This window comes from Pseudomonas promysalinigenes (assembly GCF_014269025.2).
Classification (GTDB): Bacteria; Pseudomonadota; Gammaproteobacteria; order Pseudomonadales; family Pseudomonadaceae; genus Aquipseudomonas; species Aquipseudomonas promysalinigenes.
The window spans coordinates 1,832,900-1,948,242 of record NZ_CP077094.1 but is presented as its reverse complement, the minus strand read 5'-3'; the positions used below and the strand labels follow the sequence as shown (position 1 = coordinate 1,948,242).

Here is a 115,343-nt window from a genome sequence, read left to right as displayed (position 1 = left end):
TGGTTACCTGACGGCGATCGAGGGCTCGTCGGCGACGCTGTTGCAGCTGATCTGCGACGTATTGGATGTTTCCAAGATCGAAGCTGGGCAACTGGCCCTTGAGTTGAGCGCCTTTTCACCCCTGGTGCTGACCCAGGACTTGATCCAAAGCTATACCGGCGCGGCGCAAAGCAAAGGCTTGCAACTGTTTGCCTGCATCGACCCGTCATTGCCAGACCAGGTCAGAGGGGACGTTATTCGCATCCGCCAGATCCTCGGCAACCTGCTGAGCAATGCCGTCAAGTTCACCGAGACCGGGCGCATTGTCGTACGCCTGCAACTGTCGTCCCGCGAGGGCGAACGGGCCATGCTGCAATGGCAGGTGGTGGACACCGGTAAAGGTATCCCCACGCAGGATCAGCGGCAGTTGTTCGAGCCATTCTTCCAGAGCAGCCCTACCGCCAATGTGGTCGCCGGCACGGGCCTTGGGCTGTCCATCTGCAAACGCCTGGTGCATCTGATGAATGGCACGCTCAGAGTGTTCAGTGAACCTGGGCTGGGCAGCAGTTTCTCGTTCACGCTGCCATTGGAGCAGGTCACGCCTGATGCACATCAGCAATGGGCCACAGCGCTGGTCAGCGAGCGGATCTATGTGCAGTCTCAGGTTCAGGAGCTAGCCGAACACACAGCGGGTTGGCTACGCCGCTGGGGCGCACGGGCGCAGTTGGTAGGCCAGGACTCAAACAAGCTCGACCCAACCGCAGTGTTGGTTGAGCTGTGCCCAGGCTTGGCCAGCACTGCGCTCAGGCAAGACTGGAGCGGCCCGCGAATTGTGGTCGCTCAGGACGTGCACGGCATCTTGCAGGTGGACGCACGCACCTGGTCAGCCGGCTTGAACAACCTGCACGCGTTGAACCGTGCGGTCAGCCAGGCACTCGGTATAGCCCAGCACGGCGAACCTGCGCCGCTGCGCGAGCCTCAGGAAACCCAGCTGAACCTGCACCTGCTGGTGGCAGAAGACAACATGGTCAACCAGTTGATCCTGCGCGACCAACTAGAAGAGCTGGGCTGCACGGTGGCCCTGGCAAGCGACGGGCTCGAAGCGCTTGCGCTTTGGCAGGACGCAGACTTCGACATCGTCCTGACCGACGTGAACATGCCACGCATGAATGGCTATCAGCTCACTCAGGAGCTTCGCGCGCTCGGCTGCAGCGTGCCGATCATCGGCGCCACCGCCAATGCAATGCTCGATGAGGCAGAGCGTTGCCTTGGGGCAGGCATGGACCATTTTCTCGTCAAACCTTTCACGCTGCATGCGCTGTACCAATGCCTGCAGCCCTACCAGAGAAGCGCGTCTTGAACGTCTATCGTGTATTAATAGTCGAGGACCACCCCTTCCAACACCAATATCTGACAACCGCTTTCCAAGCAGCGGGAGGGTTCGAAGTCGAGTTGGCATGGGACGGTGCGACCGCCCTGCAGCGCCTTTCGCGCAATTGCTATGACCTTTTGCTGACCGACCTGATGATGCCGCAGATGGACGGTGTACAGTTGGTCCAACAGCTGGCGCAACTTCATCGCCCCCCTGCGCTTGCCCTGATGACCGCAGCCTCTCGACGCATGCTGGTAGGTTGCGGCCAGGTAGCCAAGAACCTGGGACTGCAAGTTGCCGGCCTGATATCCAAACCAGTGCGCGAGGCCGAGATCATCGGCTTGCGCAAACGCCTGGACGAGCTTAACGAGCAGGCTCGTGCCTTCAGCAGCAGACCGCGTGGCTGCCGCTCGGGTGATACACTGGCCAAGGCCTTGCAGAGCGGTGAGATACAGGCCTGGTTCCAACCAAAAATGTCACTGCGCGATGGCAGAATCGTCGGTGCCGAGGCCCTGGCTCGCTGGCTCCATCCCGCCGAGGGGCTACTGATGCCAGGCGCGTTCATCGAGGAAATCGAAAACGCGCAGCTGGATATCGAGTTGCTCACCAGCATTCTGGGCCAGACGCTTTCTGCCCAGGCGCAGTGGGCGCAGATGGGCCTGACATTACCGGTTTCGATCAACCTGCCGACGCATCTGCTGGATCAATATGACCTGGTCGACCGGCTGCTCGCCCAAGTCCGCGTCAATCAGGCAGACCCCCGACAGATCACCTTCGAACTCACCGAAAGCTCCACCACGCAGTTGTCCAGCAACTATTACGCTGGAGCCTGCCGCTTGCGGCTGATGGGGTTCGGATTGGCTCAGGATGATTTTGGCAAAGGCTACAGCTCGTACTTTAATTTGGTATCCACGCCGTTTACCGAGCTGAAGATCGACCGCTCGCTGGTGCTGGGCTGCGGCGAAAACGATGGCTTGGCATCAGCGCTGCGCAGCATCACTGAACTGGGGCGAAAACTCGGCTTGGTAACCGTCGCTGAGGGCGCGCAAACCCGCGCCGAGCTTGACGTGCTGCGCCGTGCACAGTGCGACCAGGTGCAGGGGTTCATTATTTCCCCTGCAATTGACAGGGTTGAATTGGCAGCGCTACTCAAGGAAGATGGCCCCCGGCCAGCACTTTCATGATTGAGTGAGGTCAAACGTTTCAGCTCATGGATGTGAAGCCATTTTCGATGGCGTTCGATGCTAATTGCAGTAGGACCTGCTAGCCCCCAACCCGTCAACGCCGAGCCCATTCATGAAACACGCAAGCTTGCAACTCGATAAGCTGGCGCTGAGTTCTCAGCGCCTGAACAAAGCCTTGCTGCTGCTGGCTGGCTTGGCGCTGCTGCTTTCCAGCACCTGCTACTGGGCTGTGTCTCGGCTACTCGAGGCGGAGCAGCAGCGTGTGGACTTTCACTTCGCGCGGGTCGTTGAGATCATTCACGAGCACGAAACTTTTCTGCGCAACGTGGCTGCAGGTTACCGACAGAGTAGTAGGCCTGCATTGCAAGCGGTGCAATCAGTTTCCATAGTGCAGACCAGCCCCCTTGGCGACCAAGTGTTGCTCAAAGCCAAAGGCTTTGAACACTCGCTGCCGTTTTCCCTGGCACACACCAAGGACTTCAGCAAGGAAGACCAGGCCCGTGCTCTGGCGCTGGGCGTACAAATGACCGACTACTACGGCGGCTTCTGGTCAAGCTCCTTCTATGCATCCCCTCAACTGTTCGTTCTTGACCCCGGTGGCAAAGCCAGCCTGGCGATTCCTGGCGCAGAGGTTGCGCGGCAACGTCTGCCCCTGCTGCACGACAAATATGCCGACATCATCAACCGTTTGCAGCAACTCAGGCCTTCGCAAACGTTACTTGCCGATCAGCAAGTGCACTGGATGCGCGCCCCTCTGAAGCTGTACAAGGACCACCGCAGTATCGTCGCGATGATAGGCCTGGATGCTTCCAACGCCCTGCTGCCCCCCGCGCAGGCAACGGGCCTGCTCATCCTCGCCGCGGCCGTGGACACAGCGCAAGTCGACGAATTCGAGCGCTTGCTGCAACTGTCGGCCTACAACCAGTTCACCTTGATTTCACCCCAGGGCGACGTGGTGCTGGGTGCACTGGGTACCGATGAGGCTGTACCGGTAGGGCTCAGCTTCAACCGCCAGGGGCTGCACTTCAAAATGGTTTCCCCGATCGGGGAGCGCTGGACCGGCCTGTATGCCGTTTCGTACCAGGACTTTCTGCGCTATGCCAAATGGCCGCTCATGGGCCTGCTGTTGACCTTCATCGCAGCGATCATCGTCGGCTTGTGGATTAACCATTGGTACAAATCCCGGATCGTTTTACCGGCCCAGCGGGCCCAGGTGCGCCTGTTCGAGAACGAAGCGTTCAACCGCCTGATGCTGCACAACGCACCGGTGGGCTTGTGCGTGCTGCGCCGCAGCGACCGCAAGCTGCTGCTGGACAATGAGCGTGCCGTGCAACTAGGTGCGACGCCGGCTGTGATCCAGCTACTGGAGAGCCATGATGGCGACCAGGCGCCGGGCGAAACCTGCCTGTTGGTCGACGGCCGCTACGTGCAAGTGGTGGTAGTGGCTGCGCGTTACGAGGGGCAGGACGTGTTCCTCTGTGGCTGTAACGACATCACCCGCCACGTCGACGAAACCTTGATGCTCAACCAGGCGCACCGCCGTGCCACGGCTGCCAATGAAGCCAAGACGGTGTTCCTGGCGACCATGAGCCATGAAATTCGCACCCCCCTGTACGGGGTGCTGGGCAACCTGGAGCTGCTGTCACTGACCGAGATGACCGAGCGCCAGCGCCACTACCTGGAGGTCATCCAGGGTTCATCCACCGTGCTGTTTCAGCTGATCAGCAACGTGCTGGATGTGTCGAAGATCGAGTCGGGGCAGATGCCACTCGAAGAAGCACCCTTGGACCCGAGCCAACTGGTCGAGGACGCAGTGGTCGCATTCTCTGCAACGGCGCGCAACAAGGGGCTGGATATCGAAGCTGAGGTGGACCCGCAAGTCCCAGGCCAAATCAAAGGTGATGCCGGTCGGCTACGGCAGATCCTGCATAATCTGTTGGGCAACGCCATCAAATTCACCGATTCAGGCCGCGTGCGCCTGCGCCTCACCGTTCAAGAGCGCACCGCCGACACTGTCTTGCTGCAATGGCAGGTAACGGACACGGGCGTCGGGATTGCTGAAAAAGCCATGGAGCAGCTGTTCAAACCCTTTTACCAAGTCGCAGCAGGCCAGGACGGCAATGGCGCGGGGCTTGGGCTTTCGATCTGCAAGAAGCTGAGCGAACTGATGGGCGGCAGTATGCGTGTGGTCAGCGAGCCAGGGCTGGGCAGTAGTTTCTCACTGTTGATTTCGCTGCCCGTGGTGGATGCCCCGCCGCCTGCGCCTGCGACCGCCCTGATACCCTCGTGCCTGGATGCGCCCTGCCTCAACGTGCGCGTGCTGGTGGCTGAAGACAACCCTGTGAGCCAGGCGGTGCTGCGTGAGCAACTCGAAGCCCTGGGCGCACACCCCACCGTCGCCAACGACGGGCAGCACGCTTTGAAGCTTTGGCACACCCAGCCGTTCGACCTGGTCATCACCGATATCAACATGCCGAAGCTCAACGGCTATGAGCTGGCCCAAGCGCTGCGCTCCCAGGGTGTGGATGTACCAATCATCGGCGTCACCGCCAACGCCCTGCGCGAAGAGGGTCAGCGTTGCCTGGCGATGGGTATGAGCGCCTGGGTAGTCAAACCGTTGAGCCTTGGCATGTTACGTCAGGCCCTCATGTCCCATTGCCGCAAAGCCACCGGGTTGCTGCCCATGCAAGCAATCGCGCAACCTGACGCGGTACAGGATCAAGAAGGCTGGATCGAGCTGTCTGCTGCCATGCGTGAACTGATGGCCAAGACCTTGATGGCGGATATCGCTCAAATCGAGCAAGGCTTGCTGGAGCTGGACGCCACTGCTGTACGCCACCGCCTGCATAGCCTCAGTGGCGCACTGGCCAGCGTGCACGCCCAAAGGCTGTACCTGCTTAGCCAGCAACTGGAGGAAGCACTGCACGCAGGCCCCTTGTCTGAACCGCTGGTACAGCAGATCAGAGCCCTGTGTGCTCGGCTAACGGCAGTGTCGAAATGCCTGAGCGAGCAAGGCTGATGCCACCTACAACCCCAAGAGTATTCGTACATGCCCGATCTGAATGTCGTCATCGCTGATGACCATCCCATTGTCTTGCTCGGCGTGCGCGAAGTCGTCCAGCGCGATGGGCGCTATACCATCGTGGGTGAAGCGGTCAGCTCCAGCGAGCTGATCGAACAATTACGCAAGCATCAGCCCAGCCTGCTGATCACCGACTTCAACATGCCCGGCGATGCCACCTATGGTGATGGGCTGAAGTTGATCGAGTACGTGCTGCGTAACTTCCCACAAACCCGGATCCTGGTCCTGACCATGGTCTCCAACAGCCTTATCCTCACCCGCTTGCAGGAACTGGGTGTGGCCGGCGTTATCCAGAAGAACCAGCTACATCAAGAAATCGAGAAAGCGTTGACCGCGCTGAGCAAACAGCGCCGCTATGTAGGCCCTGCAAGCGAGCCCCGGTGGGTGACGGGCGAGCAAGGCCAGGTCGAGGAGCGTTTTCAAAGCCTATCGCCGCGCGAGATGGAGGTGCTACGGCTGTTCGTAACAGGCATGACCGTCAGTGACATTGCACGGCAGCTGTGTCGCAGCAACAAGACGGTAAGCGCGCAGAAGGTTTCGGCAATGCGAAAACTGGACGTGGATACAGACCAGGCACTGCTCACCTACTGCATCGAGGCGCGGCAGTTTACTTGAAGGTAGCAGCGCGATCATCGGCACCCTGGGCGGTGGGGTGCACGAAGGTCAGAGATAATCGATGACCATCAACACTTGGGACTGATAGTTACCCACCGCCGGTGGCTGATCCCCAACCATTACCGAGCGGGCGCCCAAGTTCAGGCGCAAGCCAGTGCCAGACACTGCGATGCCCAGAGCTTCATTCAAACGCATGTCCAGGGCTGTAGCCCCTTGACTGTCATCACGCAGGCGCAGGCGCAGGCCCAAGCCGTCAACGGTCGTGCGCAAGGTCACGCCATCGTACGCTGCGGCGGCGGCCACGAATCGTAACTTCACCTGGGTATTTTCGGCGCAGCGAAACTCCAGAGGCACTTCAGCCCATTGTGAAGTGCCGGCCATCAATGTGTTGAGGCTGACCGCAGGCAGGGTAACCGTCTGATTGACCGGAAACAGAGTCGTGCACAAGGGGCGAACCAATGTGCCCGATACCCGGACTTCGCTAGCATCGAGCGCATGGCCCATGGCAGGCAGACAAAAAAGCGCGGCAATTGCTGCCTTGACCAGTGGTTTCATTGCAGGCCTCATCGAATTACAGGTAGGTGATGTTCACCACGGCCGAGGCTGAGAATGTGCCCTCGCTGAGGGTGCCTTGGGCAACCAGTTTCGCTGACATCCCAAGGTCGACACTGCCCTGGACATTGCTCACGGTACGAGCAGTTCCGCGAATATTGACGGCGGCATTGTTATCCTTGCGCGTCAATTGATAGCCCAGGTTCGTGCGGCCCGCCGAGGCAATGGTGTCGGTCAGCGCCCCCGAGGCGGTCACCGCGATGGTGAAAGAAGAATTGGGTGGGCAGCTGAGTGTCAGCGGCAGATCGATGGACGGTGCTGCCGCCACTTTGTCGTATTCGATACTGCCGAAGTTTGCAGTGAGCGTTTTGGCGCTGGTTACTGTGCAAGGCGGCCGGGTCAAGGTGCCGCTGACATTGATGGTAACGGTGTCGCTTGCGGCTTGCGCGCTGGCACAGACCAGCCAGGAACTTGCGGCAAACAGGAGTGCATATTTCATAGTTGTATCCCTCAGCATCAGAGGTAGGTGATGGTCAACGTGTACTGACTGTTAAAGCTGCCAACTGGCTGTACGCTTGGGCTATTCAATCTTGGTTGAAAGCGCACGCCTAGCGTGTTGCTGCCAGCTTTGAAGCTCAGGGATCGGGTAGTACTGAAATTCACCGCGGCGCCGGTATCTGCCCAATTGCTGACCATGGACAATCCGGCCAAGGTAGTTGCTGAAATACCCGCTGCATTGTCGACAACGCTCTGCGTGGGCGTGAGCTTCACCGTAGCCTGAGTGGCAGACTTACAGGAAAGATCGATATAAGCCGTTTGACTTGCCGCAGAAAAATCGGCGCTGGACAGCGTGCCAAATTGAAGATTTGCAGCATCGGATGAAACCAGGCTACAGGCGGGATTCTCGACCGTGTAGAACATTACGCCTGCGGTAATACTGTCCGAATAATTTTCCCAACCCAAGGATGTGGCGAATAATCCATATATGAATACATATTTTCCAGGTTTGGTTCCTGCCACACCCTTAAACACGACCACGGTCTGGAAACGGTAACCTACTGGCAGAGCTGTGCAGGTGACAGGCAAACAGACGCCTGCAGTAGTCCCCATTCCCCCCTCGCTCACGCGTCTACCATTAGAACCCACCTCGAACTTCGGTCCCACTGGACTTTGGGTATAGCCTGAGGTGTAGCTGAGGTTCAGGCCTATCGGATATCGCCTGAGGACCTTACAGTCCAACAGAATGACAAACGAAATATCCTGTCCCGGGCTAACGGCGCCTAAGTCCTGAAAGCCAGGCGCACCAGCGGGGCGGGTGCATTGCACGTTATTTTCGATGAATGCCTGAGCGGGGGCAGAGAACAAAACCGCTAAGCAGGCCAGCACTAGCATGCCCAGTGTGTGGCGGGTATCCGGCAAGATCATTTTGATGCCACGGTAACTCATGATTCGTTTCCTCTCGCTGCCGTTTCAGAGCCGCCAGGGCAGCGCATAGTTATTTGCTCAACACCCTCGCCCTTAAGTGCGAAATCATTCAGATCGACCGTTGCCCGACACCAGGTTTTTCCATCCACATCCACGGTGAGCGTCGAGTGCTCGGGCACGCCCGTCATGAACACTCGTCCGTTATCCGCAACCATCGCCGAACTGATAAGTGTGCCGTCCTGGTCATAGAGGTTTGCTTGCGAGGCGAATGGCGCCAACGCGCCCTCAGGCGTTGCCAACTTGATCAACAAGCGCCTGCCATTCCGTGTCTCGAAGTTGGCAATCACGAAGGCACCGCGAGTCGGTACAACGTCCTGGACCAAGTTACTGATGTCGGTCGTGTCCGACAGCGTGTCGGTGTTGAGCGACACTTTGTTAGACCGGTAAGGCTGGGCCGATGGCAACACCGTATAGCCCGAGCTGTTGGTGCGCACGCCTCTTCTGGCGCGAATACCCACCCCTTCGGCGCCGGGTGTCGAGACGATGATGTTGGTTTCACCCAACGGCTGGGTAAACATGAAGCTGTCGCTAGTTGCAACCAGCCCCCCCTCCACGCCGTAATCGAGTTGTGTGACGTTCTGATCGGAGGTATATGAACCGTGCCACACCGCGTTGGCCGCACTGTAGCGTGCGGCCAGCGAGGCTCCGGTCAGCTGATCACCTTGTTGTTTGCGCTGGTTCAACCCTACGTTGTAAGTCAACGCGTTATCTTCCAGCACCGAATCCGACATATTGATGTTATTGCTGGCATTGCCCAGCGAGTCATGGCTTGCGCCCGCGCTAACTCGTCGCGATGAACTCACGCCCCCCAAAGGCAGGCTGACACCCAGTGAGATACTTTTCACCGACTGCCCTGCTCCGCTGGTCTGCGCCAGCCCTAATGTGTAGGAAGCGCTGCCCACGCTGAAGTTGTAACCCAGTTGCACGGATGTCGAACTTTTTGCCTGGTTCCAGTAACGCGTCTTGCTGACGTTGGCGAACAGGCTGCCGTAAGTGCTGAACTGCTGGGATACGTTGGCGGTGAACGCACTTTTCATATGGCCGGCAAAGTAATCCGAGGCCACTAGCGCGCTGCCCAGCAGATCATCGTCATAGCGGATGCCGGCAGTAGTGGCCCGCAGGTTCACTGCCTCGTTGAAGCTGTAGTAGCCCGCCGTTGAGTAGCGGTAGCCCAGCAGGCTGAAGTTGGTGTCGGTCGTTTCGATGGATTTAGAGTAGCGAAAACGATAGGACTGCCCCGTTGCAGGCTTGTCCTTGAGCCCTTGGGTGACCGCGTGGGTGACATCCACCGACACGGCCCCGAAGCCTTCGATATCCTGCGCCACACCAAACAATGCCGAGTGATAGTCGGCACTGACGATACTGCCGGCCAGCAGCGTGGTGCCACTGGCAATGCCTCTGCGGTAGCTGGCCTGGGCGAACATGGGTTTGGGCAGGTCCGTCGAGGTGCTGGCAGAGCGGTACTGGCCGAGCGTCAGCTCGTAGCTGTGCTGCCCTTCACGCAGCATGTAGGGTACGGACGAGAACGATTGCGTATAAACCTGGCGATCACCATTGGGCCCTTCGACGGTGACTTCGATATCACCGTTGCTGGGTGTGGAATACAAGTTGCGCAGCGCGAACGGGCCAGACGGCACCCATTGTTCGCTGATGACATAGCCACGCTGACGCAAGGTGACCAGGGAGCGGCCGTTGGCGATCCCACGAATGACCGGCGCGAAGTTCCTGGCGCTATCAGGCAGCATGTCCAAGTCCGTGGCCACACTGACGCCGCGGTAAGAGATGGTATCGAACAAGTCGCTGCTGGTGCTGCCATCACCCACGGTCGCGATGGCCATGGTATCGCCGAGCGCACGCTGGACGTAGGTGTCGACCGATTTCCATTCACCGCTGGTGGCGCCGTTTTTCTGATAGGTCGAAAAGTTTCTGAAACGCCAGGCGCCGGCATTGATACCGCTTTGAACGCTGCCAAATTGCGACTCTTGTCGGCTCCTGGTGGTTTCCTGATGACTTGCGCTCAAGGAATAGTTGGCGAAAGCCACACGCTCGCCGTCAGACCAGTGTCGGCGACGGACCTCCAGTGGCACCTCGCCGATGAAAGCTTGAGGGACCTGGATATCGAGTTGTTGTTTGCCGAAGACGTAGTTATACGTCACACCTGCCAAAGAACCGCTGAAGGCCACGCATTGCGCCTCGTACAGCGAGGCCTTGGCCAGCCGCTCGGCATCGACGCCCAGCTCCTTGAGCGACTCGATGGAAAAACACGGAAACAGCCCAGTCATGGTTTTCGGCTGATCGGAAGGCTCCCGAATGAATCGAACCTCACGCTCATCAATTGCCTTGCCATTGACGGTAAGCCCAATCTTGTACACCCCAGGTAGCTGCCCTTCACTGAGCGCACTGACTTGAGCCGCTACCGCATCGCCGCCGCGGCCGCCACCAATTTCCAGGAAGCTTGGGTCGAAACTGAACTCAGCCTGCACGCTGCAGGTGTAGAAAGTGAAAGTGAAAGCAGACATGCGCACAATAGGAATACGGCGCAGCCAATTGTTCGTGCGCCCTTTTCGCATGTCGGACTCCTTGGAATGGGCTTTTTACTGCGAAGCCAGTGTTACGGCCGAAGCCTCGACTGCACTGCCGTATTCATTGATGTAACTCATGGTCAAGCTGTCACCTGGTTTCGCTTTGATAGTTGCAGTGCCGCGCTGACCGGGCGTAATTACATCCGGCAGCCCTTTTTGTTCTTGACCGTTAATCACCAACTTGCTGACGACGAGGTGGTAGCGCGACGGGTTCTCGAATAAAAGTTGGCCATTGTGCGAAGACCAGACCATGCCTTTGGCGGCATCGATCAAGTTGCCAGGTAGACCCTCCGGGCGATAAAACATCTTGATACTGGTCTTGATCGCGATCTGTAGAACATTTTCCCTGCCCGGATCATTACTCTTGGCCGGGATCGCTTTGACGTTGACCGCGAATAAACTTTCCCTGTCGGTCGGTAATTGCTTGGTCTGTACAGCCATGATTCTCAGCATGTTCTGGCTGCCCGGATCCAGGCGGAATAACGGTGGCGTTACGATAAACTTCTCGGTCGCTTCGTCCGTACCATACTCACTGACCCATGACTGGATGAGATAAGGGATACGGTCATCCACTGTATTGGTGACCGACAGATTGGCTTCCTTGTCTTTGCCTTGATAAATGACGCGGGTGGCGCCTACGTTCACACCGGCGTGTGCCAGCGTGCTGGACAGGCAGAAGACCACCGAGGCCAGCCTCAACAACTTGCGTTTCATGTGCTTGCGCTCCTTCGTACCAGAGCGCTCGCCAGTGCGAGGCCCTGGTACCAACCAAGACTTATCGATAGGTGATATCGAAAGTCGCCACGGCATTGACACGACCAGTACCGATGCCACGTGCGGTCACATCGCCATCGGTGCCCACTGTGTCTGCAACAAGACGAACATACGACGCGGTGAAATCGAACGTGTTATTGGAGGGGCGCAGGGTGTAAGCAGTGCTTTCAGTGTTAAGCGGCAGTTTGGCGCCAGTGCGAGCGTCGGCGATCTGGATACCCAGGCCCGATACTTGATTGCTGCCGACCATGCCAAGCACAGTCGCATCCGTTGCGGCAGGCTGGCCGCTGAACTTCACGGTGGCGTTCTTCATGGTCGGCCCGCTGCAGTTTTCCAGCGAAATGCTGAACGGCGTGGCTTCTACAGTGGACAGTGCACCGACAGTGTTGGGGAAGTCCGCGATACGCACTTGGCCCATATCGACAGCCTGGGTAACGCTTTGGCTGTTGATGGTGCAGGCGTTGTCGTTGACTACACCGGTGAATTCAATCTGGCCATCTGCTGCATGCACAGCAGTCATCATGAAAGATGCCAAAAGAGCGGCGCAGGATATTGCGGGATATTTGATAGAACGTACAAACATGAGAGGCCTCGCTTATTGGAGTGATAGAGCCCCTGCTGACATCCGCGTTGATTAGCAGGGTGGCGCTACTATCGCTTTCGAGGCGCGGCGCTGACATAAGACGAGTCTCAAAGCTGAAATCTGGGCTGCGAAGCCGGCGAGTTGCATGGGGGCCTTTTTTGCACAAAGCGAATCGGCTTCATAGTAGGCCCAAGCGCTGCGAATTATATTGTTCTGCGCGCCTGAGCCCGTGTAGCTGCGGGCTCAGAGGTGGGGATGATGACCGCCGGACTAATTGGGCTGAACTTTGCTGCTGCTCATGGCTTCCTCTGCATACCGAGCGCAGCAACGACTGACAACCCAAGGCTCGAATCACAGGGGAGAGAACATGATCGATCCAGCTACAGGCATGAAACCGGGTGAGCGTTACCGCGTCGATAACGTTGAGCGCGCCCATCAGTTTCCAGGCTTTTTCCAAGATGGAAAGTATTATCTAGGCCCCGAGCTTCTCACCGCCGTTGGATGGCTGGAGGGTACGCGCTTCATCTACGACAGCCTGGATGCCGAAGGTGAACCGGTGTTTCCAAACAGGGAGGCAGGGACAGTCGAGGGGCTGACATTGACCCTGGTCGATGGTACCGCGCTTGGACTCTCATTGGTCGAGCCCGACGAGCTGATAATGCCACTCGACAAGCCAATTGCCTCTGATTCAAAGCACGCTGCGGTCGATAAACCGAAGTGTGTCAGGGCACCTACGGCCGGCAAGTGGGTGGTACTCGGTGCGGCGGCGCTTGGGTTCTTGGCAGGATTGGTTATTGCCCGCGCCGGCCACGGAAAACACTGACACTCGGCACACGGTTATGGACGGCTCCCGCGCCCGAGGCTCGGTCCATAACCGGTGTTCAAGGGCTGGCTTGCCCCTACTGGGCATGGTTCAACGACTGGTACCAGTCTGCATATGGGGTAGATTCAGCCAGCTTGCGATTGTAATCCGGGCTGCCGTCGCCCCACCAAACCGCCCCCCTCTCGCCCAGGCCGACTTTGGCGGCGTTCACTCGCGACCGTGCAGACGCCAGCATGCCTTCGTCACCTGCGCGCTTGGCATTTTTGACATCACGGCGAGCATCCATTAAGTCATGTACGAGGCGTTGCCGCTCTGTCTCACTCAGGCTGGGATTGGTGCAGCGCCAGAGCCGCCCTTTTACCACGAAGTAGCGCCCATCGGGGGTCTTGGGGTACACAGATTCACCTTGTAAGGCTTAAGGAGATTCAAATCGAAAAAACACAAGTCGCCTATGCCCATGAGAGGCCGTAGAGTCGCGATTTCAAGTGCTTTTTAGAAAGCGAAGCGGTGGCCAAGTTGGCGATCAAAGGGTGCGCCGCAGCCAACTAAAGCTTGAAACGCACATGAACACAGCTTTTGTCATCCTGGCGATCAACTGCCACCGCCGCACCGCCATACCCTGAATAGCTCTTGACCAGACGCATACCAAGCCCTGTTCCCGTGGGCTTGGGGTAATGATCAGGAAAGCCGTCCCCCTCATCGCGTACGGTGAGTAATGCATCGCCACCCATATGCTTGACGATGACCTCGATCGAACCCTTGCCATATTTGAGCGCATTGGTGATCAACTCGGAGATCACCAATCCCAATGGGGCCATCCTTTCGGGCGGCAAGACAAAATCGTCCGCATCCAGAGAAATGTGTCGGTCGGCCAACGCCTTGCCCAGATCACCCAACAAAGCGCCAAGGTACTGAGGGGCGCGCACATCTTGATCTTCAGCGGCCTGGTAAAGGCGCTCGTGAACGCTGGCGATGGTAACCACGCGCCCTGCGGCGGTTTCGAGCTGCAACTTCACCGCCGTATCCGGCGTCAGGTTGGCTTGCAGTAAAAGCAAGGTATTGACCAGGTGAAGGCTGTTTTTGACTCGATGGTGTATTTCTTCCAAAACCAGGTCGCTGCGACTTTGCCTGTTATTCTGAGCCTCAATAAGCGAAAGCAGTTGTGCTTCGTAGAGATGCCGCTCAGTGATATCCCGTGATACGGCGATGACACGCTCGACCTTGCCGTCTGGACCGAGGATCGGCGCAACGGTGACATCCCAAAACTTAGGTTCATCGGGAGCGATGGGGCAACTCGCTTCAAAGCGCACGGTTTCCCCGGCGCAGACTTTGGCCACCGCCTCCCCCGCAATCGATCGCGAAGCCTCGGGCCATAGGTCATACCAAGGCTGGCCTTTGACGCTGGCCAGGTCAGTATTCATAAACTTAAGCCCGGCTTCGTTCATGAACTCGATCTCGCCGTTCGCGGTGAGGATCTCCACCCAATCTGGGCTCGCATTCAAGATGGTTTCGGAATAAGGATCGGGAACTGGCGCGTCTATGCCTGCCGATATGCGTTCGACAGCCATGGAGATCACGTTGGAGATGCCTTCAAGGAATACCAGATCGCTTTCGACGAAGTCATCCCCGTTGCTACTGTCTGCTTCGAGTACGCCGAACGGGCTCAGCACACCTCGGATCGGAACGTTTATAGCCCGTTCAATCCCATACTTCTTCAGCAAATCCGGTGTGCGAAAGCGACTTTCCATCCCCAAATGATTCGAGAGCACTGGCCGATAAGTCGCCAACGCATAACCGGCAGGGCTTGCCGCGTCCGCACCCACGGTCGCTTGCCCGATGTCATCAGCATCCCAGCCAACGCCGTGAGTCAGAACAAAGCCGTCCTCATCCGCCGGTTGCAGCACTTTGGAGAAGCGAGTGCTCATGCCTTCAGCCACCACTTCACAAGCATGGGTCAACAATTGGTCCAAGTCTGTAACTTTCAAAGACATGACACCGAACTCGACCACCAGCTCATGTTGACGGTGCAAGCGCGCATGAGTCTTCTGCAAGGCCGCTCGGATGGTTTCGTCCACGGGTTGCTGCATAGTATTTCCTACTCAATCAACGGGGAACGCGCAAAACCGTTCCCAGCAAGAAAGCGGTTCGCTTGCCACTCCCTAAGATAGCCGGTAATCCGTCAAGCCGCATTGCACTGGATAAGGCCTTGGATCAACGGACCCAGGCGTTCGCACTCACACCCGCTGGAGCGCTTGTGCCTTGGATTTCTATCGCTTGTGGGCTTCGTACCACGCCAGCAGCGGCTGTACGCTCAAACCATGCACCAGAATACTCAAGGCCACCACGCAGAGAACCAAGTTGATACTTTGCCCAGCCAGCGCTGGCGGCAGCCCATGATTCAGGGCGTAGAACAGGTAATAGAAGCTCCCGATGCCGCGGATACCGAACCAACCCAAAAGCCCTCGCTGCCGAAGCGTCAACACACCTGGCCGCGGGAACAGCAAGACACTCACTGGCCGGATTACCACAAACAACGCAGCGGCGACCGGCACTGCTCGCCAGTCCCAATGTTCGATGAGCACCACGCCGAGCATCGTGACAAGAAACACCTCCATTGCTCGCTCGATCAAGCTCCCGAACGCCAACATGTCACCCAACATGATCCCTGCCGCCACCTGCGAGTCAGCGAGCGCTTGCACATCCCCTTTCAACGCACGCTCCGGCGCCGCATGCTGATGCCCTACCACAGGCTGGACAAGATGCTCGGCCGCTGGGTCTTCTGGGTTACTGGAAGTCTGAACTTCGGCCTGGCGTAAACCCAGACCTGCCGCGAACACCGCAAGAAAACCATAAGCCTGAATAATCTCGGCGCTCACGTAAGCCAGTGCGATCAATGCTAGCGCCAGATAATCATTGGGCGATACGGTGCAGTCATCGTTGCGCAAACGTAAGTACAGGGTAAGCTTGCCCAGCCCACGGCCCATGAAGTAGCCAAGTAACAACCCTGCAGGCACGGCCCAGAGCATATCCTTGACCAACCACTCACTGAACCACGGCTGACCGGATGGCTGTTGCAGGAACAAGCCAAGCATCACGAAGGGAAAGGCCACACCATCGTTGAGCCCAGCCTCACCAGAGAGGCTGAAACGCACCGGATCACCATCCTGGGCATCGGCGACCTGCACCAAGGTGGCAAGCACCGGGTCGGTGGGTGCGAGAATCGCCCCAATCAGAAGCGATCCACCCCAGCCCAGTTCAAAGCCGTAATGCAGCAACAGCGTCACACCCGCGATGCAACTGAGCATCACCGGCCCTGCCAGATAGAACGCGCTCCACCATCGGCGGTCGCGCAACGGCAGGCGCAGCTTCAAGCCGTTGAAGAACAGAGAAAACAACACTGCAACTTCGGTGAGATGCTCCATCCAGCCACTGGATTCGCTCAGGTCAAGCTGAAGCAGGCCCAGCCCGGAGGTGCCCAAAAACATGCCAAGTCCCAGACACACCAGTGATGATGTTACAGGGACCCAGCGCAAATACGATGAAGAGAGCGCCAGCAGCAGCAATACTGCGCCCAGCATGGCGAACCAGACAATGAACGTCATCTGAGCAGAGGCCTTCAGAGATTCATGCAATCATTTTCCAAGCGCAAGCCGCACATCTCGCGCGGCGAAACCTGCCGGGCTCAGTTATTAACCCAACACGCTTAGCGTTTGAGCCTATCGCTGTTTCGAGCCGTTTTCTGCGCCGTGGAATCATGAGCAGTGCCGGTGGACCCATCAGGGCGGTGAGCATCGTTGTCGCGCTCCTGCTCACCTTGGGTGTTGGTTTGCGAAGTTTCTTTTTGCGTTTCGCTACCCTTGTTCATAGGGTTCTCCTCAACGTTGTCTATGAGTAAAGGCAGTCAGGCAGCGGCCAAAGTTCAGGGCAATTGCATCCGTGGAGATAGGCGGCCACCAAGGTGAAGCCCCTGTTAGACCCACTACTCATCAAGTAAGCCGTGTACGTGATAGCACTCTGCTCACTAGGCCATTCACAAAGGGTCGATGTTCACAACGCCAATATGGGCATTGGCGACTGCGCGCGTAATCCTTATCTGTCTGCTTTGTAGCCATTGCACCTACAAGTACAGCGCATTGCCGTGACCGCGCGCGATGCCGACCATGTCCTCATCGCCAGGCACACCGCCACCGCAACGAGGAATCCCAGAATGGCCAGAAATACCGACAACTGCGCCGATCTGTAGTGACCGAACACAACCGCCCCCAGCACGACGACACTGCCCACCGACGCTTCGGCGCCATTACGGCCCACAAGCGGCCGCGCCGTTGGCTTGCTGGGCGCCATGTTCATCCGTGCAACCGCGAAGAATTTCATCACACGAGAAGAGGAAACTGCATGACTACTTTTCGATACGGCGACCGCTCCCAGGCGGTTCGGCACCTGCAGCGCAAGCTCAATGACAGAGGCGCCCAGCTGATGGCAGACGGCTTCTTCGGCGATGCCACCGAAGCCGCGGTGAGGGCCTACCAGGTCAAGGCCGGTCTGGTCGGCGATGGTATCGCCGGGCCGAAAACCTTGGCTGGCCTGCAGGGGCTGGACACCGGGAAACTCCTCAAGCACGCGGACCTGCTGCAGGCATCACTGCGCCTGGGGGTGGCTGTGGCGGCGGTGTACGCGCTCAATGAGGTCGAATCCAAAGGGTTCGGTTTCCTGAGCAACGGCAAGCCAGTCATCCTTTTCGAGCGGCACGTCATGTACGAGCGCTTGCAACTGCCGCGCACGCCTGCCGACGACCAGCAGCAGCTGATACGGCGCACTTTGTTGCTTGCCAAGCAGGCGCCCACTCTGGTCAACCCGAAGGCCGGCGGTTACATCGGCGGAACCGCCGAGCATCAGCGTCTGGCCCAGGCTTGTCGGCTGGATGAACTGGCGGCGCTGGAGTCTGCGAGCTGGGGCGCGTTTCAAGTCATGGGGTACCACTGGCAGCGCCTGAATTACTTGAGCATCCACGACTTCGTGGCGGCGATGAACCGCAGCGAAGCGGACCACCTTGAGGCCTTCGTCCGCTACATCGAGGCCGACGCCGACCTGCTCAAGGCCTTGAAGGCACAGCAGTGGGCGACGGTCGCCAGGCTGTACAACGGTCCCGACTACCAGCGTAACCTGTACGACGTGAAGCTTGAGCGTGCCTTCGAGCGCCACCAGAACCTTGCTCTGGTAGCCGCGTGATGGACCTGCGCAACAGCTTGCTAGGAGCGGCGTTGGCCGCAGCCACCACGGTTGGCGCGTGGGGGTGGTGGCAACGGACTCAACTGTTGGTGGAGCAGAAAAACGCCGAGGGTCTGACGCAGCAGCTAGCAACCGCCGAGACCGAAGCCCGCCGCAACCGCGCCACCGCCACAGCGCTGCAATCTACCCTGGAGCACGAACGCCAAGTGCAGGCGCAGCTGCGCAAACTCCAGAGTACCCTGCGCACCGGCCTGGCCGAGCGCGAGCGCCTGATAGAGAGCCTCAAGCATGACAACGAAACACTGCGAAACTGGGCTGATCAGCCTTTACCTGATGCTGCTCGCCGGCTGCGCGAGCGCCCCGCTATCACCGGAGCCGACGCTTATCGTCAGTGGTTGTCCAGTGGTAGTGCCGTGCCAACTGCCGGCGACCACGCCGGGAACGAACGGCCATCTGCTCAGTGACCAGGAACGCACGGAACTAGCTTGGGCCGAGTGCGCGGCTCAGGTGGACAGCGTGTACCAATATCAGGTGAACCACCAACCCCGATAGCCTGAGCGAGGAACTGATGAAGAAAGTGCCCGGCCTCAAGATAAACCCCGCCCGGCTGCGGCGTGGTTGGTCGATCATAAAGGTGAAGAAAATCCCCTGAGTTCAAGCGCGGAGCTGCCTGCCTGGTGCTCGATCAAGGCTACAGCCATGCCGAAGCGGCCCGTTCGCTCGGCTTGGTCGAATCGGCCCTACGCCGATGAGTTAATCAGCTTCAGCAGGAGCGCGGCGGCGCTACGCCGGCCAGCAAAGCGTTGACGCCAGAGCAGCAAATAATCCAAGAGTTGGAAGCCCGGATCACGCGCCTTGAACGCGAGAAATCGATACTAAAAAGGCCACCGCGCTCTTGATGTCGGAAGATCTCGAGCGTACGCACTGCTCCGCCAGCTCAGCGACCATGAGCCCGTTGATTGTTTGTGCGAAGTGTTAGAAGGCACTCGCTCTAGTTACTACGCACATCGTCACAAAAGGCGAACTCTGGACGGTGAATGACTACGGTCGCGTAGTCGAGTGAATGGGTTGTTCACGCGAGGTCGAAGTGCGCCCGGCAGCCGTACCATCATGGCAATGATGCAAGAAGAGGGTGAGCAAATCGGGCGGTTCAAGGTACGCAGCCTGATGCGAGAGCTGGCGTTGATCAGCAAGCAGCCAGGATCACATGCGTACAAAAAGGCCACCGTGGAGCGGCCAGATATACCGAACACCTTGAACCGAGCGTTTGATGTCGAAGCTCCAAATCAGGTCTGGTGTGGAGACATCACTTACGTCTGGGCACAGGGCAAATGGCACTATCTGGCAGTTGTCCTGGATCTCTATGCACGCAGAGTGGTTGGCTGGGCCTTATCAGAAAAGCCGGATGGAGACCTGGTGGTCAAAGCGCTGCACGTCGCCTACGAACAACGTGGAAAGCCTCAAGGACTCCTGTTCCACTCTGACCAGGGATCGCAATATGGCAGCCGTCAGTTCCGCCAGAGACTGTGGCGCTACCGCATGCGCCAGAGCATGAGCCGCCGAGGCAACTGTTGGGATAATGCACCGATGGAGCGAGTCTTCCGCAGCTCGAAATCAGAGTGGATACCGACCAGGGCTACCTGACCGGGCAGCAAGCTCAACGAGACATTGGCCAATACCTGATGGGCCACTACAACTGGATCCGGCCTCATCAGTTCAACGATGGGCTGGCTCCAGCGAAAGCAGAAGAAAAACTCAAAACCGTGTCCGGGATGAGTTGACCACTACACCAGGACGAAGACAGCGAAATGACGGAAGAAAACCGCTGAGCAAATAGCCAGGGCGATGGGCACATGTCTCGAATCACGCCCCTTAACGACGTTTATAGACTGCAGCTTAGAGGCCAGGATTGCTCATCACCCAACATCACGGATGTGCCCATCATGACTGTTACATCGCCCAGCGTTAGCGCCCCTACCCAGTTCATTGATCTAAGCGACCGCCGCCTGGCTTATCGAACCATCGGCAGCGGCCAGCCGCTCGTCCTGCTTGTTCGCTATCGCGGCACCATGGACGACTGGGATCCACTGTTTCTGGACAACCTTGCTGAGCTTGGCTTCCAGGTCACCATTTTTGACTACAGCGGATTGGGCCTATCAGGCGGCTACCCCAGCTACAATCCCGGGTCACTTGCGAAAGACGCTATCGAACTCATTCACGCGCTGCAGCTTGGCAAAGTGGTCATCGGCGGGTGGTCACTTGGCGGCATAGCCGCTCAGGTTGTACTCGCCCAAGCTCCACAACTGGTAAGCCATGCCGTGCTGATTGGCACTACTCCCCCTGGGCACCTTGTAAAACCCGGCGAAGCGCTGTTCTACGAGATGGCTCGTCGAGAAAATGACTTCGAAGATTTCGTAAGCTTATTCTTCGAGCCGGGCTCTGGGGATAGCCGAGCCACGGCTGAGAGCGCCTGGGCGCGGCTTTCATTACGGACTCAAGAACGTGGCCCTAAGGTTCCTGTTCAGTGGGCAGCCCAGCAACTCGGCGAAGGCCCAAAGAATCCGGTTTTTCCAGTTGAAGCGGTACTGAACGCACTGAAAACCACCACGATCCCTGTGCTTCACCTGGGCGCTGATCACGACATCGTCTTCCCGGTTGAAAACTGGTATGCCCTCAGCCGTCAGCTTCCCACGTTGACGCTAGTGAGCTTCGCCAGTGCAGGTCACGGCCCACATATGCAGTACCCGCAGGCGGCGGCTCGCCATATAGCCGCTTTTACGTCGGTTTAACGCAGAAGTCGGGGCCACCAGTGTGGCCCTTGCATTAAGCAGACACCACACGCCGAGCATCCCTTCGCACTGCCTGGGGCGGGACGCCATAACCACGAATGAAGACCTCTCGCATATGCCGGCGATCCCTGAATCCGGTTTCCTTCGCCACAACATCCAGGCTATGACGGCTCTGCTCGATCATCAAGCGGGCTGCCTCCAGGCGCAGGCTCTCCACAGCCTTGGCGGGTGATTGACCGGTCTCGGCAGTGAATACGCGAGTAAACTGGCGGGGGCTCAAATGCACTGCTTCTGCGAGCTCCTCAACGCTCAATGGTCGGCTCAAATTCTTCCGTGCGTAATCGAGGGCTGCCTGAATCCGATCTGATTTCGGAGACAGTGTCAGCAGCTCGGAATGTTGGGATTGCCCACCGGAGCGGCGCTGATGCATCACCAACTTTCTTGCCACCGACCTGGCCATCTCGGTGCCGAGATCTTTCTCCACCATGCCCAATGCCATATCCAGGGCGGCAGTCATGCCCGCAGACGTCCAGATCTGCCCATCCACGATGAATATACGGTCTTCCTCGACTTCGATATTCGGGTGCAACTCACGGAGCTTCTTTGCGTAGGCCCAGTGGGTCGTAGCTCGGCGGTTATCAAGCACGCCGGCCTGGGCCAGGACGAAGCAGCCGGTGCAGAGGCCTGCGGTGCGTCTAGCGCTGTCGACAAAGCCCCGCACGCTTGCCAGCACTTGCTCGCTCGGCGGCGTCAGGGGGGTCAACGTGCCAGTGATCATCCAGGTGTCGGCCAGACCGGGAGCCCCCAGCGGCAGCGTGTCCATGTACATCCCCAAGGAAGAACGCACCGTGCCGCCCTCGATGGAAAAATTCTGAATCTTGTAGACCGCTTCACCAGCGACGATGTTCGCGAACTCGAACACAGCCTGTGTCGCCAGCGACATAATCTGGAAACCTTCGGTGATCAAATAGCCGACCCTGTGCATAGTTAAGCCCAATTCGTTGATGTCCTAAAAACGTATCATATGCGTCGTTTAAGACGAAATCGACCTTCTGCATCATGGCTTCACACCAAACAACGGAGCATGACCATGACGCAGCATCACAAGGGCACTGCCCTCATCACCGGCGCCTCCACCGGCATCGGTTCCATCTACGCTGAACGCTTGGCTCGACGGGGTTATGACCTTGTACTGGTAGCTCGCAATCGTGAAAGGCTTAACACTCTGGCCAGCCGGCTGACCACGGAAACCCGCCAGAACGTGGAAGTGTTTCCGGCAGATTTGGCTGACGCGACCGATCTGGCCAAGGTCGAACGCAAGCTGCGTGGAGACGCCAGCATCAGCCTGCTGGTGAACAACGCTGGCATCGGCACCCATACCCGCCTGCTGGAAAGTGACGTCGAGCGCATGGTCGAGATGATCACCCTCAACGTCACCGCCCTCACTCGCCTCACCTATGCAGCTATTCCAGGGTTTGTGGCTCGCAAACAAGGCGCCGTGATCAACATCTCCTCCATCGTCAGCCTGGCTCCAGAATTGCTGAACGGCGTGTACGGCGGGAGCAAGGCTTATGTCACCGCTTTTACTCAGTCTCTGTACAAGGAACTGGCGGACAGCGGCATCCAGGTGCAGGCGGTGCTACCAGGGGCCACCGCGACGGACTTCTGGCAGATCGGTGGTTTGCCGGTCGAGAACCTCGATCCAGGCATCGTTATGTCAGCTCAGGATCTGGTGGACGGCGCTCTGCAGGATTTCGATGACCAGGTACTGATCTCCATTCCCTCAATGCACGATCTGCAAGCCTTCGAACGCTACGAAGCCAGCCGGCAAGCCCTGTTAAGCCAGCTGTCCAGCAACCAGCTGGCCCCGCGTTACAACGCCAACTGCTAATCAAAGGAATCGGATCATGAAGCCCAGCGAAAACACTATCTTCATCACAGGTGGTACTTCAGGCATTGGCCGCGCCCTGGCCGAGGCATTCCATCAACGTGGCAACAAAGTGATCGTTGCAGGGCGTCGTCAGGCACTGCTGAATGAGATCGCCCAGGCCAATCCCGGTATCGATACCGTGCGCCTGGACATTAACGATCCGCAGCAGATCAAACAGGTGGCTCAGGAGGTGATCCGCCGTTATCCGGAATTGAACGTGATCATCAACAATGCCGGGATCATGCCTTTCGACAACCCGGCTTCCGGAGACTACGACGACGAACAGGCGGTGAGCCTGCTGCAGACCAACCTGCTGGGCCCAGTACGCGTCAGCGCTGCCTTCGTGGAGCATCTCAAGGGTCAAGCGGACGCCTACATTATCAATAACAGTTCGGTGCTGGCCTACCTGCCGCTGGCAGCCACTGCCCTCTATTCGGCGACCAAGGCAGCCATTCACTCCTACTCGCTGTCGCAGCGGTTCAGTTTGCGTGACACCAGCGTCAAGGTATTGGAAATCGCGCCGCCGTGGGTTGACACCGACCTCATTCACAAGAGCGGTGATAAACGCGCCATGCCGCTGAATGACTTCATTCAGGAAACGCTGGCCAAGCTCGAATCGGCCACTACTGAAGTGCTGGTGGATCGCGTCCTCCCGCTGCGCGCCAACCAGGGAGCGAATGAGCACAAACTGATTCATCAGTTCAACCAGTCGCTGGTTGATAACCCGATACCCGTTGCCTGAAGCCGAACCCGAACCTATTCCGAGGAACTGAATATGACGCGTATTCAAGCTCTGTCGCTCGACCAGGCCCCTTCCGCTGCCCGTACCTCCCTCCAGGGCGTTGAGAAAGGCCTGGGCTTCATCCCGAATGCTTTTGCCACCCTCGCCCATTCGCCAGCGGCGCTCAGTGGCTACTTGGCACTGTCGCAAGCGCTGAACAAGAACAGTTTGACCCCCGCCGAACGTGAGATCGCGGCGCTGGCCGCCTCCGAGGTCAATGGCTGCGACTACTGCGTTGCCGCACACAGCTTCTTTGGCAGCAAGGTTGGCCTCGATCCCGATGACCTGCTGGCTGCACGTGCCGGCACGCTTGATGGCGTGGCTGCACTGGCCAGGGCGATAACCTTGAGCCGGGGCCAGCTCAGCGATGCGCAGTTGGCAGCCGCTCGTGAGGCAGGCCTGGACGATGCCAAGATCGTGGATGTGATCGCCCAAGTTTCTCTGCTCACCTTGACCAACTACCTGAACAACGTGGCCATGACAGAGATAGATTTCCCTCCTGGCAAATGATGGTTGAGTGGAGCGAGCCCGCTTGGTCTCAGACGCTCAACAAAATTTACACTCCAAGTGAGAAAGTCTTGATTTATCCAGGCTATTTGTTGAGTGAATCGAAGCGAATAGCCTACACCCACTCAGCGAATGTAAGAGGTAAAGCCAATGAGGGCAGTCTTTTACACCCTATCCGGTTTGCCTAAGCGTCATTAACCAAAATCGCATCGCCTTCCTCGTCGAACATCACAGCAAGCCGTCGCGCACTCTTCATCTCAGCTATTTGAGAGAAAAAGCAGCGCTCGCAGAGATGCAGCTCGTACTCTTGGCCGTAGCTCAGCTTGCAGCGCCTAATTGCAAGGAGCCTGCCCCTGACGGGCCAGTAACAAGCGAATGCGTGTACGCATGATAAGATCGCTCCAGATTTAATCTGTGGGGCTTCCCGCTTGAGCACGCAACCTGCTATCGGCTACTACGATTCACTGCTTCACGCTCCATCTTTCTCCAGCGAACCACTCGGCAAGCGCCAAGCTGAGTGTTGGAAACGCCTAGTGGATGACATCCACAAATCCACAACAGAGCAAGACCTGCGCGAGGCCTGAGGGACGGCGGAGGTTTACATCATCGGCCTAATGGAATGTGGTCATTTACCACCAGATGGCGAACGCGACTACGTCATTCTCAGCTCGATTCATCGCCGTCAGGATTTCTTGCGTACACTCCTAGCGACGCTCAACTGATCCGCATATTCGACCTTTCAGGCGCCCGCAAAGGCGCCTGGCTCGCGCTCCGAGGATGCGTCAGGTGAGTCAGCGGTTGCGATCAGTGCTCGAAGACTCTTCCGGCCCGCTCCGCGCTTGAAGGAAGTCAGAACAAAATTTCCTGCTTTTGTAACGACCACCCAGAAACGCCCGGCACTAATCAACGAGAAGATCGGCGTGGTCGTAAGCAAATATGCCCCTGTGCGCTTCTCAATAAACCCTGGAACAATTTGACCAACCACGACCCCGACTGCGCAATCGTTCGAAATTTCAACGTCGCTCAGATAAGCAGTGATCGGCACAGGATACTGCTGACCCATCGCTTGTATGATGCGCGTGAGCCGACATCCCGAAACGACCGTGTCGACCACGTTATGGGTATGGCCGAAAATCCAGGCATCAGCCTGCGCGACCTTTCCAATCGGGTAGTGATGCGTGACGACGACGGTCTTGCCTCCGAAATCCTTAGCCAACTCCGTAGCCAGAAAGTCCCGCGCACAAATGTTGCGAGCGATTAGATCGACAGGGCGAAGCTTTCTAAAGCCCTCGCCGATTCGGATCTGGGTGAAGTCGCTCATCCACCCCCAGCACAACGACATCGCTACGCGGTAATCCCCTGTCGAAGTAAAATCTGACCACGCCGTCGTCGCTAGAAATCTGACATCACCAACGACCAGTGTCTGGTTATCCAGAACATGAACATGCCCAGCTGCCGCCTGTTGCATCTTCATCAGCGTGCGGTCTAGGTGGCCGCGGGAGAACTCGTGATTCCCAGGGACGGCCGACTGCACACTTGATCGACGCGTGTGATCGTAGCTGTCAGAGGCCGAAATACGAGCAACAAAAAAGGGCTCCAGATTTCTCTGAGCCCTTTATTTACTGCGATTTGGCGGGGAACCAGGGATTCGAACCCTGGGAACGCTCTCACGTTCGCCGGTTTTCAAGACCGGTGCATTCAACCACTCTGCCAATTCCCCGGATGCATCTGGAATACTGACTGAAGCATGCAGCTGGGATTGGCCTTGGATAAGAACTCTAGGATAGTTGCCCATCGACGGTTTTCAAGACCGTTGCCTTAAACCACTCGGCCACGCTTCCAACTTGTTTGCGGGCGCCATAATACCGTAATGAAACACGCTGTCAAACTCTCTGTGTCGCGGGTTGCGGAGCGTCTGTTAGACTGCTCGCATCTGTAACGTCCATAACCACGGATTCCATAAGGAGTGTCGCCATGCGCGAACAGGATTACGCCGTACACCACGGCCAGCAAGCCGAGCAGCAGGAGGTCAGCAAGGTCCTGCGCAACACGTACAGCCTGCTGGCACTCACCCTCGCGTTCAGCGGTGTCATGGCCTTCGTGGCCCAGCAGATGCGCGTCGGTTACCCGAACGTGTTCGTCGTGCTGATTGGCTTCTACGGTCTGTTCTTCCTCACCGCCAAACTGCGTGATTCGGTATGGGGCCTGGTATCCACCTTCGCCCTCACCGGTTTCATGGGCTTCATTCTCGGCCCAATCCTCAACCGTTACCTGGGTATGGCCGGCGGCGCCGAAGTGGTCAGCTCGGCATTCGCCATGACTGCGCTGGTGTTCGGTGGTTTGTCGGCTTACGTCCTGATCACCCGCAAAGACATGAGCTTCCTCAGCGGTTTCATCACCGCAGGCTTCTTTGTGCTGCTCGGCGCTGTCGTCGCCAGCTTCTTCTTCCAGATCAGCGGCCTGCAATTGGCGATCAGCGCTGGCTTCGTGCTGTTCTCGTCGGTCTGCATTCTGTTCCAGACCAGCGCGATCATCCACGGTGGTGAGCGTAACTACATCATGGCGACCATCAGCCTGTATGTTTCGATCTACAACCTATTCATCAGCCTGCTGCAATTGTTCGGCATCATGGGTCGTGACGACTGATTGACACCGCCTAAGAAAAGCCCGCTTCGGCGGGCTTTTCTTTTTGGAGTGCGGACGTCAGGCTGGCTACCTACTGAATTGCTGACTAAAAAGTCAGATTATCAAGCGGATAATCGCTGATCCTGTCGCCATCGTGGATGCCCCTACCGCAATCGCGCACCTCGCCGTAGAATGCGCTCCTTTTTCTTCCGGGGCGGCTTCAGCGATGAGCTCACACGAACACGGCCCAGGCGCGGCAGCGCCTGCCAATGAACTGGTACTGGGCCTGGAGGACAAGCCACGGCTGTTGATCGGCATGTTGGCCGCCCTGCAGCACCTGCTGGCGATCATCGTACCCATCGTCACCCCAGGCTTGCTGATCTGTCAGGCATTGGGCGTATCGGCGCGTGATACCAACCTTATTGTCTCCATGTCGCTGGTGATTTCCGGGATCGCCACGTTCATCCAGTGCAAGCGCTTTGGCCCGTTCGGTGCGGGGCTGCTGATCGTTCAGGGCACCAGCTTCAATTTCGTCGGGCCGCTGATAGCCGGTGGCGCGCTGATGGTCAAGCAGGGCACACCAGTGGAAGGCGTGATGGCGGCTATTTTTGGTGTGGTGATTGCGGGCTCATTCGTCGAAATGGGCGTGTCACGCATCCTACCGTTCGTTAAACGGCTGATCACGCCTTTGGTGACCGGTATCGTTGTGCTCATGATTGGCCTGACCTTGATCAAGGTAGGCCTGATCAGCATGGGCGGCGGGTTTGGCGCAATGGCCAACGGTACTTTCGCCAACGGTGAAAACCTGCTGTTGTCGGGCGCCGTGCTGGCGGTGATCGTGATCCTCAACCGTATCCCGGTAGTGTGGATGCGCAGTTGCGCCATCGTCATAGCGCTGGCGGTCGGCTATGCCCTGGCCGGCTACCTCGGTCGCCTCGACTTCACCGGCATGCACGAAGCAGCGCTGTTCCAGGTGCCGACGCCACTGCACTTTGGCCTGAGTTTTTCCTGGGCGCTGTTCATTCCCATGCTGGTGATCTACTTGGTCACTTCGCTGGAAGCGATCGGCGATGTCACCGCCACCAGCAAGGTTTCCCGCCAGCCCGTCGAAGGCCCATTATGGATGTCCCGCATCAAGGGCGGCGTGCTGGTCAACGGCGCCAACTCACTACTGGCCGGCCTGTTCAACACCTTCCCCAGTTCGATTTTCGCTCAAAATAACGGCGTAATTCAGCTGACCGGAATCGCCAGCCGCCACATTGGAATCTGGATTGCCGTAATGCTAGTAGTGCTGGGCCTATTCCCAAGCGTGGCGGGTGTGATTCAGGCGGTGCCGGAGCCAGTGCTTGGCGGCGCCGCCATGGTGATGTTCGGGGCAGTTGCCGCATCGGGTATCAACATCCTGGCCAGCACCCGCCTGGACCGTCGAGCTTTGCTGATCATTGCGGTGTCGCTAGCCCTGGGCCTTGGGGTGGCGCAGGTGCCGGAGTTTCTGGCGCACATGCCAGCGGCTGTGCGCAACGTACTGGAGTCAGGCGTTGCGACCGGGGGTATCTGCGCCCTGTTGCTGAACTGGTTCCTGCCGCAGAGCAACGATAACGCCTGATCCACGCCAGCCCAATCGACAAAGCCTGCGCCCACTTGCGCGGGCTTTTTGCTTTATCATGGCGGCATTATTCAGCATGAGTTGCCCATGAAATTCGCTATCGCGGTTTTTTCCCCTGCCCATGCGCCCTCCTCGCGCCGCGCCCTGCGTTTTGCCGAGGCGGTGCTGGCTGGCGGGCATGAAATTGCCCGGCTGTTCTTTTACCAGGACGGCGTACACAGCGCTTCGTCCAACGTGGTCGTGCCTCAGGATGAGCAGGATATCGCCGGCCAGTGGCGTACCTTCGTCGAAAACAACCGTCTTGACGCGGTAGTGTGCATCGCTGCCGCCCTGCGCCGTGGCGTGCTCGACGAAGCCGAGGCCAGCCGCTACCAGCGTCCGGCAGTAAACCTGCACCAGCCGTGGGAGCTATCGGGCCTCGGCCAGCTGCATGAAGCCGCGCAAAACGCCGACCGTCTGGTCTGCTTCGGAGGTGACTGAAATGGCCAAGTCCATGTTGATCATCAGCCGGCAGGCACCTTGGAGCGGCCCATCCGCGCGCGAAGCGCTGGACATTGCCCTGGCTGGCGGGGCATTCGACTTGCCGTTAGCCATGTTGTTTCTTGATGACGGGGTATTGCAACTGATGCCCGCTCAACAGCCAGCGGCCGTTCAGCAGAAAAACCTCGCCGCCAACCTTCAGGCACTGCCGATGTTTGGCGTCGAGCAATTGTACGCCTGCCAGCACAGCCTCGCCCGCCGCGGCCTAAGCGCAGATGGCTTGGAGCTGTCGGTACAGGCATTGGACGATGACGAGTTAAAAGCCTTGATTGCCCGTTTTGACCAGGTGGTGACGCTTTGATGGCAACCCTGCATGTTCTATCGCATTCTCCTTTCGGCGACGAGCGCCTGAACAGCTGCTTGCGCTTGTTGGGCGCTGATGACGGCGTGCTCCTGTGCGGCGATGCGGTCTATGGCCTGCGCGAGGGCAGCGACGCTTACCGCCAGTTGCAGGCTGCTAACCTGCCAGACCGACTGTTTGCCCTCGAAGAGGACATGCAAGCCCGTGGCGTCAGCAGCACCTTGGCCCAGGCGGTGGATTACCCAGCCTTCGTTGAACTGTCGCTGCAATTTTACAAGGTCAATAGTTGGCTATGAGCACCCTGAACGTTGGCGAACGCAATATCGCCTTGGACAAGGAAGGCTTTTTGGTCGACCTGCAAGACTGGTCGCGCCCTGTGGCCGAGGTTCTGGCCGAGCGCGAGGGCATTGCCCTGACCGCCGATCATTGGGAGATACTGGATTTACTGCGCCAGTTCTACGACGAATACCAACTGTCGCCGGCTACTCGCCCATTGATCAAATACGCCGCGCTCAAGCTGGGCGCTGAAAAAGGCAATAGCCCGCATCTTAACCGCCTATTCAACGGCACCCCTGCCAAACTGGCTGCCAAGCTGGCAGGCCTGCCCAAGCCGACCAATTGCATATGACCGATCTGCGCCCTCTGACTCTGGAAACACCGGCTGAACACCCCTTCGCCGAATTCGTGCGCATACTCGGCAAAGGCAAACGTGGCGCCCGCGGGCTGACTCGCGAAGAAGCTCGGGCCGCCATGACATTGCTGCTCGAAGGAAAAGTCGAAGACACTCAGCTGGGTGCCTTTCTGATGCTGCTGCGCCACAAGGAAGAAAGCGCCGAAGAGCTTGCCGGCTTCACCGAGGCCCTGCGTGCTCAATTGCAGGCGCCGCGCATTGCCGTTGATATCGACTGGCCTACCTATGCGGGCAAAAAGCGTCACTTGCCTTGGTACCTGCTCAGTGCCAAGTGCCTGGCAACCAATGGCGTGCGTATTTTGATGCACGGTGGCGGTGCGCATACTGCCGGGCGCATGTACACCGAACAGCTACTGGCATTGCTCAAGATCCCGCTGTGCCGCGACTGGGCTGCCGTCAACCAGGCCTTGGACCAGCAGCACCTTGCCTTTGCGCCCTTGCACGACTGGGCCCCGCAGTTGCAGCGGATGATCGATCTGCGTAACACCCTGGGCCTGCGCTCGCCCATTCATTCCCTGGCCCGCGTGCTGAACCCGCTGAACGCCCGCTGCGGCCTGCAGAGCATATTCCACCCCGGTTATCAGGCAGTGCACCGTGAGGCGAGCCGTCTGCTTGGCGATCATGCCATAGTGATCAAAGGCGACGGCGGCGAAATCGAGGTCAATCCTGACGTCATCAGCCATCTTTACGGTGCACGTGACGGCCAGGCTTGGGACGAGGAATGGCCAGCGCTGAGTGAACGCCGCCATGTCAAACCGCCAAGCCTGCAGCCTGAGCACCTGCTCGCTGTTTGGCGCGGTGAAGCTCAGGACAGCTACGGTGAAATGGCCGTGGTCGCGACAATGGCTTTAGCCTTGCGTGGCCTTGGGGAAAATCGCGAGCAGGCTTTCGCAACCGCCCACAGCTATTGGGCCGCACGGAACCAATCGAAAAAATAGATACTAACCTGGCAGTATTTGCGCTAGTTGTTCGAACGACTTTCCCTAGACTGAGCTCCAACGACAAACAGTACTGTTTCCGAGGAGCTCATCATGGGCCTTTTGATCGACGGCCACTGGCAGGACCAGTGGTATGACAATGGCAAAGACGGCACCTTCAAACGTGAGAGTGCTCAGCGCCGCAACGCCCTGCCCGCCCCTGAAGCCGGTCGCTACCACCTGTATGTTTCGCTGGCCTGCCCCTGGGCACACCGTACGCTCATCGTTCGCGCCCTGAAAGGCCTGGAACCGTTGATCGACGTATCAGTGGTCAGTTGGCTTATGCTCGACCATGGCTGGACTTTCGACCAGCAGCAAGGCTCAAGCGGCGACCACCTCGACGGCCTTCAGTACCTGCACCAGCGCTATACCCAAGACGACCCACACTATACTGGCCGCGTCACCGTGCCCGTACTGTGGGACAAAAAGGAAAAGCGCATCGTCAACAACGAGTCGGCGGAGATCATCCGCATATTCAACAGTGCATTTAACGAGCTGACCGGCAACAGACTGGACCTGTATCCCGAGCCATTGCGCCCGGCCATCGAAGCGCTAAATGAACGCATCTACCCGGCAATCAACAACGGCGTGTACCGCGCAGGCTTTGCCACCACACAAGACGCCTACGAGACGGCATTCGATGACGTGTTCAACGAACTGGACCATCTCGAAGCATTACTCGGTCGAAACCGCTACCTGGCGGGCGAGTACCTGACCGAAGCCGATGTACGCCTTTTCACCACCCTGGTGCGTTTCGATGCTGTGTATCACGGGCACTTCAAGTGCAACTTGCGCCGCTTGAGCGACTACCACAATCTGTCAAACTGGCTGCGTGAGCTGTATCAGTGGCCGGGTGTGGCAGGGACGGTGAACATGGAGCATATCCAGAAGCACTATTACATGAGCCACAAGACCATCAACCCCAATGGCATAGTGCCTAAAGGCCCATTGCAGGACTTTGGCCTCCCCCATGATCGGGAGCAGTTGATGGGCAAGGGCATCTGGCAGCGTTGAGACAAAGGGGCTGCCGGGCAGCCCCAACGTGCTTAGCTGTTCTGTGCACCTTCAAACCACGCCAGCTTCTCGCGCAATTGCACCACTTCACCAACGATCACCAGGGTCGGCGCATGCACCTCGTGCTGCGCCACCAATTGCGGTAGATCAGCCAGGGTGCCGGTGAACACCCGTTGATTGCGCGTCGTCCCTTGTTGCACCAGCGCAGCTGGGGTACTAGCCGCCCTTCCATGGCGTATCAGCTCGGCGCAAATGGTGGGCAACCCAACCAGCCCCATGTAGAACACCAGCGTCTGAGCCGGGGCTACCAGATCATTCCACGGCAAGTTGCTGGTGCCGTCCTTGAGGTGGCCGGTGACAAAACGCACCGACTGAGCATGGTCGCGGTGAGTCAGCGGAATGCCGCCATAAGCGGAGCAACCGCTTGCTGCGGTGATACCTGGCACCACCTGGAACGGGATGCCGTGTTCCGCCAGCTCTTCGATTTCTTCGCCGCCCCGGCCAAATATGAACGGATCGCCACCTTTGAGGCGCAGAACGCGTTTGCCTTGTTGGGCAAGATCGACCAGCAGGCGGTTTATCTGCTCCTGGGGCACGGAGTGGTCAGCGCGGCGCTTGCCCACATAAATACGCTCGGCATCGCGTCGGCACATGTCGATGATGGCTGGGGCCACCAGCCGGTCATACAGCACCACGTCGGCCTGCTGCATCAGGCGCAGGGCACGGAAGGTCAGCAAGTCCGGGTCGCCCGGCCCTGCTCCCACCAGGTACACTTCCCCGCCTTGCTGCACGGGCGCCCCCTCCACCATCGCTTGCAGCAGACGCTCAGCTTCGGCGCCCTGCCCGGCCAGTTGACGCTCGGCAATTGGCCCCTGGAATACGGTTTCCCAGAAGCCACGACGCTGATTCACGTCTGGATACAAGGTTTTCACCTTGTGCCGGAAGCGCGCAGCCAGCCCGGCCAATTCGCCGTAGGCAGCCGGGATCCAGGCTTCCAGCTTGGCGCGAATCAACCGCGCCAACACGGGCGCATCGCCGCCGCTGGAAACTGCGATCACCAAGGGTGAGCGGTCGACGATAGCCGGGAAGATCACCGTGCACAGGGCCGGCGCATCCACCACGTTGACCGGCAGGCTCACCGCCTGCGCATCGGCCGACACCTGGGCGTTGAGCGCTGCGTCATCGGTAGCCGCGATCACCAGCCGGCATCCGACCAAGTCGGCCGCCAGATAACCGCGCACCAACACCTCACCGCCACCTTCCCGCGCCAATGCAGCCAACTGACCATCGACATCCGGCGCCACTACGCGCAGCACCGCACCGGCGTCGGCCAGCAGACGCGCTTTACGTAAGGCTATCTCACCCCCGCCGACGACCAACACTCGGCCGCCCTGCAGTTTGTGGAACAGCGGCAGGTATTCCATTTAGCGGATGACCTCAACGCCGCCCATATAGGGCTTGAGCACATCCGGTACACGAATCGAGCCGTCAGCCTGCTGATAATTTTCCAGTACCGCCACCAACGTACGCCCTACGGCCAAGCCGGAACCGTTGAGGGTATGCACCAGCTCAGGCTTGCCGGTTTCCGGGTTGCGCCAGCGGGCTTGCATGCGGCGGGCCTGGAAATCACCGCAGTTGGAGCAGGAGCTGATTTCGCGGTATTTGCCTTGGCTAGGCACCCACACCTCAAGGTCGTAGGTCTTGACTGCACCAAAGCCCATGTCGCCGGTGCACAGCGCCAGTACGCGGTATGGCAGCTCAAGCAACTGCAGCACGCGCTCGGCGTTGGCGGTAAGGCCTTCGAGAGCCTCCATGGACTTGGACGGCTCCACCACCTGCACCATCTCGACCTTATCGAACTGGTGCTGGCGAATCATGCCGCGCGTATCACGGCCCGAGGCGCCGGCTTCGCTACGGAAGCATGGGGTGTGAGCGACAAGCTTCAACGGCAGCTGCTTGGCATCGAGAATCTGCTCGGCGACCAGATTGGTCAGCGACACTTCGGCGGTGGGGATCAGGTAGAAGTCAGCTTCACCTTCGCGGGTGATCTTGAACAGATCTTCCTCGAACTTCGGCAACTGGCCGGTGCCCTGCAGGGCCGGGGCCTGTACCAGGTAGGGCGTGTAGTGCTCTTCGTAGCCGTGCTCGCCGGTGTGCAGGTTGATCATGAACTGAGCCAGCGCGCGATGCAGGCGCGCAATCGGCCCACGCAGTACGGCAAAACGCGCGCCGGACAGCTTGGCCGCAGCCTCGAAGTCAAGGCCCCCACTGATTTCGCCCAAAGCCACGTGGTCTTTGATGTCGAAATCGAATACTGCTGGGGTACCCCAACGGCGCACCTCAACGTTATCGTCTTCGCTGGCACCGACCGGCACACTGGCGTCCGGCAGGTTCGGAATGGTCAGCAAAATGCTGTCCAGCTCGGCCTGAATACCGTCCAATTCGGTTTTACCGGCAGCCAGTTCATTGGCCATGCGCTCGACATCAGCCATCAGCGGAGCAATGTCTTCACCCTTGGCCTTGGCTTGGCCGATCGACTTGGAACGGGCATTACGCTCGGCCTGCAGCTGCTCGGTGCGGGTCTGCACCGCCTTGCGGCGCTCTTCCAGTGATTCGATGCGCGCGACATCCAGGCTGAAGCCACGGGAGGCCAGGCGATCTGCCACTTCCTGAAGTTGGCCGCGTAACAGTTTGGAATCGAGCATATCGTTCTCTCGTTATAAGTAGGTGTTGGTTCAGAAACGGGTCAAAGACAGGCCGGCCCAGGTGGCTAGTAGCCCGCCTACCACGCTGATACTGGTATAGCCCAAGGCAAGGGGCACTTGGCCACTTTCCAGCAGGCGCACGGTATCGAGCGAGAAAGAGGAAAATGTCGTCAGCCCACCGAGGAAGCCAACGATCAAGCCAGCGCGCAGTTCTACTGGCACGAGCGGTTTGTGCAGAAACAGTCCATACAGCAGGCCAATCAGTAGGCAACCCACCAGGTTGACCGCCAGCGTACCGAGGTAAAAGTGCCGTGGCCAGTGAGCCGCGACCCAATTGGTGGTGGCAAAGCGCAGCAAGGTGCCGCAGATACCGCCCGCGCTCACCGCGGCAATCAATGCAATCACGTTTTTCTCCGCTGGCGAGGGCTGTTGCGGTCGAGTTCAGCCAGGTGACGCAGCTTCTCACCGATCTTCAATTCCAGGCCCCGTGGGACGGGCTGATAATACTGCCGAGGCTCGAGCGCCTCCGGGAAGTAATCTTCACCGGCCGCATAAGCATCGGGCTCGTCGTGGGCGTAACGATATTCATCGCCATATCCCAGTTGCTTCATCAGCTTGGTAGGGGCGTTACGCAGGTGCAGCGGCACTTCCAGCGAGCCGTGTTCAGCCGCTTCGCGCAAAGCGGTCTTGAAACCGACATAGACTGCGTTGCTCTTTGGCGCGCAGGCAATGTAGGTGATGGCCTGGGCCACCGCCAATTCGCCCTCTGGGCTGCCGAGGCGCTCCTGCACATCCCAGGCGGCCAGGCAAAGGCTCAGGGCGCGAGGGTCGGCGTTGCCAATGTCCTCGCTAGCCATGCGCACCACGCGCCGGGCGATGTACAGAGGGTCACAGCCGCCGTCGAGCATGCGCGCAAACCAGTAGAGTGCGCCGTCGGGGTTGGAGCCGCGCACCGCTTTGTGCAGCGCTGAAATCTGGTCGTAGAACGCCTCGCCCCCCTTGTCGAACCGGCGGCGGCTGTCACCGAGCAGGCTTTGCAGCATCTGCACGTCGATCTCGCTGCCATCCTCAGCAAGGTCGGAGGCATTTTCCAGAAAGTTCAGCATCCGACGGCCATCGCCATCGGCAGCGGCCATCAGCATCTTGAATGCTTCGTCGCCAACGCGCAGGTTGCGCCTGCCCAGCCCGCGCTCTTCATTCAGGGCGCGATCGACCAACTTGCGCAGTGCTGCCTCGTCCAGGCTCTTGAGTACGTACACCCGCGCCCGCGAGAGCAGCGCATTGTTCAACTCGAACGACGGGTTTTCGGTGGTGGCGCCGATGAACAGCAACGTGCCATCCTCCACGTACGGCAGGAAAGCATCTTGCTGGGATTTGTTGAAGCGATGCACTTCATCGACGAACAGAATGGTCCGCCGACCGTACTGGCCGGCCTGCTGCTTGGCCACTTCGACAGCCTGGCGGATCTCTTTGACCCCGGCCAGCACCGCCGACACTGTCTCAAAGTGCGCATCGCAAAACTGCGCCAGTAAGCGCGCCAGCGTAGTCTTACCCACCCCAGGCGGGCCCCAGAAAATCATCGAGTGCAGCGCACCCTGCTCCAGCGCCTCGCGCAGCGGTTTGCCACGCGCCAGCAGGTGCTCCTGACCAACGTACTCGTCCAGATTGGACGGGCGCAGGCGAGCGGCCAGAGGCTGGGCGACGGGTTCGCTTCGAAACAGGTCCATGGCGAGCTCTGCTTACTCCCTGATGACGTCGGCACCTTTGGGGATGTCGAACCTGAATTGATTGGCCGGCACCGCCTGGTTGGCCTTGACGCCATTGAACAGGATATTGGTACGCTGGCCGACACCGTCGACCAGTTGCATGTCATTGATGAGGCCTTTGCGGAACGACACACGCAACGAGTCGAACAATGTGTCCTTGGTCTTAGGCTTGAGGGTGAAGTCCATCACTTCGCCTTGCTGCTTGGAGGTGATATCGAAGCTCTGACTGATCTTCGAAACATCACCGGACAATAGCAGTGCCGGGGTCTGATTCAGGCGCTGGTCCAGCTTCTTGACGGTAGCCTGTTCCAGGTCCGGGTCCCAAAGGGTCACATTTTTGCCATCGGACACCACCAACTGCTCCTGTGGCGCGTTGGTGTGCCAGTAAAACAGGCCGGGACGTTGCACGACCATCTTGCCGGTGGTTTCCTGCAGGCTGGTGCCGCCAGCGTCCAGGGTCAGCTGGGAGAAATTGGCCTCGATGGTCTGGGACTTTTCCAACAGCTGGGTCAGGCGTTGTACGTCTTGCTCACCGGCATAAGCAGTAACCGAGCCCAGGGTCAGGGCAGAAACCAACAGCATGCGAATCGCGCGCATGGGAATCCTCATTGAGCATTGAAAAGGCCAGGCGCCACCGTTGGCGCCCGGCAGGATATTGATCAGTCGCGCGGGCCGCCTGGGGCTATCACTTCCCGCGAGCCGTTGCTGTTCATCGGGGTGACCACGCCGGCCATTTCCATGGACTCGATCATGCGCGCTGCTCGGTTGTAACCAATCTTGAGCTTGCGCTGCACTGCGGAAATCGAGGCACGGCGGCTTTCCAGAACAAATTGTACCGCCTCATCATACAGCGCATCGGTTTCGGCATCGTCACCATCGCCGCCGCCGCCACCCTCAAAACCACTGCCGGCTTCTTCCACACCGTTGAGAATGTCGTCGTTGTAATCGGGCGCTCCGCGCAATTTCCAAGCCTCGACCACGCGGTGCACCTCGTCGTCCGAGACGAACGCGCCGTGCACACGGATAGGCAGGCTGGTGCCCGGTGGCATGTACAGCATATCGCCGTGACCCAGCAACTGCTCGGCGCCACCTTGGTCGATGATGGTCCGCGAGTCGATTTTACTCGACACCTGGAACGCCATACGGGTCGGAATGTTGGCCTTGATCAAACCGGTGATCACGTCCACGGAAGGGCGCTGGGTGGCGAGGATCAGATGAATACCGGCCGCGCGCGCCTTCTGGGCGATACGGGCGATCAGCTCTTCGACCTTCTTGCCGACGATCATCATCATGTCGGCGAACTCGTCGACCACCACCACGATGGTCGGCAAGGTTTTCAGAGCGGGCGGCTCGTCTTCCATGCTCTCCCGGCGATACAGAGGATCGTGGATGATCTCGCCAGCATCCTGGGCGTCCTTGACCTTGCGGTTGAACCCGGCCAGGTTACGCACACCCATCGCCGCCATCAGCTTGTAGCGCCGCTCCATCTCCGCCACGCTCCAGCGCAGGGCGTTGGCAGCATCTTTCATGTCAGTGACTACTGGGCAGAGCAGGTGCGGGATACCCTCGTAGATCGACAGTTCGAGCATTTTCGGGTCGATCATGATCAGTCGCGCGTCTTCCGGGCTCGACTTGAACAGGATCGACAGGATCATGGCGTTCACACCGACCGACTTACCAGAACCGGTGGTACCGGCCACCAGCAGGTGCGGCATCTTGGCTAGGTCGGTGATCACCGGCTTGCCGCCGATGTCGTGGCCAAGGGCCAAGGTGACGGGGGACTTCTGCTCGTCGTACTGCGGCGTAGCGAGTACTTCCGAGAAGCGCACCATCTGCCGATTTTCGTTAGGGATTTCGATACCGACCGTGGTTTTACCGGGGATCACTTCGACCACCCGCACGCTGGTCACCGCCAGCGAACGCGCCAGGTCCTTGGCCAGGTTGGCGATGCGGCTGACCTTGACGCCTGCGGCAGGCTGGATTTCGTAACGGGTAATCACCGGGCCTGGGTGGATAGAGTCCACAGACACTTCCACACCGAATTCTTTGAGCTTGATCTCCAGCAACTGGCCGACGCCTGCCAGGGACTCGGGGGAGTACTCGATCTTCTTCTGCTCGGCAGGGTCCAGGATGGAGATCGACGGCAAGGTGCCTTCCACAGCGCTATCGACGAACACTGGCGCCTGCTTTTCCTTGATCACCCGTTTGCTCGGCTCCGGCGCCATAGCTTCGGTGGGCGGCACGATGGTCGGAACGGTTGCTGGTTGCTCACGGCGAATAGTTGGCTCACGAGGCACCACCGGCTCGCGACTCAGGGCAGGCTCGCGAGGCGCTGCAGGTTCACGGGCAAGGGTTGGCTCACGCGGTTCACTCGGCTGGGCCGGTGCCTCTTCACGTTTGAAGATACGCTCGCGCAGCGCCGGCTTGGCGGGCTCGCGCTTGTCCGTGGCCTTCGCACCCAGGTCGAACACCGGCTCGTCCACTTCACGCAACTGCGCCTCCAGGCGCTTGCGCTCGTTGCGTGCCTCCCACCAGCGGCTAGCAGCCCCCTGCACCCACTCGAACAAATCCAGGGTGATCTTGCCGGTCATGTCCATCACTTTGAACCACGACAGGTCGGTGAAAACGGTCAGGCCGAACAGGAACAACGCTATGAACATCAGCGTACTGCCCTGCACGTTCAGCAGGCTGCGAGCCAGATCGCCAAGGCTCTCCCCCAGCGCGCCGCCTGCGGAAAACGGCAGGCTCGCTGGCGGATGGAAGTGAATGTGCGCCAGGGCCGCCCCCGACAACACCAGAAACACCAGGCCGATCAGCCGCCAGGAAAACAACCAACCGCTCCACTGCCAGGGCTGGTGGCGCTCGCGGAAGATCTGCCAAGTCTTGATCGCCAGTAGCAACGGGAAGATGTAGGCAAAATAGCCCAGCACCATGAACAGGATGTCGGCAAAGTACGCGCCGGCACGCCCAGCGGCATTCTGCACCTGATCGATGTTGCTGGTGTGGCTGAAGCCTGGGTCAGCCGTGTCGTAGGTCAGCAGTGCCATCCACAGGTACAGGCACAGGGCGCCAACTGCGATCAACGCACCTTCCTTGAGACGGTAATGCAGCTGCTGCCGCCATAGAGGCACGGGCAAAGGAGCTGGAGTTGCGGTGGATTTCTTCAAAACGCGTCTATTCCTGCGCGTGCTGCGCGTCCAGTAGTGATCGGCCAGTGCCTGGCCAACGAACCACTACTTTTAACATTACTGCCCGCCAGCTGCCATGACGGCGCGCCGTATGGAGCTTGAGAGGGGGCGACTTTCATATAGGTGCAATTTGAGCATGCATTTTCTTTCGTGACAAAGGCTTATGCTGTGTTTTTGCACAGGTGTGACAGCAAATGTGGCCGATGGTGCCTGTAATACCCTGAATGTGTCCGAAATTGTCTATCTGGCGCCTTCGTCACCCCTCCGAGCACCTGCCAGCATTGACCCGGCAAGCCCACCGCGCCATGCTGCCCTCTCCCCTCCCCCACCGCACGATTGACCATGCTCACCTGGCTGACCCGCGACTCGCTGACCTTCCCACCACTGGAAAAGGCCCTGCACGATCCCAATGGCCTGCTCGCTGCAGGCGGTGACCTGAGCCCCGAGCGCCTGGAGCAAGCTTATCGACATGGCTGCTTCCCCTGGTACCAGGACGGCCAGCCCATTCTCTGGTGGTCACCCGACCCGCGCACGGTGTTGTTCCCCGACGAGCTGCATGTTTCTCGTTCGCTGGCAAAGCTGATGCGCCAAGGCCGTTACCAGGTCACCTTCGACAGCGATTTCCCTGCTGTGATAGCCGCCTGCGCAGCCCCACGCGATTATGCCGACGGCACCTGGATCACCGACACCATGCGCGATGCCTACTGTGAGCTGCACCGCCGCGGCATCGCCCATTCGGTGGAGGTGCGTGAGGGTGACGAGCTGGTAGGCGGGCTTTATGGCTTGGCGATAGGCCAGCTGTTTTTTGGCGAGTCAATGTTCAGCCGCGCCGACAATGCCTCCAAGGTGGGCTTCGTGTCGCTGGTCGAGCATTTGCACCAAGCCGGCTTTGTGCTGATCGATTGCCAGATGCCGACCAATCATCTACACAGCCTCGGCGCCCGCGCCATCAGCCGGGCTCGTTTCGCCGACTACCTGGCCCAACACCTCGATCAGCCCAACAGCGCCAGCTGGGTTCGCTAGGCGAGTTTTGCCAGCTGGCTTACACTTAAAGCATCGTCTCATCGAGGGGTTGATCATGACAGAGCTGGCGCGGTTGAAGTTTTATGCCACTCAACCCCACTCCTGCAGCTACCTACCGGATGAGCAGGCGACCACCCTGTTCCTTGACCCCAGCCAGCCGATGGACGTGCACGTATACGCCGATCTGTCTGAAATGGGTTTTCGTCGCAGTGGCGACCATCTGTACCGCCCACACTGCCAGAACTGCAATGCTTGCGTGCCAGCGCGCATTCCTGCTGAGCGATTCATCCCCAACCGCCAGCAGCGGCGCATTCTCAAGCGAAACACCGACTTGACCGTCACGGCTGCACGGCCAGCGTTCAGAGAGGAGTATTTCGATCTTTACCGGCGCTATATCGAGACCCGCCACGCCGATGGTGACATGTACCCGCCAAGCCGCGACCAGTTTTCAACCTTCCTGGTCCGTGACTTGCCATTTTGCTGGTTCTACGAATTCCGCCTGCAGGGCAGGTTACTGGCTGTAGCGGTATGCGACCTCCTGCCCAACGGCCTGTCGGCGGTCTATACCTTCTATGAGCCCGACGAGGAGCGGCGCAGCCTAGGGCGTTTTGCAATTCTATGGCAGATCACCGAAGCCCTGCGCCAGGGCCTTGAAGCGGTCTATCTGGGCTATTGGATCAAAAACTGCAAGAAAATGAACTACAAGACACAGTATCGGCCTATCGAGTTGTTGATAAATCAGCGCTGGGTCACCCTTAACTGAAAGCATTGGCTTGACACACAGTTTTCGGGCATAATCCACGCCACTTTTTTGCCCGGTGCTGTGATGCGTCGGGCCAACACTGGATCCGAGGGCACTACTGCATGTCGAAAGAAGACAGCTTCGAAATGGAAGGCACTGTCGTCGACACCCTGCCCAACACCATGTTCCGCGTGGAGTTGGAAAACGGGCACGTCGTAACCGCGCACATCTCCGGAAAGATGCGCAAGAACTACATCCGTATTCTCACTGGCGACAAGGTACGCGTCGAGCTGACGCCATATGACCTGAGCAAGGGCCGCATCACCTACCGTGCGCGCTAAGTTCTAGCCATGAAAAAGCCCGGCAAGTGCCGGGCTTTTTTGTGCCTTATGACAATCCGTCATGTCATCGGCGCTAGCAGCGCACTCCTGAGGGGCTACCAGACCCCTCAGAAGCTCGCGCTAGGCCGTCAAGCCTGCAATCAAGCAACCTCAGCCGTCGTCTCGAAGTCGAACACCAGTTCGCCATCGCGCAGGTCGACGTGTACTACGCCGCCATGCTCGGCCAGCTCGCCAAACAGGATCTCCTCAGCCAGCGGCCGCTTGATCTTGTCCTGGATAAGCCGCGCCATCGGCCGCGCACCCATCTGCACGTCGTAGCCAGAGGCGGCCAGCCAGCCGCGCGCGGCATCGCTGACCTCCAGCAGCACACGCTTGTCTTCCAACTGCGCCTGCAGCTCGATGAGGAACTTGTCGACGATGCTCTTGATCGTCTCGGTGCTCAGGCGGCCAAACTGGATGATGGTGTCGAGACGGTTACGGAACTCCGGCGTGAAGCTTTTACGGATGACCTCCATGGCATCGGACGCATGGTCCTGATGGGTGAAGCCGATCGACGCCCGCGCGGCGGTTTCAGCGCCGGCATTGGTGGTCATGATCAAAATCACGTTACGGAAATCGGCTTTGCGCCCGTTGTTGTCGGTCAGGGTGCCGTGGTCCATAACCTGCAACAGCAGGTTGAAGACTTCTGGGTGAGCCTTTTCGATCTCATCGAGCAGCAGCACACAGTGCGGCTGCTTAGTGATCGCTTCAGTCAACAAACCGCCCTGGTCGAACCCTACGTAACCTGGAGGCGCACCGATCAGGCGCGACACAGTGTGACGCTCCATGTACTCGGACATGTCGAACCGCACCAACTCCACACCCAGCGCCTTGGCCAGCTGACGCGCCGCCTCGGTTTTACCCACACCGGTAGGGCCGGCGAACAGGAACGAGCCAACCGGCTTGTCGGGCGACTTGAGGCCTGCGCGGGAGAGTTTGATCGCGGTTGCCAAGGAGTCGATGGCCTGGTCCTGACCGAAGACGGTCAGCTTGAGGTCACGCTCGAGGTTACGCAGCAACTCCTTGTCGGAACTGGTGACATGCTTAGGTGGAATTCGCGCGATCTTGGCAACAATGTCCTCGACCTGGGGCACATCGATGCGCTTGACCCGGCTGGCCTCAGGCTGCAGGCGCTGGTAGGCGCCTGCCTCGTCGATCACATCGATGGCCTTGTCTGGCATATGACGGTCATTGATGTAGCGTGAAGCCAGCTCGGCGGCAGCACGCAACGCCTCGTCGCTGTACTCGATGTTGTGGTGGCTCTCGAAACGACCTTTCAGGCCACGCAGGATGCCGACGGTGTCTTCCACAGATGGCTCGCTTACATCCACCTTCTGGAAACGCCGCGCCAGAGCGCGATCTTTCTCGAAGATGCCGCGAAACTCCTGGAAGGTGGTCGAACCGATGCAACGTATCTCACCGGACGACAGCAGCGGCTTGAGCAGGTTGGACGCATCCATTACCCCACCGGACGCCGCACCAGCGCCGATGATGGTGTGAATTTCGTCAATGAACAGAATCGCCTGAGGGCGTTTGCGTAATTCTCCGAGCAGCGCCTTGAAGCGCTTCTCGAAGTCGCCACGGTACTTGGTACCGGCCAGCAAGGCACCAAGATCCAACGAGTAGACGACACTCTGGGCCAGCAGGTCAGGCACCTGGCCGTCGACGATCCGTTTGGCCAGGCCTTCGGCGATGGCAGTCTTGCCAACGCCTGCTTCGCCCACCAACAGCGGGTTGTTCTTGCGCCGACGCGCCAGAATCTGCGCCACACGCTCGACTTCCTGTTCGCGACCCACCAGCGGGTCGATGCGCCCGGCCCGGGCCAGCTCGTTCAGGTTGCTGGCGTAGGCGTCCAACGGGTTGCTCGAAGAGGACGTTTCACCACCCTCTTCATCCTGCATCTCCTGGTCATTCTCGGAGTGCGTACCATGGCCAGGCACCTTGGAGATGCCGTGGGCAATGTAGTTGACCACATCGATACGGGCCACGCTTTGCTGCTTGAGCAGAAACACAGCCTGGCTTTCCTGCTCGCTGAAGATCGCCACCAGCACATTGGCACCGGTGACTTCACGCTTGCCGGAACTTTGCACGTGGAACACGGCACGTTGCAGCACGCGCTGGAAGCCCAGGGTAGGCTGGGTCTCACGGTCTTCGTCGTTGACAGGGATCAAGGGGGTAGTGGAGTCGATGAACTCTTGCAGGTCGTGCTTGAGTTTGTCGAGATTGGCGCCACAGGCGCGCAGAACGGTCGCAGCAGCCTCATTGTCAAGGAGAGCCAGCAGCAGATGTTCGACGGTCATGAATTCATGACGCTTCGAACGAGCCTCCTTGAAGGCAAGATTGAGGGTGACTTCGAGCTCGCGGTTTAACATAGCTTCACCTCATACCCAAGTGGTCGGCGATTAACCGTCCTTCTCGATTTCACAGAGTAGCGGATGCTGGCTTTCCCTGGCGTATTGGTTGACCTGCATGGCCTTCGTTTCGGCGATGTCACGGGTAAACAATCCGCACACTGCCCGCCCTTCGGTGTGGACGGTCAGCATGATCTTGGTCGCCAGCTCGCGGTTCAAACTGAAGAACGTTTCGAGCACTTCGACGACGAAATCCATTGGCGTGTAGTCATCGTTGAATAAAACCACCTTGTACATCGGTGGCGCCTGCAGGATCGGCTTGGCTTCCTGAACTGCAAGCCCTGAGCCGTCATCCTCATTCGATTGCGGGCGATCCTGATTGAATGTTAGTCGAATCTCGCTAGGTGCATGCATGGAAAGAATTTCATCATGAGCGTCAGGTTAAGGTTGTGGGTTGACTGCATCAGCGGCCGCTGGCGCACGCGCCACCTGACCTTGACTATCGGCAAAACGGTGTTACAACCAATAAGAACCCACCGTGGGCGATAAAGATCCGCGCAGTCAACCAGATTTTTCGCAGGGTTCGTATGCGGATGAAGTGGATGATACTCCAGTGATGGAGTCCTTTGCAGAGGGACATAGGGATGGCAAGCGGTAAAGTCAAGTGGTTCAACAACGCCAAGGGCTACGGATTCGTCAATGAAGAGGGCAAATCCGAGGACTTGTTCGCCCACTATACGGCGATCATGATGGACGGCTACAAGACGCTCAAAGCTGGCCAGTGCGTGGAATTCGAGATCGTTCAAGGCCCCAAGGGCCTGCATGCGATCAAGATCATGGACGCAGCCGCAGCCGCAGCCGCCAAAACGGTTGGCCGAGCCGAGGGCGAGACCGTACAAATCTGACCCCCTTCCCTGCAGATAGACGAAACAGCCGATCGCCCGTTCACTGAGGGGCGATCGGTTTTACGTTCGCTTACATATGCTTGATCATTTCATCGCCAAAACCTGAGCTGCCCACCAACGTGGCCCCCTCCATCAACCGCTCGAAGTCGTACGTCACGGTCTTGGCGGCAATTGCCCCGTTGGTGCCCTTGATGATCAGGTCGGCAGCTTCCGTCCAGCCCATGTGGCGCAGCATCATTTCCGCCGAAAGAATCACCGAACCCGGGTTGACCTTGTCCTGCCCGGCATATTTGGGCGCAGTGCCGTGGGTGGCCTCGAACATCGCTACGGTGTCAGAGAGGTTTGCGCCAGGCGCAATGCCGATCCCCCCCACCTCGGCTGCCAGTGCATCGGAAAGGTAGTCGCCATTGAGGTTGAGGGTGGCGATTACGTCATATTCGGCTGGGCGCAGCAGAATCTGCTGAAGCATGGCGTCGGCGATGGCATCCTTGACGATGACTTCGCGGCCGCTCTTGGGGTTCTTGAATTTCATCCAAGGGCCGCCATCGAGTAGTTCGGCACCAAACTCATCGCGCGCCACTTCGTAGCCCCAGTCTTTGAAGGCGCCTTCGGTGAACTTCATGATGTTGCCTTTGTGCACCAGCGTCAGCGATTCGCGATCGTTGTCCACCACGTACTGCAAGGCCTTGCGCACCAAGCGCTGGGTCCCCTGGCGGGAAACCGGCTTCACGCCGATGCCGCAGTCCTGATCGAAACGGATCTTGGTGACACCCATTTCCTCCTTGAGGAACTTGATCACCTTGTTCGCTTCAGGCGAACCGGCCTTCCATTCGATACCGGCATAGATGTCCTCGGAGTTTTCGCGAAAGATCACCATGTCGACGTCGCCAGGCTTTTTCACCGGGCTCGGCACACCCTCGAACCAGAGCACCGGGCGCAGGCAAACATAGAGGTCCAACTGCTGGCGCAAAGCTACGTTGAGCGAACGGATGCCACCGCCAACCGGGGTGGTCAACGGGCCTTTGATCGAAACCACGTAATCTTTCACCGCCTCCAGGGTTTCCTGTGGCAACCAAGTGTCCTGGTCATACACCTGGGTAGCTTTTTCGCCAGCGTAAACCTCCATCCAGGCGATCTTGCGCTTGCCACCGTAGGCTTTCTGCACGGCGGCATCGACTACCTTGATCATCACTGGCGAGACGTCGACGCCGATGCCATCGCCCTCGATGTAGGGAATGATCGGATTGTCAGGCACGTTGAGCGAATGGTCCGCATTGACTGTTATCTTGGCGCCGTCGGTCGGAACCTTGATTTTCTGGTATCCCATGCTTGCACTACTCCGCTGTCGGGTGTGGTTGGACATCATGCGATCCCACTGAGCCTAAACCACATCCGCCACGGTGCAAGCACTGCGACAACTCACCACATTGCCCGTACGTCTTTGGTCTTATAAATGGCGCCGATGTCACTTCGCCTTGCTGAATAGCCCAAATGGTTTGATATACTGCGCCGCGACCGAAGGGTCACTGGGGCGAACCCTTGGAAAATGCGGCTCGCCCTTGGCCAGCGATGGCCATGAAGCCTGGGCTGTTACCGCACCCCAGCACTTGACGCTCGACTGATGCATCCACCATCACAGCTCGCAGCCTCTCGACTTTCCGCTCATGGCGTTGCCAGGGCGATGCGCCTACCCTGCGCAACACGAGACTCGAGCACGCTCAGCACACAGAGAGTTAACCCGCATGCCCACCCGTTCCAAGATCATCTATACCTTCACCGACGAAGCCCCCGCCCTCGCCACCTACTCGCTGCTGCCGATCATCGAAGCTTTCACAGCTTGCGCTGACATCGCCGTCGAAACCCGCGACATCTCCCTGGCTGGCCGTATCCTCGCCGCCTTCCCGGAGCAACTGGGCGCAGAGAAGCAAGTAGGCGATCACCTGGCGAAACTGGGCCAGCTGGCTACCACCCCTGAAGCAAACATCATCAAACTGCCGAACATCAGCGCCTCGGTACCGCAGCTCAAAGCCGCGATCAAGGAGCTGCAAGGCAAAGGCTTCAACATTCCCGACTACGCCGACGAGCCTGCCACCGAGGCCGAAAAAGAGTCCCGCGCTCGCTACGATCGCATCAAAGGCTCTGCCGTCAACCCGGTGCTGCGCGAGGGCAACTCCGACCGCCGCGCACCGCTGTCGGTCAAGAACTACGCTCGCAAGCACCCGCACAAAATGGGCGCCTGGGCCGCCGACTCCAAATCGCACGTTGCACACATGAGCAACGGCGACTTCTACGGCAGTGAAAAAGCCGCGCTGATCGAAGCTGACGACAACCTGCGCATCGAGCTGGTCGCCAAAGATGGCAGCACCACCGTGCTCAAAGCCAAGACTGCGGTCAAGGCTGCCGAAATCGTCGACTGCGCCACCATGAGCCGCAAGGCCCTGAAAGCCTTCATCGCCGAACAGATCGCCGACGCCAAGGCTTCTGGCGTGCTGCTGTCGGTACACCTCAAAGCGACCATGATGAAGGTTTCCGACCCAATCATGTTCGGTGTCATCGTCGAAGAGTTCTACAACGACGTGCTGGCCAAGCACGCCGCAGCGCTGGCTGAAGTAGGCTTCAATGCCAACAACGGCATCGGCGACCTGTACGCTCGCATCAAGGACCTGCCTGCCGAGAAGCAGGCTGAGATCGAAGCCGACATCAAGGCCCTGTACGCTCAGCGCCCAGCCTTGGCGATGGTCAACTCCGACAAGGGCATCACCAACCTGCACGTGCCGAGCGACGTCATCGTCGACGCCTCGATGCCCGCGATGATCCGTGACTCGGGCAAGATGTGGAACACTGCCGGTGAGCTGCAGGATGCCAAGGCGATCATCCCGGATCGCTGCTACGCCGGTATCTACCAAGCCACCATCGAAGACTGCAAAGTCAACGGCGCCTTCGACCCGACCACCATGGGCAGCGTACCGAACGTCGGCCTGATGGCACAGAAAGCCGAGGAATACGGCTCCCACGACAAGACCTTCCAGATCCAGGCCGATGGCGTGGTGCGTGTGGTCGATGGCAAAGGCACTGTTGTGCTGGAGCAAAACGTCGAAGCCGGTGACATCTTCCGCATGTGCCAGACCAAAGACGCGCCGATCCAGGACTGGGTCAAACTGGCCGTCAATCGCGCCCGCCTGAGCAACACCCCGGCGGTGTTCTGGCTGGACCCGGCTCGCGCCCACGACGGCGTGATGATCGAAAAAGTGCAGAAGTACCTGAAGGACCACGACACCGCTGGCCTGGACATTCGTGTGCTGGCACCGGTCGACGCCATCAAGTTCTCCCTGGCCCGTATTCGCGAAGGCAAGGACACCATTTCGGTGACCGGCAACGTGCTGCGCGACTACCTGACCGACCTGTTCCCGATCATGGAGCTGGGCACCAGCGCCAAAATGCTGTCGATCGTGCCGCTGATGAATGGCGGCGGCCTGTTCGAAACCGGCGCTGGCGGTTCGGCACCCAAGCACGTGCAGCAGTTGGTGGAAGAGAACTTCCTGCGTTGGGATTCGCTGGGTGAATTCCTGGCCCTTGCCGCTTCCTTGGAGCACCTGGGCAACACCTACGACAACCCACGCGCCAAGGTCCTGGCCAACACCCTGGACCAAGCAACCGGCAAGTTCCTGGACACCAACAAGTCGCCTTCGCGTAAAGTCGGTGGCATCGACAACCGCGGCAGCCATTTCTACCTGACCCTGTACTGGGCCCAGGCACTGGCCGCCCAGAGCGACGACGCCGCCCTGCAGGCGCGCTTCGCCCCGCTGGCCAAGAGCCTGAGCGAGAACGAGGAAGCCATCGTCGCCGAGCTCAACGCAGTTCAAGGCAAGCCAGCCGACATCGGTGGCTACTACGCCCCGGATGCCGAGCTGACCGCCAAGGTGATGCGCCCAAGCCAGACCCTGAACAGCGCCATCGCCGCCCTGTAAGGTTCGCTTGACGTAACATCACAAACCCCGGCCACGTACCGGGGTTTGTGCTTTGTGCACTAATGATTTGCAGCGGCCGCACATGCCCTGTAGGAGCCACTCATGACTTGGCAACCCCACATCACCGTCGCCACCATCGTCGAACACCAAGGCACGTTTTTGTTCGTTGAAGAATTCAAAGCGGGCAAGCATGTGTTCAACCAACCTGCCGGCCACCTCGAGCCCCATGAAACCTTGGCCCAGGCCGCGCTTCGCGAAACCCTCGAAGAAACCGCGTGGGAAGTCGAACTCACCGGCATCGTCGGCATTTACCTCTACACAGCCCCAAGCAACGGCGTGACCTACCAGCGCATCTGTTTCGCCGCACGCCCTGTGCATCACCATGCCGACCTGGCACTGGACACCGACATCGTCCGCGCCGTCTGGCTGACCCGCGACGAACTGCTGGCCGATCCTGCCCGCTGGCGCAGCGAGCTGGTACCACGCTGCCTGGACGATTACCTCAACGGCCCATTGCACAGCCTCGCAGTGCTACGCGACTGACGCGCCGCGCCGGTTTTGCTAGAATCGGCGTTTTTCCCCCTTGATACACACCGGTAACCATGACCAGCCCAGCAATCAAAGACCCCGCCAAGACCCGCGTAATCGTCGGCATGTCCGGCGGCGTGGACTCTTCCGTCTCCGCCCTCCTGCTCATGGAACAGGGCTATCAGGTGGAAGGGCTGTTCATGAAGAACTGGGAAGAAGACGACGGAACCGAGTACTGCACTGCCCGTGAAGACCTGGCCGACGCCCAGGCCGTGTGCGACCGCATCGGCATCAAGCTGCACACTGCCAACTTCGCCGCCGAATACTGGGACAACGTGTTCGAGCATTTCCTCGAGGAATACAAGGCCGGCCGCACACCCAACCCGGACATCCTCTGCAACCGCGAAATCAAGTTCAAGGCATTCCTCGACTACGCCCTGTCACTGGGGGCCGACCTGATCGCCACCGGCCACTACGTGCGCCGCCGCGACACCGGCACCCTCACCGAGCTGCTCAAGGGCCTGGACCCGAACAAGGACCAGAGCTACTTCCTGCACGCCGTAGGCGGCAAGGAGATTGCCCGCACGCTGTTCCCGGTGGGCGAACTGGAAAAGCCCGAAGTTCGCGCCATTGCCGAACGGCACGGCCTGGCGACCGCCAAGAAGAAGGATTCCACCGGCATCTGCTTCATCGGCGAGCGCCGCTTCAGCGACTTCCTCAAACAGTACCTGCCGGCACAGCCGGGCGATATCGAAACCACTGAAGGTGAAGTGATCGGCCGCCACCATGGACTGATGTACCACACCATCGGCCAGCGCCAAGGCCTGGGTATTGGCGGCCTGAAAGACGCCGGTGATGAGCCTTGGTACGTGCTGCGTAAGGACCTCACCCGCAATGTGCTGGTGGTCGGCCAAGGCAACGAACACCCCTGGTTGTTCTCCCGCGCCCTGCTCGCCTCGCAGATTTTCTGGGTCAACCCGATCGACCTGCGCAGCCCGCGCAAGCTCACAGCCAAAGTGCGCTACCGCCAGAGCGACCAGCAATGCACCCTGGAACTGACCGAGTCGGGCTACCGCGCCGTGTTCGACGAGCCGCAACGCGCCGTGACCCCGGGTCAGTCGGTAGTATTTTATGACGGCGAGGTATGCCTGGGCGGCGGCGTGATCGAAAGCGCCGAGCCTTGGAGCCCACGCGCATGAGCAGCCTGCAGGAGCAACTGATCGCCCTGGGCGGCGTGTTCCAGGCCGCCGTGCTGGTGGACCGCATCGCCCGCACCGGCCAGGCCAGCGAAGCCAACATCGGTTGCATGCTTGGCAGCCTGCTGGTGCGCGACCCCAAGGACACCCTGGAGGTGTTCGGTGGCGACGATCTGAACCTGCGCGACGGTTATCGTGCCCTGGCCGGCGCCTTGGAGCGTGACCCTAGCAGCCTGCAGCGCGAGCCGCTGCGCTATGCCCTGTCGATGCTCGGCCTGGAGCGCCAGCTGAACAAGCGCGGCGACCTGCTCGACACCATCGGCAACCGTCTGCCACAAATTCAGTCCCAGGCCGAGCATTTCGGCCTGGTTCACGAAAACGTCATCGCCTCCAGTGGCGCCTTGTACCAGGACACCCTGAGCACGCTGCGCCAGCGTATCCAGGTACACGGCGACATGCGCTTCCTGCAACAGGCTAGCAACGCCTCGAAAATCCGCGCTCTGCTGCTTGCCGGCATCCGCGCTGCGCGCCTGTGGCGCCAATTGGGCGGGCACCGCTGGCAACTGGTGTTCAGCCGGCGCAAGCTGCTCAACGAGCTCTACGACATGATGCGTTCGCCATCCTGACCGGCGCACGCTGAGCCCTGCAGGAGCGCGTTCACCCGCGTACGGGTGTGGGCCTAGCCGACGCATCGGCGGGCAAACCTGCTCCCGTGAGGCCCGCGACACGCTTTCATTGGCCCGACCTTTGGTCAGCCACCCGACGTCGGCGCATTTTTCATGTATGATATGCGCCCTTCCAAAAGCCTGACTGTCCGAGAACACCCCATGCAGCTTTCTTCGCTCACTGCGGTTTCCCCTGTAGACGGCCGTTATGCCGGCAAAACCCAGGCCTTGCGCCCCATTTTCAGCGAATACGGTCTGATCCGTTTCCGCGCCCTGGTCGAAGTGCGCTGGCTGCAGCGCCTGGCCGCCCACCCGCAGATCAGCGAAGTGCCGGCGTTCTCCGCCGAGGCCAATGCCCTGCTGGACAGCCTGGCAACCGACTTCAAGCTCGAGCACGCCGAACGCGTCAAGGAAATCGAGCGCACCACCAACCACGACGTCAAGGCGATCGAATACCTCCTCAAGGAGCAGGCTGCCAAACTGCCTGAGCTGGCCAAGGTCAGCGAGTTCATCCACTTCGCCTGCACCAGCGAGGACATCAACAACCTGTCCCACGCCCTGATGCTGCGCGCTGGCCGTGATGATGTACTGCTGCCGCTGATGCGCCAGATCGCCGATGCCATTCGCGCCCTGGCTCACGCCCATGCCGACGTGCCAATGCTGTCGCGCACCCACGGCCAGCCGGCCTCGCCGACCACATTGGGTAAAGAGCTGGCCAACGTTGTTTACCGCCTGGAGCGCCAGATCGCCCAGGTTGCCGCAGTGCCGCTGCTGGGCAAGATCAACGGCGCCGTGGGCAATTACAACGCCCACCTGTCGGCCTACTCGCAGATCGACTGGGAAGCCAACGCCCGCGCCTTCATCGAAGACGAGCTGGGCCTGCAGTTCAACCCGTACACCACTCAGATCGAGCCGCACGACTACATTGCCGAGCTGTTCGACGCCATCGCCCGCTTCAACACCATCCTCATCGACTTCGACCGCGACGTCTGGGGCTACATCTCGCTGGGCTACTTCAAGCAGAAGACCGTGGCAGGTGAAATTGGCTCTTCGACCATGCCGCACAAGGTCAACCCGATCGACTTCGAAAACTCCGAAGGCAACCTGGGCATCGCCAATGCACTGTTCCAGCACCTGGCCAGCAAGCTGCCGATCTCGCGCTGGCAGCGCGACCTGACCGACTCCACCGTGCTGCGCAACCTGGGCGTGGGCTTCGCCCACAGCGTCATCGCCTATGAAGCCAGCCTCAAGGGTATCGGCAAGCTGGAAGTCAACCAGGCTCGCATCGCTGCCGATCTGGACGCCTGCTGGGAAGTTCTCGCCGAGCCGATCCAGACCGTGATGCGCCGCTTCAACATCGAGAACCCCTACGAGAAGCTCAAGGAGCTGACCCGTGGCAAGGGCATCACGCCAGAAGCGTTGCTGACCTTCATCGACGGCCTGGACATGCCGGCCGACGCCAAGGCCGAACTCAAGCTGCTGACCCCTGCTACCTATATCGGCAACGCAGCAGCCCAGGCCAAACGCATCTAAGCTGAACCCCGCGTTCAACGCCCGGCCTGGCCGGGCGTTTTTATTCCCGGACGAAAATTACGTTTTTTCAATAGGTTGAACATGAATCCTGATACTCCACTGCAGCTGCTCGGCGGCATCTCGGCCCGCGAATTCATGCGCGACTACTGGCAGAAGAAGCCGCTGCTGGTGCGCCAGGCATTCCCGGATTTCGAAAGCCCGATCGACCCCGACGAGCTGGCCGGCTTGGCTCTGGAAGAGGAAGTCGAGTCGCGTATCGTGCTCGAGCACGGCGCCCATCCCTGGGAGCTGCGCCGTGGCCCGTTCACCGAAGACACCTTTGCCGAGCTTCCAGAAAAGGACTGGACCCTGCTGGTGCAGGCTGTCGACCAGTTCGTACCGGAAGTCGCTGAGCTGCTGGAGCACTTCCGCTTCCTGCCAAGCTGGCGTATCGATGACGTGATGATCAGCTTCGCCACCCCAGGTGGTAGCGTTGGCCCGCACTTCGACAACTACGATGTGTTCCTGCTGCAAGGCCACGGCGAGCGCAACTGGAAGGTTGGGCAGATGTGCAACAGCGACAGCCCGCTGCTGGAACACGCCGATCTGCGCATCCTCGCCGAATTCGAGCAAAGCGGCGAATGGACCCTGGAGCCGGGCGACATGCTCTACCTGCCGCCGCGCCTGGCCCACTACGGCGTGGCCGTGGACAACTGCCTGACGTACTCGGTTGGCTTCCGCGCACCTAGCGCTGCCGAAGTACTGACCCACTTCACCGACTTCCTCGGCCAGTTCCTGCCGGACGAAGAGCGCTACAGCGATGCAGATGCGCTGCCTGCCAGCGACCCGCATCAGATCCAGCACGATGCGCTGGACCGCCTCAAGGCGTTGATGGACAAGCACATGAACGACAAGGACCTGCTGTTGACCTGGTTCGGCCAATTCATGACCGAGCCCCGCTATCCAGAGCAGGTGGTTGGCGAGGAGCTGGACGAAGAGGAGCTGGTCGAAGCCCTGGAAGACGGCGCTATCCTGATCCGCAACCCCAGCGCCCGCATGGCCTGGTCGGAGCTTGGCGACGACCTGATGCTGTTCGCCAGCGGCCGCAGCTGCCCACTGCCGGCCAAACTGCGTGAGTTGCTGAAACTGGTCTGCTCGGCTGATGCGTTACACATCGAAAACCTTGAGCAGTGGTTACAGGATGAGGATGGCCTTATGCTGGTACAGCAACTGATCAAACAAGGAAGCCTGGGATTCGCCAATGAATAAGATTCGTGTGCGCCTTGCCGATTGGCACAAGGACAATGCCGATATCCGCCGTATCCGCGAAAGCGTGTTCATTGCCGAGCAGCACGTACCGCCAGAGCTGGAATGGGATTCGGAGGACCCGAGCGCCGCGCATTTCCTGGCGCTCGAAGGCGACTACCCGATCGGCACCGCCCGCCTGCTGCCCGATGGGACCATCGGTCGGGTGTCGGTGCTCAAGGATTGGCGAGGGCTGAAAGTCGGTGATGCGCTGATGAATGCAGTGATCGCAGAAGCACAGGACCGTGACCTGAAGCAGCAGATGCTGAGCGCACAGGTACACGCAACGCCTTTCTACGAGCGCCTGGGCTTTCGCGTAGTCAGCGAGGAATTTCTCGAAGCAGGCATTCCCCATGTAGACATGGTGCGGGACTCGCGCGCCTGACATCTCGCATGGCGCAAGCTTCTTCGCGATAAGCCCGCTCCCTCAGGGTTTCACCAGGCCACGGCAGCCGTGCCTTGCCTGAGGGAGCGGGCTCACCCGTGATCAAGGCTGTAAAGGCTGAAGACACATCCCCAGACAAAAACCTGTACATCCATCCAGATAAAACTTGCCTCCGCGCCCTCGCTTGCGCATTCTATTACTCATCATTTCCCGATGAAGCGTTCCCGGCCATGCGCCTTTTCCTCTGCGAAAAACCTTCCCAAGCCAAAGACATCGCCAAGGTGCTGGGTGCCAACCGCAAGGCGGACGGCTGCTGGCAGGGTACCGACGTGTGCGTGACCTGGTGCATCGGCCACCTGCTGGAAACAGCCCCGCCCGACAGTTACGACGACCGCTACAAGCGCTGGGACCTCGCAGACCTGCCGATCATCCCGGACAAATGGAAGATGCAAGTCAAGCCCAAGACCGCCAGCCAGTACAAGGCAGTCAAACGCCTGCTGGGTGAAGCCCGCGAGCTGGTGATCGCCACCGACGCCGACCGCGAAGGTGAGATGATCGCCCGCGAGCTGGTCGAGCATTGCCGTTACCGCGGGCCAATCCAGCGCCTTTGGCTGTCGGCGCTGGACGACGCCTCGATCCGCAAGGCCCTGGGCCGCCTGCTACCCGGCCAGGACACCTTCAGCCTTTACCACTCTGCCCTGGGGCGCTCACGGGCCGACTGGCTGATCGGTATGAACATGAGCCGGCTGTTCACCCTGCTGGGGCGCCAATCGGGGTATCAGGGTGTGCTGCCAGTGGGCCGGGTGCAGACCCCTACCCTGCGCCTGGTGGTGGATCGTGATCGCAGCATTGCCGACTTCGTGCCGGTGCCTTTCTGGGCCATCGACGTGTTGCTCGAACAGGCCGGGCAAACCTTCACTGCACAATGGCGAGCTGCGCAAGATGCCTGCGATGACCAGGGCCGCTGCCTGAATCAGCTGCTAGCCCAGCAGGCCGCGGCCGACATGAACGCTGCCGGTACTGCGCAGGTACTGAAGGTGGCGACAGAACGCGTGCGCGAGGCAGCGCCGCTACCCTTCGATCTTGGCACCCTGCAGGAGCTGTGCTCGAAAAAGTTCGGCCTCGGCGCGCAGGAAACCCTGGATATCGCTCAGGCCCTGTACGAAACGCACAAATTGATCACTTACCCGCGCAGTGACTGTGGCTACCTGCCCGTGAGCCAGCACGGCGAAGCACCGGCCATCCTTGCCGCGCTACAGCGTGCTGACGCCAACCTGGCGCCGCTACAACCGCATCTGCAGCCGCAGCGCCGTTCCCGCGCGTGGAATGATGCCAAGGTCAGCGCCCACCACGGCATCATCCCAACCGCCGCAGCCAGCGACCCGGCGCGCTTGTCGGCCAAGTACAAAGCGGTCTACACCTTGATTCGTGCACGCTACCTGGCGCAGTTTCTGCCCAACCACGAGTACGATCGCACTCAGGCCGAGTTCGACTGCGCCGGCCACGCCCTGCGCGCCGTTGGCAAACAGATCGTCGAGCCTGGCTGGCGCCGCGCGCTACCCGAGGCGCTGACACCAGCCAAGGGCCGCGAGGCTCAACCCACACAGGTGCTGCCAGCCCTAGGTGAAGGTCAGAATTGCCGCGTGCACAGCTTGCAGCTCAAAGACCTCTGGACCCAACCACCCAAGCCGTTCACCGAAGGCGACCTGATCAAGGCGATGAAAAACGTTGCCAAGCTGGTAGAGGACCCACGCCTCAAGCAAAAGCTCAAGGAAACCACCGGCATAGGCACTGAAGCGACCCGCGCCAGTATCATTCAGGGCCTGCTCGAGCGCGGCTATCTGGTGAAGAACGGCAAGGCGCTGTCGGCCACACCGGCTGCTTTCAGCCTGATAGACGCAGTGCCTCGCGCAATTGCCGACCCTGGCACCACGGCCATTTGGGAACAAGCGTTGGACATGATCCAGAGTGGTGAAATGAGCCTTGAAGAGTTCGTTACACGCCAGTGCGCGTGGATGGGCAAGCTGGTGGAGCGTTGTCGCGGTATGCGCATGACCATCAGCGGGCCGGCAGTGGGCAAGGCGCCGCCTTGGAAGAAGAAGCGGCGCAGCAGTGCCGGCAAAGGCAAGGCGGGTGCTGGCAACGCAGCAGCCGACAAACCCAAGCAATCGCGGCGCAAGCGCTCTGACTGATGCAGCCCTTGAGCCGCGAACAGGCCGGTGCAGGCAACACAAACCCCACCCTATGTCCCACTCTTCAATCTGCTGAACGCCCGTGTCAGCTCGCGGTTGAAGACCTTACCGTTGTCGTTCTTACCGTATAACCGCGCCCGCACTTCAGCCGGCGGATAGGTGCCCGGGGCATTGCGGATCTGCGCATCCACCAGGCCATCGGCCGCAGTAATGGCATTGGCGTAATGGATGGTGTCGGTTATCGGTGCGATCACATCAGGCCGCATCAGGTAATCCACCAATTGCCAGGCAGCATCCGGGTGCGGCGCATCCTTAGGCACCACCAGCGCGTCCAGCCAAATCAACGTACCCTCCTTGGGAATGCTGTAATCGAGCGTAAACGCTTTACCCGCCTGCTGCGCCTGCCCCTGGGCGATGGCCACGTTGCCGTTCCATGACATCGCCACGCAGGTTTCACCGTTGGCAAGGTCGTTGATGTTGCGATCGTTATCGAAGTAGCGAATGTACGGGCGAACCTTGCGCAGTTGCACTTCCGCAGCTTTAAGGTCCTCCAAGCGCTGCTGGTTGATGTCCAGGCCCATATAACGCATCACTGCGGCAAAGACTTCGTTGGGGTCGTTGAGCAGGCTTACCCCGCAGTCGGCAAATTTCGCCACCACTTGCGGGTCGAACAGCATCGCCCAACTGTCCACCGGAGCAGCCCCAAAGCGCGCCGCCACCGCCTGGCGCTGGTAACCCACACCTGTCGTACCCCAGGCGTAGGTACCGGCATAGCGGTTGCCAGGATCGAACAGGGCCATGTGTTGGCGAAATTCTTCACCCACCCCGGCCAAATGAGGGACCTGAGCTTTATTCAACGGTTGCAGGGCGCCGCTGGCGATGGCTCGGCTCAGGTGCTGCCCTGCGCTAAGCACTACGTCGTAACCACTGCCGCCGGTCAAGAGTTTGGTCTCGGCGGTTTCCAGCGAGTCGAAATGATCGGCAACCACTCGAATGCCGGTTTCCTGCTCGAACCGCGTCAAGGTGTCGGGAGCCAGATATTCGCCCCATATATACAGGTTCACGGTTGGCTGCTGCGTATCGGTGGCCTGGGCCACCGACATCGCACAACCCAAGGCCACCGCTACCGCCAGCGTGGGCACTCTCATCAGCGGCCTCCAGCATATTGAGGCATGGTGATACAGGCGACATTGCCACCACCGAGCAAAATCTCACGAGAGTTCTGGATACCGATGATGCGGTGGCCGGGGAACAGTTCGGCCAACGTCGCCTGGGCGATATTGTCGTTACGATCACCGAACAGTGGCACGACAATGGCCGTATTGCCCGCATAGTAGTTGATATACGAGGCGCAGATGCGGGTGCCGGCCTGGCGCAGATGGGTACCGTCGACCTGGTCGAGCCCAGCTGCTTCTTCGGCGGTCCACTCCAGCACATCCGGCTGCAGCAGCTTGTGCACCTTCAGTTCACGGCCACGGGCATCTCGGGTACTGCGCAAAATGTCGTAGGCCTCTTGGTAGATCTCCCACTGTGGGTCGTCACGGTTATCGGTCCACTGCAACACCACTTCACCGGGGCGTACGAAACAAGCCAGATCGTCGACGTGGCCATCGGTTTCATCGAACTTGCAGCCCCGCGGCAGCCAGATCACCTGCTCGGCGCCCAGGTAGTCCTCGAGCCGACGGGTCACCTCGGCCTTGCCCAAATGAGCATTGCGGTTGCGGTTGAGCAAGCACTGCTCGGTGGTCAGCAAGCTGCCTTGCCCATCACTCTGGATACCGCCAAGCTCGGCAATCAACGGTGCACGATAGCGATCCAGGCCTTCGATTTCGAGCATCTTCTGAGCGACCTGGTCGTCTTTGTCCCAAGGGTAGTAAAGGCCGCCATCCAGCCCACCATAGGCGTTGAACTCGAAGTCCACACCACGCACCTGCCCGCTGTCGGGGTTGACCACAAAACAGGCACCGCTGTCACGGAACCAGGTGTCATTGCAGGTCATTTCCACTAGCCGTACTTGAGGCGGCAGCAGGCGCCGGGCATTGGCATACTGGGCGGCAGAAGCACACACCGTCACCGGCTCGCTGGAAGCGATGGCCGTAACGATTTCGACCCAGACCTTCTGCGCAGGCTTAGCGCCGTTGCGCCAGACATCAGGCCGCTCGGGCCAGCCAAGCCAGCAGCCTGCTTTGCGCTCGAATTCGCCAGGCAGGTGAAAACCGTCGGCCTTTGGAGTGGTGGTGAGCGAACGTGCCATGGGTCATCCTCGTGTCATTGGGTGATGACCGCACGCTACGCCGCACCGCCGGGCAGTTCCAACGATGAAAACTCAGCGATAATTGAATTCAATTCAGCTATCAGCAAGCTGTTCGATGAACCATTCGATGAAATCAGCGACCGGTGGCCGCTCCAGGCGCAGCCGTTCGCACACCAGGGCATATTGACCTTGCGCAGTGACCGTGGCAGCGAACGGGCGTATTAGCCGCCCGCTCTGAAGGTCGGCCTGGCATGTCAGGGTGTCGCCCATCGCTACCCCCTGCCCTAACAATGCAGCTTCAAGTGCCAACGCAGCGTGGGGGAAATACAGTTGCCGGTTGGGCAGTGCATCGTCAGCATGGGTGGCCAGCCAGGTGGTCCAGGTGCGGCCATCCTGATCGTCGTGAAGCAAGCAATGCCGCACCAGGTCACGGGGGCGCTTGAGCCCACCCTGGTTGAACAACCCCGGGCTGCATACAGGGAAGAATTGCAGCAGCGGCAGCGGCCGGACGAAGTACGTGCTGGCATCCAGTGCGCCAGTGCCGTAGGTGATGGCCAGGTCTACGTCCAGCCCTGGCGCACCGGCATCGATGGGCTGATCGTGCAGGTGCAAGGTGATATGCGGATATCGACTGGTGAAGTCGGCCAGGCGCGCCACCAGCCATTTCTGCGCCAGCTCCGCAGTGACCGCCACCCGAAGCACGGCTTGTGAGGCAGGGTCGCGCAGCTCGTCACAAGCCGCGCCGATAAGCTCGAAAGCTTGTTGCAAGTGGTGCAGCAAGCGCTGCGCTTCGGCGCTGGGGCGTACTTGGCGCCCTACACGCTCGAAGAGCGGGGCGCCAAGCTGCTCCTCGAGTTGACGAATTTGGTGGCTTACGGCGCTGTCGGTGACACACAGCTCGGCAGCTGCACGGCCGAAATGGCCATGGCGAGCGGCACACTCGAAGGTCCGCAGGGCAGTCAGAGAAGGCAGGCGGCGCATTGTTGTTCCTGTTGAGGCCTTGGATTACCGCTGCTGCGGCTACTGGATGATAGATGCAACGATGGGCCAATGACCAACGGCCGATGACCCGGGGCGGGTTCACTCACGAACGGGGCCGGCACTGGCAACCGATCATCAGCAGCATTACCATGGCTTCCCTCTAGCGCGGCCATTTGCCGCATCCCTGCCCTCTACCTGCCAGGCACCCATGCCCTTCGAACTCACCGTAGAACCGCTCACCCTGCTGATCTTGACGCTGGTCGCCTTCATCGCAGGCTTCATCGATGCCATCGCCGGTGGCGGTGGCCTGCTGACCACACCGGCGCTGCTTACCGCAGGCATGCCGCCGCACTTGGTCCTGGGCACCAACAAGCTCAGCTCGACCTTCGGCTCGGCCACCGCCGGCTTCACTTATTACAAGCGCAAGCTGTTCCACCCGGCGCAGTGGCGCCCGGCCCTGTTCGCAACGCTGATTGGCGCCTCGATCGGCGCGGTGCTAGCGCACTTCATGCCGGCCGAGTGGCTGAACAAGATGCTGCCGGTGATCGTGTTCGCCTGCGGTATCTATCTGCTGTTGGGCGGTACACCCAAAGCGCCGCTGGATGCCGATGCGCCAATCAAAAAGAAATGGCAGTTTCCCCAAGGCTTCACCCTGGGCTTCTACGACGGCGTGGCCGGCCCCGGCACCGGTGCATTCTGGACCGTGAGCACATTGCTGCTGTACCCCATCGACCTGGTCCGCGCCAGCGGGGTAGCGCGCAGCATGAACTTCGTCAGCAACATCGCGGCGCTGACGGTGTTCATCATTTCCGGGCAGGTGGATTACATCGTTGGCTTGTGCATGGGCATGTCGGTAATGATCGGCGCCTTTTTCGGCGCACGCACGGCGATCAGCGGCGGTAGCAAATTCATCCGCCCGGTGTTCATCACCGTGGTATTGGCATTGACCGTGCGTTTAGCGTGGCAGCATTGGTTCGGGCAGGCCTGACCGGTATTGACACCCCCGCCACCCCATTGAAGCTGCGTCCAAAATCTTATGCGTCATCGTCGCAGAGCGTTTCCCACTGCCGTCAGGGGTTGAAAGCAGGGATATCACGGCCCAGCCGCTGCGCCACATAGAGGTCGATCAAGTAGCGCGCAATCGAACGCCCCGCCGGCAGCGGCGGAAGGTCGTGCACACTGAACCACTTGGCATCTTCGATCTCGTCCGGCTGCATGACAATTTCGCCACCGGCATATTCGGCATGAAAGCCCAACATCATCGAGTGGGGGAACGGCCAGCATTGGCTCCCAACATACTGAATATTCTTCACCTGCACCGCCACCTCCTCGTGCACCTCACGCACCAGGCACTCTTCGGCCGACTCGCCCGGCTCGGCGAAGCCGGCCAGGGTGCTGTACACCCCCGTGACGAAGCGCGGCGAGCGGGCCAGCAGAATGTCGTCACCTCGGGTCACCAGTACAATCATGCTCGGCGAAATGCGCGGGTAACAGCGCAGGTCGCAGGGCTGGCAGTACATCGCCCGCTCCCAGTGAATCTGAGTCATCGCCCGGCCGCAGCTGCCGCAGAAGCGATGCTCGCGGGCCCAGGTGCCGATCTGCGCGGCGTAGCCGAGCACTTTATAAGTGTCAAAGTCGCCTTCAAGCATGAATGCACGCAGCCCGCGCCAGCTGCAGCCGGCAACCTCGCTCGCGCTGCGCAGCTCCAGCAGGACCACAGGCTGCCCATCGAAGTGCCCTATGCCGTGTTCACAAAGCACGTCCAGGCCCTGGCGCTTGAGCCAGTCACGAGGGAACAGCGCGCCGTTGGCGTCCACCAGAAACCCTTCCGGGCTGCGGGCCACGGCCAAAGCGCCGGTGATGTTTGGGTCCAGAACTGCGGTCGTCCAGCGAGCTGCCATGTCGGGGGTTCCTTTACTGCGCGTTCCCGGCCCGGTCAGTCGGCGAACGTCGGTTTCTGTTTGCTCATGTGCGCCGCCACGGCCACGCGCAGGTCTTCGGACTGCAGCATGGCGGCGTTCCAGGTGGCAATGTAATCCAGGCCATCATCGATGCGATGGTCACGCATGTAGCTGAGCATTTGCTTGGTTCCGGCCACAGCGATCGGCGATTTTTCGGCAATTTCGCGGGCGACGGCAAACACGCCGTCCAGCAAACCAGCCTGATCGTCGTAGATTCGGTTCACCAGGCCGATGCGCAGGGCCTCGTCGGCCTCGACATAGCGCCCGGTGAAGGCCAGCTCACGCATGATGCCGTCGCCGATGATACGTGGCAAACGTTGCAAGGTGCCAACATCAGCGGCCATGCCCATGTCGATCTCCTTGATCGAGAACTGCGCATCGCGGCTGCAGTAACGCATGTCGCAGGCCGAGATCAGGTCGATCGCACCGCCAATGCAGTAACCCTGAACTGCCGCCAGCACCGGCTTGCGGCAATTGTCCACGGCGATGAACGAAGCTTGTAAGCGCTGGATGGTCTTGCGCAGCAGCCGGGCATTGCGGCCCACATCCTTGCCCATCTGGCCGGCCAGCGATGCCAGCATCATCAAATCGATACCTGCGGAAAAATGCTTGCCCGCACCACTGATTACCACTGCACGCACCGCATCGGTGTCGTCGATCCACTGGAAGATATCGACGATCTCCGACCAGAAGGCGGCGTTCATCGCGTTGATCTTCTCCGGTCGGTTGATTTGCACATGGGCGATATTTTCGGTCAGTTCGACCTTGAACGCGGTGTACTCGGTCACGGGCGGCACTCCTGTGGGAAAGGGTTCACAACAGGAATGGTAACTCAGTGGATTGACCGCGCTTGTGCCAAAACTGGGACTTTGGGCCCGGCGCAATCACCACGCGCTGCATGCACCTGCCTGGCGCTATTGACCAGGCTCGATACAACTTTTAGACCCTAGCCGCGTCGAAACGAAAGTGAGACCCTACCTCGCTTTAAGGAGATCTGCCATGGCGATGCGCAAGGCCCTGATGTTTTCCTGCATGACCCTCGCCCTGATGGGCTGCGTCGGTTCCAACGACGACCACCAAGCTGCGCCCTCCACGATGCAAGTCGACCTGCAACGCTACCAGGGCACCTGGTACGAGCTGGCACGGCTGCCTATGTTCTTCCAGCGCAACTGCGTGCAGTCAGAAGCGCACTACGCGCTGCGCGAAGACGGCCGGATCGACGTCACCAACCGCTGCAAAGAGAAGGACGGTGAAGTCAACGAAGCCCATGGCATCGCCGAAGCGCAAGTCCCAGGCAAGACCGACAAGCTGTGGGTGCGTTTCGACAACTGGTTCAGCCGCCTGGCGCCAGGGTTGACCAAGGGCGAATATTGGGTGCTGTACCATGACAAGGACTACCGCGTGGCGCTGGTGGGCCACCCCAACCGCGAGTACCTCTGGCTGCTGTCGCGTACTCCGGCAATCACCGACCAAACCCGCGATGAGCTCGTGGCCATTGCCCGCAAACAGGGTTATGACGCCAGTAAGCTGATCTGGCGCCAGGGCACCCCGACCGCGCCTTGAGCATCGACGCCGCGCGGGGATGCCGCTATCGTGTGGCCACACGCGCATGGAACGAACCCGTGGACCTGCAGTTTCTAGGCACCTCGTCAGGGGTGCCGACCAAAAGCCGAAATGTCAGCGCCACCGCCGTGATCGAAGCCAGTGGCAAGTACTGGTACCTGGTCGATTGCGGCGAAGGCACCCAGCATCAGTTACTGCGCAGTTCGCTCTCGGTGCGTGATCTGCGCGCCATCTTCATCACCCATGTGCATGGCGACCATTGCTTCGGGCTACCGGGGCTGCTAGCCAGCGCCGCGATGGGCGGACGCAGCGAACCGCTCGACCTGATATTGCCGACCGCCCTGCATGCCTGGGTGCGCCTGGCCCTGAGCGCAAGCGATACCCACCTGCCGTACCCACTGCGCTTGTTGCCGGTCGAGCAAATGGCCCCGTGGCGAAGCGCCCAGGTGCAGGTCAGCGCCGTACCTTTGTCGCATCGGGTTGCAAGCGTCGGCTTTGTGTTCACCGAACTGAACCCGGAGCCTCGCCTGGATGTTCAGCGGCTGGACGCTGAGGGTATCCCGCGCGGGCCATTGTGGGGCCACCTGGCCAAAGGGCTGACGGTGGAGCATGCCGGGCAGCGGCTTGAAGCCTGTGTTTACCTCAAAGCCTCGCGACCACCGCGGCGGATGATCGTATGCGGTGACAATGACAACCCGGGGTTACTCGCCGAGGTTGCCAGGGACGTCGATGTGCTCGTACATGAGGCGACCTACACCCAACCCATCGTCGAGCGCAACGGCAACTCCTTTGGCCACAGCACGGCGGCGGCGGTGGCGCAGTTCGCTGAGACGGCGGGCGTGCGCAACCTGGTATTGACGCATTTCAGCGCTCGCTACCAAGCAGACCCCAAGCGCAGCCCGTGCATCGACGATGTGCGTGAGGAGGCGCAAAAGTACTACTGCGGCCACCTGACCTTGGCGCGGGACCTGCAGCGCTACCGCATCGGTCGCGATGGTTACCTGCTGCCAGTGATGGTTTGAAGAGCCAAGCTTCGAACGTCGGCAAGATCGTCTCGGTTCAGCCAAGGGCCTTGCAAGAGCGCCGCGGGTGCGGCGCGCGATCTGCAACCGAGTAACATGCTCGACACCCTCAAGCAGTCAAGCAGCCAGCCGTCCACTGGCAATCGCTTGCGACGCCGCCAGCATCGCCCGCAGCAGCACTGCGCAGCCCGCTGCCAGGTCCTCGGGTGTGGCGTTCTCGATTTCGTTGTGGCTGATGCCGTTTTCGCAAGGTACGAAGATCATCCCCGCCGGCCCCAGTTCGGCCAGGAAGATCGCGTCATGCCCTGCCCCACTGACGATGTCCATATGCGCAAGGCCTAGCGCCTGGGCCGAATCGCGCACGGCATCGACACACCCGAGGTCGAAATACAACGCCGGGAAATCGGCCGTAGGCACCAGCTCGTGGCTCAGGCCATGCTTGGCACAGGTTTCTTCGATCACCGTACGCACCTCGGCGATCATCGCATCCAGGTGCTGGCCCTCCAGGTGGCGAAAGTCCAGGGTCATGCGCACTTCACCCGGGATCACATTGCGCGAGCCGGGGTAGGCCTGCAGGCAACCGACCGTGCCGCAGGCATGGGGTTGGTGCGCGTGGGCGGTGCGGTTGACCGCCTCCACCACCGCAGCGGCCCCGACCAGCGCATCCTTGCGCAGGTGCATCGGGGTCGGGCCGGCGTGGGCTTCTACGCCGCGCAAGGTCAGGTCGAACCACTTCTGCCCCAATGCGCCAAGCACGACGCCGATGGTCTTGGCCTGATCTTCCAGAATCGGCCCCTGCTCGATGTGCGCCTCGAAGTAGGCGCCGACTGGGTGGCCAAGCACCGCTCGCTGGCCAGCGTAGCCGATGGCGTTGAGCGCCTCACCTACCGTTACACCCGCGGCATCACGCTTGGCCAAGGTGTCTTCGAGGGTGAACTTGCCGGCAAAAACCCCTGAGCCCATCATGCAAGGCGGGAAGCGCGAGCCCTCTTCGTTGGTCCAGACCACTACCTCCAACGGGGCCTCGGTTTCGATACCCAGGTCATTGAGCGTACGCAACACTTCCAAGCCCGCCATCACCCCGAAGCAGCCATCGAACTTGCCGCCTGTTGGCTGGGTGTCGATATGGCTGCCCGTCATCACCGGCGGCAGCTTAGGGTTACGTCCCGGTCGGCGGGCAAAGATATTCCCCACTGCATCGACGCTGACGGTACAGCCGGCCGCCTCGCACCACTGAACGAACAGGTCACGCGCTTGACGGTCCAGGTCAGTCAGCGCCAACCGGCACACGCCGCCCTTGGGCGTAGCGCCCAGGCGGGCGAGGTCCATCAACGACTGCCAAAGGCGTGCGCTGTCGACGTAGCGCTCGTTTGAGTTCAATACGTGCTGGGATTGGCTCATGGTGTTTCTCCTCAGGCATTTTTATTGGTTTGAACGGGCACGATCTCTGCCCTGCGTACCGCCACGCTGCCCAGGGCGTAATACAACGCGCCGCCCAACAGCGATCCGGTGAACCAGCCATAGTCGTAGAACCAGCTGAAACTGCTGTTGCCAATGGCCAGAATGGTCAGCCCTACCGGCAAGGCGAAGGCAGCAAAGCCGGCCCAGTTCCAGGCCGGGTACACGTCATCGCGGTACAGCCCGGCCAAGTCCAGCTGCTGGCGGCGGATCACGAAGTAATCCACCACCATGATTCCGGCAATAGGCCCGAGCAGGCTGGAGTACCCAAGCAACCAGTTCGAGTACACGCTTTCAAGGCTAAGGTCAGATACGATCCAGCCGAGTTTCTTCAGCAGTTCATGGCTCATCAGCGCCAGGCCGATGAGGCCGGTCAACCACACCGCCCGGCTGCGCCCGATCAGGCGTGGGGCGATGTTCTGAAAGTCGTTGGTTGGCGAGACGATGTTGGCGGCAGTGTTGGTCGAAAGCGTTGCGATCACGATCAGCGCCATTGCCAGTGCAACCCAGCCGGGGCTTTGAATTTTGCCGATCAGGCTGACAGGGTCCGATACCGTTTCACCCACCAGCGAGGCCGAAGCAGCCGTCATCACCACGCCCAGCGATGCGAACAGGAACATGGTCAACGGCAGGCCGAAGATCTGCCCAAGAATCTGATCCTTCTGGCTTTTGGCATAGCGGCTGAAGTCGGGAATGTTCAGCGACAAGGTCGCCCAGAAACCCACCATGGCGGTGAGCCCGGCGCAGAAGTAACCCACTACGCTTGCCCCTTCCGGGCGCTTGGGTGGCTGCGCCAGCAGTTCGGTCATCGACATGTGCGGCAAGGCCCAGAACAGCAGGCCGAAACCGACCGCTACCAGCAGCGGTGCCGACAATGTCTCGAGCCACTTGATCGACTCAGCGCCGCGCAGTACCACCCACAGGTTCAGGGCCCAGAAGATCATGAAGCCGATCACTTCGCCAGTGCCGGCCAGCGCCCTCCAACCTTCGAAGATGGAGCTCAGGAACAGGTGGATGGCCAAGCCGCCGAACAGGGTCTGGATGCCGAACCAGCCACAGGCGACAACCGCACGAATCAGGCAAGGCACGTTGGACCCCAGTATGCCGAACGATGAACGCAGCAGCACCGGAAACGGGATGCCGTACTTGGTGCCTGGGAAAGCATTGAGCGTTAGCGGAATAAGCACGATGAGGTTGGCCAGCAGAATCGCCAGCAGCGCCTCGCCCACGCTCAAGCCGAAGTAGGCCGTGAGCACACCGCCGAGGGTGTAGGTGGGCACACAGATGGACATACCCACCCACAGCGCGGTGATGTGCCACTTGTTCCAGGTGCGTTGATGCACCTTGGTCGGGGCGATGTCATGGTTGTAGCGGGGGCTGTCGAGGACATCGCTCCCTGCGGCCAGTTCGAACAGGCCTGCCTGCTCGACCACTTGCGATCTGCTCTGTTGCATGGGGCCTTCTCCAGATTTTTTCTAGTTGTCTGCTCATCGGGCTAACGCGATGGCCGGAGTACACACACCACCAGTACTGCTCCTCCGGTCCGGCCTGGCGCCTGGGCCGTACTCAAATAGCGTGCCGGTTCGGCTTACGCCTACCCGGCCGGCCGCCGCCAACAGGAGGTAAACAACTGATCTGCAATGATTAATTCGAAGGCAGCTGAGGGTTAGGGGGCTCTCCCGTGCTCCGCTCACGCCGCCGACTGCCGCTCGGCCTGGCTGGTACAGGTTTCAAACTGGTGCAGGGCTTTTTTTCATCGGCGCACCCCGCGCCGCCATGCCAGGAATCAAGCAGCTGATTTTGCATGGAAAATCTTGACCAATTTGGCATCTTGTCAAGTGCGTCAAAATGGTGAAAGGGCTCACCATTTTGGGGATTTTTGATTTTAATCCTTATTAATCAATTAGATACTACAAGAATAAGCTTATAAATTATTTTCTTGAACAATCCCGAATCAGCATCTAAATTCCAATCTTGTCAGGCCTGACAGGATTAAAACTTCCATCGGCCATTGGCACATAACAACTTCAAGAACCGGCAAAGACCGGTCAGCCTGCGAGGAAGACGGCATGTCCCTGTTGATCCGTGGCGCCACCGTAGTTACCCATGAAGAGAGTTATCCAGCCGATGTTCTGTGTGTCGATGGCCAGATTCGCGCCATTGGCAAAGACCTCGAGGCGCCTACCGACTGTGAGATCCTCGACGGCAGCGGCCAGTACCTGATGCCGGGCGGCATCGACCCGCACACCCATATGCAGCTGCCCTTCATGGGCACGGTCGCCAGCGAGGACTTCTTCAGCGGCACCGCGGCCGGGCTGGCCGGAGGCACCACCTCGATCATCGATTTCGTCATCCCTAACCCGCAGCAGTCGCTGCTCGAAGCGTTCCATACCTGGCGCGGATGGGCCCAGAAGAGTGCGTCGGACTATGGCTTCCACGTCGCCATCACTTGGTGGAGCGAACAGGTCGCCGAGGAAATGGGCGAGTTGGTGAGCCAGCATGGGGTCAACAGTTTCAAGCACTTCATGGCCTATAAAAACGCCATCATGGCGGCTGACGACACCCTGGTGGCCAGCTTCGAGCGCTGCCTGCAACTGGGGGCAGTGCCTACGGTGCATGCCGAGAACGGCGAGCTGGTCTACCACCTGCAGCAGAAGCTGCTGGCGCAAGGCCTGACCGGGCCTGAAGCCCATCCACTGTCGCGGCCTTCGCAGGTCGAAGGGGAAGCGGCAAGCCGCGCTATCCGTATCGCCGAAACCATCGGCACGCCGTTGTACGTGGTACACATCTCAAGCCGTGAAGCACTGGATGAAATCACCTACGCCCGGGCCAAGGGCCAGCCGGTGTATGGCGAAGTGCTGCCCGGCCACCTGCTGATCGACGACAGCGTCTACCGCGACCCAGACTGGGCAACCGCTGCCGGTTATGTGATGAGCCCGCCTTTCCGCCCCCGCGAGCACCAAGAAGCGCTATGGCGCGGGCTGCAGTCTGGCAACCTGCACACCACGGCGACCGACCATTGCTGTTTCTGCGCAGAACAGAAGGCCATGGGCCGCAATGACTTCAGCCGCATTCCTAACGGCACCGCAGGCATCGAGGACCGCATGGCAGTGTTGTGGGACGCTGGGGTCAACAGCGGGCGCCTGTCGATGCACGAATTCGTCGCCCTGACCTCGACCAATACCGCCAAGATCTTCAACCTCTTCCCGCGCAAAGGCGCCATCCGCGTGGGCGCCGACGCCGACCTGGTGCTATGGGACCCTCAGGGCACCCGCACCATTTCCGCCCAGACCCACCATCAGCGGGTCGACTTCAACATCTTCGAGGGCCGCACCGTTCGCGGCATCCCCAGCCATACCATCAGCCAGGGCAAGGTGCTCTGGGCCGATGGCGACCTGCGTGCCGAACCGGGTGCCGGTCGGTACGTGGAGCGCCCTGCCTACCCCTCGGTATACGAAGTACTAGGCCGGCGCGCCGAGCAACAGCGCCCGACCCCCGTACAGCGCTGATTGGCCCTGCATTGCCGTACCGGCCCCAAGAGGCCGGGCGGCGCCGTATTGCCGTTGACTGCCACAACCAAAAGAACAGAGAGGCTACAACCGTGATCGATGCCCTGAACCACTTGCCCCGCCCCAGCGCCGGCAGCGCCGCCCTGGCCGAACGCTTTACCGACCTGGCCCCGCCGCTTACCCCTCGCCAAGCGGCCGTGGAGAGCGCTCGCTGCCTTTACTGCTACGACGCCCCTTGCGTCAACGCCTGCCCGAGCGAAATCGACATCCCGTCGTTCATTCACCGCATCAGCGATGAAAACCTGCAAGGCGCTGCCGAACGCATCCTGTCGGCCAACATTCTCGGCGGCAGCTGCGCCCGTGTCTGCCCCACCGAAATTCTTTGCCAGCAGGCCTGCGTGCGCAACAACGCCCAGGAGTGCGCGCCGGTGCTGATCGGCCAACTGCAACGCTACGCGCTGGACAACGCCGGGTTCACTGAGCACCCCTTCAAGCGCTCGCCCACCACCGGCAAGCGCATCGCCGTGGTAGGCGCCGGCCCCGCTGGGCTTTCCTGCGCCCACCGGCTGGCCATGCATGGCCACGACGTGGTGGTGTTCGAAGCCTCTGACAAGGCCGGCGGCCTCAACGAGTACGGCATCGCCCGCTACAAATTGGTGGATGACTACGCCCAACGCGAGGTGGAGTTCCTGCTTGGCATCGGCGGCATTGAAATGCGTCACGGCCAGCGCCTGGGGGCCAACCTCGCCCTGGGAACGTTGCGCGAGCAGTTCGACGCAGTGTTTCTGGGCCTTGGCCTGAACGCGGTGCGCCAGCTTGGCCTGGCCGATGAGCAAGCTCCTGGCCTGCTCGGCGCCACCGCCTACATCCGTGAGCTGCGCCAGGCCGAGGATCTGGCACAACTGCCACTGGCCGAGCGCTGCCTGGTGATCGGCGCCGGTAACACTGCCATCGACATGGCGGTGCAGATGAGCCGCCTGGGCGCGCGCGACGTCAATCTGGTGTACCGCCGTGGTTATGCCGACATGGGCGCCACCGGTCATGAGCAGGACATCGCCAAGGCCAACCAAGTGCGCCTGCATACCTGGGCCCGCCCAGAGCAAGTGCTGCTGGACGACCAAGGGCGCGTGCGCGGCATGCGCTTCATGCGCACCGAGCTGGTCGATGGCCAGCTACGCGATACCGGCGACGCCTTCGAGCTGGCCGCTGACGCCGTTTTCAAAGCGATTGGCCAAGGCTTCGACGACACCAGCCTGTGCGACCCGGTTGCCGCGCAGTTGGCCCGGGACGGTGAACGCATTCGCGTAGACGAAAACCTGCGCACAAGCCTTACCGGGGTCTATGCCGGTGGCGACTGCACGGCACTTGGCCAGGACCTCACCGTCCAGGCGGTGCAACACGGCAAGCTGGCCGCCGAAGCCATCCATGCCCAACTCATGCTCAACGTGGAGGCTGCATAAATGGCCGACCTGTCCATCGAATTCGCCGGTATCAAGGCACCTAACCCCTTCTGGCTGGCGTCTGCGCCACCGACCGACAAAGCCTACAATGTGGTGCGTGCCTTCGAGGCAGGCTGGGGCGGTGTAGTCTGGAAAACCCTCGGAGAAGACCCGGCCGCAGTCAACGTGTCATCACGTTATTCGGCGCATTACGGCCCCAATCGTCAGGTACAGGGAATCAACAACATCGAGCTGATCACCGATCGGTCGTTGGAGATCAACCTGCGCGAAATCACCCAGGTGAAGAAGGATTGGCCCGATCGCGCACTGATCGTATCGCTGATGGTGCCGTGCGTGGAGGAGTCGTGGAAATTCATCCTTCCACTGGTTGAGGCCACAGGTGCCGATGGCATCGAACTGAACTTCGGTTGCCCCCACGGCATGCCTGAACGCGGCATGGGCGCCGCCGTGGGCCAAGTGCCTGAATATGTCGAGATGGTTACCCGTTGGTGCAAGCTGTATTGCTCGCTGCCGGTGATCGTGAAACTCACCCCCAACATCACCGACATCCGCCAGTCGGCTCGTGCAGCCCATCGCGGCGGCGCGGACGCGGTGTCGTTGATCAACACCATCAACTCAATCACCAGCGTCGACCTGGAGCGCATGGTCGCCCACCCCATCGTCGGCGACCAAAGCACTCACGGCGGTTATTGTGGCTCTGCGGTCAAGCCGATTGCCTTGAACATGGTCGCTGAGATAGCCCGTGACCCGCAGACACATGGCCTGCCGATCTGTGGCATCGGCGGTATCGGCAACTGGCGCGACGCCGCCGAGTTCATCGCTTTGGGCAGCGGTGCGGTACAGGTGTGCACGGCGGCGATGCTGCATGGTTTTCGCATCGTCGAAGACATGAAGGATGGCCTGGCGCGCTGGATGGACCAGCAGGGGCACCGCAACCTCGATGCGTTCCGCGGGCAGGCGGTGGGGCACACCACCGACTGGAAGTACCTGGACATCAATTACAAATCCATCGCCCACATCGACCAGCAATCGTGCATCGGTTGCGGCCGTTGCCATATCGCCTGTGAAGATACCTCGCACCAGGCCATTGCCAGTACCCTGAGGGCCGATGGCACGCATATCTACAGCGTGATCGAGGACGAATGCGTGGGCTGTAACCTATGCCAGATCACCTGCCCGGTGGACAACTGCATCGAGATGGTCGCCCAAGACACCGGCAAGCCTTACCTGAACTGGACCCAAGACCCGCGCAACCCCTACCGCGAGGCCAGTTGAGGGAAGCCAGTGGATGGGGCCAGTTCACGGCCCCATTTCACTCAGGGTTGCAACCCTATGCCACGCAAGATGACCGAAGTGACCGTCTGCACCGCACGCTCAAAGGCCGAATCGGACAGCGGCTCACCTTCGTTGAGCAGCGCCACCTGGTAGCCGAAATCGGCGTAGTGCTGGGTCGATGCCCAGATCATGTACAGCAGGGCCGACGGCTCCACCGGCAGAATACGCCCCTGCTCCACCCAACGGCGTATCTTGTCTTGTTTGAGCCTGGCCCAGGGCACCAGGTTTTCCTCGAGGCTGCACCCCAGTACAGGGGCGCCATGGAGCATTTCTTCAGCCCAGATCCTAGAGCCCAGCGGGCGTGAGCGTGAATGGCCCATCTTGGCGCGGATGTAGCTGGTCAGCACCACGCGCGGGTCGTCGAAGTTCTCGAAGCACAGCGCGTCCTGCTTCCACACATCCAGCAAATCTTGCAACACCGCGCGAAACAGTTCGTCCTTGGTACTGAAGTAGTAATGCAGGTTGGAACGCGGTAACTCAGCCTGTTCGGCGATATCACCCATCGAGGTGGCGCCATAGCCTTTTTCGGCGAACACCTTTTCGGCAGCCACGAGAATCTTCTGGATATTGCGTCGACGGATCTCGATCTTGTGGTTAGCCATCAGGCGTCGGCCGTCCATGCATCCAGCCCACCGAAATTGAGTTCGATGTCGTTCAGTTGCCGCTCACGACCACGCACGCTCATGGGTGCTCCTTGCCGAATGGGATTGGCGTAGTCTACGCCGCAATTGCCATGGGATTGAATCACGGGGCCCGAAATAGCCTGCCAGCGTACCGGCCCCGCCACGACCCACCGATGCCTGCCATTGGCAGCGCTGCGTCTGATCTGGCGGGACGGCCGCTCAGCCATGCCGCACTCAGCCCGTACGCGCCCGGTCACGGGCCGGGCACCGCGCCTGAAGCAGGTTCAGGGCAGAATTGATGATGCCGATGTGGCTGAATGCCTGAGGGAAGTTGCCTAGCATGCGCTGCTCGCTTGGGTCGTATTGCTCGGCCAGCAAGCCCACGTCGTTGCACAGGCCTGAGAGTTTTTCATACAGCTGCTGAGCCTCGGCCTCGCGTCCGAGCAGCACGTACACATCGGCCAACCAGAACGAACAGACCAGGAAAGTACCCTCACCCGAGCTCAGCCCATCGCCGCCTTTCTCGCTGTCGTAGCGCAACAGCAGGCCATTGTTCAGCAGACGTTGTTCGATCTGCGCAAGAGTACGCAGAAACCTCGGGTCGTCCGCTGGCAGGAAGCCGGTGAGGGCGATCTGCAGAAGGCCTGCGTCCATTTCGGCCGAGCCATAGGCCTGGACGAAATACTGCCCGCTGGCATCCAGCCCGTTGGCACAGACGTCACGATGGATCTCATCGGCCACCTCTCGGTAGTGGCGTGCATGCTCGCTGCTCTCTTCCGTGGTATCGGCAAGCCCGGCTGCCCGATCGAAGGCAACCCAGGCCATGACCTTGGAATGCACGAAGTGCTGGCGACCACCGCGCACCTCCCAGATGCCCTCGTCGGGCTCGCGCCAGATGCGTTCGACGTAGGGCAGGATCATCCGCGAGATCGCGGCGCTGCGCGGTAGCCGCGGCAGCCCGCCCTTGATCGCCTGGGTCATGGCGTCGGCCAGCTCGCCGAAGATATCCAACTGCACCTGTGCCGAAGCCGCATTGCCAACCCGCACCGGCTGGGAGTGTTCATAGCCAGCCAGCCAAGGCAAGGTGTATTCCTGCAAATCCCTTTCGCCCGCCAGCCCGTACATGATCTGCATCTGTTCGGGGTTGCCGGCAACCGAGCGTAGCAACCATTCGCGCCAGGCCTGGGCTTCGTCGAAGTACCCCAGGTTCATGAAAGCCAGCAAGGTCATGGTGGCGTCGCGCAGCCAGCAGAATCGATAGTCCCAGTTGCGCTCACCGCCCAAGCGCTCGGGCAGTGACGTGGTCACGGCAGCAACGATGCCACCGGTAGGGGCGTAGGTCATTGCCTTGAGGGTCAGCAGCGAACGCCGCACCCGGTGCGAGTAAGGCCCCAGATCCGGGCAGCGGTCAGCAAAGGCTTGCCAGTGAGCCAGTGTATGCTGCAGAGCCTGGTCGATGTCGCAGTCCGGCTGCACCGGCAGGTGCGAGGGTTGGTGCCGCAAGCTGAACACCTGTCGCTCACCTGCGCACACTCGAAAGCGGGCGACGGTATGGTGGTCAAGGCCATGGGACGCCACGCTGCTGGTCAACAGCAGACGGTCAGGCCCGGCCACGGCGCTCAGCGTAAGCGGGTCGAGCTTTTCGACCCACGGCACACTGCGCCCGTAGTCGAAGCGCATCACTAGGTCCATCTCGAAGTGCGTCTCGCCGGCCAGGCCTTCGACGATGCGTACCACCGAGTTGACTTCGTCGAGCGGCATGAAGTCGAGCACCCGGGCCCGGCCACCGGCGGTATGCCAAGTGGTTTCCAGCACCAGGGTGTCGCCCAGGTACTGGCGGCTGACCTGCTCGACCGTGTCACTGGGCGCCAGGCGCCAACGACCATTTTGTTCATTGCCAAGCAGTGCGGCGAACACCGCTGGGGCGTCGAAGCGCGGCAGGCATAGCCAGTCGATGGAACCGTCGCGGCTCACCAGGGCGGCGCTGCGGCAGTTGCCGAGCAGCGCATAGTCTTCAATGTGGGCGGGCATTGCTTCTCCTTGATCGGATTACCCTAAGGTGTGCCACTCACGCTTGTCGCGCGTCAGTAATTCATTGCCAGCTTCGGGGCCGTCCTCACCTGCCGGATATTCATGCACCTCGCCGCCCTGGGCCCAGGCATCGAGAAAGGGCTGAACCGCTCGCCAGCCGTTTTCGATGTTGTCGGCCCGCTGGAACAGGGTCTGGTCGCCGGTCAGGCAGTCATAGATCAGCGTTTCGTAACCGGTGGCTGGGGTCATCTTGAAGAAGTCTTTGTAGGCAAAGCCCAACTCGACATTCGCCGTCACCAGCTCAGGGCCCGGGCGCTTGGCCTGCAGGTCGAACCACATGCCTTCATTGGGCTGAATCTGGATCTTCAGGTAATTGGGTTTCGGCCGCTCAAGCTCCGACTCTCGGAACTGCGCGTAGGGCGCCGGTTTGAAACAGATGGCGATCTCGGTGTCACGCACGCTCATGCGTTTGCCAGTGCGCAGGTAGAACGGCACCCCTGCCCAGCGCCAGTTGTCGATCATCACCTTCAGCGCTACATAGGTTTCGGTCTGGCTGTCTTCGCTGACATTGCTTTCCTGGCGGTAGCCTGGCAGACGTTTGCGACCCTGCTTACCTTCGGTGTATTGACCACGCACGGAGTGCTTGAGCGCCATCTTGGTCGACCAAGGGCGAATAGCGCCGATCACCTTGGCCTTCTCACTGCGCACCGCATCGGCGCCAAAGGCCGCTGGCGGCTCCATGGCGACCATCGCCAGCAGTTGGAACAGGTGGTTGGGCACCATGTCGCGCAACGCGCCAGTGTTGTCGTAGAAGGCCCCTCGGGTTTCCACCCCGACCGTCTCGGCAGCGGTAATCTGCACATGGTCGATGTAATGGTTGTTCCAGAACGACTCGAACAAGCCATTGGAAAAGCGGCTGACCAGGATGTTCTGTACGGTTTCCTTTCCCAGGAAATGGTCGATGCGGTAAATCTGCCGCTCGCTCATGACCTTCAACAAACGGGCGTTGAGCGCCTCGGCACTGGCCAGATCGGTACCGAAAGGCTTTTCCACCACAAGCCTGCGAAAACCACCGCCGGCCTCGTCGAGCAAGCCGGCCTGGCTCAAATGCTCGGCAACATCGGGGAAGAAACGCGGCGAGGTGGCCAGGTAGAAAATCGCATTGCCATGGCTGGTCTTGTCGATGCGCTTGGCCAGCGCGGTATAAGTGGCAGGGTCGAGAAAGTCGCCCGTCTGGTAGTCCAGGCGTTTGGCAAGCCGCGCCCAAAGCTTTTCATCCAGGCATTTCACACTGCCCTCGCCTTGCTCGCGCGCTCGCATGAAATCATGCAGGCGCTCGGCGAATTCCTCACCGGTAGCAGGGTTGTGGTCGACGCCAACGATCTTCAGGTTACGGTCCAGCAAACCATCGCGGCTGAGGTTGTAAAGCGCCGGCATCAGCAAGCGTTTTACCAAGTCGCCATTGGCGCCAAACAGGAACAATGTGCAAGGTGGAGCGGCGGGGACGTTCTGTTTGCTCATCAGTCTTTTTTCTCGACGTGACCACCAAAGCCCAAACGCATGGCCGACAAGACCTTGTCGCCATAGGTACCCTGTTGCTGACGCGAGCGGAAGCGGGCGAACAGTGCGCTGGACAGCACAGGCACAGGCACCGCCTGCTCTACGGCCGCGTCGATCGTCCAACGGCCTTCGCCACTGTCGGAAACCGAGCCACTGAACTGCGACAGCTGAGGGTCCGCCACCAGGGCATCGGCGGTGAGGTCGAGCAGCCAGGAGGTCACGACACTGCCGCGGCGCCACACTTCAGCGATTTCGGCCAGATTCAGGTCAAAGCGCTGAGTCTCAGGCAATTGATCCCCGCCCTTGCTGCGCAACAGGTCGAAACCTTCGGCATACGCTTGCATAAGGCCGTATTCGATGCCGTTGTGCACCATCTTCACGTAATGCCCGGCGCCCGGAGGGCCGGCGTGAATGTAACCGTATTCGGCACGGGCGTGCTCACCGCTGCGGCCATGGGTGCGCGGGATATCACCAACCCCCGGCGCCAGGGCTTTGAACAAGGGTTCAAGCCGCTCGAACACGTCCTTTTCACCGCCGATCATCATGCAGTAACCACGGTCCAGGCCCCACACGCCACCGGAAGTGCCGACATCCAGGTAGTGCAGGCCGCGCTTGGCGAGCTCTTCGGCGCGGCGCATGTCGTCTTTGTAGAAGGTATTGCCACCATCGATGATCGAGTCCCCTGGTTCAAGCAGCTCGGCCAACTGGGCGATTGTCTGCTCGGTAGGTTCGCCAGCCGGCAACATCACCCAAATCGCACGCGGCGCCTTCAGCTTTTGCACCAGCGCGCCAAGGTCATGGGCACCCTGGGCGCCTTCGCCTTCCAGCCCGACCACGGCGTCACGGTTGCGGTCATGCACCACGGTGCGGTGGCCGGCGCGCATCAGCCGCCTCGCGATGTTGCCGCCCATGCGGCCCAGCCCGATGATTCCCAATTGCATGAGCCGATGCTCCCCTGTCGAAATGATTGATGAACGCAGTTCAACGTTTCAGGTTAGTCCAGCGCCGCGCTTAAGGGTTCAGCGACGAACGGCGCGACAACCATAAACAAAAAAGTTCCCATTGACGGTGAAAGAATTCAGAATGCGCGCCGCGCAAAGCGACTACGCTTTAAATTGTCACCAGCCAAAACCGCGAGGTGTGCTCATGGGTACCTTGATGCCTGCCACTCCAACCCAGACCCTCTATGTCTCCGTGCGCCGTGATGAACTGCGCAAATTGAAGGACGAGCGTGACCAATTGCGTGAGCAGGTCGCTCAGTTGAACAAGTTGCTGGCGCAAACGCACAGTGCCGAGCGCGCCTGATTCTTCTCATTAAGAGTGGGAGCTACAAGGCTCCCACACCGCACTGACGTTCCTGCCGGAAAGATCTCCGCGCAAGGAAACCGTATCCGATGGCTCAGCCTTTGAGCACTCAATAGGGTGCATGGCCTTGCAGCACCATCCCGGTGCCTGCCTGCCATGGGTTGATCATGAAAATCGCACACCTTTACCTGCCGCTGGCCCTCTGCGGCCTGGCTACCCTGCCGCTACACGCCAGCGCTCAAAGCTGCCAATACGCCACCGAGCAACAAGCCCTGAACCTGTTCGAGCAATGGAACGATAGCCTCAAGAGCGCGGACCCACACCAGGTCGCACGGCTGTATCAGGACAATGCCTTGCTACTGCCGACGGTATCGAAAAAGCCTCGCCTAACCGAACAAGAACGCGTGGAGTACTTCAGCCATTTTCTGGCAGACAAGCCTAGCGGCAGGCTCGACACCCATCACTTCGACGCCGCCTGCAACATCGCAACCTTGAACGGCCTTTATACCTTCGACTTCGCAGCTACCGGCAAGCAGGTTGCGGCACGCTACAGCTTCACCTACCGCTGGGATGGCCAACGATGGTTGATTAGCCACCACCACTCCTCCCTACTGCCGTCGAGCTGAGCTTCATATCGAGGCGCTCTCAAAGGCGGCTCGCCTCAAAACAGTGCAGCACCCCCTTCCAGGTGCTGCATCTTGTGGCTCTGAACCGTCCTGCGGTGCGCCCTATTCCCTCCTGGAAACACCCGTTGACACTCGCCAACGTTTGCGTCTAGTACGCGCTATTGCAAAAGTGACCAATGGGTCGGATTTTTATCTCCAGCTCTCCTACACTCAAATTCCGGCCCGTCATTTGCTCATAGGAAGAGCGATGCAAAAAAGTCGAACTTTTGGAATCGGTGGCAGGTCAGCAAATAAGTAGGCCAAACACACAGGCTTTCCCGTGTACGGCCGACCTACCCCTAACAGTCCAATCGCCGTTGGCCGGAATGCCGATCGCGTTGTGCCTGTGCGCACGACTTCGGGGCATGGATAGCGTTACGCAATTACAGAAACAGAGAGAACCAGCACGAGATATCAAAACGGGTGCCAGCACCCGGTCACATAGGGACGGAAAGAAGTATGATCAGTGCCGCTGTCGAGCCTCACGTAGATTCATTCAAGTCGGACAACCGCGATCCGCTCACCCCGGATTTCGCCAAAACAGGCACGACACCAGGCGCCCAGCGCCAGCACAACCCCAACAAGCGCAAGATTCTGTTCGTCACCTCGGAAATCGCCGACCTGGTCAAGACCGGCGGCTTGGGCGATGTCTCCGCAGCATTGCCCCGCGCCCTGGCGCACCTGCACGATGTGCGTGTGCTGATCCCTGGCTACCCGCAGGTCATGGAAAGCGACAACCCAATCCATATCGTGGGCCAACTTGGTGGCCACGCTGCACTTCCGCCCTGCAAGATCGGCCGCATGGACATGGTCGACGGGCTAGTGATCTACGTGCTGATCTGCCCTGAGCTGTACGAACGCGATGGCACCCCCTATGGCGCTAACAATGGCCGTGACTGGCCTGACAACCATATCCGTTTTGCCCGCCTGGGCCTGGCTGCAGCCGAGATCGCCGCTGGCGAAGGCATGATTCACTGGAAGCCCGAGGTGGTGCACGCCCACGACTGGCCTGCTGGCCTGGCACCGGCTTACATGCACTGGCGTGGCTTGAACACGCCGACCCTGTTCACTATTCACAACCTCGCCTACCAGGGCGTCTATAGCCGTGGCTGCAGCCCTGAGCTGGCAATCCCTGAGCATGCGATGCAACAGGAAGGCATGGAGTTCTACGGCAAGCTGTCGTTCCTCAAGGCGGGCCTGGCTTACTCCAGCCATATCACCACTGTCAGCGCCACCTACGCTCAGGAAATCACCACGCCGGAATTTGGTTGCGGCCTGGATGGTTTTCTTGCCAGCAAGGCGCATCAGGGCCTGTTGGGCGGTATTCCCAACGGCATCGACGAAAGCTGGGACTCGGCTACCGACAAACACCTGGAGCACAATTTCAGCCTCAACGACTGGGAAGGTAAGGCGCGCAACAGCGACGCCGTGCGCCGCTTGTTCGGCCTTGACCCTAGCGAGGGGCCGCTGTTCGCCGTGGTTTCGCGGCTGGTCTACCAGAAAGGCCTCGACCTCACTTTGGGCGTTGCCGATTACATCGTCGAGCAAGGCGGGCAAATCGCGATCATCGGCCGTGGCGAGCCTGAGGAAGAGCAAGCCATGCGTGAATTGGCTCTGCGCCATCCTGGGCGCATTGGCGTGCGCATCGGCTTCAACGAAACCGATGCCAGGCGCATGTTCGCCGGCAGTGATTTCCTGCTGATGCCATCGCGTTACGAACCTTGCGGCCTGAGCCAGATGTACGCGCAGCGTTTCGGCTCGCTGCCTGTGGCACGCAACACCGGCGGCCTGGCCGACACCATCGAAAACGGCGTCACTGGCTTTTTGTTCGATGAGTCGACTGTCGATAGCTACCGTGAGGCGCTGAGCCGGGCCTTCTATGTATTCGGCAAGAAAGACTTGCTCAATGCCATGCGCTGCCTGTCGATGACCCAGCCATTCAACTGGTGTCAGGCTGTGGAGCCCTATGCACGGCTCTATGAGGATCTGGTCAAGCAGGCACAGCTGAGCCACTACTGAGCGGGGTTCGAAGATGCAAAGGCATGGCGCACAAATGTTGGACGCCACGTCGGCGCGCTTCGCCCTATGGGCGCCGGATGCGCGCAACGTGAGCTTGGAAATTGCACAGCAGCCGGCCATTGAGCTGCTGGCTGAAAAAGATGGCTGGTTCACCGCAGTTGCCCCCTGCAAGGCTGGGGACCGCTATCGCTATAGCATTGATGGCCGTTTGCAAGTGGCCGACCCTGCGTCGCGCTATCAGCCTGAGGGCGTACACGGGCCCAGCCAGGTAGTGGACGTGAGTACCTACCACTGGCAGCACCCCTGGCAGGGTCGCCCTTGGCATGAAGCAGTGATCCAGGAGTTGCACGTGGGCGTGCTCGATGGCTTCGCTGGCGTCGCTCTGCAATTGCCGAGGCTGGCTCAGCTGGGTATTACCGCTATCGAGCTGATGCCGCTGGGCCAATTCCCTGGCGAACGTAACTGGGGCTACGACGGCGTACTGCCCTATGCCCCGCAGCACAACTACGGTAGCCCCGAGCAGCTTTGCCGCCTGGTGGACCAGGCCCACGGCCATGGGCTGATGGTCATGGTGGATGTGGTGTACAACCACTTCGGCCCAGATGGCAATTATCTGCACGAATACGCCAGCCCATTCTTCCGCGAGGATCGCCAGACCCCTTGGGGCGCTGCGATTGATTTTCGCCGGCCAGAGGTGCGCGAATACTTTATCCAGAACGCCCTGATGTGGCTATGCGACTACCGCTGTGACGGCTTGCGCTTGGATGCGGTGCACGCAATCGACCAGCCCGACTTCTTGGTCGAACTGGCCCAGCGGGTACGCGCTGCGGTTGCGCCCGGCCGGCATGTCTGGCTGGTGCTGGAGAACGAGCATAATCAGGCATCGCTACTGCAGCAGGGCTTCGACGCTCAATGGAACGACGATGGCCACAATGCCTTGCACGTGCTGCTGACCGGTGAAACCGAAGGCTACTATGCCGACTACCAGGATCAACCCATCGCAAAGCTGGCGCGCTGCCTGTCCGAAGGCTTCGTGTTCCAAGGCCAGGCCAACCGTCACGGCAACCCTCGCGGTGAGCCCAGCGGGCATCTTGAGCCTTCTTCGTTCGTGCTGTTCCTGCAGAACCATGACCAGATAGGCAATCGCGCACTGGGCGAACGCTTGACTCGCCTCTGCCCTCCCGCTGCGCTACGAGCCGCCACCGGCTTGTTACTGCTATGCCCAATGATCCCGTTGCTGTTCATGGGTGATGACGATGGCAGTTGCCGGCCGTTCCTGTTCTTCACCGATTTCCATGATGAGCTGGCTGACGCGGTGCGCGAGGGCCGGCGTGGCGAGTTTGCCCACTTCAAGGCCTTTGCCGACCCTGAGCAGCGCGAACACATTCCAGACCCTAACGCCAAACAGACTTTCGAAGCCTCGCGGCCGCTACCCAAGGAGGTCATCGCTGGTTGGCATGGCCTGTATGAGCAGTTGCTGGGGCTGCGACGGCGCCATGTGGTTCCACACTTGCCTGGCAGTCGGGCGCTGGGCGCCGTGGTGCTGGGCGACCACGCCCTCACCGCCCGCTGGCGGCTGGGAGATGGCAGCACCCTGCGGATCGACCTGAACCTGGCGGCTAGCCCTCAGGCAGTGGAACTACCCGCCAGAGCTTGGCGCCTGTTCGACAGCAGCGACAGTACCCACCCCGACACCGCCATGGCCGCCCACAGTTGTGTGGTGAGCCTGTTACCCCCCGGTCAGGAGCCCTCATGAGCGAAACTGCTTTACACCGATTGGCCGCTCAGGTCGGGCTAGCCCGCGACTGGATCGACGCCAATGACCGGCCGCAGCAGGTCAGCGACGACGTATTGCGCAAAGTCCTCGATGGCTTGGGTCACCCCGCCGGTGACGAAGCGGCCATTGCGGCCAGCCTGCGGGAGGTGCAAGCCGCCGATGATGGCGAGCATCTCCCGCCGCTGCTCACTGTCGAGCAGGGTCAACCACTGCCTTTGCAGCGCTATTTCCCACCAGGCAGCGCTGTGCGCTGCACCCTGGAAAGCAACCGCCTGCAAGATTTGACCCTGGATGCCCAAGGCAACCTTCCCGGTGGCCTGCCAGTCGGCTACCACCAGTTGCAAATCGACGACCGGCATTTCACCCTCGCGGTGGCGCCGCCGCGCTGCTACAGCTTGGCCGATGCTGTGGCTGAGCCATCTGCACGCCTCTGGGGCCTGTCCGTGCAGCTTTATAGCCTGCGCCGCCCAGGCGACGGCGGGTTCGGCGATTGCCTGGCGTTGGAGCAATTGGCACGCAGTGCTGCCGAGCGCGGCGCAGACGCCCTGGCCATCAGCCCGATCCATGCGCTGTCGATGATCGATCAGCAGCACTACAGCCCCTATTCACCGTCCAGCCGCCTGCTGCTCAACACGCTGTACGCCAGCCCAGCCGCCTTATTGGGGGAGCGTGCGGTACGCATGGCGATCGAGGCATGTGGTTTGGAGCAAGTGCTCGAAGACTTGGAACAACAGCCTTTGGTCGACTGGCCACGTGCTGCCAGCGCCCGCCTGCGTCTACTCGAAGCCCTGTACCAGGATTTCAGCCAAGGCGACCACCCGCTGCGCCAGGACTTCGACAGCTTCCGTGATACTCGCGGCCAGGCCCTGGAACATCACTGCCGCTTCGAAGTGCTACAGGCACTGGCCGTGGAGCGCGGCCATGGCGCGGACTGGCGAGATTGGCCTAGCACTTGGCAGGACCCGTACCACCCGGAAGTCGAAGCCATCGCCAATGCCTACCCTGCCAAGCTCGAGTTCCAGGCGTTTTGCCAGTGGCTGACCGAACGCAGCTTGCAACGCGCCCAGCACGCTGCACGCAGCAGCGGGATGGCCGTCGGCCTGATAGCTGATCTGGCAGTTGGCGCTGACGGGGCCGGCAGCCAGGCCTGGAGCCGTCAGGACGAATTGCTGGCTAACCTTACGGTCGGCGCGCCGCCCGACATTCTTAACCGCGCAGGGCAAGCCTGGGGTATCTGCGCCTTCTCCCCAGAAGGGTTAAAACGCAACGGCTACCGCGCGTTCATCGAAATGCTGCGAGCCAACCTAGCGCATGCCGGCGGCTTGCGCATCGACCATGTGATGGGCCTGCGTCGGCTGTGGCTGATCCCACAGGGCAGCACACCCGACCAAGGGGCTTATCTCAATTACCCGGTCGAGGACCTACTGCGCCTGCTGGCCCTCGAATCGGTACGCCATCAGGCAATCATCCTAGGCGAAGACCTGGGCACCGTGCCGCCAGGGTTGCCTGAGCAACTGGCAGCCAAAGCGGTGCTTGGCATGCGTGTGCTGCCGTTTGAGCAAACCAAGCCTGGGCATTTCAAACCCATTCTCGACTGGCCGGATGACGCGCTTGCCACCACCGGCACCCATGACTTGGCGCCTTTGGCCGGCTGGCTACAAAGCCGCGACATCGACTGGTACCAACGCCTGCAACTGATCGATGCCGCCACCGAGTTGCAATGGCGGCATGATCGGCGCACGGAATGCGATGGCCTGCGCCGCACGCTGCAAGCCAACTACGGAGCCATGGCCGACGATGACGCGCTGATCGATGGCGCCATCCGTTACGTTGGCCATACCCGCGCCCCACTGGTGCTGATCCCGCTCGAAGACCTGCTCGGCAGCGACGAACAACCCAACCTGCCCGGTACCACCAGCGGCCACCCCAACTGGCGTCGGCGCTTCGCCGCCCCAGTGCGTGAGCTGCTAGATAACGAAGACGCCGCACGGCGCCTTGAACTGCTGGCCCAAGCCCGCGAACAAGCCTGGGAACGTGACCGATGAAGCCGTTGACCGCAACTGTACGCCTGCAATTTCACAGCGACTTCACCCTTGATGACGCCGTGCCACTGGTGCCGTATTTTGCCCAACTGGGCATCAGCCACCTTTACGCCTCACCCATCCTCAAAGCCCGCGCAGGGTCGCGCCACGGTTACGACGTGGTCGACCCCACCTGCGTCAACCCTGAGCTCGGTGGCGAGGCGGCACTGCAACGGCTGGTAGCCGCGCTGCGCCAGCACGGCATGGGGCTGATCCTCGACACCGTATCCAACCACATGGCCGTAGGCGGCGCCGACAACCCCTGGTGGCAAAGCTTGCTGGCCTGGGGCAGACGCAGCCCTTATGCGGAATTCTTCGACATCCAGTGGCACTCCAGTGACCCGCTGCTGGCCGGGCAGTTGCTGTTGCCATTCCTTGGCAGCGACTATGGCGCAGCATTGAAGAACGGTGAGATCCCTCTGCAGTACGAGCCGCAGGCAGGCTTGTTGCAGATCGCCCACCACGAGCACCGTTTCCCGATTTGCCCGCAGGACTACGGCTGGATTCTCGCCCAGAGCCCAGCGCCTGAGCTGCAAGCCTTGGCCGAACACTTCACTGCGCTGGGCGAAGCGCCCGACCCGTTGGCAGCGGCCCTACCCCTGCATGCCGAGCTCACCCGCCTGGTGGGTGAAGGCGCTGACCTCGACGCGGCATTGCAGGCCTTCGACAGCCGCACCGAAGAAGGTTTCAAGCGCCTGCACCTGTTGCTTGAGCGCCAGACTTACCGTTTGGCCAGCTGGCGCACGGCCGGCGATGACATCAACTGGCGGCGCTTTTTCGACATCAACGAACTTGGCGGCCTGCGGGTGGAACGCGCCGTGGTGTTCGAGGCTACCCACGCCAAGCTGTTCGAGCTGATCGAGCGCGGGCTGGTCGACGGCCTGCGCATCGATCATATCGACGGCCTGGCCGACCCACGCGGTTACTGCCGCAAACTGCGCCGCCGGGTTGACAGCCTGCTGGCTAAGCGCCCTGTGCAGACAGCGCTTGAACACTTTCCAATCTTCGTGGAGAAAATCCTCGGCGCCGGCGAGCACCTGCATCGGGACTGGCTCACCGATGGCACCACCGGCTACGAGTTCATGAACCAGGTGTCGCTGCTGCAACACGATCCGGCCGGCGAAGCGCCGTTGACCGAGCTGTGGGCAACGGTCAGCGAGCGCCCTGACTTCCCCGAAGAGGTTCGCCTGGCGCGGCACTTGGTGCTCAATGCCAGCCTAGCGGGCGATTGCGAGTCGGTGGCCAATGCGCTGTTGCAGGTTGCCCGTAACGACCTGATGACTCGCGACCTCACACTGGGTGCGATCCGCCGCGCGTTACAGGCACTGGTGGCCCACTATCCGGTTTACCGGACCTACATCAACGCCTGCGGGCGCCCGGCAGAGGATGAACGGTTCTTCCAGCAAGCACTGAGCAACGCTCGCCAGGACTTGGCCGAAGCCGACTGGCCACTGCTCGACCAGCTAGCACAATGGCTAGGTGGCCAGCGCTGGCGGGAACTGCCGCCAGGTCGGCCACGTAAGCAGTTGCGCCACGCCTGTGTACGCTTCCAGCAGCTCACCGCCCCCAGCGCTGCCAAAGCCGTGGAAGATACCGCGTTCTACCGTTCGGCGCGGTTGTTGTCACGCAACGATGTGGGCTTCGAGGCCGAGCGTTTCAGCGCAGGCCTTGAGCACTTCCACAATGAAGCCCAACGCCGCCTGCGCGACTTCCCGGACAACCTGCTGGCCACCGCCACCCACGACCATAAGCGCGGCGAAGACACTCGCGCACGCCTGGCGGTGCTGAGTGAGCGCGGCCCATGGTTCGCCAGCCGTATGGAGCACTGGCGCGAGCTGGCAGCACCACTGCGTGAGCAACTGCAAGATGGTGTGGCGCCCAGCCCAGGTGACGAGATGCTGTTGCTGCAGGCGCTGCTCGGTAGCTGGCCACTGGACTTGGACATCGGCAATGACACGGCGCTGCGCCAGTACGCCGACCGCATCCGTCAATGGCAGCAGAAAGCCCTGCGTGAAGCCAAGCTGCGCAGCAGCTGGAGCGCACCTAACGAAGCCTACGAGGCGGTTTGCGCAGCGTATGTCGACGCTATCTTGCTGGATCAGGAAAACCAGCAACTGCGCAAGTCGCTAGCCGATGCGGCGCAAGCGATCGCCTGCCCCGGCGCCCTCAATAGCCTGGTCCAGACCCTGCTGCGCATGACCGTGCCAGGTGTGCCGGACCTGTACCAAGGCAATGAGTACTGGGATTTCAGCCTGGTCGACCCCGACAACCGCCGCCCGGTGGATTACCCCAGCAGGCGCCGCACGCTGGACGATGCCTGCTTAACTGGCGAATTGTTGGCGAACTGGCATGACGGGCGCATCAAGCAGGCACTGATCGCGCGAGTACTCGATTGCCGCAAGGCCCATGCCAAACTGTTTCGTCGGGGTGCTTACCTGCCGCTCACCGTGCAGGGCCGGCATGCCGACAAGGTCATCGCTTTTGCCCGCCTGGGCGAAGGCGAACGCGCAATCATCGTTGCCCCACGTCTGGCCAGCGGCCTGTTAGGGGCGGCCAGCTCACCCTTGATCCCTGCACAGAACTGGGAAGATACCCGGGTGATCTTGCCGTTTGACCCGTCATCTGCCAACTCGACTGGACTTTTTGCCACGGCTGCGGTCAGCCCTTCTAGGGAGCTGTTAGTGAGTGCATTACTGGCGGAGTTTCCGATCACTTTGCTGATACAACAATCTTGAGCATCAGGAGCGTCATGATGAGCGTCGATGAAAAACGAATCCGCGAGTTCGCTTACCAGATCTGGGAATCGGAAGGTAAGCCAGCCGGCCAGGAAGACCGCCACTGGGATATGGCTCGCAAGCTGGCCGAAGCCGAGGCGCTCGCGCCCAAGGCGGCGCCGCGCAAGCGCGCCCCTGCCAAGCCCAAGCAAACCCAGGAACCGAAAGCGGCAGCCCTGCCTGGCACTGTAAAACCAGCCCCCGCCAAGAAGCCTAAAGCGCCTAAAAAACCCGCTGCAGGTTAAGGCGGTGCTGCACATCGCCGATTAGCCTGCCCCACCGAGCCATGCCACGCCTTAGGCGAGCAGTGGTCTTTGGTAGAGCGGGTTGATCGGCGATCACGCCCAAACAGTTCCCCTGAACTTCATCCTACCAAGGCCATTTCGAGGTTAGCCATGAGCCCGCGCACGCCCAAGAAAACCCGCTCCGTTGCCCCGTCGCGCATTCGCGAAGGCCAGCCATTCCCCCTAGGCGCCACCTGGGACGGCCTGGGAGTCAACTTCGCCCTGTTCTCAGCCAATGCCACGAAGGTCGAACTCTGCCTGTTCGACTCAACGGGCGAAAATGAACTCGAGCGCATCGAGCTGCCTGAGTACACCGACGAGATCTACCACGGCTACCTACCCGATGCCCACCCCGGCTTGGTCTACGGCTACCGTGTGTATGGCCCTTATGAACCAGAGAACGGCCATCGCTTCAACCACAACAAACTGTTGATCGACCCTTACGCCAAACAACTGGTTGGCAACCTGGAATGGTCCGAAGCACTGTTCGGCTATACCATCGGCCACCCCGATGGCGACCTGTCCTTCGACGAACGTGACAGCGCCCCCTTCGTGCCCAAGTGTAAAGTCATCGACCCTGCCTTCACCTGGGGCCGCGACCAACGCGTGCAAGTGCCATGGGAACAGACCATCATCTATGAGGCCCACACCCGCGGCATCAGCATGCGCCACCCGGCAGTGCCCGAGGAGCTTCGTGGCACCTTCGCCGGCCTTGCCAACGACGAACTGCTCAAGCACATCAAGGACCTGGGCGTTTCGAGCATCGAATTGCTGCCGATCCACGCCTTCGTCAACGACCAGCATTTGCTGGACAAGGGCCTGAACAACTACTGGGGCTACAACAGCATCGCGTTTTTCGCACCGCATCCGCGCTACCTGGCCAGTGGCAAGATCGCCGAATTCAAGGAAATGGTCGCGCACCTGCATGATGCAGGCCTTGAGGTGATCCTCGACGTGGTCTACAACCACACCGCCGAAGGCAACGAACAAGGCCCTACCCTGTCGATGCGGGGCATCGACAACGCCTCCTACTACCGGCTGATGCCCGACAACAAGCGCTATTACATCAACGATTCGGGTACCGGCAACACCCTGGACCTCAGCCACCCTTGCGTGCTGCAACTGGTGACCGACTCGCTGCGTTACTGGGCTGGGGAAATGCACGTCGATGGTTTCCGCTTCGACCTGGCGACCATCCTGGGCCGCTACCACGACGGTTACAGCGAGCGCCACGGCTTCCTCGTCGCCTGCCGTCAGGACCCGATGCTCAGCCAGGTCAAACTGATCGCCGAGCCCTGGGACTGCGGCCCCGGTGGCTATCAGGTGGGCAACTTCGCACCCGGCTGGGCCGAGTGGAACGACCGCTTCCGCGATACTGTGCGGGCCTTCTGGAAGGGCGATGAGGGCCAACTGGCCGACTTCGCCGGGCGCATGACCGCCTCGGGTGACATGTTCAACAATCGCGGGCGCCGCCCCTATTCGTCGGTCAACTTCATCACCGCTCACGATGGCTTCACCTTGCGCGATTTGGTTTCTTACAACAGCAAGCACAACGAGGACAACGACGAAAACAACCAGGACGGCACCGACAACAACCTGTCGTGGAACTGCGGCGCCGAAGGCCCGACAGAAGACCCAGCGATCAACGACCTGCGTATGCGCCAGATGCGCAATTTCTTCGCGACCCTGCTGCTGGCCCAGGGCACCCCAATGATCGTTGCCGGTGACGAGTTCAGCCGTACCCAGCACGGCAACAACAATGCCTACTGCCAGGACAGCGAAATCGGCTGGATCAACTGGGACCTGGACGAAGATGGCAAGGCATTGCTGGCCTTCGTCAAGCGCCTGACCCGCCTGCGCCTGACCTACCCGGTGCTGCGACGTTCGCGTTTTCTGGTCGGCGACTACAACGAGGCGATCGGCGTCAAGGACGTTACCTGGCTTGCCCCGGATGGCAACGAAATGAGCGTCGAACAATGGGAAGACCCCCATGGCCGCTGCATGGGCATGCTGATCGATGGACGTGCGCAAGTCAGTGGCATTGCGCGGCCGGGCTCGGAGGCCACCATGCTTCTGATCGTCAATGCCCATCACGATGTGGTGCCGTTCAAATTGCCTGCGGTCCCTGAGGGCGACTACTGGAGCTGCCTGATCGACACTGACCGGCCTGAGCTGCGCAAGCCTGAGCAACTGGCCTTCGACAGCACCTTCGACGTCACGGGGCGCTCGTTCCTGTTGCTGGTGTTGAAGCACCAGGAAGACTGAACCCACCTGGGGCCTGCTCGGTCCCAACCTGTATCCGTTGCATTGAGGAGTGAACATGCACCTCGAAGCCGGCAGCACAGGTTTCATCAACACCCGCCAGGCCGCCGCGGTGCGGCGCCTGCGGGTGCTTACGGTGAACACCCACAAGGGGTTCACCGCTTTCAACCGTCGGTTCATCCTGCCAGAGCTGCGCGAGGCAGTACGCAGTACTGAGGCCGATATCGTCTTCCTCCAGGAAGTGCTTGGCAGTCATGATCGCCATGCCGCGCGCTACCCTGGTTGGCCGCAGACCTCGCAGTACGAATTTCTCGCCGACAGCATGTGGAGCGATTTCGCTTACGGCCGCAATGCGGTTTACCCCGATGGCCACCACGGCAACGCGCTCTTGTCCAAATACCCAATCATCGAACATCGCAACCTCGACGTATCGATTACCGGCCCCGAGCGTCGTGGCTTGCTGCACTGCGTCCTCGATGTGCCGGGGGACCAAGCTGTTCATGCCATTTGCGTGCACTTGTCGTTACTCGAGAGCCACCGCCAGCAACAACTGCAACTGCTACGCCAGCTGCTTGATGAGCTGCCTGCCTATGAGCCGGTCATCATTGCCGGTGACTTCAACGACTGGCAGCAGCGCGGTAATCGTGTCCTTTGCCAACATCCAGGTTTACACGAAGCGTTCGAGCGCCATCACGGCCTGTTGGCTCGCACCTACCCAGCTCGCCTGCCACTCTTGCGCCTGGACCGCATCTACCTGCGCAATGCCGATAGCCATGCTCCCCAGATACTGAGCCACAAGCCTTGGACGCACCTCTCCGACCATTTGCCATTGGTAGTGGAAGTACGGCTCTAACAATGATTCGGCATAGCCATAGGGTGGCAAAATAACGACCGTCGCTATGGCGGAACGATAAACTCCAAGAATCAACGCCTTAACTCGCTTAACAGCGCTTGGACGCCCCCTTCACGTTTTCTTGACGCGAGCATCAGCCTCTCCTTAGCTGAACATTGTCGTCAATCGTCGCGCCGGGCCTCTAGCGCGCACCTTTGTGTGCGCTCGCGTTACTGGTGTGCTGGTTTGGGTCGCCCTCTGTTTTGGTCGTACAGCTCGTGACAACAGGCCAGGTCCTTGAGCTTTACAACGAGAACCAAAGGAGATCCGCCATGAAAAGAACCTCGAACCCCTCGCGTTTCGAACCTATTTTCTACGCGGTTTCCACGTCGATGCTTCTGGCAACCCCGGTGGAAACTTTCGCATTCGATCTGTTGGATGACCCGCTTTCACCCAACTACCTGCAACAAACGACGCAGCCGAAGTTGTCGCTCGACCCGATCAGCGCCAGCGGCTTGAGCCTGGGTACCCTAAGCGCCTTCAGCGAGCAGATAAGCGACCGTCACAGCCTACCCGCCCCTGACCTTGCAGCCCGCCAGTGGCAGCAGTTCTTGCCAGGCACCGAGACCCCGCCCGGCGCGCGAGCACCAGAGCAGCTGGAAGCGCCCAGTCAGCAACTGATGATTGGCCCAGACCTGTTCGTGCGTGAAACCGCCGCAGGCAACGTGCACCGCGCGGGGATTTTCGTCGGTCACAATAATCTGCAAAGCAGCCTCAGCGGGGTGCGGCCTTTGTTAGGGGATAAACAGCGCAAGGCAGTCAATCTCAGCGGCGAGAGCCTGGGCGTGTACTGGAGCATGAGCCACGCCCAAGGCTGGCATCTGGATGCCGTGGCCATGGGCTCGCGCATCGAAGTCATGGGCCGCGGCGACGGCGGGCAGCGCCTGAATGACAGCGGCCACGCGATGACAGTGTCTCTGCAGGGCGGTTACCCCATCGGGCTAGGCGGCGGCTGGGTGATCGAGCCGCAGGCGCAATTGATCAACCAACGGTTCTTCCCCGGCAATCAGGCGCAAGAGGACACCCTGCGAACTTTCGACAGCCAACCCAGCTGGCGTGGCCGTGTCGGTGCCAAGCTGTCCGGGCGCTACGAAGTCAACAACATGCCGATCGAGCCCTATGTGCGAACCAACGTCTGGTATGACTTCAGCGACACGGGTGACGTGAAGCTGGACCAGGTAGACAAGATTTCCAGTTCCCGCTACTCGACTACCGTGGAACTGGGCCTGGGCCTAGTAGCACGGGTCACACCTTCGGTCGCACTCTTTGTCAGTGCCGACTACAGCAGTGATGTGGACGACAACGACCTCAATGGGCTGATCGGCAGCCTTGGTGTCAGAATGCGCTGGTAGCGACTGGGGCCGCCAGGCGGCCCCGGCCACTTCAAGCAGGCTTCATCACCAGTACCCCAAGCGGTGGCAGGTTCAGCGTCAAGGACAATGGCTGCCCGTGGCTTGCCACCGCCTCGCTGTGCACAGCGCCCAGGTTGCCGACGTTGGAGCCTGCGTAAAGCTCGGCATCGCTGTTGAGCAGCTCTTGCCAACGCTCACCGAACGGCACGCCTATCCGGTAACCTTCGCGCGGCACCGGGGTGAAGTTGGCCACCACCAGCAGTGGCTCGCCTTGGCTGCTCCAGCGCAACCAGGCGTACACGCTGTTTTGCGCATCATCGCCGATCAGCCACTGGAAGCCCTGGGGCTGGCAGTCCTGTTCGTGCAGCGCCGGCACTTCACGGTACAGGCGGTTGAGGTCACCCACCAAACGTTGCACACCTTGGTGCTCGGGATACTGCAGCAAATACCAGTCCAGCTGATGGTCGTGATTCCACTCGCGCCATTGGCCGAACTCGCAGCCCATGAACAGCAGTTTCTTGCCTGGGTGAGTCCACATGAACGTCAAGTAGGCACGCAAGTTGGCAAACTTCTGCCAACGATCGCCGGGCATCTTGTCGATCAACGAATGTTTGCCGTGCACCACTTCATCGTGGGAAATCGGCAGGATGAAGTGCTCGGAGTAGGCGTAGATCAGGCCGAAACTCAACTCACTGTGATGATGGGCGCGGTGTATGGGGTCATTCTGGATGTAGTGCAACGTGTCGTGCATCCAGCCCATGTTCCACTTGTAAGTGAACCCCAGGCCACCCTGCTCGGTCGGTTGGCTGACGCCAGGCCAGGCGGTAGATTCCTCAGCGATGATCAGCGCACCTGGCGCCTCGTGGGCGGCAATGCCGTTGAGGTGACGGATGAAGTCGATGGCCTCGAGGTTTTCTCGCCCACCGTAGCGGTTCGGCACCCACTCACCCGCTTTGCGCGAATAATCGCGGTAAAGCATCGACGCCACGGCGTCCACGCGCAGGCCGTCGATATGGAAGTGCTTGAGCCAGTGCAGCGCCGAAGCCACCATGAAACCACGCACCTCGTTGCGCCCCAGGTTATAGATCAGCGTGTTCCAGTCCTGGTGGTAGCCTTCAAAGGGGTTATCGTATTCGTACAGAGCAGTGCCATCGAAGCGCGCCAAGCCATGCTCGTCGGTTGGGAAATGCGCCGGCACCCAGTCAAGGATCACGCCAATGCCGCCCTGGTGGCAGGCATCGATGAACGCAGCGAAATCTTCGGCGCTGCCATAGCGGGACGTGGGTGCGAACATCGACAAAGGCTGGTAGCCCCAGGAACCGCCGAAGGGGTGCTCCATGATCGGTAGCAGCTCGATATGGGTGAAGCCTAATTGCTGCACGTAGGGCACCAGCCGGTCGGCCAGTTCACGCCAATTGTAGTAACGCGATACCTCACCCAGCTCGTCCAGCTCGCACTGCCAGGAGCCTGGGTGCAGTTCATAGATAGACAGCGGTGCGCTGTAGGCATGGCGCTGGGCGCGCTGGTGCATCCAGTCTTGGTCACCCCAGGCGTGGCCCAGAGCGCCGGCCACTTTCGAGGCGGTGCTCGGTGGCAGCTCGGTAGCGCGAGCCAGTGGGTCAGCCTTCAGCGGCAAGATTCCGTCTTTGCCCAGCACTTCGAACTTGTAGGTTTCACCCACGCCCAGGCGCGGAATGAACAACTCCCATACCCCAGCACCATGACGCAGACGCATGGGGTGCCGGCGCCCGTCCCAATTGTTGAAGTCACCCACCACTGAGACTCGGCGGGCATTGGGCGCCCAGACCGAGAAGCAAACCCCATCGACGCCCTCGACCTGCATCGGTTGTGCGCCGAAGCGCCCAGACAGGTCACGGTGGTTGCCTTCAGCGAACAGGTGAAGATCGATCTCACCCAATTGCGGGCCGAAGCTGTAAGGGTCTTCGGTGACTTGCTCACCGCCCGCCCAGTTGATCTGCAACAGGTAGGGCTGTGCCTCATCGAGGTGCGCGGTAAACAGGCCAGGCAAACTACCCTGCGCCATTTCCACCAGCACGCGCCCATCATGGCGCGCCAGCACGCGCGCATTCAGCGCACCTGGCAGAAAAGCGCGGATCCACAAGCCGCTGTGTCCATCGCCATGGGGGCCTAGCACTGCAAAAGGATCGGCGTGCTCGGCGCGGGCCAGGGCATCCAGGTCCCGTTGCCGAAGGCCGCCGTTTTCACGCGTGGTTGCATTCATCTATGACTCTCCCCAAGTACTGATCAGTCCATGCAGGCCATGCAAAGGCACGGCCAGCCAGCTTGGACGGTTTTCGGCTTCGTATGTAATTTCGTAGGCAGCTTTTTCCAGGCAGAACAACTCCAGTGCGGCGCGCTCGCCTTCGGCCTGCTGCCAGGCGTGAGGCATTGCGGCAGTAGCCAAGCCATAGGCCTGGATGAATGCCTGACGCGACTGGTGCAGATACTGCCGGGCAATCCGTTGCCGGGCTTGGCGTGCGGGGCCGCTGAGGTCCACGCTAGACGCGCTGCGCAAGATCATCGCAGCAGCATAGTCGAAAGAGCGCAACACGCCGCTGACATCTTTGTATGGGCTGTGTTTGGCGCGGCGCTCGTCCAATGGACGCGAAGGCTCGCCTTCGAAGTCGATCAGGTAGGCGTCACCCTGCACCACCAGCACCTGGCCCAGGTGCAGGTCGCCGTGAACGCGCATCAACAGGCCGCCCTGGGCTTGCTCGGCGAGCCTGGCGATATGCTGGCCAAGGCCCTCACGCTGGTGTTGCAGGTCATCGACCAAGGCCTGGCTATCGCTGTCCAGATGGCCACGGTGCTGGGCCAGCAGGTCCAGCGCATGATTGAGCTCGGCAGTGATCTGGCTGGTCCAGCGTTGGGTGTCGTCGACGTCGCTTGGCCGTGGTGCGAAGGCCTGATCGTTGCTTGGCGCCGCCAGCAGCAGGTGCATTTCGCCCAGGCGCTGACCCAGCAACGCGGCAAAGCCATTGAGCTCGGCCAGGGCGTCGGTATGGGCCTGGGCCTCACCGCCTGTCGGTTCCATCTCATCGCGGATGGCCCGCTCCAGGGTGTTCTGGGTCCAGGCCCAGGCGTCGCCCTGGTTACTCAGATAACCCTGAGCGATCATCAAAAGGTGCGGGGTGTCCTGCTCGTCGACGCGGCTGACCCAGGCCAGCAACGGCGAGATATTGGCAAAGCCTGCGGTGGTTAGGTAAGCACTCATCTCAAGTTCCGGGTGAACGCCTGGGTTCACGCGGCGGATCAGCTTGAGCACCACGCGATCACCAATCACTACCGAGCTGTTGGACTGCTCGGCGCTCAGGTAGCGCACTGCACTCTGCTCATTGAGTTGCAGGCTTGCCAACTGTTCGGTGCAGGCGAAACGCAGCTCGCCCTGGCCGTTGCCGCACGGTAGCTGCACGCCGTCCTGGCAGGCGCGCAGTACGGCGCGAATGAACGGTTCGAGCACGAAGGCATCGGTGATCAGGCCTACCTGGCTGCCTCGGCGCACTCTGGACAATGCCAGCTGTTGCGGCAGCGCGCTGTTGATCTGCTCCTCAGGCAACAAGCCAAAGGGCAACTGGTAATCAGTGGCAACGCCTGCACTGAGCACCTCGATTTCGCTCAGCAGCACGGGCGTGGTCGCGGTGCCGAAACGGACGCCATAACGCAAGCGTACTTGATCGATTGGGCTCTCTTTACCGGCGAACCAGCGGCGCTTGGGCAGGTATTGCGGCAGTATGGTGGTGTGTAGGGTGTCGCTGGCAGGCGACTCCAACAGTTCTTCCATGCGTTTGCGCAGCACTAATGTAGTCAATTCCGGTAACCCCTCGGTGGCTTGAACGTGCCAACTGGGCATGCTGTCGTGGGAAGCCAGCAGGAACCAGTAGAAGGCATAGGGCGGTAAAGTCAGCAGGAACGGTAATTGGCCAATTGGCGGGAAGGCGCTGCCACCGAGCATCTCCACGGGGACTTTGTCAGCGTATTGCGACAACTCAAGCTCAGCGGCCTGGGCGGCGCGGGAAACGTTAGCGACGCAGAGAATCACCTCGCTGTTGCCCTCGGCATCGGTGTACTCGCGCAGGTAGGCCAAAATCCGCCGGTTGCTTGGGGTGAGCATGCGCAGGCTGCCGCGGCCGAAAGCCTTCTGCTGCTTGCGCACGGCCAGCAGCCGACGGTTCCAGTTCAGTAGCGAGTGCGGGTCATGGGATTGAGCCTCGACGTTGACGGTCTGGTAACCGTACAGCGGGTCCATGATCGGCGGCATCACCAGGCGCTGCGGGTCGGCCCGGGAGAAGCCGCCGTTGCGGTCGGGTGACCACTGCATCGGGGTGCGCACGCCATCACGATCACCCAGATAGATGTTGTCACCCATGCCCAATTCGTCACCGTAGTACAGCGTGGGTGTGCCCGGCATCGACAACAGCAAGCTGGTCAGCAGTTCGATGCGCCGGCGGTCGCGCTGCAGCAACGGCGCCAGTCGCCGGCGGATGCCCAGGTTGATGCGGGCGCGACGGTCTTGGGCGTAGTAGTTCCACAAGTAGTCACGCTCGCGGTCGGTGACCATCTCCAAGGTCAGCTCATCGTGGTTGCGCAGAAAGATCGCCCACTGACACTTGGCGGGAATTTCCGGCGTCTGGCGCAGGATATCGGTGATCGGGAAGCGATCCTCCATGGCCAGAGCCATGTACATACGCGGCATCAGCGGAAAATGGAAAGCCATATGGCATTCATCGCCATCGCCTTCGCCAAAATAGGGTCGGGTATCTTCGGGCCACTGGTTGGCTTCGGCCAACAGCATGCGATCTGGGTAATTGGCATCGATCTCGGCGCGGATCGCCTTCAGTACCCGGTGTGTTCCCGGGAGGTTTTCGTTGTTGGTGCCATCACGCTCGATCAGATAGGGGATCGCATCCAGGCGCAAACCGTCCACGCCGATATCCAGCCAAAAGCGCATCACCCCGATTACCGCCTTGAGCACCTGGGGGTTGTCGAAATTCAGGTCGGGCTGGTGCGAGTAAAAGCGGTGCCAGAAGTACTGCCCGGCGACCGGGTCCCAGGTCCAGTTGGATTTCTCGGTATCGAGGAAGATGATGCGCGTGCCGTCATATTTCTGATCATCATCCGACCACACGTAAAAGTCCCGCGCCTTGCTGCCACGTTTTGCATGCCGGGCGCGCTGGAACCAGGGGTGCTGATCACTGGTGTGATTGATCACCAGCTCGGTGATCACCCGCAGCCCGCGCTTGTGAGCCTCGGCAATGAAGCGCCGGGCGTCGGCCATGCTGCCGTAATCTGGGTGCACGGCCTTGTACTCGGCGATATCGTAACCGTCGTCGCGCCGCGGCGAGGGATAGAACGGCAATAGCCAAAGCGTGTTCACACCCAGCTCGGCGATGTAATCGAGCTTGCTGATCAGGCCGGCGAAGTCACCGATCCCGTCGTTGTTCGAATCGAAGAACGACTTGATATGCAGCTGGTAGATCACCGCGTCCTTGTACCACAGCGGGTCATCGATGAAAGCTGCCGGGCGCGAACGCTTGGCCATGGGTGACTCCTTTCAAAGCTGGGTTGAGCTTGCGCGATCTTAGGTAGCAGCGGGTTCCGCCGCGAAGCCTGGAAGCGGGTGTGCGGCACCGACCTGGTTGGGTTTGCAGGCCCACCCGCCTCTGCAAGGCGCGATATGCAATGGTCAACTGGCCTTTTCGATGCGCCAGATACCGAACGGCTGATGCCAAGGCTCGATGCGCATCCATTGGGTTTTGCCATGCCAGGTCCAGCGATGGCCGTTCATCAAGTCCTCACCCAGGGTTTGGGCATCATCGTCCAGCCCCAGTTCCCACAATGGCAGCTCGAAATGCGCCTCTTGTGCGTTGTGCGGATCCAGGCTGATGGCCACGAGAATGAAATTGTCGCGCTCGGGCGTACGCTTGGCGAAGTACAGGATGTTGTCATTCCAGCAGTTGAAGAAGGCCACGCCCAAGTGCGTCTGCAGCGCACGGTTTTGCCGGCGAATGCGGTTGAGCTGGGCGATTTCGGCAACGATGTTGCCGGGCTGGTTGAAATCGCGCGGGCGGATTTGATACTTCTCCGAATCCAGGTACTCCTCCTTGCCCGGCAACGCTGCGCTCTCGCACAGTTCGAAGCCCGAATACATACCCCACAACCCTGAGCCCATGGTTGCCAGCGCAGCGCGAATGAGGAACCCGGCGCGGCCTGAGGTATGCAGGAAATAGGGGTTGATATCTGGCGTATTGACGAAGAAGTTCGGCCGGTAGCAGTGGCACCATGGCGGCTGGTTGAGTTCTTCGAAGTACTCGCGCAACTCCTGCTTGGTATTGCGCCAGGTGAAGTAGGTGTAGCTCTGGGCATAACCGACCTTGCCCAGCCGGGCCATCATGGCAGGCTTGGTGAAGGCTTCGGCCAGGAATATGACCTCCGGATACTGGCTACGCACATTGGCGATCAGCCATTGCCAGAACGGCAAAGGCTTGGTGTGCGGGTTGTCCACGCGGAACGTCTTGACGCCCTCCTCGACCCAACCGACCACCACGTCACGCAGGGCCAGCCACAGCGACGGCACGGCGTCGGCAGCATAGAAGTCGACATTGACGATGTCCTGGTACTTCTTCGGCGGGTTTTCAGCGTAGCGAATGGTGCCATTAGGCCGCCAGCTGAACCAGCCGGGGTGCTGCTTGAGCCAGGGATGGTCTTGGGAGCACTGAATGGCGAAGTCCAGCGCGATTTCCAGGCCGTGTTCAGCGGCGGCGGCGACCAGCCGGCGGAAGTCCTCACGGCTTCCCAGTTGCGGGTGAATCGCCTCGTGGCCACCGTCAGGGCTACCGATGGCGTAAGGGCTGCCGGGGTCACCAGGCTCAGCGCGCAAAGCGTTGTTGCGGCCCTTGCGGTGCTGAGTACCGATCGGGTGGATCGGCGGAAAGTACAGCACATCGAAGCCCATGTCTCGGATCATCGGCAAGCGGGCGTGCACATCGTTGAACGTGCCGTGCCGTTCGGGGCTGTCGGTGATCGACCGAGGGAACAGTTCGTACCAGCTGGCGAACAACGCCGCCGGTCGGTCGACATCCAGCGGGAATTCACGGCTGCAAGTCAGATAGCTGCGGTGCTCGGCCAAGGCCATGAGCCTGGCAGTATCGGGATGCAGCAGCCTAGCGACCTGCCCGTCGGTATCCAGCGAAGCCAACTGCGCTTGCACAGCACCGATTTCTTCGCGCAACGAGCCTTGGCTGAGTTCCACACCCTTGCCCAGCATCAAGCGCCCCTCTTCCAGCTCCAACGAAACCTCGACCCCGGCGTGGTACTTCTTCTCCAGGTCATGGCAGTAGGTGGCGAAGGGGTCGATCCAAGTTTCGATGCTGAACAGATGCGGCCCGATTTGCGTAGGCGTGAACTCAGCCAGCCACAGGTCGTTGCCCTGCGACTGCATAGGCAAACAATGCCAGCGGCGGCTACTGGCTTCACGCCAGTTGAGCATCACCGCCAAGCGGTCATGGCCATCGCTGTAGACCTTGCTGCTGACAGTCACTGGCTGGCCACTGACTGCCTTGGCGGCGAAGGCGCCGCCATCAAGCACCGGTTCAGTACCCTCGATCACGATGCGCGGCGCGAGCAGCGCCTGGGACAGGCTGATGGCCTGGTCCGGGTGATCGTTCGCCATGGGTACGCTTTCAAAGGGCTCGTTGAGTGACATCGACCTTGCTCCCTCAGGCTGTTGGCGGTAAGGGTTCAGAGCCAGGCACAGGCAGGGGGTTCAAAAAAATTGAGCGAACGGCAACTGTCAGCGGTCAGAGCCTGCAGCACCTCTTCACTCACCCATGCGAGGTCAGGCCATGAACATTCCCACGCCACCGGAAACACCAGATCCCAACATCGACGACCCAACCCTGCCCCAGCCCGTGCCCGAAGAAGAGCCGGATGAGCTGCCGGTCAAGCCTACGGTGCCGCCAACGGTGGGCGACCCGCCGAATGAAGAACCTGCGGTGAAAGCCTCAGAATAGACAACCTCCACCTATTTGCATGATTGACCGGCCCCACTCGGGGGCCGGCATCAGACCATTCGGTTCACAGCATCCACCTAGCATTTTTGCCAGTTGTGAGAGTGGGCGTTACCCTCGAAGAATGTGCTTCATGGTTCTTGCACCTTGGAGCGCTAGACAATGTCCACCAAGCCTTCCGTTGACGCCACGCAATCAGCCGATTTCCCCGTACCCTACCTGATCAGCAACCTACCCGACGGCAGCCTGCCGGATATGCAGGATTTTGGCCTGGAACGGGTGGGCAGTGTCGAGGGTGGCTGGTACAGCCTGTGCCCGATCAAGGCCGGGCGTGCGCTGACCAAAGATGAAATGCTCAGCGCCTGCCTGGTACACCGGCGCACCGGCGAATTGATACGGGTCGACTACAGCGCCAAAGCTGGCAAGTTGGACGCCGCCAAGTGGCTGGGAGACTTCGCAGCGCACGTAGCCGCATCCGGCAAGCCCATCACCGCCGGCGGCTGGACCGACGAAAACGAATTCTCCAGCAGCCACGCTGCGCCGCGCCTGTGGTGCCAGGCTGATTATCGGGCGTTCAGTACTGCCCCTTTTGTTGGCAACTGCGTGCAGGTACTGGCATGCAACGACGCTTTCTCGCTGAGCAAAGGCCAGACCCTGAGCCTGCAAGTGCGCGACCTCAAAACCCAGGCGCTGCACGAACAACACCTGTTCACCGCCGAAGCGGACAGCGGCTGGAGCAAAGCTTTGTGCCAGCAGATCAACCGTGACAGCGCCCTGATACGTGCCGGTGTCTTTGACGCCAAAGCCTGCACGGTGACACCAGGCGCTACCGGCAACGCCTTCTGGGGGCCGCAGCATGCTGAACTGAGCGTCACCCTGACCGAAGTGCACTGGTGGGCTAGCGATCCGCTCGATGCCAGCGCCACGCCCAGCGGCGCGGCACTGCAGGCGTGGGTCTACGATGCATTTTCCCAACGCCTGCTCGGCCACCATACCTGGCTGCCGAGCAAAGCCCAGCGCGCCAGTGGCAAATGGCTCGAACCCTGGGCCAAGGCGCTGGCCGGCTCGGAAGTAGCGCCGTACATGCGCATTGACCCAGTCACCGCGCTGCTTGAACAGCGCGGCGACGGCCTGCGCATCTTCGCCACGCTACCGGGTCAGGAGCATAGGGTTGAAGGACCACTGCTCAAAGCCGCCTTCAACACACCGGCAGATGCCGTGCTGGTGACCGTGCGCCATCCCGGTAACCAAGCGTTGCTACACCACGCGCTGTTCAGGCCACAGGACTGCGAGGCAGCGCCGAAGAACCAGACTACCTGGGTTGAGGCATTGGCCGGTTTCATTCAAGGGCAAAAATGGCCTGAGTTGGAAGTTAAGGACAACAAGCAGGTATGGGTATTGAAGGATGCGGAGTTGCAAGTGGCATTGGCAAATGTTGGTGATGGCAATGGGTGGAGCGTCGAGGATTATGGAGTGGAGCTGCTCAGCGCTGATGAATGGCCTCGGGCTATCTCGGTCGACCCGGTGGAGATTACAGTTGATCCGAGAATTGGCGTTACACGAGTGACAATTGACTCGGCTGCAAATGAGCTAGTATTTCGATTGGACCCGAAGGCCCGCGATCGAGGATATCGAGTTGTTGCGTGCATTCCGTCTCAGGAAGAATTTGATAACCTGCGCGAAGCATATAAAGAATTTGTCGATACTACCCTGGAGGCGCAGGGCTATACGCCCGTAGCGTTTGCTGACCTTAATACCCCTGAAGGCGCTGCAAAACTCGCGATGGCCGCCGTCGATTACTCACGCTTACACCAAGCATATTCAAAATACATAAAAAATGATGGACCTAAAAGCTACAGGGAATATAGAGGCATAAAAGAAACTATCAGGGAGAATCCTAACGACCTAACGTACGTCACTGCCCTGAAAGAATATGACGAAGCGCTTGACAACCGCAATAAACACAGTCTATTCATACGCCAAGTACATAGTGAGTATCTTGCAGCCCTGAACCAACACACGACAGAGGCTCTTGACTCTTACGTCCCTTGTAGCGAAGGTGGATTTTTCAACTATGCGAGTTACACCCAACTAATTTTGAAACATTCCACCATTAAAGAATCCCTTGACCATGAAGGCCAGTTGGAGAACTATGTACAGCCTCTAGAGCCCGTGATTGGCGATACCTACACCTCCATGCTGCATGAAATCCTAACTGCAGCTGGCATTGAAATAAAATATGATCTGACAGCTGACGAAGCCGCCGCAATTGGGACTGCGCGGGGTAACTACCAAAAGCTGATTAAAGCTTTGAGCCAATCTCTAAAATATTTTTTCTCATGGGATGATCGTAACGTTGATGATGCTACGGAGAATATCGTCGCATCCGCTGATGATGCACTTCAAGCCGCTTACAGCGTTGCTGATTACTCAGTAAAAAAATTTGAGATTCAGATGGGAACAATCCCAATCCTCGACCTTGTCTTCGAGGACCTGAGAGAGTCGCTTATTAAAAGACTGCCATCTACAGAAGGTGCTTACGGCGCACTCTACAAAGTTTGTAACGCCTCCAAACCAGCAAACAATGTATCAATACCAATCTGGCCTCAGTCAGTGACCGACAATGCCATAAATTGGTTAAGCTCACCACACAAACAAACCTATGACATTTACTTTGAGTTCCCAGAGACCGACAGGGGTAAAACCTTAGTAGTCGCGGGCCACATTGGCACAGTACAGTCCGATGTTTTTTGGCAGAGAAAAACATCCGTCAACTTCCAACCGCCCCAATCGCTCAAGGACTGGAACCAAATAAGTTTCCTCTGCGAAGACTACGGCAACACAAACGGCTCCGAAATATTCGACACCACCGGCCACAGTGAATCAGGCGTCGACCCGCGCACAGGCCTGTTCCACGCCCATTACCCGGTGGCCAGCCTACAAGGCTTGCAAGGCCAAGGGCCGGTATGTGAACTGACCTTGCACTATTCGGCCATGCGCGCCAACGAGGCCGGACTGGGTGACGGTTGGGCGTGGCGTTTCTCCAGCGTGCAGGTGCGCGACAGGCTGCTGACCCTGGCCGATGGGGTCCAGGTCAAGTTCACCGACGCGCAGTGGTCCGAACTGGGCAAGGGTCAAGCGCTCAAGCTGGCCGCCTGCGTAGTGCGCAGCAACGCCGATTACAGTGAGTTCATCATCGATCTGCCATCCGGCCGGCAGGAAGTGCTGAAAAAGCCTGCCGCCCCAGGCAGCGACGATGAAGAACCGAACAAAGCGTTTCAGGATCTCGTGCTGAAAACGCTGAAAGCCATCCGCGATAAGTCCCAGCCTGATTTCCCAACGAAGCCTGACGGTTGGCAGCAATGGATATTGATGTGCGTACCTCAGATGTACTACGGCGCCGCATCCTTGGACTATATCGAAGCAGTCCAGGCTTGGCAGGGAGACAGCAATATCAAGGAGCTCAACCGACGCATCGCCGACTACGAGACACCCTTCGTTCAGCTACTGCCCACGATCATCGAATCGCCCTATGGTGAGAAACTCACACTGGAGTGGAAGCGTCAGAAAGGTCAGTTTCTGCTGGTCGCGGTCAACAGTGGCAACGAAGCATTATTCAAAGCGCAATACATCAAACCGCACGAGAAGACGGGCTCTGAGGTCCGGATGCAGGTCTGGCCCGGTAGCCAGGCTGAGAAGTATGAGGTCAACCTCGAACTCGAAGGCTACTTGCTGCGTAAACTCACACGTAAGCAGAACGACAACGTGCTGCAACAGGTGGACTGCGACTACGACGACGACCCCACTCTGGACCGCGTACTGTGTAGCTTGAGGGAACTGGATGGGTCAATCGAGTGCGTGAAATACCAACCCTGGCAAGCAACCAATGGGACCAGAAATCGTCGCCCTGGGCTGCCGCGAGTAATGCTGCATGCTTTGATACCAGGCGATGCCCAGCAGAACCAGGTAGCCACCTACAAGTATGACGGGGACTTCCTGGCGACCGACCACCGCATTGTCAGCGTCGAATACGAGTGCGGCCCGCACAGCGCGCGCGAGCGACACCTGCTGGTGCATGGCCGCGTCAAACATGAAAGACGTGTCGAGCGCTTCGAATTCCTGCGCGCAGTGGCTTCGGAGAAGGATCACTGGCTGTCCTTCACCACCCGCCCTGACCAAAAGAACAACGACAAGCTTCGGCTGACCAAAGGCTACCGTTATACCGGGGCGGGTGATGAATTTGCCGAGCTGCTCTTCGCCTTGAAGGCCGGCGACAAGGATGACGAACCGACGGTTAAAGACGGGGCGGTACTGGTAGAGCGCCAGCACGAGCTGCTTCAGTGGTTCTTCGACAAATCCGATGATGAAGAGCGCCCAAAACTGGCGGCCAGCATCTCTTGGCTACTGGCCAATACCCCACGTGAGGAGCGCGACGGGCTGGGGCGCTCTGTAGAGGTGGCGACCCAGGAAGAGGACCTTGCCGGTAATGTGCTGCGCCTGCATAAAAGCGACGAACACATTCTGTACCGCTGCTACTACAGCCAGGCTGGCGACAACACGATCAAGCTCAACTCGCTCACTGGGCTGGAAGCGCTACCAACCCTCAACTGCCCATTCATCCCGGACTACGCCACGGCGCCGGTCATGGCGGAATACCAGTGCGACCCCTTCGGCAACGCAAAAGGGCTACGCCTATTTGGCTACCGCAAGGTAAAGCGCGGTACACGCGACCTGCTGGAGCTGGCCCAAGTGGTGGTGATCGAAGGGGTCGAGGGCCAAGTCAAAGGCGACAGGCTCGACAGCGACACCAAGTGGGCGCTGACCGATGCCGGGGCTACCCTGATTTGGCGCCAGCGCACCACCGAAATTAGCGAGGTCAGCCCTAAGACACCCCAAAGCAAGGTCATGCAGTGGTCGGTCACAGATACCCAAGTCACCCATCACGGCAAAGAGCGCTTCGAGCTTAAAAATCTGCAAGCCTTCGAGGACAATCCGACTACCCCTGGCATTACCGTGCGCGTCAGCAGCACCACCTTGGCAGGTACCGAACTGCTCAGTACCGAGCTGCGCTCACGGCATGCCAGGCGACGCCTGGAACGAATGGAGCAAGGTGAGGAGGTGTACTGGCAGTACGACGCGCTGGGCCGTGTGATTGAAGAATCACGCTACCTGATCAAGGACGGTGCTACAGCCAAAGGCAAAGACCAGCAAGCCGACGAGTCGACCAGCACGCGCTATTCGGCTGACGGCAAAGTCGCCACGCATACCCATAAAAACCAGGACATCAGCCGCAGCTATATCGACGGCCTCCAACGCACTTGGCGACGCGAGTGGTGCAAGCATGGCACCCAGCACTTCATTGCGCTTGAGCACTATGACTTTCACGGTCAGGACTCCGGGGAACTGCTGGCCAGTTGTAGCTGGGACTATCTGCCCGGCGGCCAGGCTGTGGTCGAGATGACCCCTGGAGTGCTGGGTACAGGACCGCGAGCCTGGATCCGCGAACAAGGAGGCCTGGATGGGCCGGGGATGCTCAGCGCACTGCAAGCCCAGAGCAACACCGACGTCGCATCAGGCAGCCTTGGGCGCGAATCGCTGGCGACCCAGGACATCAAGACTCAGCACCTGGTCGAACATGGCCTGGACGGGCAATGTCTGTTCCAACGCAGCTCCGAGTACGCTCATCGCAGGGACGGGACCTTCGAACAAGTGGAGCACCTGACCGATAGTGCTGGCCGTACGCAGCTGCAATTGCTCAGGCACTACGACCGGTCAGGCCATGTCATCCGATACGAACGTAGCCTGGGCACGCAAACTGCTATCTATAGCCTTAAGCGCGACGCAATGGGCAGGGTCACGCAGCTTACCCGCCCCGACAAGTCCACCATCGCCTACCGCTATCACGGCCTGAGCAACCACGCCACCGAACTGAAAGTGGACGGCGTGGTAGTGGCTACGCAGAAAGTCACTGCCATCAGCACGCTCACTTCGCGCACCGTGGGCAAACGCACTTACGGTTTCAGTGATACTAGCGTGACGCTGCCTGATAAAAGCACCCTCATCACCCTTCAGAACGCCGGCGGTTCATGGCTCATGGCGCAGGGCCATACCCTCTCCAGCCTCACCGTCAACGATGACACACTGACCCTCGACTCGGCCGCCAGCGACAGCAAAACCGCCAGTGACTGGAAACAGACCTACCGCGACGCCAACCTGCCTGGACGCCAGCATGTCGAGCAGACATCGCCCCGTGCCAAGCGCCAGGGCTGCCGCTGGCAGAGCCTGCGTGGACTGACGCTGGCATCGCTGCGCGCTGACGGCCACTGGCAACGTGTGTTCACCGACCGCCAAGGGCTGTTGCTGCGCACGTGCCAGGACCATGAAGAGGTCATACACCGCTACGACCCACAGGGCCGCCTGCAGTCGCGTAGCGCCCTGGCACTCAAAGCCGGCGGCCGCTGGCAAGTGCTGAGTGAATACGATGGCTTTGGCCAGGAAATGACCCGGCGCTTCCTGCGCAATGGTAGCGAATGCTTCAAGCAATGCCTGACCTGGCGCGGCGATGGTCGCTTGGCTAGCAAGACTAGTTTCGAGCAAGGCAAGCAGCTGCGTGCGGAGCATTTCGAGTACGACGCGCTTGATCGCCTGCAAAAATACGAATGCAAAACCAGCGCCGCCAAGCATTGCCCGCTCAATGCACGGGGCATGGCGGTCAAAGCCCAGGCGTTCACTTGGGATGCCTTGAACAACCTGACGCAATGCATCACCACCACCTATGACGGCAAAACCCAAACCGAAGACCTGGCCTACAGCAAAACCGACCCCACCCAGCTTGTGGGAATCAACTGCGACGATGACACCCAAAACTTGGCATGGAACGCCAACGGCTTTCTGACCGACGCCGCTGGCCAGCATCACTACAGTTACAACGCCGCCGGCCAGATCCTCAAGGTCAGCGATGAAGCCGGCAAGCTACTAGCGCGCTATGAATACGACGGCAGCCAGCGTCTGGCGGCGCAATACCTGGAGAGCGACCAGAGCACCCGCGAGCTGCGCTATGAAGGCGACGAGCTTATTGGCCAATTGCGTTACGACAAGGCCGGCGAGGCTTGCCAGCACACAAGCTTGACCTGCGGCCTGGCTCAGTACGATGAAAACGAGGTGCGTTGGTTGATCGATGACCCACAGGTGGGGGTCGCCGGCCAGGTCCGGGACGGTAAGCTGGAACTGGCGCCCTTGCTGCCCTTCGGCGAGGGCAAGGCACTCGAGGGTGTCGTCAACGGGTACAACGGTATGCGCCGTGATCCGCTCACCGGTCACTATCACGCCGGCAATGGTTACCGCAGCTACGACCCGACACTGCGCCGCTACGCCCAGCCCGACTGGCTCAGCCCGTTCGGCGAAGGGGGCATCAATGACTATGCCCATTGCCCGGACCCGGTGAACCTGCACGACCCCAGCGGTGCGATCATGGTCAGCCGCTGGGACCAGCAGGCGCAGAACGCCAGCTACGAAAGAGCGCTGACCGACACGCAGAAAATGCCGGTCGGCAACCGCTGGCGTGGCCTGGCATTCTCGGCATTGGTGGCGGTTGTGGGCGCGGTGCTGACCGTCGTCACCGGGGGTATGTCGGCGATCGTGCTGGGCTTCGTCACGGTGATGAGCATACTGTCGTTCGCCTTCGAAGTGGCGGCAGTATTCACCGCCGATTCGAACCCTCGATTGTCGCGGGCACTGAGTATCGCTTCGGTCACCACCGGGGTGCTGAGCACCATGGGCTTCTCTGGGTTGTTCAAGCTCGGCCTGAGCGGGCTCAAACTTTTGGCAAAGGGTGCCACGCTGGTGGGCAAAGGCGCCAAAGTGGTGTGGAACGCGGCCAAGACATTTGCGCGAACGGGCCTTAAAGGGCTCAAAGCCTCCTGGCGTGCAGCCCGTGGGGCCGGCCGGCTGAGTGCGTTGGCCGATGATGCGCTGGGCGGCCTGGGCTCCCCTGGCAAGCTGGGCAGCCTTCGCCGACGGCTGATGTATCACCTGACTGAAAGCGTCGTAATAGGTGAAAACACCCCGATCAACTTCGCCCGGTCGGGACTGATCGGGAAAGTTGGCAGTTACATGCAAAGCAAGGGGATGCTCGCACCGATCATGCAAACGCGGATGCACCGCGCGGCCGCCTATACCGCCGATGCTGCTGGCAACCTGCTCGACAGCAACATATTGCTTGGCACGATCAACTCGAGCATAGACCTGGAAAACCAGCGCCAGGCGCTGGAGGACGCAGAGCAACCCGAGCGGCAGGCGAGTAACGCCGTCAGTGTAAGGCGTTCGGGTAGCACTGCAGCTGGGCAGGTACCTCGCTTGCCATCCCTGCGCACGGTACGGCACAGGCTGCTACCTGCAACCCAAAGTGCAAGTTTCTGGTAGGAGGCCTGACAGCTGAATGCGGTTAACGCACCAACATGCGCTTGCATTGTTGACGGGCAAGCGCGCACCTAAGCGATGACAACGAGGATGCAACCATGAGCGATAAAATAGGCAGGACCGGCAAAGTGCGTGACATGGATGAAGTCGATAAATTCGGCCACATCGACGTGAAATATGATAAGAAGTTGGTATACCTTCCCCCGGAACAGGCTGGCGACCTGGAGGACGGTGTTGAGGTGGTGTTCGACATCGAGGTGGTTAATGGCAAACCCCACGCCGTCAATGTCAAACGTAAGTAACCTCCGGCGTCAAAGGCCGTGCCCCGCTGCAGAGTGCGGGGCACCGGCCACTCAGCGGCTAACACCAGGCGCCCTGTTCTACGTTCCAGCTACCCATTGCGCAATGCTGATCTCGCGGATGCGAAACTTCTGCACCTTGCCGGTCACGGTCATCGGGAACGCCTCGACAAAGCAGAAATGCCGTGGCGTCTTGAAATGCGCTATCCGCCCGTTGCACCACTGCTGCAGCTCATCCGCCGTAGCGCTATGGCCTGGGTGCAGGCGGATCCACGCCACCACTTGCTCACCGTATTTGCTGCAGGGTATACCCACGACCTGGGCCTCGGCCACCGCCGGGTGGGTGTGCAGAAATTCCTCCAACTCCCGTGGATAGATATTCTCGCCTCCACGGATGATCATGTCCTTGTTACGCCCAACGATACGCACATAACCCTGCTCATCCATCGTTGCCAGGTCGCCTGAATGCATCCAGCCCTGCGGGTCAATGGCATCAGCGGTGGCCTGGGGGTTGCCCCAGTAGCCAAGCATCACACTGTAGCCACGGGTACACAATTCGCCCATCTGGCCTCGGGGGACGATGCAACCCTCGCCGTCCACCAGCTTGGTCTCAAGCTTAGGCTGAGTACGCCCCACGGTTGTCACGCGCAATTCCAGCTCGTCATCGGGGCCGGTCTGAAGGGACACTGGGCTGGTTTCGGTCATGCCGTAAGCGATTTGCACTTGCGCCATGTGCAACTGGTCAATCACCCGGCGCATCACCTCGATTGGGCAGGTAGCGCCGGCCATGATGCCGCTGCGTAACGTCGACAGGTCCAGCTGCAGGCGCGACGGGTGGTCGAGCATGGCGATGAACATAGTCGGCACGCCATACAGAATGCTCGCACGCTCCTCGGCCACTGCACGTAATGCCAGCTCAGCGTCGAAGGCGTCGCTTGGGTAGATCATGGTGCTGCCATGGGTGATGCAACCCAGGTTGGCCATGACCATGCCGAAACAGTGGTACAGCGGCACCGGGATTACCATGCGGTCAAGCGCGCTCAGTCCCAGGCTTTCGCCAACCATGAAGCCGTTGTTGAGGATGTTGTAATGGCTGAGGGTAGCGCCCTTGGGTGCGCCGGTGGTACCGGAGGTGTACTGAATATTCACCGGCTGGTCGAACTTCACACTGTGCTGGCGGGCCGCATAGGCTTGCAGCGAGGTCTGCCCTGCCCGCTCGGCAAGGGTTTGCCAAGGCAAGAAGCCGCTTGGCGGGTTAGCCGCCAGGCTGACCACACCACGCAGCTGCGGCAAGCACTGGCTGGTCAAATTACCCATCCCGGCGCTGGCCAGCTCCGGCACCAACTGCTGCACCATGGCGTGGTAATCGCAGGTCTTGAAGGCATCGGCACATACCAGCCAGCAGCAGCCGGACTGACGGAGCACGTACTCCAGTTCACCCACACGGTACGCCGGGTTGATGTTCACCAGAATCGCACCGACTTTGGCGCTGGCAATTTGCAGGATGCACCATTGAGCGCAGTTGGGTGCCCAGATGCCAACCCGCTCGCCCTCACGCACGCCCAAGGTCATGAGCGCACGGGCATGCAGGTCGACTTGTTCGGCCAGTTGCCGCCAGCTGTAGCGCAGGTTCTGGTGCCGCACTACCAGTGCTTCACCGTGGCCGCAGCGGGCTACGGTCGCGTCGAAAGCCTGGCCGATGGTCATCGTTAGCAGCGGTTGGTCCTGGCGGCCGCGGGTATAGCTTGGTTGACTCATGGGTGTCCCTTCTTGTGATTGTTTTGGGCACGACGGGCGACAACTACTCTGGCCTAGATTTACGTTTACGTAAAGGTGATGAGTCGATTGACAGCGAACCAACGCAGGCTTACGTTAACGTAAAGGTTATGCACAAGACCGCACGACCCAGCACACCCACTGCGGGAGTGGGCTTACCCAAATGCGTCAGTACGAGCGACCCCACTGCCTGAACGATCGCTCGCGCAGTGCCAACCCACTCCCACTGGGACGAAGTCATGGCCGTGAGCTACGGTGTTACTCCTATTTCAAGAACAAGAAGGTGCCATTGAATGCATTACCCCAGCCTGAACTTCGCCCTTGGCGAAACCATCGACATGCTCCGTGACCAAGTGCGCACCTTCGTCGCCGCCGAATTGGCGCCACGTGCAGCGCAAATCGACCATGACAACCTGTTCCCCGCCGACATGTGGCGCAAGTTCGGCGACATGGGCTTGCTGGGGATTACCGTTAGCGAAGAATACGGCGGCACAGGCCTGGGCTACCTGGCCCATGTGGTTGCCATGGAGGAGATCAGTCGCGGTTCGGCCTCGGTGGCACTGTCTTACGGCGCCCACTCCAACCTCTGCGTGAACCAGATCAACCGCAACGGCACCCACGAACAGAAACTCAAGTACCTGCCCAAGCTGATCAGCGGCGAGCACATCGGTGCCTTGGCCATGAGCGAGCCCAACGCCGGCTCCGACGTTGTGTCGATGAAACTGCGCGCCGAGCAGCGCGGCGATCACTATGTGCTCAATGGCAGCAAGACCTGGATCACCAACGGCCCAGACGCCAACACCTACGTGATTTACGCCAAGACCGATCTGGACAAGGGCGCTCATGGCATCACCGCTTTCATCGTCGAGCGTGATTGGAAAGGCTTTAGCCGCAGCAACAAATTCGACAAGCTGGGCATGCGCGGCTCCAACACCTGCGAGCTGTTTTTCGACGGCGTTGAAGTGCCGGCCGAAAATGTCCTTGGGCAACTCAACGGCGGCGTGAAGGTGTTGATGAGCGGCCTGGACTACGAGCGCGTGGTGCTCTCCGGCGGCCCGACCGGCATCATGCAAAGCTGTATGGACCTGGTGGTGCCCTATGTTCACGATCGCAAACAATTCGGCCAGAGCATCGGCGAGTTCCAGTTGATCCAGGGCAAGCTTGCCGACATGTACACCCAACTCAACGCCAGCCGCGCCTACCTGTATGCCGTGGCACAGGCCTGCGACCGTGGCGAAACCACCCGCAAGGACGCCGCCGGGGTGATTCTTTATACCGCCGAGCGCGCCACGCAGATGGCCCTGGAAGCGATCCAGATTCTCGGCGGCAATGGCTACATCAACGAATTCCCAGCTGGCCGCCTGCTGCGCGATGCCAAGCTGTACGAGATCGGCGCCGGCACCAGCGAAATTCGCCGAATGTTGATCGGTCGCGAATTGTTCAACGAAACCCGCTGAGAACAAGGAACGGGCGCCTATGGCTATCTTGCATACCCAGATCAATCCGCGTTCGGCAGAGTTCGCCAATAACAGCGCGGCCATGCTCGAACAGGTCAGACACCTTCGCGGCCTGCTCGCCCAAGTGGCCCAGGGAGGTGGGCCGAGCGCTCAGCAGCGGCACACCTCGCGTGGCAAGCTGCTACCACGTGAGCGCATCGACCGGCTGCTGGATGCAGGCTCGCCATTTCTGGAGATCGGCCAGTTGGCCGCCCACCAAGTGTATGGCGAGGACGTACCGGCAGCCGGCTTGATCGCCGGCATCGGGCGCATCGAGGGTGTTGAATGCATGATCGTGGCCAACGATGCCACGGTCAAAGGCGGCTCTTACTACCCGCTGACGGTGAAAAAGCACCTGCGCGCACAAACCATCGCCCTGCAGAACCGACTACCGTGCATCTACCTGGTGGACTCCGGCGGCGCCAACCTGCCACGCCAGGACGAAGTGTTCCCCGACCGCGAGCATTTCGGGCGAATCTTCTTCAACCAGGCCAACATGAGCGCGTTGGGTATCCCGCAGATCGCCGTGGTGATGGGCTCCTGCACCGCGGGCGGTGCCTATGTGCCAGCCATGGCCGATGAAGCGATCATGGTCCGCCAGCAGGCGACCATTTTCCTGGCCGGGCCGCCGCTGGTCAAAGCCGCCACCGGTGAAGTGGTGAGCGCCGAAGAGCTTGGCGGCGCCGACGTGCATTGCCGTACCAGCGGCGTAGCCGACCATTACGCCGACGACGACGAACACGCCCTGGCAATTGCCAGGCGCAGCGTGGCCAATCTCAACTGGCACAAGCTTGGCAAGTTGCAGTGCCAGGTGCCGGCTGAACCGCTGTATAGCGCCGAGGAGCTTTACGGCGTGATCCCGGCAGATGCCAAACAACCCTTCGACGTGCGCGAAGTGATTGCAAGGCTGGTGGACGCGTCGCTGTTCGATGAATTCAAGGCGCTGTTCGGCACCACCCTGGTGTGCGGCTTTGCTCACCTGCAGGGTTACCCAGTAGCCATCCTGGCCAACAACGGCATTCTGTTTGCCGAGGCTGCGCAAAAAGGCGCGCACTTCATCGAGCTGGCCTGCCAGCGCGGGGTACCGCTGCTGTTTCTGCAGAACATCACAGGCTTCATGGTGGGCAAAAAGTACGAGGAAGGCGGCATCGCCAAGCATGGCGCCAAGCTGGTCACCGCCGTGGCCTGCGCTCAGGTGCCGAAATTCACGGTGATCATCGGCGGCAGCTTCGGCGCTGGCAACTACGGGATGTGCGGCCGCGCCTACGACCCGCGCTTGCTGTGGATGTGGCCCAACGCGCGGATCGGCGTGATGGGTGCCGAGCAGGCTGCCGGGGTGCTGGCGCAAGTCAAGCGCGAGCAGAGCGAACGCAGCGGTCAGGCTTTCAGCGCCGAGGATGAAGCCAGGCTCAAGCAGCCGATTCTCGACCAGTACGAACGCCAGGGCCATCCTTACTATTCCAGCGCTCGCCTATGGGATGACGGCGTGATCGACCCCGCACAGACCCGAGACATTCTTGGCCTTGCATTGTCAGCCGCGCTGAACGCCCCGATCGAACAGAGCCGCTTCGGCATTTTCCGGATGTGACCGATGAATGACTTCAGCACCCTCGAAGTGATCCGCGACCCGCGCGGCTTCGCCACCCTGTGGCTGAGCCGCGAGGACAAGAACAATGCCTTCAATGCGCAGATGATCCGTGAGCTGATCGTTGCCCTTGACCAACTGTCGGACGACGCCAGCCTGCGCTTCTTGCTGCTGCGCGGCCGGGGCCGGCACTTCAGCGCTGGCGCCGACGTTGCGTGGATGCAGCAGTCGGCGCAGTTGGACTTCAACACCAACCTGGATGATGCCCGCGAACTGGGCGAGTTGATGTATGCCCTGCACCGCCTCAAGGCACCGACCCTGGCGGTGGTTCACGGCGCAGCCTTTGGTGGCGCAGTGGGGCTTATCAGCTGCTGTGACATGGCCATCGGCGCTGAAGACGCTCAGCTTTGCCTCTCGGAGGTACGTATCGGCCTGGCTCCGGCAGTGATCAGCCCATTCGTGGTCAAAGCCATCGGTGAACGCGCGGCCCGCCGCTACGCATTGACCGCCGACCGTTTCAGCGGCGCGCGCGCGCGCGAACTGGGCTTGCTGGCCGAGGTATACCCCGCCACCGAGCTTGAGGCGCAGGTACAAGCCTGGGTGAACAATCTGCTGCAAAACAGCCCGCAAGCGCTGCGCGCCACCAAGGACTTGCTGTGCAAAGTCGACGACGGTGAACTCAGCCCAGCGCTGCGCCGTTATTGCGAAAACACCATCGCCCGCATCCGCGTCAGCGCCGAAGGCCAGGAAGGCCTGCGCGCCTTCCTGGAAAAACGCCGCCCTGCCTGGCAAACCGATGACAACAAGGAGCCACGCCCATGAGCCGCCCTACGCTGACCACCCTGCTGGTCGCCAACCGCGGCGAAATCGCCTGCCGGGTAATGCGCACCGCCAAAGCCATGGGCTTGACCACTGTCGCAGTGCACAGCGCCACCGACCGTGACGCCCGCCACAGCCGTGAAGCCGACGTGCGAATCGACCTGGGCGGCAGCAAAGCTGCCGACAGTTACTTGGTGATCGACAAGATCATTGCCGCAGCCAAGGCCAGCGGCGCTCAGGCGATCCACCCAGGCTATGGCTTTCTCTCCGAAAACGCAGGTTTCGCCCGCGCCATCGAAGCCGCTGGGCTGATCTTCCTCGGCCCACCGGCCAGCGCCATCGATGCCATGGGTAGCAAATCAGCCGCTAAGGCACTGATGGAAGATGCAGGTGTGCCGTTGGTGCCTGGCTATCACGGCCAGGACCAAGACCTGGAAACCTTCCGCCTCGCCGCCGAGCGCATTGGCTACCCGGTGTTGCTCAAAGCCAGCGCAGGCGGCGGTGGCAAAGGCATGAAAGTGGTCGAGGAGCAAAGCCAGCTGGCTGACGCACTGGCCTCGGCTCAGCGTGAGGCGCAGTCATCATTTGGCGATGCGCGCATGCTGGTGGAAAAGTACGTACTCAAGCCACGCCACGTGGAAATTCAGGTGTTCGCCGACCAGCATGGCAACTGCCTGTACCTGAACGAACGTGACTGCTCGATTCAGCGCCGCCACCAGAAAGTGGTCGAAGAGGCCCCCGCGCCAGGGCTGCCCGCCGAGCTGCGCCGAGCCATGGGCGAAGCCGCGGTGCGTGCGGCCAAGGCCATCGGGTATGTCGGAGCCGGTACCGTCGAGTTTCTGCTCGACGCCCGCGGCGAATTCTTCTTCATGGAAATGAACACCCGGCTGCAGGTCGAACACCCAGTCACCGAAGCCATCACC

Annotated in this window: 88 protein-coding genes, 1 tRNA gene and 4 pseudogenes (2 of these 93 running past the window's edge); 56 read left to right on the top strand and 37 right to left on the bottom strand. The window is 60.3% G+C overall.

Annotation, left to right across the window (positions count from 1 at the left end; genetic code table 11):
- From HU725_RS08905 to HU725_RS08890, 4 genes are all read left to right on the top strand, one after another.
- Positions 1–1,339, top strand: the final stretch of a protein-coding gene (locus HU725_RS08905) for an ATP-binding protein (RefSeq protein ID WP_186476923.1). It extends 1,484 nt beyond the left edge of the window; the window shows 1,339 of its 2,823 coding nt (coding positions 1,485–2,823); its start codon lies off the left edge, out of view; the stop codon is at positions 1,337–1,339.
- Positions 1,336–2,535 (top strand): response regulator cyclic di-GMP phosphodiesterase PvrR, encoded by a 1,200-nt coding sequence (pvrR, locus tag HU725_RS08900; RefSeq protein WP_186476922.1) that lies wholly within the window; start codon positions 1,336–1,338, stop codon positions 2,533–2,535. The genes HU725_RS08905 and pvrR overlap by 4 nt, the downstream gene beginning before the upstream one ends.
- A gap of 112 nt (positions 2,536–2,647) precedes the next feature.
- Positions 2,648–5,554: a hybrid sensor histidine kinase/response regulator gene (locus tag HU725_RS08895; RefSeq protein ID WP_186476921.1), complete on the top strand. Its 2,907-nt coding sequence runs from the start codon at positions 2,648–2,650 to the stop codon at positions 5,552–5,554.
- 30 nt (positions 5,555–5,584) lie between these two features.
- On the top strand, positions 5,585–6,232 hold the full coding sequence (locus HU725_RS08890; RefSeq protein ID WP_186476920.1) for a response regulator: 648 nt from the start codon (positions 5,585–5,587) through the stop codon (positions 6,230–6,232).
- 48 nt (positions 6,233–6,280) lie between these two features.
- On the opposite strand, the gene HU725_RS08885 is transcribed toward HU725_RS08890, so the two are convergent.
- From HU725_RS08885 to HU725_RS08860, 6 genes are all read right to left on the bottom strand, one after another.
- The gene (locus HU725_RS08885) at positions 6,281–6,787 is read right to left on the bottom strand and encodes a fimbrial protein (protein WP_186476919.1); all 507 of its coding nucleotides are present in this window, start codon (positions 6,785–6,787) and stop codon (positions 6,281–6,283) included.
- A 16-nt stretch (positions 6,788–6,803) separates the two neighbouring features.
- Entirely contained in the window at positions 6,804–7,283 is a 480-nt protein-coding gene (locus tag HU725_RS08880) for a fimbrial protein (RefSeq protein ID WP_060479039.1), read from the bottom strand.
- A 17-nt stretch (positions 7,284–7,300) separates the two neighbouring features.
- On the bottom strand, positions 7,301–8,230 hold the full coding sequence (locus HU725_RS08875) for a fimbrial protein (protein WP_186476918.1): 930 nt from the start codon (positions 8,228–8,230) through the stop codon (positions 7,301–7,303).
- On the bottom strand, positions 8,227–10,839 hold the full coding sequence (locus HU725_RS08870; RefSeq protein ID WP_186476917.1) for a fimbria/pilus outer membrane usher protein: 2,613 nt from the start codon (positions 10,837–10,839) through the stop codon (positions 8,227–8,229). Before HU725_RS08870 ends, HU725_RS08875 begins: the two co-directional genes overlap by 4 nt.
- Before the next feature lie 24 nt (positions 10,840–10,863).
- Complete coding sequence (locus HU725_RS08865; RefSeq protein WP_186476916.1) at positions 10,864–11,565, bottom strand: fimbrial biogenesis chaperone; 702 nt, start codon at positions 11,563–11,565, stop codon at positions 10,864–10,866.
- Between the two features lie 61 nt (positions 11,566–11,626).
- Positions 11,627–12,208, bottom strand: a complete 582-nt coding sequence (locus HU725_RS08860; RefSeq protein WP_186476915.1) for a fimbrial protein — start codon at positions 12,206–12,208, stop codon at positions 11,627–11,629.
- Between the two features lie 367 nt (positions 12,209–12,575).
- Between HU725_RS08860 and HU725_RS08855 the strand changes: the two are divergent.
- Positions 12,576–12,852: pseudogene (locus tag HU725_RS08855) on the top strand (SDR family oxidoreductase); the annotation flags it as partial.
- A 255-nt stretch (positions 12,853–13,107) separates the two neighbouring features.
- Here HU725_RS08855 and HU725_RS08850 read toward each other — a convergent pair.
- The 4 genes from HU725_RS08850 to HU725_RS08835 form a co-directional block, all read right to left on the bottom strand.
- A complete protein-coding gene (locus HU725_RS08850; RefSeq protein WP_060480462.1) occupies positions 13,108–13,428 on the bottom strand; it encodes a hypothetical protein in 321 nt (106 codons plus the stop codon).
- 148 nt (positions 13,429–13,576) lie between these two features.
- The gene (locus HU725_RS08845) at positions 13,577–15,118 is read right to left on the bottom strand and encodes a sensor histidine kinase (RefSeq protein WP_186476914.1); all 1,542 of its coding nucleotides are present in this window, start codon (positions 15,116–15,118) and stop codon (positions 13,577–13,579) included.
- A gap of 180 nt (positions 15,119–15,298) precedes the next feature.
- Entirely contained in the window at positions 15,299–16,633 is a 1,335-nt protein-coding gene (locus tag HU725_RS08840; RefSeq protein ID WP_186476913.1) for a cation:proton antiporter, read from the bottom strand.
- Positions 16,634–16,734: 101 nt separating this feature from the next.
- Positions 16,735–16,896, bottom strand: a complete 162-nt coding sequence (locus tag HU725_RS08835) for a hypothetical protein (RefSeq protein WP_186476912.1) — start codon at positions 16,894–16,896, stop codon at positions 16,735–16,737.
- 530 nt (positions 16,897–17,426) lie between these two features.
- On the opposite strand from HU725_RS08835, the gene HU725_RS08830 reads away from it, so the two are divergent.
- From HU725_RS08830 to HU725_RS08810, 5 genes and pseudogenes are all read left to right on the top strand, one after another.
- Positions 17,427–18,260, top strand: coding sequence for an N-acetylmuramidase domain-containing protein (locus tag HU725_RS08830; RefSeq protein ID WP_186476911.1), 834 nt, complete (start codon positions 17,427–17,429; stop codon positions 18,258–18,260).
- A pseudogene (locus tag HU725_RS08825) lies at positions 18,260–18,628 on the top strand (Rz-like lysis system protein LysB); the annotation flags it as partial. The gene HU725_RS08830 and the pseudogene HU725_RS08825, both read left to right, overlap by 1 nt.
- Complete coding sequence (lysC, locus tag HU725_RS08820) at positions 18,549–18,812, top strand: Rz1-like lysis system protein LysC (protein WP_217872380.1); 264 nt, start codon at positions 18,549–18,551, stop codon at positions 18,810–18,812. The pseudogene HU725_RS08825 and the gene lysC, both read left to right, overlap by 80 nt.
- A 122-nt stretch (positions 18,813–18,934) precedes the next feature.
- A pseudogene (locus HU725_RS08815) lies at positions 18,935–20,041 on the top strand (IS3 family transposase).
- A gap of 72 nt (positions 20,042–20,113) precedes the next feature.
- Positions 20,114–21,049 carry an alpha/beta fold hydrolase gene (locus tag HU725_RS08810; RefSeq protein ID WP_225915521.1) on the top strand — a complete coding sequence of 312 codons (936 nt, stop codon included), beginning with the start codon at positions 20,114–20,116 and terminating at the stop codon, positions 21,047–21,049.
- Between the two features lie 34 nt (positions 21,050–21,083).
- Here HU725_RS08810 and HU725_RS08805 read toward each other — a convergent pair whose 3' ends face one another.
- Positions 21,084–22,034: a GlxA family transcriptional regulator gene (locus HU725_RS08805; RefSeq protein ID WP_186476888.1), complete on the bottom strand. Its 951-nt coding sequence runs from the start codon at positions 22,032–22,034 to the stop codon at positions 21,084–21,086.
- A 105-nt stretch (positions 22,035–22,139) separates the two neighbouring features.
- On the opposite strand from HU725_RS08805, the gene HU725_RS08800 reads away from it, so the two are divergent.
- Genes HU725_RS08800 through HU725_RS08790 form a run of 3 tightly spaced genes read left to right on the top strand, consistent with a single transcriptional unit; the run spans position 22,140 to position 24,270 of the window.
- Positions 22,140–22,940, top strand: coding sequence for an SDR family NAD(P)-dependent oxidoreductase (locus HU725_RS08800; RefSeq protein WP_186476887.1), 801 nt, complete (start codon positions 22,140–22,142; stop codon positions 22,938–22,940).
- Positions 22,941–22,956: 16 nt separating this feature from the next.
- Complete coding sequence (locus HU725_RS08795; RefSeq protein ID WP_186476886.1) at positions 22,957–23,721, top strand: SDR family oxidoreductase; 765 nt, start codon at positions 22,957–22,959, stop codon at positions 23,719–23,721.
- Positions 23,722–23,754: 33 nt separating this feature from the next.
- Complete coding sequence (locus tag HU725_RS08790; RefSeq protein WP_186476885.1) at positions 23,755–24,270, top strand: carboxymuconolactone decarboxylase family protein; 516 nt, start codon at positions 23,755–23,757, stop codon at positions 24,268–24,270.
- A gap of 1,078 nt (positions 24,271–25,348) precedes the next feature.
- Here the strand turns inward: HU725_RS08790 and HU725_RS08785 are convergent.
- Together HU725_RS08785 and HU725_RS08780 are read right to left on the bottom strand one after the other, a co-directional pair.
- Positions 25,349–25,789 (bottom strand): annotated as a pseudogene (locus tag HU725_RS08785) (metallophosphoesterase family protein); the annotation flags it as partial.
- A gap of 108 nt (positions 25,790–25,897) precedes the next feature.
- Positions 25,898–25,987, bottom strand: a tRNA-Ser gene (locus HU725_RS08780).
- 254 nt (positions 25,988–26,241) lie between these two features.
- Here HU725_RS08780 and HU725_RS08775 point away from each other — a divergent pair.
- From HU725_RS08775 to HU725_RS08740, 8 genes are all read left to right on the top strand, one after another.
- A complete protein-coding gene (locus HU725_RS08775; protein WP_027919754.1) occupies positions 26,242–26,913 on the top strand; it encodes a Bax inhibitor-1/YccA family protein in 672 nt (223 codons plus the stop codon).
- A gap of 205 nt (positions 26,914–27,118) precedes the next feature.
- Complete coding sequence (locus HU725_RS08770; protein ID WP_186476884.1) at positions 27,119–28,498, top strand: nucleobase:cation symporter-2 family protein; 1,380 nt, start codon at positions 27,119–27,121, stop codon at positions 28,496–28,498.
- 87 nt (positions 28,499–28,585) lie between these two features.
- Positions 28,586–28,978, top strand: coding sequence for a sulfurtransferase complex subunit TusD (gene tusD / locus HU725_RS08765; RefSeq protein ID WP_060477768.1), 393 nt, complete (start codon positions 28,586–28,588; stop codon positions 28,976–28,978).
- 1 nt (position 28,979) lies between these two features.
- Positions 28,980–29,339 (top strand): sulfurtransferase complex subunit TusC, encoded by a 360-nt coding sequence (tusC, locus tag HU725_RS08760; protein ID WP_186476883.1) that lies wholly within the window; start codon positions 28,980–28,982, stop codon positions 29,337–29,339.
- The gene (gene tusB / locus HU725_RS08755; RefSeq protein WP_060477770.1) at positions 29,339–29,635 is read left to right on the top strand and encodes a sulfurtransferase complex subunit TusB; all 297 of its coding nucleotides are present in this window, start codon (positions 29,339–29,341) and stop codon (positions 29,633–29,635) included. Before tusC ends, tusB begins: the two co-directional genes overlap by 1 nt.
- A complete protein-coding gene (locus HU725_RS08750; RefSeq protein WP_060477771.1) occupies positions 29,632–29,967 on the top strand; it encodes a TusE/DsrC/DsvC family sulfur relay protein in 336 nt (111 codons plus the stop codon). The genes tusB and HU725_RS08750 overlap by 4 nt, the downstream gene beginning before the upstream one ends.
- A gap of 14 nt (positions 29,968–29,981) precedes the next feature.
- Positions 29,982–30,968, top strand: coding sequence for a glycosyl transferase family protein (locus HU725_RS08745; protein ID WP_437180328.1), 987 nt, complete (start codon positions 29,982–29,984; stop codon positions 30,966–30,968).
- A 93-nt stretch (positions 30,969–31,061) separates the two neighbouring features.
- On the top strand, positions 31,062–32,021 hold the full coding sequence (locus HU725_RS08740; protein ID WP_186476881.1) for a glutathione S-transferase family protein: 960 nt from the start codon (positions 31,062–31,064) through the stop codon (positions 32,019–32,021).
- 32 nt (positions 32,022–32,053) lie between these two features.
- On the opposite strand, the gene cysG is transcribed toward HU725_RS08740, so the two are convergent.
- The 6 genes from cysG to HU725_RS08710 all read right to left on the bottom strand — a co-directional run bounded on the left by cysG (position 32,054) and on the right by HU725_RS08710 (position 39,707).
- Entirely contained in the window at positions 32,054–33,445 is a 1,392-nt protein-coding gene (gene cysG / locus HU725_RS08735) for a siroheme synthase CysG (RefSeq protein WP_186476880.1), read from the bottom strand.
- The gene (gene serS, locus HU725_RS08730) at positions 33,446–34,726 is read right to left on the bottom strand and encodes a serine--tRNA ligase (RefSeq protein WP_060477775.1); all 1,281 of its coding nucleotides are present in this window, start codon (positions 34,724–34,726) and stop codon (positions 33,446–33,448) included. It abuts the gene before it with no gap.
- Between the two features lie 30 nt (positions 34,727–34,756).
- Positions 34,757–35,131: a fluoride efflux transporter CrcB gene (crcB, locus tag HU725_RS08725; protein WP_060477776.1), complete on the bottom strand. Its 375-nt coding sequence runs from the start codon at positions 35,129–35,131 to the stop codon at positions 34,757–34,759.
- A complete protein-coding gene (locus HU725_RS08720; RefSeq protein ID WP_186476879.1) occupies positions 35,128–36,453 on the bottom strand; it encodes a replication-associated recombination protein A in 1,326 nt (441 codons plus the stop codon). The genes crcB and HU725_RS08720 overlap by 4 nt, the downstream gene beginning before the upstream one ends.
- A 12-nt stretch (positions 36,454–36,465) precedes the next feature.
- Positions 36,466–37,089 carry an outer membrane lipoprotein periplasmic chaperone LolA gene (gene lolA, locus HU725_RS08715; protein ID WP_186476878.1) on the bottom strand — a complete coding sequence of 208 codons (624 nt, stop codon included), beginning with the start codon at positions 37,087–37,089 and terminating at the stop codon, positions 36,466–36,468.
- A gap of 62 nt (positions 37,090–37,151) precedes the next feature.
- Positions 37,152–39,707, bottom strand: a complete 2,556-nt coding sequence (locus HU725_RS08710) for a DNA translocase FtsK (RefSeq protein WP_437180327.1) — start codon at positions 39,705–39,707, stop codon at positions 37,152–37,154.
- Positions 39,708–40,022: 315 nt separating this feature from the next.
- Between HU725_RS08710 and aat the strand changes: the two genes are divergently transcribed.
- From aat to infA, 3 genes are all read left to right on the top strand, one after another.
- On the top strand, positions 40,023–40,703 hold the full coding sequence (gene aat / locus HU725_RS08705) for a leucyl/phenylalanyl-tRNA--protein transferase (protein ID WP_186476876.1): 681 nt from the start codon (positions 40,023–40,025) through the stop codon (positions 40,701–40,703).
- Positions 40,704–40,758: 55 nt separating this feature from the next.
- Positions 40,759–41,466 (top strand): arginyltransferase, encoded by a 708-nt coding sequence (locus tag HU725_RS08700; RefSeq protein ID WP_186476875.1) that lies wholly within the window; start codon positions 40,759–40,761, stop codon positions 41,464–41,466.
- 101 nt (positions 41,467–41,567) lie between these two features.
- The gene (infA, locus tag HU725_RS08695) at positions 41,568–41,786 is read left to right on the top strand and encodes a translation initiation factor IF-1 (protein WP_002553999.1); all 219 of its coding nucleotides are present in this window, start codon (positions 41,568–41,570) and stop codon (positions 41,784–41,786) included.
- Positions 41,787–41,926: 140 nt separating this feature from the next.
- On the opposite strand, the gene clpA is transcribed toward infA, so the two are convergent.
- The gene (gene clpA, locus HU725_RS08690; protein WP_186476874.1) at positions 41,927–44,197 is read right to left on the bottom strand and encodes an ATP-dependent Clp protease ATP-binding subunit ClpA; all 2,271 of its coding nucleotides are present in this window, start codon (positions 44,195–44,197) and stop codon (positions 41,927–41,929) included.
- A gap of 30 nt (positions 44,198–44,227) precedes the next feature.
- Positions 44,228–44,590, bottom strand: coding sequence for an ATP-dependent Clp protease adapter ClpS (gene clpS / locus HU725_RS08685; protein WP_003251220.1), 363 nt, complete (start codon positions 44,588–44,590; stop codon positions 44,228–44,230).
- A 230-nt stretch (positions 44,591–44,820) separates the two neighbouring features.
- Between clpS and cspD the strand changes: the two genes are divergently transcribed.
- Positions 44,821–45,081 carry a cold shock domain-containing protein CspD gene (cspD, locus tag HU725_RS08680; RefSeq protein ID WP_186476873.1) on the top strand — a complete coding sequence of 87 codons (261 nt, stop codon included), beginning with the start codon at positions 44,821–44,823 and terminating at the stop codon, positions 45,079–45,081.
- A 70-nt stretch (positions 45,082–45,151) separates the two neighbouring features.
- Here cspD and icd read toward each other — a convergent pair whose 3' ends face one another.
- Positions 45,152–46,408 (bottom strand): NADP-dependent isocitrate dehydrogenase, encoded by a 1,257-nt coding sequence (gene icd / locus HU725_RS08675; protein WP_060477784.1) that lies wholly within the window; start codon positions 46,406–46,408, stop codon positions 45,152–45,154.
- Between the two features lie 415 nt (positions 46,409–46,823).
- Here icd and HU725_RS08670 point away from each other — a divergent pair, with 415 nt between their 5' ends.
- The 8 genes from HU725_RS08670 (at position 46,824) to HU725_RS08635 (ending at position 56,832) form a co-directional block, all read left to right on the top strand.
- Positions 46,824–49,049: an NADP-dependent isocitrate dehydrogenase gene (locus HU725_RS08670; RefSeq protein ID WP_186476872.1), complete on the top strand. Its 2,226-nt coding sequence runs from the start codon at positions 46,824–46,826 to the stop codon at positions 49,047–49,049.
- Positions 49,050–49,151: 102 nt separating this feature from the next.
- A complete protein-coding gene (locus HU725_RS08665) occupies positions 49,152–49,592 on the top strand; it encodes an NUDIX hydrolase (RefSeq protein WP_186476871.1) in 441 nt (146 codons plus the stop codon).
- 59 nt (positions 49,593–49,651) lie between these two features.
- A complete protein-coding gene (gene mnmA, locus HU725_RS08660; RefSeq protein WP_186476870.1) occupies positions 49,652–50,776 on the top strand; it encodes a tRNA 2-thiouridine(34) synthase MnmA in 1,125 nt (374 codons plus the stop codon).
- On the top strand, positions 50,773–51,399 hold the full coding sequence (gene hflD / locus HU725_RS08655) for a high frequency lysogenization protein HflD (RefSeq protein WP_186476869.1): 627 nt from the start codon (positions 50,773–50,775) through the stop codon (positions 51,397–51,399). Before mnmA ends, hflD begins: the two co-directional genes overlap by 4 nt.
- A 201-nt stretch (positions 51,400–51,600) precedes the next feature.
- A complete protein-coding gene (gene purB / locus HU725_RS08650; RefSeq protein ID WP_186476868.1) occupies positions 51,601–52,971 on the top strand; it encodes an adenylosuccinate lyase in 1,371 nt (456 codons plus the stop codon).
- Between the two features lie 81 nt (positions 52,972–53,052).
- Complete coding sequence (locus HU725_RS08645) at positions 53,053–54,219, top strand: ribosomal protein uL16 3-hydroxylase (RefSeq protein ID WP_060480645.1); 1,167 nt, start codon at positions 53,053–53,055, stop codon at positions 54,217–54,219.
- On the top strand, positions 54,212–54,640 hold the full coding sequence (locus tag HU725_RS08640; protein WP_186476867.1) for a GNAT family N-acetyltransferase: 429 nt from the start codon (positions 54,212–54,214) through the stop codon (positions 54,638–54,640). The genes HU725_RS08645 and HU725_RS08640 overlap by 8 nt, the downstream gene beginning before the upstream one ends.
- A gap of 230 nt (positions 54,641–54,870) precedes the next feature.
- Positions 54,871–56,832 (top strand): DNA topoisomerase III, encoded by a 1,962-nt coding sequence (locus tag HU725_RS08635; RefSeq protein WP_186476866.1) that lies wholly within the window; start codon positions 54,871–54,873, stop codon positions 56,830–56,832.
- A 50-nt stretch (positions 56,833–56,882) separates the two neighbouring features.
- On the opposite strand, the gene HU725_RS08630 is transcribed toward HU725_RS08635, so the two are convergent.
- From HU725_RS08630 to HU725_RS08620, 3 genes are all read right to left on the bottom strand, one after another.
- A complete protein-coding gene (locus HU725_RS08630) occupies positions 56,883–57,980 on the bottom strand; it encodes an extracellular solute-binding protein (RefSeq protein WP_186476865.1) in 1,098 nt (365 codons plus the stop codon).
- Positions 57,980–59,086: an agmatine deiminase gene (gene aguA, locus HU725_RS08625; protein WP_060479365.1), complete on the bottom strand. Its 1,107-nt coding sequence runs from the start codon at positions 59,084–59,086 to the stop codon at positions 57,980–57,982. The genes HU725_RS08630 and aguA overlap by 1 nt, the downstream gene beginning before the upstream one ends.
- A 93-nt stretch (positions 59,087–59,179) precedes the next feature.
- On the bottom strand, positions 59,180–60,067 hold the full coding sequence (locus HU725_RS08620) for a LysR substrate-binding domain-containing protein (protein WP_060479366.1): 888 nt from the start codon (positions 60,065–60,067) through the stop codon (positions 59,180–59,182).
- 208 nt (positions 60,068–60,275) lie between these two features.
- Here HU725_RS08620 and HU725_RS08615 point away from each other — a divergent pair, with 208 nt between their 5' ends.
- Positions 60,276–61,055, top strand: coding sequence for a TSUP family transporter (locus HU725_RS08615; RefSeq protein ID WP_186476864.1), 780 nt, complete (start codon positions 60,276–60,278; stop codon positions 61,053–61,055).
- An 82-nt stretch (positions 61,056–61,137) separates the two neighbouring features.
- On the opposite strand, the gene nudC is transcribed toward HU725_RS08615, so the two are convergent.
- Both nudC and HU725_RS08605 read right to left on the bottom strand, forming a co-directional pair.
- Entirely contained in the window at positions 61,138–61,968 is an 831-nt protein-coding gene (gene nudC, locus HU725_RS08610) for an NAD(+) diphosphatase (RefSeq protein WP_186476863.1), read from the bottom strand.
- 35 nt (positions 61,969–62,003) lie between these two features.
- Positions 62,004–62,816 carry a crotonase/enoyl-CoA hydratase family protein gene (locus HU725_RS08605; RefSeq protein ID WP_186476862.1) on the bottom strand — a complete coding sequence of 271 codons (813 nt, stop codon included), beginning with the start codon at positions 62,814–62,816 and terminating at the stop codon, positions 62,004–62,006.
- 211 nt (positions 62,817–63,027) lie between these two features.
- On the opposite strand from HU725_RS08605, the gene HU725_RS08600 reads away from it, so the two are divergent.
- Positions 63,028–63,591 (top strand): lipocalin family protein, encoded by a 564-nt coding sequence (locus HU725_RS08600; RefSeq protein ID WP_186476861.1) that lies wholly within the window; start codon positions 63,028–63,030, stop codon positions 63,589–63,591.
- A gap of 59 nt (positions 63,592–63,650) precedes the next feature.
- On the top strand, positions 63,651–64,613 hold the full coding sequence (locus HU725_RS08595; protein WP_186476860.1) for a ribonuclease Z: 963 nt from the start codon (positions 63,651–63,653) through the stop codon (positions 64,611–64,613).
- Between the two features lie 117 nt (positions 64,614–64,730).
- On the opposite strand, the gene HU725_RS08590 is transcribed toward HU725_RS08595, so the two are convergent.
- Together HU725_RS08590 and HU725_RS08585 are read right to left on the bottom strand one after the other, a co-directional pair.
- Positions 64,731–66,014, bottom strand: coding sequence for a Zn-dependent hydrolase (locus HU725_RS08590; protein WP_186476859.1), 1,284 nt, complete (start codon positions 66,012–66,014; stop codon positions 64,731–64,733).
- An 11-nt stretch (positions 66,015–66,025) separates the two neighbouring features.
- Positions 66,026–67,525 (bottom strand): NCS1 family nucleobase:cation symporter-1, encoded by a 1,500-nt coding sequence (locus HU725_RS08585; RefSeq protein ID WP_186476858.1) that lies wholly within the window; start codon positions 67,523–67,525, stop codon positions 66,026–66,028.
- A 615-nt stretch (positions 67,526–68,140) separates the two neighbouring features.
- On the opposite strand from HU725_RS08585, the gene hydA reads away from it, so the two are divergent.
- From hydA to preA, 3 genes are all read left to right on the top strand, one after another.
- Positions 68,141–69,580 carry a dihydropyrimidinase gene (gene hydA / locus HU725_RS08580; RefSeq protein WP_060479373.1) on the top strand — a complete coding sequence of 480 codons (1,440 nt, stop codon included), beginning with the start codon at positions 68,141–68,143 and terminating at the stop codon, positions 69,578–69,580.
- A gap of 92 nt (positions 69,581–69,672) precedes the next feature.
- On the top strand, positions 69,673–71,040 hold the full coding sequence (locus HU725_RS08575; RefSeq protein WP_186476857.1) for an NAD(P)-dependent oxidoreductase: 1,368 nt from the start codon (positions 69,673–69,675) through the stop codon (positions 71,038–71,040).
- Positions 71,041–72,315, top strand: coding sequence for an NAD-dependent dihydropyrimidine dehydrogenase subunit PreA (gene preA / locus HU725_RS08570; RefSeq protein ID WP_186476856.1), 1,275 nt, complete (start codon positions 71,041–71,043; stop codon positions 72,313–72,315). It begins immediately after the preceding gene.
- Between the two features lie 41 nt (positions 72,316–72,356).
- Here preA and HU725_RS08565 read toward each other — a convergent pair whose 3' ends face one another.
- The 4 genes from HU725_RS08565 to gnd form a co-directional block, all read right to left on the bottom strand.
- Positions 72,357–72,977 carry a TetR/AcrR family transcriptional regulator gene (locus HU725_RS08565; protein WP_060479376.1) on the bottom strand — a complete coding sequence of 207 codons (621 nt, stop codon included), beginning with the start codon at positions 72,975–72,977 and terminating at the stop codon, positions 72,357–72,359.
- Positions 72,978–73,232: 255 nt separating this feature from the next.
- Positions 73,233–75,029 carry a glycoside hydrolase family 15 protein gene (locus HU725_RS08560; RefSeq protein ID WP_186476855.1) on the bottom strand — a complete coding sequence of 599 codons (1,797 nt, stop codon included), beginning with the start codon at positions 75,027–75,029 and terminating at the stop codon, positions 73,233–73,235.
- An 18-nt stretch (positions 75,030–75,047) separates the two neighbouring features.
- Complete coding sequence (zwf, locus tag HU725_RS08555; protein ID WP_060479378.1) at positions 75,048–76,550, bottom strand: glucose-6-phosphate dehydrogenase; 1,503 nt, start codon at positions 76,548–76,550, stop codon at positions 75,048–75,050.
- Complete coding sequence (gene gnd, locus HU725_RS08550; protein WP_060479379.1) at positions 76,550–77,530, bottom strand: phosphogluconate dehydrogenase (NAD(+)-dependent, decarboxylating); 981 nt, start codon at positions 77,528–77,530, stop codon at positions 76,550–76,552. The genes zwf and gnd overlap by 1 nt, the downstream gene beginning before the upstream one ends.
- 205 nt (positions 77,531–77,735) lie before the next feature.
- On the opposite strand from gnd, the gene HU725_RS08545 reads away from it, so the two are divergent.
- The 10 genes from HU725_RS08545 to HU725_RS08500 all read left to right on the top strand — a co-directional run bounded on the left by HU725_RS08545 (position 77,736) and on the right by HU725_RS08500 (position 92,000).
- Positions 77,736–77,894, top strand: coding sequence for a DUF6026 family protein (locus HU725_RS08545; protein WP_186476854.1), 159 nt, complete (start codon positions 77,736–77,738; stop codon positions 77,892–77,894).
- A 167-nt stretch (positions 77,895–78,061) separates the two neighbouring features.
- Positions 78,062–78,520, top strand: a complete 459-nt coding sequence (locus HU725_RS08540; RefSeq protein ID WP_186476853.1) for an SgcJ/EcaC family oxidoreductase — start codon at positions 78,062–78,064, stop codon at positions 78,518–78,520.
- A gap of 498 nt (positions 78,521–79,018) precedes the next feature.
- Positions 79,019–80,578 (top strand): glycogen synthase GlgA, encoded by a 1,560-nt coding sequence (glgA, locus tag HU725_RS08535; RefSeq protein WP_060479381.1) that lies wholly within the window; start codon positions 79,019–79,021, stop codon positions 80,576–80,578.
- A 13-nt stretch (positions 80,579–80,591) separates the two neighbouring features.
- The gene (gene treZ / locus HU725_RS08530) at positions 80,592–82,334 is read left to right on the top strand and encodes a malto-oligosyltrehalose trehalohydrolase (protein WP_186476852.1); all 1,743 of its coding nucleotides are present in this window, start codon (positions 80,592–80,594) and stop codon (positions 82,332–82,334) included.
- Positions 82,331–84,400: a 4-alpha-glucanotransferase gene (malQ, locus tag HU725_RS08525; protein WP_186476851.1), complete on the top strand. Its 2,070-nt coding sequence runs from the start codon at positions 82,331–82,333 to the stop codon at positions 84,398–84,400. The genes treZ and malQ overlap by 4 nt, the downstream gene beginning before the upstream one ends.
- Positions 84,397–87,171 carry a malto-oligosyltrehalose synthase gene (locus tag HU725_RS08520; protein ID WP_186476850.1) on the top strand — a complete coding sequence of 925 codons (2,775 nt, stop codon included), beginning with the start codon at positions 84,397–84,399 and terminating at the stop codon, positions 87,169–87,171. Before malQ ends, HU725_RS08520 begins: the two co-directional genes overlap by 4 nt.
- 14 nt (positions 87,172–87,185) lie before the next feature.
- The gene (locus tag HU725_RS08515) at positions 87,186–87,455 is read left to right on the top strand and encodes a DUF2934 domain-containing protein (RefSeq protein WP_186476849.1); all 270 of its coding nucleotides are present in this window, start codon (positions 87,186–87,188) and stop codon (positions 87,453–87,455) included.
- A 150-nt stretch (positions 87,456–87,605) separates the two neighbouring features.
- Positions 87,606–89,759: a glycogen debranching protein GlgX gene (gene glgX / locus HU725_RS08510; protein ID WP_186476848.1), complete on the top strand. Its 2,154-nt coding sequence runs from the start codon at positions 87,606–87,608 to the stop codon at positions 89,757–89,759.
- Positions 89,760–89,814: 55 nt separating this feature from the next.
- On the top strand, positions 89,815–90,609 hold the full coding sequence (locus tag HU725_RS08505) for an endonuclease/exonuclease/phosphatase family protein (protein ID WP_186476847.1): 795 nt from the start codon (positions 89,815–89,817) through the stop codon (positions 90,607–90,609).
- A gap of 311 nt (positions 90,610–90,920) precedes the next feature.
- The gene (locus tag HU725_RS08500; protein ID WP_186476846.1) at positions 90,921–92,000 is read left to right on the top strand and encodes an autotransporter domain-containing protein; all 1,080 of its coding nucleotides are present in this window, start codon (positions 90,921–90,923) and stop codon (positions 91,998–92,000) included.
- 31 nt (positions 92,001–92,031) lie between these two features.
- Here the strand turns inward: HU725_RS08500 and glgB are convergent, their stop codons facing one another.
- From glgB to HU725_RS08485, 3 genes are all read right to left on the bottom strand, one after another.
- Positions 92,032–94,242 (bottom strand): 1,4-alpha-glucan branching protein GlgB, encoded by a 2,211-nt coding sequence (glgB, locus tag HU725_RS08495; protein ID WP_186476845.1) that lies wholly within the window; start codon positions 94,240–94,242, stop codon positions 92,032–92,034.
- Positions 94,243–97,560: a maltose alpha-D-glucosyltransferase gene (gene treS, locus HU725_RS08490; RefSeq protein ID WP_186476844.1), complete on the bottom strand. Its 3,318-nt coding sequence runs from the start codon at positions 97,558–97,560 to the stop codon at positions 94,243–94,245. It abuts the gene before it with no gap.
- A gap of 144 nt (positions 97,561–97,704) precedes the next feature.
- On the bottom strand, positions 97,705–99,723 hold the full coding sequence (locus tag HU725_RS08485; protein ID WP_186476843.1) for an alpha-1,4-glucan--maltose-1-phosphate maltosyltransferase: 2,019 nt from the start codon (positions 99,721–99,723) through the stop codon (positions 97,705–97,707).
- Between the two features lie 139 nt (positions 99,724–99,862).
- On the opposite strand from HU725_RS08485, the gene HU725_RS08480 reads away from it, so the two are divergent.
- The 3 genes from HU725_RS08480 (at position 99,863) to HU725_RS08470 (ending at position 108,747) form a co-directional block, all read left to right on the top strand.
- Positions 99,863–100,030, top strand: a complete 168-nt coding sequence (locus tag HU725_RS08480) for a hypothetical protein (protein WP_186476842.1) — start codon at positions 99,863–99,865, stop codon at positions 100,028–100,030.
- Positions 100,031–100,189: 159 nt separating this feature from the next.
- The gene (locus tag HU725_RS08475) at positions 100,190–108,448 is read left to right on the top strand and encodes an RHS repeat-associated core domain-containing protein (protein ID WP_186476841.1); all 8,259 of its coding nucleotides are present in this window, start codon (positions 100,190–100,192) and stop codon (positions 108,446–108,448) included.
- A 95-nt stretch (positions 108,449–108,543) separates the two neighbouring features.
- Positions 108,544–108,747, top strand: coding sequence for a cold-shock protein (locus tag HU725_RS08470; protein ID WP_186476840.1), 204 nt, complete (start codon positions 108,544–108,546; stop codon positions 108,745–108,747).
- Between the two features lie 78 nt (positions 108,748–108,825).
- On the opposite strand, the gene HU725_RS08465 is transcribed toward HU725_RS08470, so the two are convergent.
- Positions 108,826–110,502: an AMP-binding protein gene (locus HU725_RS08465; protein ID WP_186476839.1), complete on the bottom strand. Its 1,677-nt coding sequence runs from the start codon at positions 110,500–110,502 to the stop codon at positions 108,826–108,828.
- A 311-nt stretch (positions 110,503–110,813) separates the two neighbouring features.
- Here HU725_RS08465 and HU725_RS08460 point away from each other — a divergent pair, with 311 nt between their 5' ends.
- The 4 genes in view from HU725_RS08460 to HU725_RS08445 are tightly spaced (at most 19 nt apart) and all read left to right on the top strand, a layout consistent with a single transcriptional unit that may run on beyond the window.
- The gene (locus HU725_RS08460) at positions 110,814–111,977 is read left to right on the top strand and encodes an isovaleryl-CoA dehydrogenase (RefSeq protein WP_186476838.1); all 1,164 of its coding nucleotides are present in this window, start codon (positions 110,814–110,816) and stop codon (positions 111,975–111,977) included.
- A 19-nt stretch (positions 111,978–111,996) separates the two neighbouring features.
- Positions 111,997–113,604 (top strand): carboxyl transferase domain-containing protein, encoded by a 1,608-nt coding sequence (locus HU725_RS08455; RefSeq protein ID WP_186476837.1) that lies wholly within the window; start codon positions 111,997–111,999, stop codon positions 113,602–113,604.
- Between the two features lie 3 nt (positions 113,605–113,607).
- A complete protein-coding gene (locus HU725_RS08450; RefSeq protein ID WP_186476836.1) occupies positions 113,608–114,423 on the top strand; it encodes a gamma-carboxygeranoyl-CoA hydratase in 816 nt (271 codons plus the stop codon).
- Positions 114,420–115,343 carry the 5' end (the start) of an acetyl/propionyl/methylcrotonyl-CoA carboxylase subunit alpha gene (locus HU725_RS08445; RefSeq protein WP_186476835.1) on the top strand. It continues 1,029 nt past the right edge of the window, so only the first 924 of its 1,953 coding nucleotides appear in the window; it begins with the start codon at positions 114,420–114,422; the stop codon falls past the right edge of the window. Before HU725_RS08450 ends, HU725_RS08445 begins: the two co-directional genes overlap by 4 nt.

Coding starts and splice junctions, on each gene's coding strand:
- HU725_RS08895 (WP_186476921.1), top strand. CDS start 2,648: ATGAAACACGCAAGCTTGCAACTCGATAAGCTGGCGCTGAGTTCTCAG.
- HU725_RS08890 (WP_186476920.1), top strand. CDS start 5,585: ATGCCCGATCTGAATGTCGTCATCGCTGATGACCATCCCATTGTCTTG.
- HU725_RS08885 (WP_186476919.1), bottom strand. CDS start 6,787: ATGAAACCACTGGTCAAGGCAGCAATTGCCGCGCTTTTTTGTCTGCCT.
- HU725_RS08880 (WP_060479039.1), bottom strand. CDS start 7,283: ATGAAATATGCACTCCTGTTTGCCGCAAGTTCCTGGCTGGTCTGTGCC.
- HU725_RS08875 (WP_186476918.1), bottom strand. CDS start 8,230: ATGAGTTACCGTGGCATCAAAATGATCTTGCCGGATACCCGCCACACA.
- HU725_RS08870 (WP_186476917.1), bottom strand. CDS start 10,839: ATGCGAAAAGGGCGCACGAACAATTGGCTGCGCCGTATTCCTATTGTG.
- HU725_RS08865 (WP_186476916.1), bottom strand. CDS start 11,565: ATGAAACGCAAGTTGTTGAGGCTGGCCTCGGTGGTCTTCTGCCTGTCC.
- HU725_RS08860 (WP_186476915.1), bottom strand. CDS start 12,208: ATGTTTGTACGTTCTATCAAATATCCCGCAATATCCTGCGCCGCTCTT.
- HU725_RS08845 (WP_186476914.1), bottom strand. CDS start 15,118: ATGCAGCAACCCGTGGACGAAACCATCCGAGCGGCCTTGCAGAAGACT.
- HU725_RS08840 (WP_186476913.1), bottom strand. CDS start 16,633: ATGACGTTCATTGTCTGGTTCGCCATGCTGGGCGCAGTATTGCTGCTG.
- HU725_RS08835 (WP_186476912.1), bottom strand. CDS start 16,896: ATGAACAAGGGTAGCGAAACGCAAAAAGAAACTTCGCAAACCAACACC.
- HU725_RS08830 (WP_186476911.1), top strand. CDS start 17,427: ATGACTACTTTTCGATACGGCGACCGCTCCCAGGCGGTTCGGCACCTG.
- lysC (WP_217872380.1), top strand. CDS start 18,549: ATGACAACGAAACACTGCGAAACTGGGCTGATCAGCCTTTACCTGATG.
- HU725_RS08810 (WP_225915521.1), top strand. CDS start 20,114: ATGTCTCGAATCACGCCCCTTAACGACGTTTATAGACTGCAGCTTAGA.
- HU725_RS08805 (WP_186476888.1), bottom strand. CDS start 22,034: ATGCACAGGGTCGGCTATTTGATCACCGAAGGTTTCCAGATTATGTCG.
- HU725_RS08800 (WP_186476887.1), top strand. CDS start 22,140: ATGACGCAGCATCACAAGGGCACTGCCCTCATCACCGGCGCCTCCACC.
- HU725_RS08795 (WP_186476886.1), top strand. CDS start 22,957: ATGAAGCCCAGCGAAAACACTATCTTCATCACAGGTGGTACTTCAGGC.
- HU725_RS08790 (WP_186476885.1), top strand. CDS start 23,755: ATGACGCGTATTCAAGCTCTGTCGCTCGACCAGGCCCCTTCCGCTGCC.
- HU725_RS08775 (WP_027919754.1), top strand. CDS start 26,242: ATGCGCGAACAGGATTACGCCGTACACCACGGCCAGCAAGCCGAGCAG.
- HU725_RS08770 (WP_186476884.1), top strand. CDS start 27,119: ATGAGCTCACACGAACACGGCCCAGGCGCGGCAGCGCCTGCCAATGAA.
- tusD (WP_060477768.1), top strand. CDS start 28,586: ATGAAATTCGCTATCGCGGTTTTTTCCCCTGCCCATGCGCCCTCCTCG.
- tusC (WP_186476883.1), top strand. CDS start 28,980: ATGGCCAAGTCCATGTTGATCATCAGCCGGCAGGCACCTTGGAGCGGC.
- tusB (WP_060477770.1), top strand. CDS start 29,339: ATGGCAACCCTGCATGTTCTATCGCATTCTCCTTTCGGCGACGAGCGC.
- HU725_RS08750 (WP_060477771.1), top strand. CDS start 29,632: ATGAGCACCCTGAACGTTGGCGAACGCAATATCGCCTTGGACAAGGAA.
- HU725_RS08740 (WP_186476881.1), top strand. CDS start 31,062: ATGGGCCTTTTGATCGACGGCCACTGGCAGGACCAGTGGTATGACAAT.
- cysG (WP_186476880.1), bottom strand. CDS start 33,445: ATGGAATACCTGCCGCTGTTCCACAAACTGCAGGGCGGCCGAGTGTTG.
- serS (WP_060477775.1), bottom strand. CDS start 34,726: ATGCTCGATTCCAAACTGTTACGCGGCCAACTTCAGGAAGTGGCAGAT.
- HU725_RS08720 (WP_186476879.1), bottom strand. CDS start 36,453: ATGGACCTGTTTCGAAGCGAACCCGTCGCCCAGCCTCTGGCCGCTCGC.
- lolA (WP_186476878.1), bottom strand. CDS start 37,089: ATGCGCGCGATTCGCATGCTGTTGGTTTCTGCCCTGACCCTGGGCTCG.
- aat (WP_186476876.1), top strand. CDS start 40,023: ATGCTCACCTGGCTGACCCGCGACTCGCTGACCTTCCCACCACTGGAA.
- HU725_RS08700 (WP_186476875.1), top strand. CDS start 40,759: ATGACAGAGCTGGCGCGGTTGAAGTTTTATGCCACTCAACCCCACTCC.
- infA (WP_002553999.1), top strand. CDS start 41,568: ATGTCGAAAGAAGACAGCTTCGAAATGGAAGGCACTGTCGTCGACACC.
- clpA (WP_186476874.1), bottom strand. CDS start 44,197: ATGTTAAACCGCGAGCTCGAAGTCACCCTCAATCTTGCCTTCAAGGAG.
- clpS (WP_003251220.1), bottom strand. CDS start 44,590: ATGCATGCACCTAGCGAGATTCGACTAACATTCAATCAGGATCGCCCG.
- cspD (WP_186476873.1), top strand. CDS start 44,821: ATGGCAAGCGGTAAAGTCAAGTGGTTCAACAACGCCAAGGGCTACGGA.
- icd (WP_060477784.1), bottom strand. CDS start 46,408: ATGGGATACCAGAAAATCAAGGTTCCGACCGACGGCGCCAAGATAACA.
- HU725_RS08670 (WP_186476872.1), top strand. CDS start 46,824: ATGCCCACCCGTTCCAAGATCATCTATACCTTCACCGACGAAGCCCCC.
- HU725_RS08665 (WP_186476871.1), top strand. CDS start 49,152: ATGACTTGGCAACCCCACATCACCGTCGCCACCATCGTCGAACACCAA.
- mnmA (WP_186476870.1), top strand. CDS start 49,652: ATGACCAGCCCAGCAATCAAAGACCCCGCCAAGACCCGCGTAATCGTC.
- hflD (WP_186476869.1), top strand. CDS start 50,773: ATGAGCAGCCTGCAGGAGCAACTGATCGCCCTGGGCGGCGTGTTCCAG.
- purB (WP_186476868.1), top strand. CDS start 51,601: ATGCAGCTTTCTTCGCTCACTGCGGTTTCCCCTGTAGACGGCCGTTAT.
- HU725_RS08645 (WP_060480645.1), top strand. CDS start 53,053: ATGAATCCTGATACTCCACTGCAGCTGCTCGGCGGCATCTCGGCCCGC.
- HU725_RS08640 (WP_186476867.1), top strand. CDS start 54,212: ATGAATAAGATTCGTGTGCGCCTTGCCGATTGGCACAAGGACAATGCC.
- HU725_RS08635 (WP_186476866.1), top strand. CDS start 54,871: ATGCGCCTTTTCCTCTGCGAAAAACCTTCCCAAGCCAAAGACATCGCC.
- HU725_RS08630 (WP_186476865.1), bottom strand. CDS start 57,980: ATGAGAGTGCCCACGCTGGCGGTAGCGGTGGCCTTGGGTTGTGCGATG.
- aguA (WP_060479365.1), bottom strand. CDS start 59,086: ATGGCACGTTCGCTCACCACCACTCCAAAGGCCGACGGTTTTCACCTG.
- HU725_RS08620 (WP_060479366.1), bottom strand. CDS start 60,067: ATGCGCCGCCTGCCTTCTCTGACTGCCCTGCGGACCTTCGAGTGTGCC.
- HU725_RS08615 (WP_186476864.1), top strand. CDS start 60,276: ATGCCCTTCGAACTCACCGTAGAACCGCTCACCCTGCTGATCTTGACG.
- nudC (WP_186476863.1), bottom strand. CDS start 61,968: ATGGCAGCTCGCTGGACGACCGCAGTTCTGGACCCAAACATCACCGGC.
- HU725_RS08600 (WP_186476861.1), top strand. CDS start 63,028: ATGGCGATGCGCAAGGCCCTGATGTTTTCCTGCATGACCCTCGCCCTG.
- HU725_RS08590 (WP_186476859.1), bottom strand. CDS start 66,014: ATGAGCCAATCCCAGCACGTATTGAACTCAAACGAGCGCTACGTCGAC.
- HU725_RS08585 (WP_186476858.1), bottom strand. CDS start 67,525: ATGCAACAGAGCAGATCGCAAGTGGTCGAGCAGGCAGGCCTGTTCGAA.
- hydA (WP_060479373.1), top strand. CDS start 68,141: ATGTCCCTGTTGATCCGTGGCGCCACCGTAGTTACCCATGAAGAGAGT.
- preA (WP_186476856.1), top strand. CDS start 71,041: ATGGCCGACCTGTCCATCGAATTCGCCGGTATCAAGGCACCTAACCCC.
- HU725_RS08565 (WP_060479376.1), bottom strand. CDS start 72,977: ATGGCTAACCACAAGATCGAGATCCGTCGACGCAATATCCAGAAGATT.
- HU725_RS08560 (WP_186476855.1), bottom strand. CDS start 75,029: ATGCCCGCCCACATTGAAGACTATGCGCTGCTCGGCAACTGCCGCAGC.
- zwf (WP_060479378.1), bottom strand. CDS start 76,550: ATGAGCAAACAGAACGTCCCCGCCGCTCCACCTTGCACATTGTTCCTG.
- gnd (WP_060479379.1), bottom strand. CDS start 77,530: ATGCAATTGGGAATCATCGGGCTGGGCCGCATGGGCGGCAACATCGCG.
- HU725_RS08545 (WP_186476854.1), top strand. CDS start 77,736: ATGGGTACCTTGATGCCTGCCACTCCAACCCAGACCCTCTATGTCTCC.
- HU725_RS08540 (WP_186476853.1), top strand. CDS start 78,062: ATGAAAATCGCACACCTTTACCTGCCGCTGGCCCTCTGCGGCCTGGCT.
- glgA (WP_060479381.1), top strand. CDS start 79,019: ATGATCAGTGCCGCTGTCGAGCCTCACGTAGATTCATTCAAGTCGGAC.
- treZ (WP_186476852.1), top strand. CDS start 80,592: ATGCAAAGGCATGGCGCACAAATGTTGGACGCCACGTCGGCGCGCTTC.
- malQ (WP_186476851.1), top strand. CDS start 82,331: ATGAGCGAAACTGCTTTACACCGATTGGCCGCTCAGGTCGGGCTAGCC.
- HU725_RS08520 (WP_186476850.1), top strand. CDS start 84,397: ATGAAGCCGTTGACCGCAACTGTACGCCTGCAATTTCACAGCGACTTC.
- HU725_RS08515 (WP_186476849.1), top strand. CDS start 87,186: ATGATGAGCGTCGATGAAAAACGAATCCGCGAGTTCGCTTACCAGATC.
- glgX (WP_186476848.1), top strand. CDS start 87,606: ATGAGCCCGCGCACGCCCAAGAAAACCCGCTCCGTTGCCCCGTCGCGC.
- HU725_RS08505 (WP_186476847.1), top strand. CDS start 89,815: ATGCACCTCGAAGCCGGCAGCACAGGTTTCATCAACACCCGCCAGGCC.
- HU725_RS08500 (WP_186476846.1), top strand. CDS start 90,921: ATGAAAAGAACCTCGAACCCCTCGCGTTTCGAACCTATTTTCTACGCG.
- glgB (WP_186476845.1), bottom strand. CDS start 94,242: ATGAATGCAACCACGCGTGAAAACGGCGGCCTTCGGCAACGGGACCTG.
- treS (WP_186476844.1), bottom strand. CDS start 97,560: ATGGCCAAGCGTTCGCGCCCGGCAGCTTTCATCGATGACCCGCTGTGG.
- HU725_RS08485 (WP_186476843.1), bottom strand. CDS start 99,723: ATGTCACTCAACGAGCCCTTTGAAAGCGTACCCATGGCGAACGATCAC.
- HU725_RS08480 (WP_186476842.1), top strand. CDS start 99,863: ATGAACATTCCCACGCCACCGGAAACACCAGATCCCAACATCGACGAC.
- HU725_RS08475 (WP_186476841.1), top strand. CDS start 100,190: ATGTCCACCAAGCCTTCCGTTGACGCCACGCAATCAGCCGATTTCCCC.
- HU725_RS08470 (WP_186476840.1), top strand. CDS start 108,544: ATGAGCGATAAAATAGGCAGGACCGGCAAAGTGCGTGACATGGATGAA.
- HU725_RS08465 (WP_186476839.1), bottom strand. CDS start 110,502: ATGAGTCAACCAAGCTATACCCGCGGCCGCCAGGACCAACCGCTGCTA.
- HU725_RS08460 (WP_186476838.1), top strand. CDS start 110,814: ATGCATTACCCCAGCCTGAACTTCGCCCTTGGCGAAACCATCGACATG.
- HU725_RS08455 (WP_186476837.1), top strand. CDS start 111,997: ATGGCTATCTTGCATACCCAGATCAATCCGCGTTCGGCAGAGTTCGCC.
- HU725_RS08450 (WP_186476836.1), top strand. CDS start 113,608: ATGAATGACTTCAGCACCCTCGAAGTGATCCGCGACCCGCGCGGCTTC.